Source organism: Shewanella bicestrii (assembly GCF_002216875.1).
GTDB lineage: Bacteria > Pseudomonadota > Gammaproteobacteria > Enterobacterales > Shewanellaceae > Shewanella > Shewanella seohaensis.
On sequence record NZ_CP022358.1, the window covers coordinates 1,094,305 to 1,209,647 of the forward strand.

At 47.2% G+C, this 115,343-nt stretch carries 98 protein-coding genes, 3 tRNA genes and 3 rRNA genes (2 of these 104 only partly in view); 61 read left to right on the forward strand and 43 right to left on the reverse strand.

Annotated elements, in window-relative coordinates:
• From CF168_RS04825 to CF168_RS04840, 4 genes are all read left to right on the forward strand, one after another.
• On the forward strand, positions 1-988 hold the 3' portion of the coding sequence (locus CF168_RS04825; RefSeq protein ID WP_089067161.1) for an AAA family ATPase. Its footprint begins 500 nt before the window's first position; 988 of the gene's 1,488 nt are visible here — the last part of the coding sequence; the start codon falls outside the window, past its left edge; the stop codon is at positions 986-988.
• Between the two features lie 246 nt (positions 989-1,234).
• Complete coding sequence (locus CF168_RS04830) at positions 1,235-1,690, forward strand: hypothetical protein (protein WP_089067162.1); 456 nt, start codon at positions 1,235-1,237, stop codon at positions 1,688-1,690.
• Between the two features lie 527 nt (positions 1,691-2,217).
• Positions 2,218-2,634 (forward strand): DUF3302 domain-containing protein, encoded by a 417-nt coding sequence (locus CF168_RS04835; RefSeq protein ID WP_089067163.1) that lies wholly within the window; start codon positions 2,218-2,220, stop codon positions 2,632-2,634.
• A 1-nt stretch (position 2,635) separates the two neighbouring features.
• Positions 2,636-3,781, forward strand: coding sequence for an HlyD family secretion protein (locus CF168_RS04840; RefSeq protein ID WP_089067164.1), 1,146 nt, complete (start codon positions 2,636-2,638; stop codon positions 3,779-3,781).
• A gap of 123 nt (positions 3,782-3,904) precedes the next feature.
• Here the strand turns inward: CF168_RS04840 and CF168_RS04845 are convergent, their stop codons facing one another.
• The 4 genes from CF168_RS04845 to cysP form a co-directional block, all read right to left on the reverse strand.
• Entirely contained in the window at positions 3,905-5,035 is a 1,131-nt protein-coding gene (locus CF168_RS04845; protein ID WP_089067165.1) for a sulfate/molybdate ABC transporter ATP-binding protein, read from the reverse strand.
• Positions 5,032-5,901 (reverse strand): sulfate ABC transporter permease subunit CysW, encoded by an 870-nt coding sequence (gene cysW / locus CF168_RS04850; protein WP_089067166.1) that lies wholly within the window; start codon positions 5,899-5,901, stop codon positions 5,032-5,034. Before cysW ends, CF168_RS04845 begins: the two co-directional genes overlap by 4 nt.
• 9 nt (positions 5,902-5,910) lie before the next feature.
• The gene (gene cysT / locus CF168_RS04855; protein ID WP_088210373.1) at positions 5,911-6,756 is read right to left on the reverse strand and encodes a sulfate/thiosulfate ABC transporter permease CysT; all 846 of its coding nucleotides are present in this window, start codon (positions 6,754-6,756) and stop codon (positions 5,911-5,913) included.
• A gap of 183 nt (positions 6,757-6,939) precedes the next feature.
• A complete protein-coding gene (gene cysP, locus CF168_RS04860; RefSeq protein ID WP_011627001.1) occupies positions 6,940-7,947 on the reverse strand; it encodes a thiosulfate ABC transporter substrate-binding protein CysP in 1,008 nt (335 codons plus the stop codon).
• Between the two features lie 207 nt (positions 7,948-8,154).
• Between cysP and cysM the strand changes: the two genes are divergently transcribed.
• Complete coding sequence (gene cysM / locus CF168_RS04865) at positions 8,155-9,033, forward strand: cysteine synthase CysM (protein ID WP_089067167.1); 879 nt, start codon at positions 8,155-8,157, stop codon at positions 9,031-9,033.
• Between the two features lie 187 nt (positions 9,034-9,220).
• Here cysM and CF168_RS04870 read toward each other — a convergent pair whose 3' ends face one another.
• Positions 9,221-9,757: a DUF4136 domain-containing protein gene (locus tag CF168_RS04870; protein ID WP_089067168.1), complete on the reverse strand. Its 537-nt coding sequence runs from the start codon at positions 9,755-9,757 to the stop codon at positions 9,221-9,223.
• 158 nt (positions 9,758-9,915) lie between these two features.
• On the opposite strand from CF168_RS04870, the gene CF168_RS04875 reads away from it, so the two are divergent.
• Positions 9,916-10,224: a DUF1289 domain-containing protein gene (locus CF168_RS04875; RefSeq protein ID WP_089067169.1), complete on the forward strand. Its 309-nt coding sequence runs from the start codon at positions 9,916-9,918 to the stop codon at positions 10,222-10,224.
• A gap of 28 nt (positions 10,225-10,252) precedes the next feature.
• Here the strand turns inward: CF168_RS04875 and CF168_RS04880 are convergent, their stop codons facing one another.
• The 6 genes from CF168_RS04880 to CF168_RS04905 all read right to left on the reverse strand — a co-directional run bounded on the left by CF168_RS04880 (position 10,253) and on the right by CF168_RS04905 (position 14,374).
• Positions 10,253-11,521 carry an ATP-binding protein gene (locus CF168_RS04880; RefSeq protein ID WP_089067170.1) on the reverse strand — a complete coding sequence of 423 codons (1,269 nt, stop codon included), beginning with the start codon at positions 11,519-11,521 and terminating at the stop codon, positions 10,253-10,255.
• Between the two features lie 8 nt (positions 11,522-11,529).
• Complete coding sequence (locus tag CF168_RS04885; protein ID WP_011073412.1) at positions 11,530-12,243, reverse strand: winged helix-turn-helix domain-containing protein; 714 nt, start codon at positions 12,241-12,243, stop codon at positions 11,530-11,532.
• Complete coding sequence (locus CF168_RS04890) at positions 12,243-12,635, reverse strand: DUF3019 domain-containing protein (RefSeq protein WP_167373685.1); 393 nt, start codon at positions 12,633-12,635, stop codon at positions 12,243-12,245. Before CF168_RS04890 ends, CF168_RS04885 begins: the two co-directional genes overlap by 1 nt.
• A 26-nt stretch (positions 12,636-12,661) precedes the next feature.
• On the reverse strand, positions 12,662-13,525 hold the full coding sequence (locus CF168_RS04895; RefSeq protein WP_089067172.1) for a MipA/OmpV family protein: 864 nt from the start codon (positions 13,523-13,525) through the stop codon (positions 12,662-12,664).
• Between the two features lie 346 nt (positions 13,526-13,871).
• The gene (locus tag CF168_RS04900; protein ID WP_011718003.1) at positions 13,872-14,108 is read right to left on the reverse strand and encodes a hypothetical protein; all 237 of its coding nucleotides are present in this window, start codon (positions 14,106-14,108) and stop codon (positions 13,872-13,874) included.
• A gap of 50 nt (positions 14,109-14,158) precedes the next feature.
• Positions 14,159-14,374 (reverse strand): hypothetical protein, encoded by a 216-nt coding sequence (locus tag CF168_RS04905; RefSeq protein WP_089067173.1) that lies wholly within the window; start codon positions 14,372-14,374, stop codon positions 14,159-14,161.
• Between the two features lie 460 nt (positions 14,375-14,834).
• Between CF168_RS04905 and CF168_RS04910 the strand changes: the two genes are divergently transcribed.
• Complete coding sequence (locus CF168_RS04910; RefSeq protein ID WP_089067174.1) at positions 14,835-15,404, forward strand: acetate uptake transporter; 570 nt, start codon at positions 14,835-14,837, stop codon at positions 15,402-15,404.
• A gap of 81 nt (positions 15,405-15,485) precedes the next feature.
• Here the strand turns inward: CF168_RS04910 and CF168_RS04915 are convergent, their stop codons facing one another.
• From CF168_RS04915 to CF168_RS04925, 3 genes are all read right to left on the reverse strand, one after another.
• The gene (locus CF168_RS04915; RefSeq protein WP_089067175.1) at positions 15,486-15,956 is read right to left on the reverse strand and encodes a YcxB family protein; all 471 of its coding nucleotides are present in this window, start codon (positions 15,954-15,956) and stop codon (positions 15,486-15,488) included.
• A gap of 145 nt (positions 15,957-16,101) precedes the next feature.
• Entirely contained in the window at positions 16,102-16,518 is a 417-nt protein-coding gene (locus CF168_RS04920) for a VOC family protein (protein ID WP_089067176.1), read from the reverse strand.
• 50 nt (positions 16,519-16,568) lie between these two features.
• Positions 16,569-17,183, reverse strand: a complete 615-nt coding sequence (locus tag CF168_RS04925; protein ID WP_089067177.1) for an NADPH-dependent FMN reductase — start codon at positions 17,181-17,183, stop codon at positions 16,569-16,571.
• Positions 17,184-17,329: 146 nt separating this feature from the next.
• Between CF168_RS04925 and CF168_RS04930 the strand changes: the two genes are divergently transcribed.
• Both CF168_RS04930 and CF168_RS04935 read left to right on the forward strand, forming a co-directional pair.
• On the forward strand, positions 17,330-17,950 hold the full coding sequence (locus CF168_RS04930) for a helix-turn-helix transcriptional regulator (RefSeq protein WP_089067178.1): 621 nt from the start codon (positions 17,330-17,332) through the stop codon (positions 17,948-17,950).
• Between the two features lie 14 nt (positions 17,951-17,964).
• The gene (locus CF168_RS04935) at positions 17,965-18,690 is read left to right on the forward strand and encodes a pseudouridine synthase (protein WP_089067179.1); all 726 of its coding nucleotides are present in this window, start codon (positions 17,965-17,967) and stop codon (positions 18,688-18,690) included.
• 98 nt (positions 18,691-18,788) lie between these two features.
• On the opposite strand, the gene hmpA is transcribed toward CF168_RS04935, so the two are convergent.
• From hmpA to CF168_RS04965, 6 genes are all read right to left on the reverse strand, one after another.
• Positions 18,789-19,982 carry an NO-inducible flavohemoprotein gene (gene hmpA, locus CF168_RS04940; RefSeq protein ID WP_089067180.1) on the reverse strand — a complete coding sequence of 398 codons (1,194 nt, stop codon included), beginning with the start codon at positions 19,980-19,982 and terminating at the stop codon, positions 18,789-18,791.
• A gap of 175 nt (positions 19,983-20,157) precedes the next feature.
• On the reverse strand, positions 20,158-21,783 hold the full coding sequence (locus CF168_RS04945; RefSeq protein WP_089067181.1) for a methyl-accepting chemotaxis protein: 1,626 nt from the start codon (positions 21,781-21,783) through the stop codon (positions 20,158-20,160).
• 163 nt (positions 21,784-21,946) lie between these two features.
• Positions 21,947-22,033: transfer RNA gene (locus CF168_RS04950), tRNA-Leu, on the reverse strand.
• Between the two features lie 44 nt (positions 22,034-22,077).
• Positions 22,078-22,164: transfer RNA gene (locus tag CF168_RS04955), tRNA-Leu, on the reverse strand.
• Positions 22,165-22,219: 55 nt separating this feature from the next.
• Positions 22,220-22,295, reverse strand: a tRNA-Phe gene (locus CF168_RS04960).
• 219 nt (positions 22,296-22,514) lie between these two features.
• Positions 22,515-23,276, reverse strand: coding sequence for an outer membrane protein assembly factor BamD (locus tag CF168_RS04965; RefSeq protein ID WP_039978513.1), 762 nt, complete (start codon positions 23,274-23,276; stop codon positions 22,515-22,517).
• A 122-nt stretch (positions 23,277-23,398) separates the two neighbouring features.
• On the opposite strand from CF168_RS04965, the gene rluD reads away from it, so the two are divergent.
• The 3 genes from rluD to clpB all read left to right on the forward strand — a co-directional run bounded on the left by rluD (position 23,399) and on the right by clpB (position 27,853).
• The gene (rluD, locus tag CF168_RS04970; RefSeq protein WP_011623739.1) at positions 23,399-24,370 is read left to right on the forward strand and encodes a 23S rRNA pseudouridine(1911/1915/1917) synthase RluD; all 972 of its coding nucleotides are present in this window, start codon (positions 23,399-23,401) and stop codon (positions 24,368-24,370) included.
• A gap of 3 nt (positions 24,371-24,373) precedes the next feature.
• A complete protein-coding gene (gene pgeF / locus CF168_RS04975) occupies positions 24,374-25,162 on the forward strand; it encodes a peptidoglycan editing factor PgeF (protein ID WP_089067182.1) in 789 nt (262 codons plus the stop codon).
• 117 nt (positions 25,163-25,279) lie between these two features.
• Positions 25,280-27,853 (forward strand): ATP-dependent chaperone ClpB, encoded by a 2,574-nt coding sequence (gene clpB, locus CF168_RS04980; protein ID WP_011623737.1) that lies wholly within the window; start codon positions 25,280-25,282, stop codon positions 27,851-27,853.
• A 181-nt stretch (positions 27,854-28,034) separates the two neighbouring features.
• On the opposite strand, the gene CF168_RS04985 is transcribed toward clpB, so the two are convergent.
• Positions 28,035-28,499 carry a DUF4124 domain-containing protein gene (locus tag CF168_RS04985; protein WP_089068900.1) on the reverse strand — a complete coding sequence of 155 codons (465 nt, stop codon included), beginning with the start codon at positions 28,497-28,499 and terminating at the stop codon, positions 28,035-28,037.
• 91 nt (positions 28,500-28,590) lie between these two features.
• On the opposite strand from CF168_RS04985, the gene pssA reads away from it, so the two are divergent.
• From pssA to CF168_RS05020, 7 genes are all read left to right on the forward strand, one after another.
• On the forward strand, positions 28,591-29,409 hold the full coding sequence (gene pssA, locus CF168_RS04990; protein WP_089067183.1) for a CDP-diacylglycerol--serine O-phosphatidyltransferase: 819 nt from the start codon (positions 28,591-28,593) through the stop codon (positions 29,407-29,409).
• 686 nt (positions 29,410-30,095) lie between these two features.
• Positions 30,096-31,638: ribosomal RNA gene (locus tag CF168_RS04995) — 16S ribosomal RNA — on the forward strand.
• 306 nt (positions 31,639-31,944) lie between these two features.
• Positions 31,945-34,838 (forward strand): 23S ribosomal RNA (locus tag CF168_RS05000).
• Between the two features lie 130 nt (positions 34,839-34,968).
• Positions 34,969-35,084: ribosomal RNA gene (gene rrf, locus CF168_RS05005) — 5S ribosomal RNA — on the forward strand.
• Together the 16S, 23S and 5S rRNA genes form the textbook arrangement of a ribosomal RNA operon.
• Before the next feature lie 842 nt (positions 35,085-35,926).
• The gene (locus tag CF168_RS05010; RefSeq protein ID WP_232015344.1) at positions 35,927-36,139 is read left to right on the forward strand and encodes an OadG family protein; all 213 of its coding nucleotides are present in this window, start codon (positions 35,927-35,929) and stop codon (positions 36,137-36,139) included.
• An 11-nt stretch (positions 36,140-36,150) separates the two neighbouring features.
• The gene (gene oadA / locus CF168_RS05015; RefSeq protein ID WP_089067184.1) at positions 36,151-37,986 is read left to right on the forward strand and encodes a sodium-extruding oxaloacetate decarboxylase subunit alpha; all 1,836 of its coding nucleotides are present in this window, start codon (positions 36,151-36,153) and stop codon (positions 37,984-37,986) included.
• Between the two features lie 8 nt (positions 37,987-37,994).
• On the forward strand, positions 37,995-39,125 hold the full coding sequence (locus tag CF168_RS05020) for a sodium ion-translocating decarboxylase subunit beta (protein ID WP_089067185.1): 1,131 nt from the start codon (positions 37,995-37,997) through the stop codon (positions 39,123-39,125).
• 49 nt (positions 39,126-39,174) lie between these two features.
• Here CF168_RS05020 and CF168_RS22380 read toward each other — a convergent pair whose 3' ends face one another.
• On the reverse strand, positions 39,175-39,342 hold the full coding sequence (locus CF168_RS22380; protein WP_167373558.1) for a hypothetical protein: 168 nt from the start codon (positions 39,340-39,342) through the stop codon (positions 39,175-39,177).
• A gap of 243 nt (positions 39,343-39,585) precedes the next feature.
• On the opposite strand from CF168_RS22380, the gene tnpA reads away from it, so the two are divergent.
• Positions 39,586-40,023, forward strand: a complete 438-nt coding sequence (gene tnpA / locus CF168_RS05025) for an IS200/IS605-like element ISShes4 family transposase (RefSeq protein WP_089067186.1) — start codon at positions 39,586-39,588, stop codon at positions 40,021-40,023.
• A gap of 97 nt (positions 40,024-40,120) precedes the next feature.
• On the opposite strand, the gene CF168_RS05030 is transcribed toward tnpA, so the two are convergent.
• Positions 40,121-41,374: a dicarboxylate/amino acid:cation symporter gene (locus CF168_RS05030; protein ID WP_089067187.1), complete on the reverse strand. Its 1,254-nt coding sequence runs from the start codon at positions 41,372-41,374 to the stop codon at positions 40,121-40,123.
• Positions 41,375-41,661: 287 nt separating this feature from the next.
• On the opposite strand from CF168_RS05030, the gene CF168_RS05035 reads away from it, so the two are divergent.
• The 5 genes from CF168_RS05035 to CF168_RS05055 all read left to right on the forward strand — a co-directional run bounded on the left by CF168_RS05035 (position 41,662) and on the right by CF168_RS05055 (position 48,146).
• Positions 41,662-42,087 carry a YqaA family protein gene (locus CF168_RS05035; RefSeq protein WP_089067188.1) on the forward strand — a complete coding sequence of 142 codons (426 nt, stop codon included), beginning with the start codon at positions 41,662-41,664 and terminating at the stop codon, positions 42,085-42,087.
• A gap of 141 nt (positions 42,088-42,228) precedes the next feature.
• Positions 42,229-45,078 carry a M16 family metallopeptidase gene (locus CF168_RS05040; RefSeq protein WP_089067189.1) on the forward strand — a complete coding sequence of 950 codons (2,850 nt, stop codon included), beginning with the start codon at positions 42,229-42,231 and terminating at the stop codon, positions 45,076-45,078.
• A gap of 183 nt (positions 45,079-45,261) precedes the next feature.
• On the forward strand, positions 45,262-46,911 hold the full coding sequence (gshA, locus tag CF168_RS05045; RefSeq protein WP_089067190.1) for a glutamate--cysteine ligase: 1,650 nt from the start codon (positions 45,262-45,264) through the stop codon (positions 46,909-46,911).
• On the forward strand, positions 46,911-47,372 hold the full coding sequence (locus CF168_RS05050) for a hypothetical protein (RefSeq protein ID WP_089067191.1): 462 nt from the start codon (positions 46,911-46,913) through the stop codon (positions 47,370-47,372). Before gshA ends, CF168_RS05050 begins: the two co-directional genes overlap by 1 nt.
• A gap of 156 nt (positions 47,373-47,528) precedes the next feature.
• Entirely contained in the window at positions 47,529-48,146 is a 618-nt protein-coding gene (locus CF168_RS05055) for a hypothetical protein (protein WP_011626978.1), read from the forward strand.
• 47 nt (positions 48,147-48,193) lie between these two features.
• Here CF168_RS05055 and CF168_RS05060 read toward each other — a convergent pair whose 3' ends face one another.
• The 4 genes from CF168_RS05060 to dauA all read right to left on the reverse strand — a co-directional run bounded on the left by CF168_RS05060 (position 48,194) and on the right by dauA (position 53,225).
• Positions 48,194-49,456 (reverse strand): GGDEF domain-containing protein, encoded by a 1,263-nt coding sequence (locus CF168_RS05060; protein ID WP_089067192.1) that lies wholly within the window; start codon positions 49,454-49,456, stop codon positions 48,194-48,196.
• 154 nt (positions 49,457-49,610) lie between these two features.
• Positions 49,611-50,708 (reverse strand): 5-(carboxyamino)imidazole ribonucleotide synthase, encoded by a 1,098-nt coding sequence (purK, locus tag CF168_RS05065; RefSeq protein ID WP_089067193.1) that lies wholly within the window; start codon positions 50,706-50,708, stop codon positions 49,611-49,613.
• A complete protein-coding gene (gene purE / locus CF168_RS05070; protein WP_011626975.1) occupies positions 50,708-51,199 on the reverse strand; it encodes a 5-(carboxyamino)imidazole ribonucleotide mutase in 492 nt (163 codons plus the stop codon). Before purE ends, purK begins: the two co-directional genes overlap by 1 nt.
• Before the next feature lie 259 nt (positions 51,200-51,458).
• Positions 51,459-53,225: a C4-dicarboxylic acid transporter DauA gene (gene dauA, locus CF168_RS05075; RefSeq protein WP_167373565.1), complete on the reverse strand. Its 1,767-nt coding sequence runs from the start codon at positions 53,223-53,225 to the stop codon at positions 51,459-51,461.
• Positions 53,226-53,450: 225 nt separating this feature from the next.
• Between dauA and CF168_RS05080 the strand changes: the two genes are divergently transcribed.
• From CF168_RS05080 to CF168_RS05095, 4 genes are all read left to right on the forward strand, one after another.
• Positions 53,451-55,325: a vWA domain-containing protein gene (locus CF168_RS05080; protein ID WP_089067195.1), complete on the forward strand. Its 1,875-nt coding sequence runs from the start codon at positions 53,451-53,453 to the stop codon at positions 55,323-55,325.
• 44 nt (positions 55,326-55,369) lie between these two features.
• The gene (locus CF168_RS05085; RefSeq protein ID WP_011717976.1) at positions 55,370-55,972 is read left to right on the forward strand and encodes a sigma-70 family RNA polymerase sigma factor; all 603 of its coding nucleotides are present in this window, start codon (positions 55,370-55,372) and stop codon (positions 55,970-55,972) included.
• On the forward strand, positions 55,965-56,687 hold the full coding sequence (locus CF168_RS05090; protein WP_089067196.1) for a hypothetical protein: 723 nt from the start codon (positions 55,965-55,967) through the stop codon (positions 56,685-56,687). The genes CF168_RS05085 and CF168_RS05090 overlap by 8 nt, the downstream gene beginning before the upstream one ends.
• 220 nt (positions 56,688-56,907) lie before the next feature.
• Entirely contained in the window at positions 56,908-57,444 is a 537-nt protein-coding gene (locus tag CF168_RS05095) for a hemerythrin domain-containing protein (protein ID WP_089067197.1), read from the forward strand.
• A 67-nt stretch (positions 57,445-57,511) separates the two neighbouring features.
• Here the strand turns inward: CF168_RS05095 and CF168_RS05100 are convergent, their stop codons facing one another.
• From CF168_RS05100 to CF168_RS05120, 5 genes are all read right to left on the reverse strand, one after another.
• Positions 57,512-57,697: a DUF3545 family protein gene (locus CF168_RS05100; RefSeq protein WP_007650190.1), complete on the reverse strand. Its 186-nt coding sequence runs from the start codon at positions 57,695-57,697 to the stop codon at positions 57,512-57,514.
• Positions 57,698-57,913: 216 nt separating this feature from the next.
• On the reverse strand, positions 57,914-59,551 hold the full coding sequence (pgi, locus tag CF168_RS05105; protein ID WP_089067198.1) for a glucose-6-phosphate isomerase: 1,638 nt from the start codon (positions 59,549-59,551) through the stop codon (positions 57,914-57,916).
• 20 nt (positions 59,552-59,571) lie between these two features.
• Positions 59,572-60,528, reverse strand: coding sequence for a transaldolase (gene tal / locus CF168_RS05110; RefSeq protein WP_089067199.1), 957 nt, complete (start codon positions 60,526-60,528; stop codon positions 59,572-59,574).
• A 248-nt stretch (positions 60,529-60,776) separates the two neighbouring features.
• Positions 60,777-61,895 carry an OmpA family protein gene (locus CF168_RS05115; protein ID WP_167373567.1) on the reverse strand — a complete coding sequence of 373 codons (1,119 nt, stop codon included), beginning with the start codon at positions 61,893-61,895 and terminating at the stop codon, positions 60,777-60,779.
• Between the two features lie 240 nt (positions 61,896-62,135).
• Positions 62,136-64,502, reverse strand: a complete 2,367-nt coding sequence (locus CF168_RS05120; protein WP_089067200.1) for a phosphoketolase family protein — start codon at positions 64,500-64,502, stop codon at positions 62,136-62,138.
• 430 nt (positions 64,503-64,932) lie between these two features.
• On the opposite strand from CF168_RS05120, the gene CF168_RS05125 reads away from it, so the two are divergent.
• Positions 64,933-66,399 carry an alanine/glycine:cation symporter family protein gene (locus CF168_RS05125; protein ID WP_086903842.1) on the forward strand — a complete coding sequence of 489 codons (1,467 nt, stop codon included), beginning with the start codon at positions 64,933-64,935 and terminating at the stop codon, positions 66,397-66,399.
• 108 nt (positions 66,400-66,507) lie between these two features.
• Positions 66,508-67,281 carry a peroxide stress protein YaaA gene (yaaA, locus tag CF168_RS05130; RefSeq protein WP_089067201.1) on the forward strand — a complete coding sequence of 258 codons (774 nt, stop codon included), beginning with the start codon at positions 66,508-66,510 and terminating at the stop codon, positions 67,279-67,281.
• A 72-nt stretch (positions 67,282-67,353) separates the two neighbouring features.
• On the opposite strand, the gene CF168_RS05135 is transcribed toward yaaA, so the two are convergent.
• Positions 67,354-68,760 (reverse strand): M28 family metallopeptidase, encoded by a 1,407-nt coding sequence (locus CF168_RS05135; protein WP_089067202.1) that lies wholly within the window; start codon positions 68,758-68,760, stop codon positions 67,354-67,356.
• 135 nt (positions 68,761-68,895) lie between these two features.
• On the opposite strand from CF168_RS05135, the gene CF168_RS05140 reads away from it, so the two are divergent.
• Positions 68,896-69,192 carry an ArsR/SmtB family transcription factor gene (locus tag CF168_RS05140; RefSeq protein WP_006084975.1) on the forward strand — a complete coding sequence of 99 codons (297 nt, stop codon included), beginning with the start codon at positions 68,896-68,898 and terminating at the stop codon, positions 69,190-69,192.
• Between the two features lie 60 nt (positions 69,193-69,252).
• Here the strand turns inward: CF168_RS05140 and rpsT are convergent, their stop codons facing one another.
• The gene (gene rpsT / locus CF168_RS05145) at positions 69,253-69,519 is read right to left on the reverse strand and encodes a 30S ribosomal protein S20 (protein ID WP_011623708.1); all 267 of its coding nucleotides are present in this window, start codon (positions 69,517-69,519) and stop codon (positions 69,253-69,255) included.
• A gap of 252 nt (positions 69,520-69,771) precedes the next feature.
• Here rpsT and murJ point away from each other — a divergent pair, with 252 nt between their 5' ends.
• From murJ to CF168_RS05205, 12 genes are all read left to right on the forward strand, one after another.
• The gene (gene murJ, locus CF168_RS05150; protein WP_089067203.1) at positions 69,772-71,331 is read left to right on the forward strand and encodes a murein biosynthesis integral membrane protein MurJ; all 1,560 of its coding nucleotides are present in this window, start codon (positions 69,772-69,774) and stop codon (positions 71,329-71,331) included.
• Between the two features lie 65 nt (positions 71,332-71,396).
• Positions 71,397-72,332, forward strand: a complete 936-nt coding sequence (ribF, locus tag CF168_RS05155) for a bifunctional riboflavin kinase/FAD synthetase (protein WP_089067204.1) — start codon at positions 71,397-71,399, stop codon at positions 72,330-72,332.
• 32 nt (positions 72,333-72,364) lie between these two features.
• A complete protein-coding gene (ileS, locus tag CF168_RS05160; protein WP_089067205.1) occupies positions 72,365-75,187 on the forward strand; it encodes an isoleucine--tRNA ligase in 2,823 nt (940 codons plus the stop codon).
• 9 nt (positions 75,188-75,196) lie between these two features.
• Positions 75,197-75,709 (forward strand): signal peptidase II, encoded by a 513-nt coding sequence (lspA, locus tag CF168_RS05165; protein ID WP_011623704.1) that lies wholly within the window; start codon positions 75,197-75,199, stop codon positions 75,707-75,709.
• A complete protein-coding gene (gene fkpB, locus CF168_RS05170) occupies positions 75,709-76,131 on the forward strand; it encodes an FKBP-type peptidyl-prolyl cis-trans isomerase (RefSeq protein ID WP_011626961.1) in 423 nt (140 codons plus the stop codon). The genes lspA and fkpB overlap by 1 nt, the downstream gene beginning before the upstream one ends.
• A gap of 1 nt (position 76,132) precedes the next feature.
• Positions 76,133-77,089, forward strand: coding sequence for a 4-hydroxy-3-methylbut-2-enyl diphosphate reductase (ispH, locus tag CF168_RS05175; protein ID WP_089067206.1), 957 nt, complete (start codon positions 76,133-76,135; stop codon positions 77,087-77,089).
• A gap of 191 nt (positions 77,090-77,280) precedes the next feature.
• Positions 77,281-77,865: a type IV pilus modification protein PilV gene (gene pilV / locus CF168_RS05180; RefSeq protein ID WP_167373569.1), complete on the forward strand. Its 585-nt coding sequence runs from the start codon at positions 77,281-77,283 to the stop codon at positions 77,863-77,865.
• Positions 77,866-77,883: 18 nt separating this feature from the next.
• Complete coding sequence (locus CF168_RS05185) at positions 77,884-78,858, forward strand: PilW family protein (RefSeq protein ID WP_167373686.1); 975 nt, start codon at positions 77,884-77,886, stop codon at positions 78,856-78,858.
• A 15-nt stretch (positions 78,859-78,873) separates the two neighbouring features.
• Positions 78,874-79,308: a pilus assembly PilX family protein gene (locus CF168_RS05190; protein ID WP_089067208.1), complete on the forward strand. Its 435-nt coding sequence runs from the start codon at positions 78,874-78,876 to the stop codon at positions 79,306-79,308.
• Positions 79,309-79,312: 4 nt separating this feature from the next.
• On the forward strand, positions 79,313-82,888 hold the full coding sequence (locus CF168_RS05195; protein ID WP_089067209.1) for a pilus assembly protein: 3,576 nt from the start codon (positions 79,313-79,315) through the stop codon (positions 82,886-82,888).
• Positions 82,889-82,896: 8 nt separating this feature from the next.
• Complete coding sequence (locus CF168_RS05200; RefSeq protein ID WP_089067210.1) at positions 82,897-83,295, forward strand: type IV pilin protein; 399 nt, start codon at positions 82,897-82,899, stop codon at positions 83,293-83,295.
• Positions 83,292-83,591, forward strand: coding sequence for a TapY2 family type IVa secretion system protein (locus CF168_RS05205; RefSeq protein WP_089067211.1), 300 nt, complete (start codon positions 83,292-83,294; stop codon positions 83,589-83,591). The genes CF168_RS05200 and CF168_RS05205 overlap by 4 nt, the downstream gene beginning before the upstream one ends.
• 27 nt (positions 83,592-83,618) lie before the next feature.
• On the opposite strand, the gene CF168_RS05210 is transcribed toward CF168_RS05205, so the two are convergent.
• Positions 83,619-84,101 carry a GspH/FimT family pseudopilin gene (locus CF168_RS05210; RefSeq protein WP_089067212.1) on the reverse strand — a complete coding sequence of 161 codons (483 nt, stop codon included), beginning with the start codon at positions 84,099-84,101 and terminating at the stop codon, positions 83,619-83,621.
• Between the two features lie 154 nt (positions 84,102-84,255).
• Positions 84,256-84,768: a GspH/FimT family pseudopilin gene (locus CF168_RS05215; RefSeq protein WP_089067213.1), complete on the reverse strand. Its 513-nt coding sequence runs from the start codon at positions 84,766-84,768 to the stop codon at positions 84,256-84,258.
• A 237-nt stretch (positions 84,769-85,005) separates the two neighbouring features.
• Here CF168_RS05215 and glnB point away from each other — a divergent pair, with 237 nt between their 5' ends.
• Both glnB and CF168_RS05225 read left to right on the forward strand, forming a co-directional pair.
• On the forward strand, positions 85,006-85,344 hold the full coding sequence (glnB, locus tag CF168_RS05220) for a nitrogen regulatory protein P-II (RefSeq protein ID WP_011073353.1): 339 nt from the start codon (positions 85,006-85,008) through the stop codon (positions 85,342-85,344).
• Between the two features lie 192 nt (positions 85,345-85,536).
• Positions 85,537-86,826, forward strand: coding sequence for an NAD(P)/FAD-dependent oxidoreductase (locus CF168_RS05225; RefSeq protein WP_011717954.1), 1,290 nt, complete (start codon positions 85,537-85,539; stop codon positions 86,824-86,826).
• A 60-nt stretch (positions 86,827-86,886) separates the two neighbouring features.
• On the opposite strand, the gene CF168_RS05230 is transcribed toward CF168_RS05225, so the two are convergent.
• Positions 86,887-87,903: a LacI family DNA-binding transcriptional regulator gene (locus tag CF168_RS05230; protein WP_011623692.1), complete on the reverse strand. Its 1,017-nt coding sequence runs from the start codon at positions 87,901-87,903 to the stop codon at positions 86,887-86,889.
• Between the two features lie 426 nt (positions 87,904-88,329).
• On the opposite strand from CF168_RS05230, the gene CF168_RS05235 reads away from it, so the two are divergent.
• The 3 genes from CF168_RS05235 to CF168_RS05245 all read left to right on the forward strand — a co-directional run bounded on the left by CF168_RS05235 (position 88,330) and on the right by CF168_RS05245 (position 93,262).
• Entirely contained in the window at positions 88,330-90,993 is a 2,664-nt protein-coding gene (locus tag CF168_RS05235; protein ID WP_089067214.1) for a TonB-dependent receptor, read from the forward strand.
• Positions 90,994-91,055: 62 nt separating this feature from the next.
• Complete coding sequence (locus CF168_RS05240; RefSeq protein ID WP_089067215.1) at positions 91,056-92,591, forward strand: tryptophan halogenase family protein; 1,536 nt, start codon at positions 91,056-91,058, stop codon at positions 92,589-92,591.
• A 17-nt stretch (positions 92,592-92,608) separates the two neighbouring features.
• Positions 92,609-93,262, forward strand: coding sequence for a putative 2OG-Fe(II) oxygenase (locus tag CF168_RS05245; RefSeq protein WP_240520062.1), 654 nt, complete (start codon positions 92,609-92,611; stop codon positions 93,260-93,262).
• A gap of 37 nt (positions 93,263-93,299) precedes the next feature.
• Here CF168_RS05245 and CF168_RS05250 read toward each other — a convergent pair whose 3' ends face one another.
• Positions 93,300-94,202: a sulfite exporter TauE/SafE family protein gene (locus tag CF168_RS05250; protein WP_089067217.1), complete on the reverse strand. Its 903-nt coding sequence runs from the start codon at positions 94,200-94,202 to the stop codon at positions 93,300-93,302.
• Positions 94,203-94,692: 490 nt separating this feature from the next.
• Here CF168_RS05250 and CF168_RS05260 point away from each other — a divergent pair, with 490 nt between their 5' ends.
• From CF168_RS05260 to nagP, 8 genes are all read left to right on the forward strand, one after another.
• A complete protein-coding gene (locus tag CF168_RS05260) occupies positions 94,693-95,679 on the forward strand; it encodes a substrate-binding periplasmic protein (protein ID WP_089067218.1) in 987 nt (328 codons plus the stop codon).
• Positions 95,679-97,166, forward strand: coding sequence for a methyl-accepting chemotaxis protein (locus tag CF168_RS05265; RefSeq protein WP_089067219.1), 1,488 nt, complete (start codon positions 95,679-95,681; stop codon positions 97,164-97,166). Before CF168_RS05260 ends, CF168_RS05265 begins: the two co-directional genes overlap by 1 nt.
• A gap of 28 nt (positions 97,167-97,194) precedes the next feature.
• Positions 97,195-99,885, forward strand: a complete 2,691-nt coding sequence (locus tag CF168_RS05270) for a family 20 glycosylhydrolase (protein ID WP_089067220.1) — start codon at positions 97,195-97,197, stop codon at positions 99,883-99,885.
• A gap of 223 nt (positions 99,886-100,108) precedes the next feature.
• Complete coding sequence (nagK, locus tag CF168_RS05275) at positions 100,109-101,017, forward strand: N-acetylglucosamine kinase (RefSeq protein WP_089067221.1); 909 nt, start codon at positions 100,109-100,111, stop codon at positions 101,015-101,017.
• Positions 101,018-101,075: 58 nt separating this feature from the next.
• Positions 101,076-102,074 carry a glucosamine-6-phosphate deaminase NagB-II gene (nagB-II, locus tag CF168_RS05280; protein ID WP_089067222.1) on the forward strand — a complete coding sequence of 333 codons (999 nt, stop codon included), beginning with the start codon at positions 101,076-101,078 and terminating at the stop codon, positions 102,072-102,074.
• Between the two features lie 43 nt (positions 102,075-102,117).
• A complete protein-coding gene (gene nagA, locus CF168_RS05285; protein ID WP_089067223.1) occupies positions 102,118-103,254 on the forward strand; it encodes an N-acetylglucosamine-6-phosphate deacetylase in 1,137 nt (378 codons plus the stop codon).
• A gap of 138 nt (positions 103,255-103,392) precedes the next feature.
• A complete protein-coding gene (gene nagX / locus CF168_RS05290) occupies positions 103,393-104,580 on the forward strand; it encodes a transmembrane glucosamine N-acetyltransferase NagX (protein ID WP_089067224.1) in 1,188 nt (395 codons plus the stop codon).
• A 339-nt stretch (positions 104,581-104,919) separates the two neighbouring features.
• Positions 104,920-106,218 carry an N-acetylglucosamine MFS transporter NagP gene (nagP, locus tag CF168_RS05295; protein WP_089068903.1) on the forward strand — a complete coding sequence of 433 codons (1,299 nt, stop codon included), beginning with the start codon at positions 104,920-104,922 and terminating at the stop codon, positions 106,216-106,218.
• A 64-nt stretch (positions 106,219-106,282) separates the two neighbouring features.
• Here nagP and CF168_RS05300 read toward each other — a convergent pair whose 3' ends face one another.
• The 4 genes from CF168_RS05300 to CF168_RS05315 all read right to left on the reverse strand — a co-directional run bounded on the left by CF168_RS05300 (position 106,283) and on the right by CF168_RS05315 (position 110,454).
• Positions 106,283-107,005 (reverse strand): TorF family putative porin, encoded by a 723-nt coding sequence (locus CF168_RS05300; protein WP_089067225.1) that lies wholly within the window; start codon positions 107,003-107,005, stop codon positions 106,283-106,285.
• A gap of 184 nt (positions 107,006-107,189) precedes the next feature.
• Complete coding sequence (locus CF168_RS05305) at positions 107,190-107,555, reverse strand: cupin domain-containing protein (protein WP_011623678.1); 366 nt, start codon at positions 107,553-107,555, stop codon at positions 107,190-107,192.
• Positions 107,556-107,571: 16 nt separating this feature from the next.
• Positions 107,572-109,062: a CoA-acylating methylmalonate-semialdehyde dehydrogenase gene (locus CF168_RS05310; RefSeq protein ID WP_089067226.1), complete on the reverse strand. Its 1,491-nt coding sequence runs from the start codon at positions 109,060-109,062 to the stop codon at positions 107,572-107,574.
• A 51-nt stretch (positions 109,063-109,113) separates the two neighbouring features.
• Entirely contained in the window at positions 109,114-110,454 is a 1,341-nt protein-coding gene (locus CF168_RS05315) for an aspartate aminotransferase family protein (RefSeq protein WP_089067227.1), read from the reverse strand.
• A 280-nt stretch (positions 110,455-110,734) separates the two neighbouring features.
• Between CF168_RS05315 and CF168_RS05320 the strand changes: the two genes are divergently transcribed.
• The 4 genes from CF168_RS05320 to CF168_RS05335 all read left to right on the forward strand — a co-directional run bounded on the left by CF168_RS05320 (position 110,735) and on the right by CF168_RS05335 (position 114,389).
• Entirely contained in the window at positions 110,735-112,231 is a 1,497-nt protein-coding gene (locus CF168_RS05320) for an aldehyde dehydrogenase (protein ID WP_089067228.1), read from the forward strand.
• 193 nt (positions 112,232-112,424) lie between these two features.
• On the forward strand, positions 112,425-112,790 hold the full coding sequence (locus tag CF168_RS05325; RefSeq protein ID WP_374916760.1) for a septal ring lytic transglycosylase RlpA family protein: 366 nt from the start codon (positions 112,425-112,427) through the stop codon (positions 112,788-112,790).
• A gap of 144 nt (positions 112,791-112,934) precedes the next feature.
• Complete coding sequence (locus CF168_RS05330; RefSeq protein ID WP_089067229.1) at positions 112,935-113,792, forward strand: sulfurtransferase; 858 nt, start codon at positions 112,935-112,937, stop codon at positions 113,790-113,792.
• An 84-nt stretch (positions 113,793-113,876) separates the two neighbouring features.
• On the forward strand, positions 113,877-114,389 hold the full coding sequence (locus CF168_RS05335) for a DUF2937 family protein (RefSeq protein WP_089067230.1): 513 nt from the start codon (positions 113,877-113,879) through the stop codon (positions 114,387-114,389).
• Positions 114,390-114,433: 44 nt separating this feature from the next.
• On the opposite strand, the gene CF168_RS05340 is transcribed toward CF168_RS05335, so the two are convergent.
• A protein-coding gene (locus tag CF168_RS05340; RefSeq protein WP_089067231.1) for an NAD(P)/FAD-dependent oxidoreductase crosses the window boundary here: on the reverse strand, positions 114,434-115,343 show its 3' portion. Its footprint extends 398 nt past the window's final position; the window shows 910 of its 1,308 coding nt (coding positions 399-1,308); the start codon falls outside the window, past its right edge; it ends in the stop codon at positions 114,434-114,436.

Sequence of the window (115,343 nt, forward strand, 5' to 3'; positions counted from 1 at the left end):
GGATGATAAAGCCGTGGTCAAACTGGCGGAAAACCTGCGCGGTGTAACCTTAGATGATGCCAGACGATTGATCCATAAAGCGATTGTGGATGATGGCGCCATTACCCATTCGGATGTGGACCTTATCAATAAAGCCAAATTCCAATTACTCGATCTCAACGGTGTGCTGCAATTTGAATACGACACCAGTGATTTTTCGCAGATTGCTGGATTACATAATCTCAAAAAATGGTTAAAGCAGCGCGCGCCAGTGACGCAGGTAACCACTGATGCCAAGGCTACTGTACAACCCGATGCGCCCAAGGGCGTGTTATTACTCGGGGTGCAGGGCAGCGGTAAGAGCCTTGCGGCCAAGGCAGTAGCGGGTGTGTGGCAACGGCCTTTGCTCAGACTCGATATGGGCGCCTTATATAACAAATACATAGGCGAAACCGAAAAGAATCTGCGTAATGCTCTCGAGCTGGCCGATATGATGTCGCCCTGTATCCTTTGGATTGATGAAATAGAGAAAGGCTTAAGCGGCAGTAGCAGTGATGAGGGCACTTCGACCCGCATTCTTGGCACACTGTTAACTTGGATGGCAGAGCGTAAGTCTGAGGTCTTTGTGGTCGCCACCGCTAACGATATTCAAGCCCTGCCGCCTGAGCTGATGCGTAAGGGGCGAATGGATGAAATCTTCTTTGTCGATTTACCCGACGAGGCCATACGTCAGGCGATTTTCCTGATCCATTGCCAGCGCCGTGGTATTGATGTGACTCGGCTCGACCTTGCGCAGTTATCGCGCCACAGCCAAGGGTTTTCTGGAGCTGAAATCGAGCAAGCCGTTATCGCCGCCATGTACAGCGCCCGCAGTTTAGCGCGAACGCTCGACCAAGACATGTTGCTGGAAGAGCTGACCAAAACTAAGCCTTTATCCATAGTGATGGGCGATAAGATTAATGCCCTAAGACAATGGGCCGCGGGGCGCACAGTCAATGCCCATGAGTAGCAACTTATTTCGCTATCACTGATCGCATTCTGGTGGCATATGGACGGCGTATGGGGCGGCTGAGCCTTTTCCACCATAAAGCGGCTTTAGATTTTAGTGTTGGCTTTGGGTTGGGGAAAGTTGGATATCATCACAGTTGGTGTTAACTTGCTGGTCGATATTGATTATTTTTCAGTTTTAATGGCAAGTTTTTAGCATGAGTAATATTCGCCGTTTGAGCCGTACAGCATGATAAGCAGGGAAGAGATGAGTTTCGAGCAAGAGTTTACAGAAAAAGTCGGTGGTTACTTAGACAATCTCACCGATGAGTTACAGCCCATTCTTAAGCAACTGATTGAGCATGATTATCCCCAAGAGGTTGCCACGCTGGCGTTTGAAGTCTTTGCCGATAGCTTTTCATCCCAATTTCCGGTGCGAGTATTTTTTATTGATATCGATGGCAAGGCCGCATATCCGTCCCCAGTCAATCCAAATTTGCTCGACATAGACCATGTCTATCCCGATGAGTTTGAAGAGGAATATATCGAAAAGGATGAGGACCTTGACCCTTGGCATATCGCGACAAGCGCGCTTATCGAATGGTTCTCTCAGTGTTGGATTGCCGCAGGCGGCCAAAACTTTAAGCTAAAGGCCAATATCGCCCCCCACGACAGCCACTATGAGTTCAATTTAGTCGACAGTCTATGGCAAGAACGATGCTAACTCTTTTGAAATAAAAAACCTTTTAAATTAAACGTTTGGGCGGTTGTATTCTTGGGCTGATACTCAGGGTGAACTGTCATATCGTATCCAACCTTGGTTTAAACGCCTCAACATCGGGTGTTACCCCATAAAAACCTAAGCTGGCATGACCTTCCCGCAAATCTAGTGCTTAAGTAACGCTTTGCTCACTCACGCTAGCGCCTTCTCGATACAAGATTTAAAGGCCTAGACGTTAAAGCGTTCCTTTCCCGCTGTTTGCTGCATTTGGCAAATAATTCACTTCTTCGTCAAGACATCTGGGCGTACGCGACTTGTCGTTAGTGACAGTCTTCCTTCGATGCCATTTGTTTCATCGGAACAAACAATTGTGTTTTTGATCAAGCTACTTAGATGGATTTGTTGCGAATTTGTCATTCTGGTGTAGATCTATATTGTGTCGCCAATTGAACGACACGGCGGGACAAAGCACGATTTTGGTATGGGTGGTTTTACCGAAATTAAGATCGGGAAGGGAGTGGGAGCTGAGCATGTTTTTGGACTATTTTGCCTTAGGCATTTTGTTTTTTGTCATTGTGGTGATTTTTTATGGCGTGATTGCGATTCACGACATCCCCTATGAAATTGCGAAAAAGCGCAATCATCCCCAGCAGGATGCATTGCATATCGCGGGTTGGGTCAGTTTGTTTACCTTGCATGCCCTTTGGCCGTTTCTGTGGATTTGGGCGACCTTGTACCGAGAGGATAGGGGATGGGGCTTTAGCACTGTAATGAAGCGCGAGCAGGCGTTGGAGGAGGATGTTAAAGCGTTAAGGGAAACCGTATTGGCCTTGCAGGCAAAGCTTGAGCAGCTCGAATCGCCAGCCGCGCCAGCGGTAAACAAGCCAATGGATGCGATAACAACAGAAGCTAGCGTGACAGAAACTAGCCAAAAAGCCGAGGTGTAACATGGATTTACTACTGATATTGACTTATGCCTCGCTCTGCATTGTGATCTTTAAAGTCTTTAAGATCCCGATGAACAAATGGACAGTGCCGACCGCAGTACTCGGGGGCGTGATCCTCATCGGTGCGCTGTTACTTATCATGAACTACAACCACCCCTATTCGCGTTTTGCGCGGGAATACTATGTCACTATCCCGATTACGCCTGCGGTAAAAGGATTGGTCATTTCGGTGGAAGCTAAGCCTAATACGCCGATGAAACAAGGGGATGTGTTATTCCGTATCGATCCTGCGCCCTTTGAAGCCGTGGTAAAACGCAAACGAGCCGCACTGTTAGCGGCGGAGCAGGAAGTGCCACAACTTGCGGCAGCTTGGGAATCAGCCAAGGCGAATGTGGCCAGAGTGGCTGCGGACAGGGAACGTAATAAATCAGCCTATGACCGTTATGAGCAAGGGCACCGCAAAGGTGGGGCGAACTCTCCCTTTACAGCACTGGAATTAGATAACAGACGCCAACTGTTTTTAGCCTCAGAGGCTCAGCTAACGGCTGCGCAGGCCGAAGAGTTACGTGCACGTCTTGCCTATGAGTCCAATGTGGATGGGGTCAATTCTAAGGTGGCGGGTCTTCAGGGAGATCTTGAAAGCGCGCTCTATAATCTCGAGCAAACCGTCGTGCGGGCACCCGCCGATGGTATTGTAACTCAAATGGCGCTGCGCCCAGGTGCAATGGCGGTGCCTTTACCTTTACGGCCAGTGATGAGTTTTATCCCCGACGAGCAGCGTTATTTTGCTGGCGCATTCTGGCAAAACTCCTTGCTGCGATTACAGGAAGGGGATGAGGCGGAAGTGGTATTAGATGCGGCGCCTGGACAAGTGTTCAAGGGCAAAGTCGCTAAGGTACTCCCCGCGATGGCCGAAGGCGAGATCCAGATGAATGGTACGCTGCAATCGTCCAATCAGCTATTCCAAACAGGGCGGGTTATCGTGTTAATCGATATTGAAGACGATGCGATACGCCGCCAATTCCCGGCGGGTGTTGCAGGACAAGTGGCTGTGTACACTGAACATTTCCATCATGTCGCCGTGATGCGTAAAGTGCTGCTGCGGATGCAGGGCTGGTTAAACTACTTGTTCTTCGATGGGCACTAGCGGAGTTTTACGCTAACGACTTTGCTTGGATCTGGTTTTAAGCTGTCCAAGAGTGAATAAAAAAGCGCTGACAAGACTGTCAGCGCTTTTTTGTTATATGCAGTAAGTGAATGCTGGCTGCGATTAAATATCGAAGGCCAAGCTGCCCGGCGGCAGGAAGGGCCAGCTTTGACGAATAGGCGAGCCATCACTTTGTTCTCCAAAGAAATAAGCCGTTCTTGGGGTGGCGTAGACCACACTGCCTTTTTGCAGTCCTAATTCTTGCAGATGGTGGTGGGTAAAGGTGGCTTCCCACAGTTCTTCACTCTGCCAGCCGATAGGCGCCAGCTCGACGCGTACTTCTGCGCCCACCGGTGTTATCGCCACTATGGTAAAGGGAATATGGGCTTGGCTGTTGGGTTTATCCGCTAGTGCCAGCTCATGGCTACGCACATAGAGCGCGCCGTTTTGTTGCAGTGGCGCTTGTTCTGGTGGCACTAAGAAGGCGTCACCATTAGTCCAACGATTCTGTTGCCAGCTCGCTTCAAACCGATTGACGTTACCTAAGAAATCAAACACAAAGCGGCTGTTGGGTTGGGCATACAACTCAATGGGCGTATTGACCTGCTCAATATGGCCGTTGCTCATCACCACCACTCTATCGGAAAGCTCTAAGGCTTCGTCTTGATCGTGAGTCACAAACACGCTAGTGAATTTCAGCTCATCGTGAAGGCTGCGCAACCAGCGGCGCAGTTCTTTACGCACCTTGGCATCGAGGGCGCCAAAGGGTTCGTCGAGTAACAGTACTTCGGGCTGAGTCGCTAAGGCGCGGGCCAAGGCGATACGCTGTTTTTGTCCGCCCGAAAGCTGCTCAGGGTAGCGCTGGGCTAAATGGCCCAGTTGCACCATTTCGAGTAAATGGCTGACGCGCTTTTGGATTTCGGCCTTAGACGGGCGCTGATTTTTCGGAATGACTTCGAGTCCAAAGGCGACGTTGTCGGCGACCGTCATATGGCGGAACAGGGCGTAGTTTTGAAACACAAACCCCACTCTGCGGTCACGCACATGCACTTGAGTCACATCACGATTACCGAAATGGATTTGGCCGCTATCTGCGCCTTCAAGGCCGGCAATAATCCGCAATAGGGTGGTTTTACCTGAGCCGGAAGGGCCGAGAAGACCTATCATCTCGCCTTCTTGAATATCCAGATTGAGCGGCGAGAGCGCCTGAAATTGGCCAAATTTTTTGGAAATATTAGTTAAACGAATACTCATAATGATTGGCTCTGCTCTTGGTTGTCATTGGCGGATAAGCTGCGTTGTTGGCGCCACTCTACTAAGGCTTTTAGCAGTAAGGTACATAGGGCGATTAAGGCAAGCAGTGACGCACTCGCGAAGGCGGCTTCGGCCTGATAATCTTCGTAAAGTAATTGCACATGCAAAGGTAAGGTGTTGGTTTCACCACGGATATTGCCAGATACTACGGCAACGGCACCAAACTCACCTACGGCTCTGGCGTTGGTGAGGATCACCCCATAAATCAGTGCCCACTTGATATTGGGCAGAGTCACGCGGCGAAACAGTTGCCACCATGAAGCACCAAGAATGACTGCGGCTTCTTCCTCCGATGCGCCCTGTTGCTGCATCAAGGGGATTAATTCTCGGGCAACAAAGGGGCAGGTCACGAAAATGGTGACTAACAGAATCCCCGGCCAGGCAAACATGATCTGTAAATCGTGCTCAAATAGCCAAGCGCCGAGCCAGCCACTGTTGCCGTAAAGCAGTAGATAGAGCAAGCCTGCGACCACGGGTGATACGGCAAAGGGAATATCAATCAAGGTGATGAGTAACTTACGCCCCGGAAACTCAAAGCGCGTTACGCTCCAGGCGAGCAGTACCCCAAACACTAAGTTAATCGGCACGGTTAGCGCTGCGACCATCAGGGTCAGCCCGATGGCGTGGAGTGAGTCGGGTTGGCTCAGATGCTCGATATAACGCTCCCAACCACCGACGAAGGCCTGCTGGAAAATACTGGCTAAGGGCAGTAGCAACAACACCATGGCCAAGAACACGGCTAGGGTGATTAGGCTCCATTTGATGAGGGGCGCTTCACCGACTCTTAACGGTTTAAATGAGTTCATGGTGGCTCCTTATCGGCCGTGAATGCGGCGTAAATAACGCGCCTGCCACAGGTTAATTAGCAGCAGCAGTAACAGCGAGGTTAGCAGTACAACGGAGGCAATGGCGCTGGCGCCGGCAAAATCAAATTCCTGTAGGCGAACAAAAATCATCAGGGAGGTGATTTCACTGATGTAGGGCATATTGCCTGCGATAAAGATCACCGCACCAAACTCACCCAGACTGCGGGTAAAAGACAGCGCAGTGCCAACCACTAAGGCTGGCCAGAGGGAAGGTAAAATCACCCGCCAAAACACGGCACCATCGGTTGCGCCTAAGGTCATGCCGGCTTCTTCTTCATCGTGGGATAACTCTTCCAGTACGGGCTGGACGGTTCGCACCACGAAGGGAATGCTGGTGAAGATCATCGCAACCACAATTCCCAATGGCGTGTAGGCCACTTTGATACCGATTTCGGCTAATAGGCTACCAATCTGGCCATTCTCGGCGTACAGGGTTGCTAAGGTGATACCCGCGACGGCGGTGGGTAAGGCAAAGGGTAAATCGACTAAGGCATCGAGGATGCGCTTACCCGGAAACTCATAACGCACCAACACCCAGGCGAGTAACAGGCCAAAAAGACAGTTAAACAGGGAGGCGGCCAGTGCAGATAAAATAGTGACTTTATAACTTGCCAGCACGCGGGGATCGGCAATCACGCCCCAATATTCTGCCCAGCTCATCTGGCTGGTTTGCATAATCAGGCCTGTGGTGGGGAGTAAGAGAATCAAGCTGACAAACAGCAAAGACACACCTAGGCTGATACTAAACCCCGGCAAAACCCGCTTGTGGCGTAAGCGCCCATTATTAAATATCACTGAATAACCACCCGATAAGGTTAATGGAGTTAATCCAATATTATTATGCCATTAGCACATCATTGCTCAATCGCGATAAAGACAACTTGTGATAGCGACCTTGTCCGTTGCCGCGATATAACCACAAAACCCGGGACATTGCCCGGGTTGTGGATTTGGTGATTTAGCTACCCAAGCGGATGATCAACGTTTTAATAACTGATCCAGTTTGGCGCCATTGGCAAATTGGGTCTTCATCGCGTTGTCCCAGTTACCTATGATCTGCTCAACGGTCATTAACTCAACCGCAGGAAACTGCTTGGTAAATTCGGCAACAACTTTCTCGTTGTGAACACGATAGTTAAATCCGGCTAACAAACGTTGTGCTTCTTCGCTGTAAAGGTAGTTTAGATACTCGGTTGCGAGTTCTTGCGTGCCGTTACGCTTAGCATTTTTCTCAACTACGGCAACGGGGAATTCTGCCAGAATCGAGGTTTTTGGCACGACAACTTGGTAATCATCGGCACCATATTGCTGACGAATATTGTTCACTTCAGATTCGAAGGTGATCAGCACATCGCCGATGCCACGTTCAACAAACGACGTGGTTGCACCACGGCCGCCCGTATCAAATACGGCAACGTTACCAAGGAACTTCTTCAAAAACTCATCTAATGAGGCTTGATTATCTTTACCATAGTTTTTCTGGGCATAACCTAAGGCTGCTAAGTAGGTGTAACGCGCATTACCCGAGGTTTTTGGGTTCGGGAACACCAACTTAACGTCATCTTTGGCTAAATCATTCCAGTCACTGATTTGCTTTGGATTGCCCTTACGCACTAAAAACGCGATGGTAGAGTAGTAAGGTGAGCTGGCATTAGGCAGCAGTTGTTGCCAGTTTTCTGGGATCAACTTGCCGCGGTCATGCAGAATTTGCACATCGGTGACTTGGTTAAAGGTCACGACATCGGCGGGTAAGCCCTGAAGAATCGAGCGAGCCTGGGCGGAAGAACCCGCATGGGATTGCTTGATTTCAACGGTCTTGCCAGTTTGTTCTTGCCAATGTTTAGCAAAAACAGGGTTATAGGCATTGAATAATTCCCGCGCGATATCATACGAGGAATTTAATAGTGTCTGATCGGCGGCTGCCACATTGAGGGTGGTTCCCAGCAATAGGGTTCCCAGCAGGGCCTTAGTCAATTTTACTGGCATTTTGTACTCCTTAATCTGGCAACTGTGTCAGTGTATAGGAATAGAGTAATAGAAGATTTTATTTATAAAAAGCCACACAAATAGAACTTTTTTGAATAACTATGAGCGAATAATTGTATGCCTCGGGTGAGATTCATCGTGTTTGTTGTGGCTAACCCCCTTAAAATAACCCTATGCTGAATCGCTTTTATTAAAAGGATCATCCGAGTGTCTGACTTTCCGACTATTGAAGCCTGTATTGGGCAAACTCCGCTGGTACGTTTGCAGCGACTTGATTGTGGTAGCTCAACGGTATTGTTAAAGCTGGAGGGGAATAACCCCGCGGGGTCGGTAAAAGATCGCGCGGCGCTGAATATGATTATTCAGGCGGAGCTTCGCCAAGAGATTGCCCCAGGGGATACCCTGATTGAAGCTACCAGTGGCAATACGGGCATCGCCTTAGCCATGGCGGCGGCGATTAAAGGCTATAAGATGATCCTGATTATGCCGTCGAACTCCACCCAAGAGCGTAAGGATGCCATGCAGGCCTATGGCGCCGAGCTGCTGCTGGTGGACAATATGGAAGCCGCGCGGGATTTAGCCTTAGAGCTTCAGGCACAAGGCAAAGGTAAGGTGCTGGATCAGTTCAATAATCAAGATAACGCCAATGCCCATTTCCAGACCACTGGCCCCGAAATTTGGCAGCAGAGCCAAGGTAAGATCACTCATTTTGTCTCTAGTATGGGTACCACAGGCACTATTATGGGGGTGTCGAAATACCTAAAGAGCCGTAATCCCGATGTCACCATTGTCGGGCTACAACCCGCCGATGGCAGTTCGATTCCGGGGATCCGCCGCTGGCCACAGGAATATCTACCGGGTATTTTCGATGCTGCCCGTGTCGATGCCGTGATGGATATTGAGGAGCAAGATGCGAAAGCCATGGCAAGAACCTTGGCATGTGAAGAAGGCATTTGTGCTGGTGTGAGTTCTGGCGGCGCGGTATTTGCGGCGCTCGAGATTGCGAGGCAGAATCCGGGTTCCGTTGTAGTCGCAATTGTGTGTGATAGGGGCGACCGTTATCTGTCATCTGGGTTATTTTCTTAACCCTAACTAAGCTTCACGCTTAGGTTTTGACCTTCCTTTGGCAATAAAAATGGGCGTTAATCGCCCATTTTTATTGACTATTGCATAAGCCACGGTGGTTTAAGCCATTGTGGTTAAAGTCATTATGGTTTAAATCATCAAGAGTTAACCGCCATCAGACCTATCAATAGCACTTAATACAGCAGGCTTAAGGCTGCGGAGGAAACTGCGCCAAAATCCGGCTAACAGCCTTGGCTGTGTCTTGGGCTTTTTTATCGCCGCCTCCGTCAAAATCGAAACTATCTGTGCCGCGCCAAATCAGCTTATTGGTTTTAGTATCGATAATATCAATTTGAATGGTTTGAATTTTTGCCGTGTCACTGCCAAGTGGTACGCCGACGCTTGTGCCTACGCCAATGCCGCCAGAACGGCCAAAACTGCCCGTGCCTAAACCTATGGATAGACCCGAGTCTTTAGGCTTATCTTGGGTTAATAACCCATAGGCGACTTTAAAATCGGGGGAAGAGGCATTTTCGGTAAAGCCTTTTTGGCTTAATTGTTGGGTGATTTCGGTTTGAATGCGCTGGGCGCTGAGTGGGTCGTCGCTAGGTTGGGGGGCGAGCTGGCTGAAGCTCTTTAATGCCTTAAAGTCGTAATTGAGATCGTAATCGTTTTTCGGCTTACTGCTGCAGGCGCTGACTAAGACCAAGGCGGCAAACAGACTGGCGATATTTTTGTATCCCATGATGACACTCCAAGTTGTACAAACTCTGTTCAATGTGCCTTGATTAACAACAAGACTGCAAGTAATTTAGTGAAAAGTGTTTAATTTTTGTATTGTTTTACTTGTGTATTTAAGGTCACACATTTTAAGTGCTTAATTTGCCAGAGTAGCTCAACATCATGGAACAGTTAGCCTTTTTCGAAATACCTAGCCCCTGCATCGGTGTGTGCCAAACCGATGCCCGCGGCTATTGCAAAGGTTGCCTGCGTAGTCGTGATGAGCGATTCAATTGGTTGCACTTAACCGACGCGCAAAAGCACGATGTGATCCGTTTATGCCACCAACGTAAACGTCGGCGACAGTTGGCCTTATACAAAGCCCGTCAGCAAGCACTTGAGCTGGAGAGGGCGGCGCTTAATCCCAAACTCGATTTTGCGCCGCAAGATGCTGCCGAATTGGACCTCGGTGATTTTGACCTCGAGGAGTAATTCGACTTTGAGAGCACCAACTAAGCGCTTAAATTTCCCGCTTTTTTGGCCAGCTTAAGGTAAAACACGTTTGAGTGGGATTGCTGCTAACGCTCACTTCGCCCTGATGACGCTGCATGATCCGTTTGATAATCGCCAGCCCTAAGCCATGACCCTTGTTACCATTTTGCACCGATTGGCTACGGTAAAAGGGCTCGAACACCATAGGTAAATCCACCTCGGGGATAGGCTCTCCATCATTACTCACACTCAACGTCACCCTTTGCGGGGTTTGGCTGACTTCAATTAGGATTTGCTGGCGAGCAAAACGCTGGGCGTTGGTCAGCAGGTTTTGTAGGGCACGTTCAATCAGTGCGGGTTCGCCGACCAAGGGGAGGCTCGTCATCTCCGCCTGTAAGCGGATGGGAGTATCACTTAGGCTGCTTAAACGTTTAATGCACTGGTTAACTAAGCTGAGCAGATCGTATTCATCCAACGGTGTGCCTTCGCGTTGAGCCTCCAGACTGGCGTAAGTCAACAGTTCCTGCAGCAGGTTTTCCATTTCTTTTATGTCGAGCTGCATCTCATTGAGAAAGTCTTGACGCTTTTGCTCGTCAGAATCGGGCTGGCAGTACATGGGCATTAAGGCGAGGGCGAATTTCAGCCGCGCGAGTGGTGTGCGGATCTCGTGGGAAACCGCATTGGATAAATGTTTTTGGTTTTCGATTAACGCACTGATATGGCGCGCCATTTCATTAAAGGTGTTCGCTAAGGGTTTAACCTGGGAGCGGTTTGAAAGGCTAATGCGTGTATCCCATTTAGCTTCGCCAAAATCCTTGGTGGCCTTACGTAAAATACTTAAATCCCGAGACAGCGGACCGACCCAAATCAGTGCAACTAATGCCAGCGAGAGATAGAAAAACAGCGTAAACAGATTACGCAGCGAGGCTCTTGGGTCTATCTCGATGGGACCCGCCATTAACACTTGCTCGCCTACCTGAATAAACTGGAATTGTTCGCCCTCGCTGGTTGTGGTGGTAACCACATGATTGGGCGTGAGCTGTTGGTCTTTGGCTAACGCGATTTGATCTGGGCTGAGCAGGTTAAGGGGCAACTGAGCATGGCTGGGCAGCGCCTCAAGATAGGCGTTACGATTCTCCTCTGGTAGTTGGGTTAGCAACTGGGCTAACGCAACCAGAGGAGCGTCTAACGCATTATTTTCATCCACATTTTTCTGCCACAGGCTGTCCAGTGTCCAGCCTATGCCTAGAAAACTGAGGCTCAGCAGTAAATATAAGCTGATAAAGAGACGTTTCACGGGAGCTCTTAGTTGTTCCAAGCCTCGGGGGCGAACAGATAACCCTGTCCCCAGACGGTTTTAATTCTGAAAGGGGTTTCAATATTGTCGTTGAGTTTTTTGCGCAGTCTTGAAATGCGCACGTCTATCTTTCTGTCTTTACCATCAAAATCAATGTTAAGCAGTAATTGATAGATGTACTGACGGCTCAGCACTTGTCCCGCCTGCGAGGCCAGCAACCACAGGAGTTCAAACTCATGGCTGGTGAGGTCGACTTCTTTATTGTCGAGGCGGATAGCATGGGTGTGGGGATCGATGCTCAGCTTACCAAAGGTCAGGCAGTGGGATTCAGCCTGAGGCGGTTGGTTTTGGCGACGTAATAGGTTGTTGATACGGGCAACCAGTAGTGCTGGGTCGACGGGTTTTACCACATAGTCGTCGGCGCCGAGTTCTAGCCCTTTGATTTGATCTTCGCTAGAGCCCAGAGCGCTCATCAGTAGGATGGGGCCGGCAAAGTAATCGGGCAGTTTTTCACACAGGCTTAGGCCGTCGATACCTGGCAACATAATGTCTAACAGTATGATATCGGGCTTGTAGTTGATTAAGCGGGTTAGGACTGTGTCACCACGGCGCTCGACTTCTACGTGCATGCCGTGGGATTTCAAATAATCTACGATTAAATTCGCAAGACGGACATCGTCTTCAACCAATAACACTCTGTGGGGTGATTGTGGATTCGTCATTAAAATAAACTCCAAGGGTTACGGTAACGTCTGCGCACCTGAGGCTGCGAGGTTGACGTGATTTTTAATTTGGCTCCAGCCAGTGTTTGATTGGTGTCCTTACTCACTAAGACAAATTGAATATCGTTTAATGTACTAATATTCAACGTGATTTCGTGTTGCTCTAAAGATTCGCTACACCATTTGGGATAGGCGTTATTATCGGACAAGATACAGACTAGCTCGTCGTGGGCGAGTTGCCACTGTAACTCGACACGGATCTCACAGGCTTGGCTTTCATCCCCTGTGATACAAATTTCCGGGGTCAGTTTTAACTTTGACTCTTCATCCGATGCGGCAAGTACATGGCTTGGCCCCATCAAGCTCAAGCTTAGGCCTAACCAGCACAGCATCCTGATATGAAGGGGAGTCACTAGTGTCAGAACCTATACGCTGCGCCAATAAAATATGTGCTGCTATAGTCTTGATCGAGCAAGGGGCTGGCGGCAATTTCGTCTGCAAGTTGTGTGTAGCGGAACGCAAACAGCAGATCCCAGTTATCAGTTAAGATATAACGGGCTGTCATTTCTATTCCTTTATTCCAACCAGCGTCTGCATGGTAATGTTGGCTCCAATAAGCGTTTTCACTCGGGCGTACACCATAGTAATAGTCGACGACATTGGTACTTTTCCAATCAAATACGAGCGACATATCCATAACCCAGCGGGTTAAATGCCAACCATAGGTCCATTTTATTTGCGCTTCAGCGCCTTGATGTACGTTAAACATATCATGGGTGTAGGCTAATCTAACTACACCTAACGGGCTATAAATAAAGGCTTCTGCACCGCCCAGCATGGTAAAGTTTCGCGATTCTAAGGAGTTGAATACGGGATCAGGCTCAGTGCTGAGGGCCGTATTGGTGGTGAGCATCTTGGCCTCTTCCTGTGAACTGCGCTTCAAAAAGATATTTGAAGGATCCCAGCGATAAAAATACGCCCTGTCCATGCTGTAGCTAGTGACTAAATTTAAGCTGAAATAAGGCTTCTCGAGCAGGCTATAGCCTAAGTTGCCATTATCAAAAAACCAATGTTCACCATAGTAAGCTACGGTCGGAATAAAAAAGACCGGAATATCATCAAAATCCCGCAATGGATTGGTCTTTTGTCCCCAGCCGACCGCCACGCCTAAATCCCAGTTACGCATTTCAATGCATTCATCTTTAGTGACGCACGGCTCTTTCGCCATTCCTATTGAAGGCAGGCTAAGTGCGGCGAGTAAGATAAACAGTTTTCGATACATGATTTTGCGTTCGGGTGTAATGTCGGTCGGTAATGGTCAACAGATTAGCATTTTATGCTTAAATCCACAGTGCTTTCACCTGAAGGGATGCAAAATGATACAGATATCATATAAATAGCTGATATGTAGATTACGCAATCAATTGAAAGACAAAATAAAAGCCTCAGAGGCCGTCGTTTAACACTTTTTACGTGGTTGTATTTTTGTATGTTATCTGCTGGCTTTTGTCGTGGTTATTGTTGTAGATTTGCTTGTTGTCAATAAAAATGCCATTCAGGATGTGAATGGCATAAGGACAAGGCGCTAAAACCCGAAAGAGCTTATAGGCTAAAGGAAGTAAAAAAGATCAGTTAAGTTCTTTGACGGTTTGATAACCCATTTCAGTGAGCTGGTCATTCACGCAGTCGAGCACGTATTGCTTAAGCTCGGCATTTTCGACCTGATCTTCAGAGGCCATTTGTTGGCACACTTCTGTCAGTTGAGCGATATCATTTGCAGGGGCGGGTGGAAGAGTCGATTCGTCGGCAAAGGTTGCGAAACTCATAAGTGCCGACAGTGTGATAACAGCTGATAAGGTTTTCATTTTATTTCCTTTAGTTATTGATAGTTAACAACAGCCTAACTGGTTTCCCATCATGCCGCTGCGTCAACAGATAGCAATCTATCACTGCTATTATTTTTTAGATATAAATAATTTTTCGCTAATTTGGTGAGCCATTTTTGCCAGCAAAAGTCGCTTGTTTTATGGGCAATTTTATCGACGCTTGAGACCTGTTTTGCAAAGATGAATTCGCCGCACAATGCCACTCTATCGCGTCCACTCTTGCGCCAAGCTTTGGCTGCTTCCATTAAGACTCTCTAAAACGGCTTAAGTTTCCTTGCTACACGCGTCTAAATGTTATGAATTTGTCTAAAACTAGACTTATCTCATCTTTGATAGCGTTATGGGATGAAGTTAATGTTTTTGAAGCTTTAGACCTACGCGGGCTAACGTTATTTTTAGGTGGGAAAATGGGAAGTTTGAAGCCGAGCAAAATTAACCGATAAATCAGATGTGGCGCACTCTTTGTGTCGATGTTTTGTAGTTGTTTGAATCTTATTGGATTAATTTTTAAACTTTAGATTTAATTTGATTTAACTGTTTTTATCTGCATGATTTTTAATAGTTAATTATTGTTTTTGTTCGGTATTGATATTTTGATTGTGATCCAATTGGTAGTTATCTAAAATTCGCCTCTTTTTATAAAACAATAAGTACCTAGAGTTTGGCTAGGTACTGAGATTAACTTATTTATTTTGGGGACTTTCTGTGTCGACACAACTGGCGAATCCTGCTCCATTAGGTTTAATGGGCTTTGGTATGACGACTATCCTGCTGAACATTCACAATGCGGGTTATTTTCCGATTGATGCAATGATCTTAGCGATGGGCATTTTCTATGGCGGACTCGGCCAAATCATCGTCGGCATTATGTGTTTTATGCGGGGTGATACCTTTGGGACAACCGCATTCACTTCTTACGGTTTATTCTGGCTAACTTTAGTCGGGCTGATTTTAATGCCTAATGCCGGGATTGCGGCGAGCCCAACCCACTTTATGGGATGGTATTTAACCCTGTGGGGGATCTTTACTGCCTTTATGTTCGTGGGTTCACTACGCTACCCAAGAGCGAAACAGTTTGTGTTTGCTTCGCTCACTATTTTGTTCTTCCTGTTGGCGGCAAGAGATTTCACTGGCAGCGCCTTGATTGGCACTATCGCGGGTTTTGAAGGGATTATCTGTGGCGCGAGTGCGATTTACTTCGCCATGGCGCAAGTGCTTAACAATGAATATGGCCGCACGATTTTGCCGATTGGCGAGTTAAAAGCAAAGGCTTAAGCATCATTCTAGGTGGTGAATATTTAACAAAAAGGCTGAATGATTCAGCCTTTTTGTTTTTGGAAGCTACTACCGTTTAGGTTAGATTTTTGCCTTAATAAATGCGCTACAGGTCTCATCTAAACTGCGATTCGAAATATAACTGGTACCGGCTTTATGGGTGATCAGAAAACCTTTTTCCGTTGGCACAATCCGGTAAATATCCGTCCAGAGGATCTGGCTTTTAACGTATTGTGATTGGGTGCTAATGCCTTGATCATCGACAACCAGCGTGACTTCATTATTGGCGGCCTTACTCATCATCTGCCGCATCAACCACCAGGCTTTGTTGTATTTCACATTCAAGGCTTCAATGACTCCAAGCCCGACAAAGAAATAGGCTAGATAGAGGCTGATATCCACAAAAATCAGTGCAATACCAATGAATCCAAATCCCATGGCTTTATAGTAAGGTTTGAGCGTGGGATCGGGTCTGACTGACTGGGTATAACACTCGTCAAAATGTGCTTTATCTAAGATATAAGTAGTGGAATAACAATAAGGTGTTGTCATCGAGTTATCTAATATTGGAAAGCCTGATTACGCGCTAGTTTAGCGGTTTAACCTGCCAAAGTAACGATTTTTAGGCAGGCGTCGATGGGAATAGCTGGCGCGGAATACTGGGTTTATGTATCCCGCCGCCAATTAACCTTACGGCTTAATAACGATTACGTTCGTTGGGCAAATCACTCAGATATTCGACAAACTCGACCTCAAAGCCATGGGCATCGAAGAAGTAGATATTGCGGCGGAAGGGGTCTTCCATGCCATTTTTGGCTATCGGAAAACCGGCTTGGGTTAGCCTGGCTATCACTGCATCTAGATCACTCACCACAAAGGCAAAATGGGCTAAGCCAATTTGATGGCCCGTTAAGTCGCGGTTTTCGCCCTCACCGTTATCGCTAAAGGCAATGTATTGATAATCATCGCCAAAGTGGATCCAATTGCGCGGCTTGCCGTACCAAGTCCCTTTATCTCCGCCACGGACACGCCAATGTGGGAAGGCGGCTTGATAAAAAGTGAGTGCTTTTGGGATGTCGTCGACGACTAGGTTGATGTGTTCTAAGTGGATCATAATGCGTTCCTTGTAATGATTTTAATCAGTGTGATTCACATCCAAGCTGCTTACATACCGTAGCAGTATTCCTGCTGCTTGGGGTAGGGTTGATGAATATGGCGTTGGCGTATCGGCGCTAAGGCTTGGGCGTATTGATGCAACATAAATAGGCTATATTGCACTCTTTCCCTAAGGTTGATATCCCGCGTACCTTGGGGTGTAGCGTTGAGTACATTCTCGACATTACGGATGATCAAATGGTCGGGGATCGGTACCAATTTATTGTTTTTGAGAGCATTCATTTTGACTTCCACAATAGGGTAGGCGCCGCTAATGCCGCTACAAACTGAAATCAGCAACACTGGCTTATGGGCGGTTTCTTGACGGCTACACATCAATAGGAAGTTTTTAAGCAGTGGCGATGCCATTCCACCCCATTCGGGCGTAATCAAAATGAGGGCATCCGCGGCATCGACTCTTTGCTCAATCTCAGGCCAATGTTCGCCCTTGTTGTCCTCTTCACCGTCCCAAAATGGCAGATTGAACTGGCAAAGTTCTAAATGATGGATAGCGTCGTAACCGACACTATGGGGCGATAAAAAACTGGTTTCGGCTATGTATTTCGCGACTTTAGCGCTTTGCGAATTGGCTCTTTGACTGGTGCTGATGATGAGTAAGTTCATTATGTAAACCTATTTGTTTATAAATTATTTGTAAGGTAATCACTTTATTTAATCTTGTAAAGGATAAAATAAATAAAAAACTTTATTTATTCTGTTAAAAGGTGGGCGATTGAGGGATAATCCGAGGCGAAAAGCGGAGAGCGCATATGAAAACCACTGATAAGATTATTCAATTACTCAAGTTGCACGGTCCATTAACGGCAAAGACCCTAGCAGAAGAACTCGCCCTGACGACCATGGGCGTCCGGCAGCATTTGCAGGCCTTAGAGGATGCGGGTGATGTCGATATTGAAGATAGAGTCGAAGGCCGTGGACGCCCAACTCGATATTGGGGATTAACGGAGCAGAGTCGGACTCACTTTGCCGATCGCCATAGTGAGCTTAGTTTGCAATTGATTGATTCCGTTAAAATGATATTTGGCGATCAAGGCTTAGATAAACTGATCGAGCATAGGGAACAAACGGCCTTGCAGCAGTATCGCAGCGCGATGCACGGCATGACGGATATTGCCAGTCGCCTAACGAAACTGGTGGAGCTGCGTACCCTCGAGGGCTATATGGCGACGCAAGAACAAGCCGATGGGGTTTTCTGGTTGCTTGAGAATCACTGCCCAATTTGCAGCGCAGCGACTAAGTGCCAAAACTTTTGCCGCTCCGAACTGCAACAGTTCCAGCAATTATTTGCCGATATCGCCACAGTAAGCCGTGAAGAGCATATCATCGACGGTGCTCGTCGCTGCGCCTATCGCATTGCGCCTTTATCTTAGAGTTAGGTGGTGTGATGCAATCAAAACGCGGTCGTCTAGATAGATACCTTGCTGTTAAGTTACAAATTCACCGAAAAGCCGTGCGAGAACTCTTGCTGGCGGAGCGAGTGTATGTGGATGGTGCGCCTGCGAAAGCGCTCGATCTGCTGGTGGATGAATTTTCCCACATTGTGTTTGATGGGCAAGTCTTACAGGCCAACCAGCCAGTGTATTTGATGTTGCATAAGCCTGTTGGTGTGGTGAGTGCTACCAAAGACAAAGAGCATCGCACAGTGATTGATTTACTCGATTGCGATGCTCGCCATGAGCTGCATATAGCAGGGCGGTTAGATTTAAACTCTTCGGGCTTATTGCTGCTAACCAATGATAGCCGTTGGTCCGAGGCGCTCATGTCGCCTGAGCAAAAAGTGGATAAAGTGTATCGGGTGACTCTGGCAAATCCTTTGAGCGAAGACTATATCGCGGCATTCGCGCAAGGCATGTATTTTGGCTTTGAAGATATCACCACTCAGCCGGCACAGCTTGTTATCCTCGAACCCCATGTGGCAGAGGTGACCTTAAGGGAAGGAAAGTACCATCAAATCAAACGGATGTTTGGTCGTTTCCGTAATCCAGTGGTGGGATTGCATCGCCTTTCTATCGGTGAGATTACCTTGGATGAAGCCTTAAAGCCGGGCGAGAGTCGTATGTTGACAGCAGAGGAGGTAGATTCTGTCTATCTTGCAGGGAAGTTAGCTTAACTCTGTGCTTATGCAATAAGTATTAAGCCACCTTACCTTGCGGGAAGATGGCTTTGTACTTTAACTATCTATTGATGATGGATAACGAAGTTGCAGCGTTAGAGTTCCGCATGGGGGCCAAAGACTTCATAGTGCATTTGCGCGCTAGGTACACCCAGGGCGAGTAATTGCTGCTTGATCGAAGCCATAAAGCCAATGGGGCCACAGAAATAGTAATGTGCGTTGGCCACGATTTTATCGGCGACTGAGGTTAAGTTCATCGTTCCTTTAAAATCATAATCTTGGCCTAAAATATCAGTCGCTTTCGGCTCGCGGTACCACACATGGCTGGCAAGATTAGCGTGTTGAGCAAGTTTAGTGTTAATCGCCGCTTTAAACCCATGTACGTCACTATGTTCGCATGCGTGCAACCAAGTCACTGTGCTTGGGTGTTTTAGTTTTAGTAGCTGATTCAACATGCTCTTCATTGGCGTTTGTCCAACACCCGCCGAAATTAACACTACAGGTGTCTCTGGCTGAGCCGTTAGGGTGAAGTCCCCTGCAGGTGGCATCACAGCAAGGATATCGCCCACCTTTAACTCATCGTGAAGCAGGTTCGACACTTGGCCATTAGGCTCACGTTTTACACTAATGCGGTAGCTTTTGCCGTTAGGTGCGTCGGACAGCGAATACTGGCGAATCTCATCGAAATCGAGCTTAGGATGTTGCAGCTTAATGCTGAGGTATTGTCCTGGGATAAAATCTTTTACCGCTTGCCCATCGACTGGCGCTAATACGAACGAGGTTATCACGGCCGACTCGGCTGTTTTCTCACGAATAACAAACTCACGTTCACCAGACCAACCGCCATCTTGCTCTGCGCTTTCTTGGTAGATCTGCGCTTCGCGCTGGATAAAAATGTTGGCTAAAAACTGATAAGCATCGCCCCATGCGGTGAGCACTTCCTCGGTAACCGCCTCTCCCCCCAACTCTTTTAGCGTGGCCAGTAGATGACCGCCGACGATGGCATATTGTTCTGGCTGAATTAAAAATCCTGTGTGCTTTTGAGCAATGCGTTCGACGGCCGAACCTAATGCACCTAGGTTATCGATGTTTTTGGCATAGGCTGCAACTGCGTTAAACAAGGCTACAGGTTGACCGCCAGAATGCTGATGAGCCAAGTTAAATACGTCTTTTAACTCAGGATTATGGGCAAACATCCGTTGGTAAAAATGCTGGGTGAGTGCAGGGCCTGCTGACTCGAGAAGGGGAATCGTGCTCTTGATGATTTGGATGGTACTGCTATCCAACATAGTGAATCCTTAACATGCTTTATTTATGAATGTTATTTGAGTTTAAAGATTCATTTGATTTAGATCAATAATAATTACAGCTAAAGCTGTTAGGTATTGGATAAATTGTAGACTGAGAGTGGTGACAGCATGAAGGAATTGGGCTGGCACAGCAGGCCTGTGCCAGCGATATGAACTAGAGTCTGAATGCACTCACCTGATTACGCATACTGTTGGCAAGCTTGGTTAAGTTGATCACCGACTCACTCAGCTCTAAAGCCGAATTGGTGGAGTGTTCGGCAATATCGCTAATGGCAATAATGCTACGGTTGATGCTCTCGGCCACACTACTTTGCTCCTCGGCAGCCGTGGCAATATGGGTATTCAGTTCAGTAATATTGTCGACGGAGGCGACAATCTCTTTTAATGCTTGGCCAGCTTGATTCGCCTTATCGTTGGCATCATCCACTTGATTGATACCAACCTCCATCGCATTCACCGCTTCTTTTACGCCTTGTTGTAGAGTGGCGATCATCGCTTCAATCTCTTGAGTCGATTTTTGGGTGCGCTGCGCCAATGTCCTGACTTCATCGGCGACCACCGCAAAACCTCGACCTTGCTCTCCGGCGCGGGCGGCTTCAATCGCCGCATTTAGTGCCAGTAGATTGGTTTGTTCGGCAATACTTTTGATCACATCCAATACCCGACCGATGTTTTGGCTTTCATTGGATAAAAAGCCAATCACTTGCGCCGTTTTCTGAATTTGCTCCGAAAGTTGCGACATGCTGGTGATGGATTGCATCACAATATGATTACCATTGGCGGCATAACTATCCGCATCCTTGGCGGAATCTGCGGCCGCTGCGGCGCTTTGAGCCACTTCGGCAACGGTGGCCGTCATTTCATTCATGGCCGTTGCCGTTTGTTCGGTTTCCGCCTGTTGCTGCTGCATGCGTTTATTGGTCGCTTGGGTAAAACTACTTAGCTCAGTGGCTGAACTATTGACCGTATTGGCGGCTTCGGCAATCGAATGCAAAATGCCCCGCAGATGTTCAATCACTTGGGTCAGGCTAGTGGAGATCTGCCCGAGTTCATCGTCGTTGAAAGTTTTAAATTTAACAGTGAGATCAGAGTCTTGCCGTATCGTCTTAAGATTTTCAACAATATCACGGATCGGATTCATCACGCTGCGATTCACCCAGAGCCCAATCACTATGCTGATCAGCATGGCGATACCCGCGAGGGTGATAAAAATAGAAATGGAGGATTGGTAAATACCGTTTACGGCATCTTTCTCCTGACCGGCGATCTTAATTTGCAGATCAATCAGTTCGGAGACTTTACCGCTGATAGGGTCGATGGCGTTATACAGAGGTAATATTTTGTCGTTCAGTTGATGCACCACATCGCCATTTAACCCCCGAAGATATGTGATTAACTGCTCTATTTGTTCATTGGCGGGAGTAAATAAACGCTCAGCTTGCTGCGCAAGTTGTGACTCGTCTTTGGTGAGCTCAGTTGATAGGTATTTCTGCCAGCGTTGATTGACTGTGGATTTAGCACTTTCAAGGGCATTGATGGCCTGAGAAGCCGTAAAACCGCCGGCATTAGCCTTATTCACCGCATCAATCACATCCACGGCATATTTATCGGCAATCACTTTGAGATCATCAAGGGGGACGACTCGGTCGTTATAGATGCGTTCGACACCATATTCGATTTTTCCCATCATATTGATGGCGATAAAACCGATAGTCAGTAGCATTAGGAGTGGCACGAGAATGCCGATAAACATTTTTTGTTTTATTTGTAGACCATTCATATGGATTTCCTCGGTGAAACAAGGGAGTCCTTTAGGCAGAGCTCGAGCTGTCCCTATGATGAGTCTGTATGAATAGTTATAGCAAATTTAAGGAAGGTGATAAGTTACTTAAGGAAATTTAATCGCAGATACAAAAAAACCTCGCTAAGCGAGGTTTAAATGTTGGTACAGATGAGAGGACTTGAACCTCCACGCCCGCAAGGGCACTAGCACCTGAAGCTAGCGTGTCTACCAATTCCACCACATCTGCATTGGTATCCGACATTGTGTCGAATTTTAATTTGAATCGCAATTTGGTACAGGTGAGAGGACTTGAACCTCCACGCCCGCAAGGGCACTAGCACCTGAAGCTAGCGTGTCTACCAATTCCACCACACCTGCACTGTACTTTATTGCGATTCTTTAACACTGGTCGCTAAGGCAACCAATTTAAAGATGGTGCCCGAACCCGGAATCGAACCAGGGACACGAGGATTTTCAATCCTCTGCTCTACCGACTGAGCTATTCGGGCGACGGGCGCAATTTAAAGGCTTTTCGGCTTTTGAGTCAACTGATTTTTACGAAATAATGTAAAAAGTGGTGCGGTTGGATAAGTTTTACTCGAATAGCGTATTTATTGACTCTTACCCAGATGAAAAGGAACTTGGCGCGCTGCAGAACCTAAAAGGGAAGGGGCATCAAACGGTGAACTTAAGATAAAAAAATGCCCCTTATAAAGGGGCATTTACGCTTAGTTCGATAAGATTTCGTTGTTTGGGAAGTTAGCTTGCATTACCATGAGCACGTTTTGCTTCAGTTGGTTCTGACCTAACTCGCCATAAGCTTCTGCCATAATCTCCAGTGCACGTTCCGTTGAAGGAGTGCCGGGATATGTTTCCAACACAGATTGAGCACGAACGGCCGCAGCACTCCAAGCGTTCATTTTGATATAATACTCAGCAACTTGAATGGAATATTTTGCTAAACGGTTTTTCAGCGACAACATGCGTTTTTGCGCATCAGCAGCATATTTGCTGTTGGGATAGGTTTTGATTAAACGATCAAAATCCTTAAAGGCATCTTGGGCATTTTTAGGATCGCGGTCGGTTCTATCGATATTCAACATATCGTGGAACAGATAGCTATCCGCCTGCATATTGACGAGTCCACGCATATAGTAGACATAGTCGATATTCGGATGGGTTGGGTTTAAACGGATGAATCTGTCAATGTTGGCAATGCCAGAGGCAACATCGTCCATTTTGTAATAGGCATAAATCAGATCTAACTGAACCTGAGTTTTATGTGGTCCGAAGGGAAAGCGTGAGTCTAACGCTTCCAATGAACGGACGGCTTTAGAGTAATTGCCAAGTTCCATGGAGGTTCTTGCCTGAGAGTAGAGCACATCAGGTGAGGTTTTGGCGGCAATATCGTTATCTTCAGGACTGCTGCTACAGGCTGATAACGCTAGCGAAAATAGGACTAAGGTTAAGCCTTTGGAGAATTTATACATACTTGAATTCAATTCTTTATAAGTTGTAGTTAAGAATTTTTCCATTTCACGATAAAATAGAAAGCATTCGATTGTAACAGATAGCACACATTTTTTGACCCCAAAATGGGGATACGGTTCCTATGACACAAGAGATTAATCTAAAAAGCGAGATTTCGGCAACACAAACTGGCCTGAGATTGGATCAAGCACTGGCTGAGTTGTTCCCAGATTACTCGCGCACGCGCATCAAGGAATGGATCCTATCTGATGCAGTCTATGTTGATGGCGTGATGGTGAATAAGCCGCGCGAAAAGGTATTCGAGCTGCAGCGCATTGAAATTAATGCCACGCTCGAAGAAGAAGTGCATGCTGCCGCACAAGCCATTGAGCTGGATATTGTCTACGAAGACGATGATATCTTAGTGATCAATAAACAAGCGGGCTTAGTGGTTCACCCCGGTGCTGGCAATGCCGATGGCACTTTGATGAACGCCCTGCTGCACCATTGCCCGAATATCGAGCACGTTCCACGTGCGGGTATTGTGCATCGTTTGGATAAAGACACCACAGGTTTGATGGTGGTAGCCAAAACGGTTGAAGCGCAAACCCATTTAGTGGCCGCGTTGCAAGCCCGTGAAATCACCCGTGAGTATGAGGCGATTGTCCTCGGTACTATGACGGCGGGCGGTACAGTCGATGAGCCTATTGGTCGTCATCCGACAAAACGTACCCATATGGCAGTGCATCATTCGGGTAAACCCGCGGTGACTCACTACCGTGTGGCCGAAAAATTCCGTAATCACACCCGTTTAAGATTGCGTTTAGAATCGGGCCGTACTCACCAAATCCGTGTGCATATGGCATATATTGGCCATGTGTTGGTGGGCGATCCTGTTTATGGCGGCCGTCCAAAGCCACCCAAGGCGGCAAGTCCTGAGTTTTTCGAGATCCTGAAAAACTTTAAACGCCAAGCACTGCATGCGGTGCGTCTGGAGTTAGCGCATCCTGTGACTTGTGAAATCATGAGCTGGACCGCGCCTATTCCAGAAGACATGGTGATTCTGACCAAAGCGCTGCGCCAAGACACCTTAGAACACCCAGTCGAGTACTAGGCTATGCTGCTTCACGATTGGCCTGTACCGGATAATGTGGCAATTGCGATGACTGACCGCCACGGCGGTGTGAGTCTCGCGCCCTACGATAGCCTGAATTTAGGGCTGCATGTGGGGGATGCGCCGCAGCAGGTATTGGCTAATCGTGGCATGTTGGCGAAACAGTTAGGGCTTGCGACTGAGCCTGTGTGGTTGGAGCAAGTCCATGGCACTCAGGTGGTTGATTTGGCCGATATCGCCCCAATCAATCTTGCCCCAAAAGCTCAATCAGAGAGTGTGGCCTTGCAAGATACGCCACCTTTGGTGGCCGATGCCAGCTATACCGACCTCGCTGGACGTGTGTGTGTGGTGATGACCGCCGATTGTTTGCCAGTGCTTCTGTGCAATCAACAAGGTACAGAAGTCGCCGCTGCCCATGCCGGCTGGCGCGGACTCTGTGATGGAGTGATTGAGGCGAGTGTGGCTAAGTTTGCCTCTAAGCCAAGCGAGCTGATTGCCTATCTTGGGCCTGCCATTGGGCCCAAGACCTTTGAGGTTGGCGCCGAGGTGCGTGCTGCCTTTATGGCAATAGATCCAAGCGCTGCAAACTGCTTCGTCGCTCAATGTCAGGCAACTAAGCCTGACAAATACCTTGCCGATATTATCGGATTAGCCAAATTGCGCTTAAAGAAACTGGGTATTACGCAGGTCTACAGCGCCGATATTTGCACTGTCTCTAGCCCTGATTATTTCTCTTATCGCCGCGATAAAATCACTGGCCGCATGGCTTCATTGATCTGGCTTAAGTCTTAGGTTTATTCCCCTACAATTTGTATTAATTTCCCGCCGCCTTGCTTGAAATCGGTTAAATAGCCCCCATCTTTTAACTAACAAAATGTGATACCTAATTTGTGAGTTTTAGGAGGCTGTATGCGACTCGATCGTATGACCAATAAATTTCAGCTTGCCATCTCAGATGCCCAGTCGCTCGCGCTCGGGCGTGATCATCAGTTTATCGAACCGTTACATTTGATGATGGCGCTGCTCAACCAGGATTCTGGTTCTATCCATCCTTTATTAACCCAAGCTGGCATTCGGGTGAGTGCGCTGCGCTCGCTGTTGAGCCAAGAGCTTGAACGTCTACCGCAGGTCGAAGGCACTGGCGGCGATGTACAATTATCCCAAGGTTTAATTCGCTTATTAAACCTGTGCGACAAGTTGGCGCAAAAGCGCAAAGACAAATATATCTCCAGTGAGTTGTTTGTTTTAGCGGCACTCGAGGGCAGCGATGCCTTGGCGCAATGCTTAAAGAAATCAGGCGCCACCAAAGAGCTGCTCGAGCAAACCATTGAGCAAGTGCGCGGCGGTCAGAATGTGGATGATCCTAACGCGGAAGATCAACGCCAAGCGCTGAAAAAGTTTACCGTCGATCTCACTGAGCGTGCCGAACAAGGCAAACTTGACCCTGTGATTGGTCGCGACGATGAAATCCGCCGCACTATTCAAGTGCTGCAACGTCGTAGTAAAAACAACCCAGTGCTGATTGGTGAGCCTGGCGTGGGTAAAACCGCGATTGTTGAAGGCCTCGCGCAGCGAATTGTGAACGGTGAAGTGCCTGAAGGGATTAAAAATAAACGCGTTTTATCCTTAGATATGGGCGCACTGATTGCGGGCGCTAAATATCGTGGCGAGTTTGAAGAGCGTTTAAAAGCCGTGCTTAACGAGCTGGCGCAGGAAGAAGGCCAAGTGATCCTCTTTATCGACGAGCTGCACACTATGGTGGGCGCGGGTAAAGGCGATGGCGCCATGGATGCGGGCAATATGCTAAAGCCTGCGCTGGCCCGTGGCGATCTTCACTGTGTGGGTGCGACCACTCTCGACGAATATCGTCAATATATTGAAAAGGATGCCGCCCTTGAGCGCCGCTTCCAAAAAGTATTAGTGGATGAGCCTAGCGTGGAAGATACCATCGCGATTTTGCGTGGCCTCAAAGAGCGCTACGAGCTGCATCACCATGTGGAAATTACCGATCCGGCGATTGTGGCGGCGGCCACCATGTCGCACCGATATGTGTCGGACCGTAAATTACCCGATAAAGCCATCGACTTGATTGACGAGGCGGCATCGAGCATCCGTATGCAGATGGATTCTAAGCCTGAATCCCTCGACAGATTGGAGCGCCGTGCTATCCAGTTGAAACTGGAAGAGCAGGCATTAGCCAAAGAAAACGATGAGGCGAGCCGCCGTCGACTTGAACATTTACGTGTCGAGTTGCATGAGGTTGAGGCTAAGGCGTCGGAGCTTAATGAAATCTGGCGCACCGAAAAAGCGGCGCTTGCAGGGACTCAGCATATTAAAGCCGACCTTGAGCAAGCGCGGATGGATTTAGAGGTGGCGCGCCGCGCGGGCGACTTGACCCGTATGTCCGAGCTGCAATATGGCCGTATTCCCGAGCTTGAAAAGCAACTGGACTTAGCATCGCAAGCCGAAATGCAGGACATGACGCTGCTACGCAATAAAGTCACTGACTTAGAAATTGCCGAAGTGCTCTCAAAGGCAACGGGGATTCCGGTTTCTAAGATGCTTGAAGGCGAGCGTGAAAAACTGCTGCAAATGGAAGTGGCACTGCATGAGCGGGTGATTGGCCAAAACGAAGCCGTGGATGCTGTCGCCAATGCGATTCGCCGTAGCCGCGCAGGACTTGCCGATCCGAATCGTCCTATTGGTTCGTTCCTGTTCTTAGGACCAACCGGAGTGGGTAAAACTGAGTTATGTAAGTCGTTGGCTAAGTTCCTCTTCGATACGGAATCGGCCTTAGTGCGCATTGACATGTCTGAATTTATGGAGAAACACGCGGTTTCCCGTTTAGTGGGGGCGCCTCCTGGCTATGTCGGCTATGAAGAGGGCGGTTACTTAACCGAAGCGGTGCGTCGCAAGCCTTATTCGGTGATATTGCTCGATGAGGTGGAAAAGGCTCACCCAGACGTGTTCAACATTCTGCTGCAGGTGCTGGATGATGGCCGCTTAACCGATGGTCAAGGTCGTACCGTTGACTTTAGAAATACGGTGATCATCATGACCTCAAACTTAGGCTCTGACATTATCCAAGAAGGATTCGGTCACCTAAGTTACAGCGAAATGAAGAGCGCGGTGATGAATGTGGTTACCCATAGCTTTAGACCCGAGTTTCTAAACCGGATCGACGAGTCAGTGGTATTCCATCCCTTGGATGCGGAAAATATCAAGCATATTGCATCTATCCAAATTGCTTCATTGCGTAAGCGTTTGGCAGAGAAAGACTATACGCTGGAGATCACCGACGAGGCATTATCGTTAATCGCAGAAATTGGTTTCGACCCAGTCTATGGCGCAAGGCCGCTGAAACGTGCCTTACAGCAAGAGATGGAAAACCCATTAGCGCAAAAATTACTGCGTGGCGATTTACTGCCCGGCAAACCGATTAAGGTCAGTTGCGCCGGTGGTGAGTTGGTATTCGAGCAATAATTTGCGCGGAGGATTAACGTGCTAAATGCAGCTTAACCTAAATAAAAAAACCGAAGTCTCAGGCTTCGGTTTTTTTATATCTATACGCTACAGATAAATGTTAGGTAACCCTAAAAGAGCTGTACGCGATAGTGTGACGTGACTATCAAGGTTTGCATGCAGCTACAACAAACGCAGAACGTTATTTCTTATCGCAAAACAGTTTTATCCGCTGCTGATTCTCGCTAATTGCCGCTTGGCGCTCTTCTTCTGTCATTGCGACTGGCTCTTTATTGCCTTCTTCTTGGCGGGTGAGTTTAGTATGAGTCGTTAGTACATCTAAACTATGTTTAGCGTTTTCACAAATCGCTTCGGCTTGCTTAGCGTCTTTCTCTTTAATTAACGCTGCCGACTTTTCTGACTCGGACATTTCAGGGGGCGCATCTTTTTTAGCGGGAGCTATATAGCCAATTTTACCAGGCTCGATATCTTCGCTATAGAGTTGCTGCGTTTTGGGTTGCTCTTGCTCCGGTGGCTGCTGGCTGTAATGGGTGACACCATTTTCATCGACCCAAGTGTAAATCACCCCGGCTAATACGGGCTGAGTGAGCAGCATTAAGCATGCAATCCGCAAAAACATAGCGCTAACCTTGGCTTTTCTTAACATAAAAATCATCCCTAAGGGTCACCATCGACATGATAGTAAAATATGCTATCTTGAAGCCTACTTCCATTTCAGCTCATAGCTTTATAAGTGTATGCAAAATTCCTCAAATCAAACAGTAAAGAATAAAGGTATCTATTTACTGCCGAATTTATTCACCACCGCAGGCTTGTTTTCCGGTTTCTATGCTGTGATTGCCTCTATGAATGCTAACTTTGAAGCGGCGGCGATTGCGATTTTTGTGGCCATGATTTGCGATGGCTTAGACGGCAGAGTGGCAAGGTTAACGAATACGCAAAGTGACTTTGGTGCCGAATATGACAGCATGGCAGACATGGTATCCTTTGGTATGGCACCTGCGTTACTCGCCTATAATTGGGCGCTTGCGGATTTAGGTAAGGTTGGTTGGCTCGCAGCATTTATCTATTGTGCGGGCGCAGCATTAAGGTTGGCACGTTTTAATACCCAAGTCGGCGTGGCAGATAAGCGCTATTTTCAAGGCTTAGCGAGTCCTGCTGCAGCGGCAGTAATTGCTGGTAGCATTTGGCTTGGCAATCAGTACAACCTCGATGGTAAGAATATCAGTTGGATTGCCGGATTGATTACGGCCACCACGGGATTATTAATGGTGAGTAATTTCCGTTATCACTCATTTAAGGAAATTGACTGGCGCGGCAAAGTGAATTTCATTGCGATTTTATTTGTGGTTGGCGTGTTTGTGGTGGTGTCGGTGCAACCAGCATTAATTCTCTGTATCGGTTTTTACCTCTACGCCATTTCTGGGCCTGTGATTACTATTCGCACCGTGAGAAAACTAAAAGTGGCGCACATTGTGGGCGATGGCGATCATGAAAAGGAACAAGGCACGGGAGAGGATACCAAGAGTTCGACAAATTCTACGGATAATCCTTAGTCCGACAGTTCCAACACTCGCAAGCTTTATTCAATGAGTCTGTTCTACGGTTCAAGAGTCGTTATTCTTGAACCGTTTTCCTCATTTGACACCTATACATCTATATATACAAAAGTTTTAAAGCGCCCATTCTTAAGGCTATTCGATCTATATAATTCCCTGCACATCGATGCCGCATATGCCAAACTTATCAACCCGAGTGACAAAGATTGCAGTATATTTATCCGATATTTGCAGTTTTGCTGGTTATTTGCTCACTTGACGTGATTTGTTAAAAAAGCCCTTGCACAAAAGTTTTCGGTGCCTATAATGCGCATCCACTGACACGGCAGACAGCGAAAGCAACCGCGGTGACAGTGCGAGTCGAATGCAAAATGTGCAGTTGGTTCGAAAGCATCAAGAAGTTTGCAAAAACGCCTTGACGCGACAAGGGAAATGCGTAGAATACGCAGCCCTGACCCGCTGAGCGGTAGCGCGAAGTGAATGGTCAAATGCTCTTTAACAATCTAAACAAGAAATCTGTGTGGGCACTCACAGGTGTTGAGTTAATCGAAATTACTCTGCCGTTTGGCGAGTAATCAAAATTTACATCAATGAATGAGTGTTCATAGCAATATGTACAACGACTTATTAAGTTAAGTCGATTCAGAATTCATTGAGCCGAATCTTCGGATTCACAAAACTTTTAATTGAAGAGTTTGATCATGGCTCAGATTGAACGCTGGCGGCAGGCCTAACACATGCAAGTCGAGCGGCAGCACAAGGGAGTTTACTCCTGAGGTGGCGAGCGGCGGACGGGTGAGTAATGCCTAGGGATCTGCCCAGTCGAGGGGGATAACAGTTGGAAACGACTGCTAATACCGCATACGCCCTACGGGGGAAAGAGGGGGACTTTCGGGCCTCTCGCGATTGGATGAACCTAGGTGGGATTAGCTAGTTGGTGAGGTAATGGCTCACCAAGGCGACGATCCCTAGCTGTTCTGAGAGGATGATCAGCCACACTGGGACTGAGACACGGCCCAGACTCCTACGGGAGGCAGCAGTGGGGAATATTGCACAATGGGGGAAACCCTGATGCAGCCATGCCGCGTGTGTGAAGAAGGCCTTCGGGTTGTAAAGCACTTTCAGTAGGGAGGAAAGGTTGTAAGTTAATACCTTGCAGCTGTGACGTTACCTACAGAAGAAGGACCGGCTAACTCCGTGCCAGCAGCCGCGGTAATACGGAGGGTCCAAGCGTTAATCGGAATTACTGGGCGTAAAGCGTGCGCAGGCGGTTTGTTAAGCGAGATGTGAAAGCCCCGGGCTCAACCTGGGAATTGCATTTCGAACTGGCAAACTAGAGTCTTGTAGAGGGGGGTAGAATTCCAGGTGTAGCGGTGAAATGCGTAGAGATCTGGAGGAATACCGGTGGCGAAGGCGGCCCCCTGGACAAAGACTGACGCTCAGGCACGAAAGCGTGGGGAGCAAACAGGATTAGATACCCTGGTAGTCCACGCCGTAAACGATGTCTACTCGGAGTTTGGTGTCTTGAACACTGGGCTCTCAAGCTAACGCATTAAGTAGACCGCCTGGGGAGTACGGCCGCAAGGTTAAAACTCAAATGAATTGACGGGGGCCCGCACAAGCGGTGGAGCATGTGGTTTAATTCGATGCAACGCGAAGAACCTTACCTACTCTTGACATCCAGAGAATTCGCTAGAGATAGCTTAGTGCCTTCGGGAACTCTGAGACAGGTGCTGCATGGCTGTCGTCAGCTCGTGTTGTGAAATGTTGGGTTAAGTCCCGCAACGAGCGCAACCCCTATCCTTATTTGCCAGCGCGTAATGGCGGGAACTCTAGGGAGACTGCCGGTGATAAACCGGAGGAAGGTGGGGACGACGTCAAGTCATCATGGCCCTTACGAGTAGGGCTACACACGTGCTACAATGGCGAGTACAGAGGGTTGCAAAGCCGCGAGGTGGAGCTAATCTCACAAAGCTCGTCGTAGTCCGGATTGGAGTCTGCAACTCGACTCCATGAAGTCGGAATCGCTAGTAATCGTGGATCAGAATGCCACGGTGAATACGTTCCCGGGCCTTGTACACACCGCCCGTCACACCATGGGAGTGGGCTGCAAAAGAAGTGGGTAGCTTAACCTTCGGGAGGGCGCTCACCACTTTGTGGTTCATGACTGGGGTGAAGTCGTAACAAGGTAGCCCTAGGGGAACCTGGGGCTGGATCACCTCCTTACCTATACGACTAACTCGATGTTTGTTGAGTGTTCACACAGATGGCTTGTTGAACTTCTCGAAAGAGGAGGGAGAGCGAAATGCACCGCATGCCGGTAAGCATTGTTCTTTAACAATTTGGAAAGCTGATAGTAATTAATACAATGATGTCTGTCGTTGTGTTAATACGAAAAAAATTGAGTTCTTAAAACACTTTTTAAGTGTCTTGAATATTCAAGTCTAAGGCGAGTCCATCTTCTTGGTCGAAGATGAGACAAGTAAAACCAGCTGGTCGCAACAATTCAAGTGAAACTCATTTGGGTTGTATGGTTAAGCGACTAAGCGTATACGGTGGATGCCTTGGCAGTCAGAGGCGATGAAGGACGTAGTAACTTGCGAAAAGCGTTGGCGAGCTAGTAACAAGCATTTGAGCTAACGATGTCCGAATGGGGGAACCCAGCAGCATAAGCTGTTATCACTACATGAATACATAGTGTAGTGAGGCAAACGAGGGGAACTGAAACATCTAAGTACCCTTAGGAAAAGAAATCAACCGAGATTCCCCTAGTAGCGGCGAGCGAACGGGGATTAGCCCTTAAGTCAGAGGGGTGTTAGTGGAATGGTCTGGAAAGTCCAGCGGCACAGGGTGATAGCCCCGTACACGAAAACTAACCTTTGATGAAAACGAGTAAGGCGGGACACGTGATATCCTGTTTGAATATGGGGGGACCATCCTCCAAGGCTAAATACTCCTGACTGACCGATAGTGAACCAGTACCGTGAGGGAAAGGCGAAAAGAACCCCTGTGAGGGGAGTGAAATAGAACCTGAAACCGTATACGTACAAGCAGTGGGAGCGGTACTTGAGACCGTGACTGCGTACCTTTTGTATAATGGGTCAGCGACTTACGTTTTGTAGCGAGGTTAAGCGAATAGCGGAGCCGTAGGGAAACCGAGTGTTAACTGCGCGTTTAGTTGCAAGGCGTAGACCCGAAACCCGGTGATCTAGCCATGGGCAGGTTGAAGGTTGAGTAACATCAACTGGAGGACCGAACCGACTAATGTTGAAAAATTAGCGGATGACTTGTGGCTGGGGGTGAAAGGCCAATCAAACCGGGAGATATCTGGTTCTCCTCGAAAGCTATTTAGGTAGCGCCTCGGACGAACACCTTTGGGGGTAGAGCACTGTTAAGGCTAGGGGGTCATCCCGACTTACCAACCCTTTGCAAACTCCGAATACCAAAGAGTGCTATCCGGGAGACAGACGGCGGGTGCTAACGTCCGTCGTCAAAAGGGAAACAACCCAGACCGTCAGCTAAGGTCCCAAAGTGTATGTTAAGTGGGAAACGATGTGGGAAGGCTTAGACAGCTAGGATGTTGGCTTAGAAGCAGCCATCATTTAAAGAAAGCGTAATAGCTCACTAGTCGAGTCGGCCTGCGCGGAAGATGTAACGGGGCTAAACATACCACCGAAGCTACGGGTGCAATCCATTAGGGTTGCGCGGTAGAGGAGCGTTCTGTAAGCCGTTGAAGGTGAAGGGGTAACCCACGCTGGAGGTATCAGAAGTGCGAATGCTGACATGAGTAACGATAAAGGGGGTGAAAAACCCCCTCGCCGAAAGACCAAGGGTTCCTGTCCAACGTTAATCGGGGCAGGGTGAGTCGACCCCTAAGGCGAGGCCGAAAGGCGTAGTCGATGGGAAACAGATTAATATTTCTGTACTTCCGCTAACTGCGATGGAGAGACGGAGAAGGCTAGGCTAGCGCGGCGTTGGTAGTCCGCGTTTAAGGTGGTAGGTGGAATGCTTAGGCAAATCCGGGCGTTCTTAACACTGAGAGCTGATGACGAGTCCCCAAGGGGATGAAGTAGTTGATGCCATGCTTCCAGGAAAATCTTCTAAGCTTCAGGTTAGCGGGAATCGTACCCCAAACCGACACAGGTGGTCGGGTAGAGAATACCAAGGCGCTTGAGAGAACTCGGCTGAAGGAACTAGGCAAAATGGTACCGTAACTTCGGGAGAAGGTACGCTGCTGTTGGTGATGGGACTTGCTCCCTAAGCTGACGGCAGTCGCAGATACCAGGTGGCTGCAACTGTTTATCAAAAACACAGCACTGTGCAAAATCGCAAGATGACGTATACGGTGTGACGCCTGCCCGGTGCCGGAAGGTTAATTGATTGGGTTATCGCAAGAGAAGCTCATGATCGAAGCCCCGGTAAACGGCGGCCGTAACTATAACGGTCCTAAGGTAGCGAAATTCCTTGTCGGGTAAGTTCCGACCTGCACGAATGGCGTAATGATGGCCACGCTGTCTCCAGCCGAGACTCAGTGAAGTTGAAATTGCGGTGAAGATGCCGTATACCCGCGGCTAGACGGAAAGACCCCGTGAACCTTTACTATAGCTTGGCACTGAACATTGACCCTACATGTGTAGGATAGGTGGGAGACTTTGAAGCGGGAACGCTAGTTCACGTGGAGTCGTCCTTGAAATACCACCCTTGTAGTGTTGATGTTCTAACTTGGGCCCCTAATCGGGGTTAAGGACAGTGCCTGGTGGGTAGTTTGACTGGGGCGGTCTCCTCCCAAAGAGTAACGGAGGAGCACGAAGGTTGGCTAAGTACGGTCGGACATCGTACGGTTAGTGCAATGGCATAAGCCAGCTTAACTGCGAGACAGACACGTCGAGCAGGTACGAAAGTAGGTCATAGTGATCCGGTGGTTCTGAATGGAAGGGCCATCGCTCAACGGATAAAAGGTACTCCGGGGATAACAGGCTGATACCGCCCAAGAGTTCATATCGACGGCGGTGTTTGGCACCTCGATGTCGGCTCATCACATCCTGGGGCTGAAGTCGGTCCCAAGGGTATGGCTGTTCGCCATTTAAAGTGGTACGCGAGCTGGGTTCAGAACGTCGTGAGACAGTTCGGTCCCTATCTGCCGTGGGCGTTGGATGATTGAGGGGAGTTGCTCCTAGTACGAGAGGACCGGAGTGAACGAACCGCTGGTGTTCGGGTTGTCATGCCAATGGCATTGCCCGGTAGCTATGTTCGGAATCGATAACCGCTGAAAGCATCTAAGCGGGAAGCGAGCCCCAAGATGAGTCATCCCTTGGACTTTAAGTCCACTAAAGAGCCGTTCGAGACTAGGACGTTGATAGGTCAGGTGTGTAAGCGTTGTGAGGCGTTGAGCTAACTGATACTAATGACTCGAGAGGCTTAACCATACAACCCAGATGGGTTTTGCTAAGTAGCACTTAGCTTGAATACAAACACTTAAGAAGTGCACTCAATCCAGCTTTCCGAATTAATTTACTGCCTGCATGAGATAAGACGGGTAAGTAAATAGCAAATTTGCTTGGTGACAATAGCATTGTGGTCCCACCTGATCCCATCCCGAACTCAGAAGTGAAACGCAATCGCGCCGATGGTAGTGTGGGGTCTCCCCATGTGAGAGTAGGTCATCGCCAAGCATCCAAATAAACACAAAAGCCCTAGTCTAAACCGCTAGGGCTTTTGTGTTTATACGCTCCGCGAAAAGCTACCTCGATGTCGCCCCGCCGCTAAGCGGGCTCCCCAGCTACGAAGACAAGCTTCTTCGCGTTCAATCATGGCTAAATACTGCGTATTTATAACGCGATGATTTCACCCCCATGTGAGAGTAGGTCATCGCCAAGCGCCTAATTAAACAATGAAGCCAGCTGAATAAGCTGGCTTTTTTGTTTTTCGTGTTTACCATTTCAGTTTCTGTATTCTTCATAAGCCTTCTTTAATTACTAACGTTATTACTCTGCGGTCTAAGATGCAGCGTTAATGGAGAACGGCTGATTATCTTGTTTTCTAGACTTTTAAACCTGTGTCCTCATTATTCCTCTAAACACCTTCTTGGCAGCTTAATGCTTTAGCGCTGTATTTTGATGCTTCTTGGATTGTGTCCTTACTCATCGTTCGATTTAAACTTGTACTCATTTAATAAGAGATTCAAGACCTCATTATCGTTAGATTGCACTTTCGGCTGCTGTTTACTTAGGCCTTAATCTTGAGAGCCAGTAACCTTTTTTTCCCCAATAAAAATATCTGCTTTGCTGTTTCATTAACGAATATTCATTTTATCGCTCGTTCACTAAGGATCCCTCAGACACTTATTGCCGATCTTATGTGAATTGGTCTTACCAATTTACAGCCATAGATTGAGTTTGATATCAATGAAGATGTTGTGAAGTTGTAAATCTAACACTTGATTGGGTTGAAAGCTGGAGGAGGTACTGACGTGAAAGGGGAGCTAACGCAGCAGCTATTAGATGCTGTTGGCATCATGTTATTGGGCATGGGGCTGGTGTATTTATTTTTAAGTGTATTGATATTAGGTGTGAATCTGGTTGCTAAGTGGTGCCGTGAAGAGCCTAAAGCAGCAGATCCGTTAAAGGTGAATGATGCGAGTTCAATCGGAGCTGCAAACACCTTAGATCCTAAATTGGTGGCTGCGATCAGCTTAGCCGTCCAGCAGTATCGTTCTCAGGCTAAATAATGGAGCGCCATATGAACCGAGTAAATTCGATTGTGGCGTCTAAGCCATTACAGTTAACCGATGTCGTCTTGAGGGATGCACATCAGTCTATTTTAGCAACGCGTTTACGCATCGATGACATGCTTCCGATCGCACCTCTGCTCGATAAAGTGGGATTTTGGTCGCTCGAGTCTTGGGGCGGAGCGACTTTCGATGCCTGTATCCGTTATTTAGGTGAGGATCCTTGGGACAGGATCCGTGAGCTGAAAAAGTTAATGCCAAATACACCTCAACAAATGTTACTGCGCGGTCAAAACCTATTGGGTTATCGCCATTACGCCGATGATTTAGTGACACGTTTTGTCGAGCGTGCCCATGCCAATGGTGTGGATGTATTCCGTATCTTTGATGCGATGAATGATGTGCGTAACCTTGAGATGGCGGTAAAAGCGGTGCGTGACGTCGGTGGGCACGCGCAAGGCACAATTTCTTATACGACCAGCCCTGTTCATACGGTTGATACTTGGGTCGATATGGCAAAGCGTCTTGAGGACATGGGCTGCCATTCGCTGTGTATTAAAGACATGGCGGGCTTACTCAAGCCGATGGAAGCCTTTGAGCTGATCAGTCGCTTAAAATCACAAACTCAACTCATGCTCTCATTGCATTGTCACGCCACGACGGGGCTAAGTACCGCAACCTATCAAAAGGCGATAGAGGCGGGAATCGATGTGCTCGATACTGCTATTTCCTCCATGAGCCAAACCTATGGCCATACGGCAACTGAAACCGTGGTTGCTATGGTGGCGGAGACCGAGCGTGAAACTCACTATGACCTTGCCTTACTTGAAGAGATTGCCGCTTATTTCCGTGAGGTGCGGAAAAAGTACGCCAAGTTTGAAGGGGCGTTAAAAGGTATCGATTCGCGGATCCTTCGCGCTCAAGTACCCGGTGGCATGTTGACGAATATGGAGAGTCAGCTCAAAGAACAAGGCGCGGCCGATAAGCTGGACGCAGTGCTCGAGGAGATCCCTCGGGTACGTCAGGATTTAGGTTTTCTGCCTTTGGTTACACCAACGTCGCAAATTGTTGGCTCGCAGGCCGTTATCAACGTACTGATGGGGCAAAGATATCAATCGTTGACCAAAGAGACTGAAGGTGTGTTAAGGGGCGAATATGGTGCTACTCCAGCCCCAGTTAATCCTGAGTTGCAGGCTCGAGTGCTTAACGGTGCGGCGGCGATCACCTGCCGTCCTGCGGATTTACTCGCACCCGAGTTGGACAAACTGCGTACGGAGTTATTATCAAAGGCGCAGGAGCAAGGGATTCGTCTCGTCTCAGAGAGTAAAGAAAAGTCTCTGGACGATGATTTGCTCATCTATGCGCTCTTCCCGCAGATTGGCTTACAGTTTTTACAACACCGAGACGACCCAACCGCTTTTGAGCCAAAACCTGAACTTGCGCCAGTGTTACCTGCTACGCCGCGTGAGGCCGAGACTTATACCGTTACGGTTGAAGGGCAAACTTATGTGGTTGAGGTTGCCGAGGGCGGCGAAATTAGCCAGATCCAAACTCAGGGACAAGCCGAACTGCCGCTTGGCCAAGCTTATCCTTCTCAGCCGAGCGCTGCGCCAGTGCCTCAAACCAGTGAGGTGAAACTTAAGATGAGCGCGCCCCTATCGGGCAATATCTTCAAAGTGCATGTCGGCATTGGTGACAAGGTGTGCGCCGGCGATGTCGTTATCATCCTAGAGGCCATGAAAATGGAGACCGAAATCCGCGCACAGGGGGATGGCATTATTACCCATCTCTTTGTGAAAGAAGGGGATTCGGTTGCCGTGGGTTCTCAATTACTGGCCTTAGCCTAGGAGTCGTTATGGATGGTTTACTGGCTTTCTGGGCCGAAACGGGCATAGCCCATTTTACTGCGGGGCAAGCCTTGATGATGGCGGTAGGTGCCTTGCTGTTATACCTTGCGATAGTGCGCGGCTTTGAGCCACTACTGTTGTTACCTATTGGTTTTGGCGCCGTGCTGGCGAATATTCCCAATGCGGGCTTTACCGAAGAGGGCGGTATGCTGTATTACGCCTACCATGTTGGGATTGAAACCGGGGTGTTTCCGCTGCTGATCTTTATGGGGGTCGGGGCACTGACAGATTTTAGTGCGCTGATTGCCAATCCAAAGACCTTGCTACTTGGCGCGGCGGCGCAGTTTGGGATTTTCGCGACCTTAATTGGGGCGATAGCGCTAAATTTAGTACCAGGCTTTGAATTTACCATGCAGGATGCCGCTGCCATTGCCATTATCGGTGGCGCGGATGGACCAACGGCGATTTTCCTTGCCTCTAAGCTTGCACCTGAGTTACTGGGCGCGATTGCTGTAGCGGCCTATTCCTATATGGCGCTGGTGCCAATTATCCAGCCGCCCATCATGCGTTTACTCACTACCCAAGCCGAGCGTGAGATAAAGATGGAGCAGCTCAGGGAGGTGAGTAAGAAGGAGAAGATCATTTTCCCGCTGATGGTGTTGGGCTTAACGATTTTATTCTTGCCCGCAGCGACTCCTCTGGTTGGCATGTTTTGCCTTGGCAACCTAATGCGTGAGTCGGGTGTGGTAGATAGATTATCGAAAACGGCGCAAAACGAGCTGATTAATATCGTCACGATTTTCTTAGGCTTGGCCGTCGGTTCTAAACTTTCTGCGGATCAGTTCCTGCGCGTCGAAACCTTAGGGATCTTGGTTTTGGGCGCGTTAGCATTCGGGATTGGTACCGCTGCTGGGGTGCTGATGGCAAAACTGATGTGCAAATTAACTGGCGGTAAGGTCAATCCATTAATTGGCGCGGCGGGAGTGTCGGCTGTGCCAATGGCGGCAAGGGTGGTGAATAAGGTGGGGTTAGAGGCTAATCACCATAACTTTTTGCTGATGCACGCCATGGGGCCAAACGTTGCTGGGGTATTAGGCTCTGCGGTTGCGGCGGGGATTTTACTGGCTGTGCTTGGCTAAGCTGCAAATTTGGAGGCTAGAACAAAGCCTATTGTGAACCAATAGGCTTTTAAGCTGTTAACCACAGGAGCAGGATAAGAAGCAAAATCACCGTGCCGCTGATGGCTATGATGTAGATAAAGCCACGTTTTCCTTGAGCCAGCGGTAAACCATTGGCTTTTAAAAACAGTATCCACAGCAAGCAAAGGATAAGCGGGAATAAAAACAGTTTAGTCATGCTTCATTCTACTTTTGGTAAATAAGTGAAGAGTTTAACAGCTTGTTTGACCGAAAGTCATGGACGTTTTATTCGCAATAAGTGAAATACGGATAATAAAAAAGACCGCATTTGCGGTCTTTTATTGTCATCCCAAAACCACCGCCTCTGGCGGTGGTGATTGTCCCTTAAGGCTATAGCCTGAATAACGCCCATGTTAAAAGAGACCTTCTTATTCACCACAAGTAAGAGGAAACGAGAAACATGGGCGATTACAGAAGTTCATCACATGTTTACTGGCGTTGTAAATATCATATCGTTTGGACGCCTAAGTACAGATTCAAAATTCTAAAAGGTAACCTTGGTAAAGAGCCCTACAGGTCGATTTATATTCTATGCAATATGAAAAGTTGTGAGGTCTTAGAATTAAATGTCCAGATAGATCATGTGCATCTAGTCGTGATAATTCCCCCAAAGTTGTCAGTATCCACATTAATGGGGATATTGAAGGGTAGGAGCGCAATAAGGCTTTTTAACAAATTCCCTCATGTTCGCAAGAAGTTATGGGGAAATAGCTTTTGGGCGAGGGGTTATTTTGTTGATACGGTAGGCGTAAATGAGGAAATCATAAGACGCTATGTTCGCCATCAAGATAAGCAAGATCTAGAGCATGATGCTCAATTGTCGCTACAGATGAAGTAGGTGTAAGGAAATAGCCCCTTCCAGGGGCAAATCAAAGCCGCCTTCTAAGAAGGCGGATTCTTTACTGGATAAATCTTTAATGATTTACCCTGAGTGATTAATTATCGGCAATCGCAGCCGTTTGAGTCTCGTTGCTGTAGAACTGATCAACATCAAGCTCATTCTCAGATTTGCCTATCACCACGGCGGTCATCATATCGCCTGTGACGTTGGTTGCGGTGCGGATCATATCGATAATACGGTCGATGGCGGCAATAAAGGCGATACCTTCTAGGGGTAAACCAATCACGCCTAAAGTGACGGTTAACATCACCATAGCGCTGCCTGGCACGCCAGCGGTACCGACTGAGGCCACAGTGGCTGTAACGGCAATCATCACATAATCTAAGGTATCGAGTGGAATACCGTAAATTTGAGCGATAAAAATTGCGGCAATCGCAGGGTAGATACCACCACAGCCATCCATGTTCATGGTGGCGCCGAGCGGCATAACGAAGGCGCTGTAACGCTTTGAAACACCCATGGTTTCAACCGCTCTGGTACTCGCAGGCAGAGTGCCGAAGCTTGAAGAGGTACTAAAAGCCACTAATTGCGCCGGCATGGCCTTACGGAAAAATTGCATAGGGCTCAAGCCCGCGGCAAATTTCACTAGTCCGCCGTAGACAAAAATCATATGGATAAGGGCGGCAATATAGATAGCGGCGATAAATTTACCTAAAGGTAATAGGGTCGATAAACCATATTCACCGACCACCCAAGCCATTAAGCCAAACACGCCAATAGGGGTGAGTTTGAGCACCATGCGTGTCAGTTGGAACATGACTTCAGCACCCGATTCGATGGTGCGTTTTAGTGGCTCGGCTTTCTCGCCAACTTTGTTGATGGCGATCCCGACTAACGCAGCAAAGACAATGATCTGCAGTACTTTTCCATCCGCCAGTGAGGCAAAGGGATTGACTGGGATCATATCGAGCAGCACCTGCGCAAAACCTGGAATATTGCGCTCACGCACTTCCGTGGTTGCCAGTTGCATTGTGCCGCCCATATCGATAAGCGAGCCAACCGCTAAGCCAATCAGTGAGGCAACAGTGCCAGTCAGCATAAACATGCCTAAGGTCTTAAGACTTAAGCGTTTGAGATTCGTTTGAGAGCCGAGCGAGGTGATACTGACCACAATCGCACAGAAGACCAATGGGGCAACCAGCATCTTAATGGCGCTGATAAACAAATCGCCAAGCGGTTTAAGCACAGTGGCGGTTTCACCTAAAAGTACGCCAACGAGCGCACCTAAAATAAAGCCTGCGAGGACTTTTTGCCAAAAAGGAATGCGGCTAATGGTTTGAAGAATCATGCGTTTTCCAAAAATATATCATTACAAGCCCATGGACCTGAGATGCTAGTATGAGTATCCACTTGAAGTGAGTGAACTTATACCAAGCGACGAGTCAGGTACAGGACATTTTTTGCCATTAAAGGCATTGTATCGGCTGTGATAGGGTTATAACAAACCGATTTTCTTATAACTTATTGTGATAAATGAGTTTGTTGTGAAATGGTTAGTCGCTACATCCTTTTAACGCTGTGGTAGTTCTCTGCTCGAGAGCGTGAAAGAGCTGTAATTTCATAGAGTAAGCTTTTATGTCTGAATTAAGCATGATGTTTTCTGGGGCTTTTTTAGCCGCGACCTTGTTACCGGGAGGATCAGAAGTTTTACTGATTGCGTTGCTGAATAAAGCGCCGCAAGCTTGGGTCGAATTAGTGGTGGTGGCCAGTGTTGGCAATACCTTAGGGGCGATGACGAGTTTTTATCTAGGGCGTATCGGCCGGTTTGCAAAGTCCCCAGAGGCTCTAAGTGAGGGAAAGCATGCCAAAGCCTTAGCCCTTATTGAGCGTTACGGTGTTTGGTCGCTATTGTTGTCGTGGGCGCCAGTGATTGGCGATCTATTATGTTTATTGGCGGGATGGTTAAAGCTTAGGGCGTTCCCCGCATTAGTGATGATTTTGATCGGCAAAACCCTGCGTTACCTTATCGTGGCGGCCGCTACATTGCATTGGTTTAGTTAGTTTTTACACTCGTTGTTCGGTTAAAGGATGATAACGCTATAAAGGAAGTCCTTGTATTACTTGGAACTTTGTAGGGATAAATGAGTCTGAACTCATTATTGATACCGAGCATTCTACAGGGGCTAATTTTTTAGCCTATTGATGTATAAGGGGAATACCTTGAAAAAATGGATATTAGCGGTCACGATTTCCGCCGCACTCGCTGGTTGTGCCAGCCAAACCTCAACCCAATTACCCGCGGGCGTAAAGTTAATTGAAAATGTGCAACTGAAGGACTCAGAAGTCGGTATTCCCTTTAAAAAATATCAGCTTGCCAATGGCCTAACGGTTATTTTGCATCAAGATCATTCCGATCCCTTAGTGCATGTCGATGTGACTTATCACGTCGGCTCGGCCAGAGAACTGGCAGGCCGTTCAGGATTCGCCCATTTATTCGAACATATGATGTTCCAGGGCTCTGAGCATGTCGCCGATGAGCAACATTTTGAGGTGGTAACCGAGGCGGGGGGCACGCTGAACGGCTCAACCAATACCGACAGAACGAACTACTTTGAGACAGTCCCTAGCAACCAGCTCGAAAAAATGCTGTGGCTCGAGTCTGACCGCATGGGCTTTTTGTTGCCGGCACTAACCAGCGAAAAGTTTGAAGTACAGCGCGAGACAGTGAAAAACGAGCGCGCTCAACGCATCGATAATCAACCCTATGGCCGAATGAGCGAGCGCTTTAATCAGGCGATGTTCCCGGTCGGTCATCCCTATTCTTGGCCTGTGATCGGCTGGCCAGAGGATCTTAACCGCGCCACAGTGGATGATGTGAAACACTTTTTCCAGCGTTGGTACGGCCCGAATAACGCCACACTGACCATTGGCGGCGATTTTGATGAGCTACAAGCCTTAGCCTGGGTAAACAAATACTTTGGCGAAATCCCCCGCGGCCCCGAGGTTCAACCCGAGCCTAAGACCTTAGTTACGCTCGATAAGACGCGCTATATCTCAATGGAAGATAACGTGCATCTGCCGCTGATCCGTATCGGCTTTCCGACTGTGTATGCCAGCCATCCCGATGAAGCCGCGCTGGACTTATTAGCCAATATCCTCGGTGGTGGTAAAACCTCACTCGTTTACAAAAACCTTGTGAAGGATGGTTATGCCGTACAGGCAAGCGTGAGCCAACCCTGCCAAGAGTTAGCCTGTCAGATGTCGATTTATGCCTTAGCCAATCCGCAAAAGGGGGCGACCTTAGCCGAACTTGAACAGCGTATTCTCGACTCGATTAATGAGTTTGAGCAGCGCGGCGTCACCGACGATGACCTGCAAAAAGTGAAAGTGCAGTTTGAGGCCGATACCATTTTTGGCCTGCAGAGCGTAAAAGGCAAAGTGTCTATGCTTGCCTTGAATCAAACCATGTTTGGTGAGCCGAATAAGATTGGAGTAGACCTTGTGCGCTACGCCAATGTGACCAAAGACGATGTGATGCGGGTATTTAAAAAGTACATCAAAGACAAGCCCACGGTGGTGATGAGTGTAGTACCGCAGGGAATGACGGCTTTAGTCGCTCATCCGGATAACTTCACCCCTCAAACCTTGCCCGTGGCGGATACGGCTGTAGAGGGCGATTTACCCGCCGCTAAGTTGGTGTCAAGTTTCGACCGCTCAACAATGCCAGCCTCGGGCGCAGCGCCCGTGCTTAAAGTCCCGACAATTTGGACGACTAAGTTAGCCAATGGCATCGAAGTGATGGGCACTCAAAGCAGCGAAACCCCAACAGTGGAGTTAGTGATTTATCTTAACGGCGGGCACAGATTAGTGCCCGTTGAAAAGGCGGGTCTGGCAAGCTTAACCGCTGAGATGCTGAATGAGTCGACGCAAAAGCGCTCAACAGAGCAATTGTCGCAGGCGCTTGAGATGCTCGGCAGTACGGTGGACTTTAGTGCCTCCGAATCCCAAAGCACGATTAAGGTGTCGGCGCTCACCGAGCACTTGGATGAAACCTTAGCCATATTGGAAGAAAAGCTGTTCCAGCCTGCGTTTAACGACGCCGACTTTGCGCGGGTGAAGCAGCAACAGTTGCAGCAAATTCAGCATATGCAGTCAGACCCAGGCTATGTCGCTAACTCTGCGCTGTATAGCTTGCTCTATGGCAAGAATAACGCTCAAGGCGTCAGCGATGCAGGGACCTTAGATTCCGTTGCCGCGCTGACACTTGCGGATGTGAAGGCGTTTTACGCCGAGCAGTACCGTGGTGCGAACGCTAAAATCATTACGGTAGCGAATCTGCCTGAAAGTGCGTTACTACCTAAGCTTGCTGGATTGAGTCAATGGCAAGGTGAGGCGAGTACATTGCCGCCACTCAAGTCATTCCCTGCGCTGAAGGGCGGGACTATCTATCTGATCGATAAACCGGGCGCCGCTCAGTCGGTGATTAACATTGCGAAACGTGCCTTACCCTATGATGCAACAGGTAATTATTTCAAATCTTACCTGATGAACTATCCGCTCGGTGGCGCCTTCAATAGCCGTATTAACCTCAATTTACGTGAGAACAAGGGGTATACCTATGGGGCTCGCAGCTTATTTACCGGCGGCGTCGAAGTCGGTGATTTTGTGGCCTCGAGTGATGTGCGTACCGATGTGACGGCCAAGGCGGTAAATGAATTTATCAAAGAGATCAAAGCCTATCAGCAGAATGGGATGACGGACACTGAGCTCGGCTTTATGCGTAACTCGGTTTCCCAAGGGCAAGCATTGGATTATGAGACGCCTTATCAGAAGGCGGGCTTTATGCGGATGATCCAGCGTTACCAGCTGAGCCAAGATTTTACTACCGAGCAGGACAAAATTATAAATACTGTAACAAAAGATGAACTCAATGCCCTCGCGGCTTCCGAGCTAGATATCTCGAAAATGATCATCTTAGTGGTGGGAGATAAGGCGAAAATTGAAGCGGATTTAGCAACTTTAGGCTATCCAATTGAAACTTTAGTATTGTAAATTAGCTTTTCGACCCAATATAAATTGCAGACAAGCTAATTGTGCAGCACAACCTCGCTGCCAGTCTAAAGTATTAACGAGTAAGACGGTGACAGCATTAGCTGTCACCGTCTGCGTTTTATCGCAGAAGAATGTAATTAGGCTTGCTCCACGGACAGGTTTAGATTTATTTTGAGGCGTATTTTGAAAGATAAGCCTCAAAATAAAGGTCTGACTGTTAACCTTGTCGCGATAGCGAATCACCAATCAGAGAAGCGCAAATTGAAGCCATTCAATGAATTAGTACAACATTTCTCGGACGCTCAAGGGCGTGCCGCACTCCTTGGCATGTTACGTGGAATTGAGCGTGAAGCGCTGCGTATCGACGAGTCAGGCTACCTTGCGTTAGATGGTCATCCATTAGAGCTTGGCTCGGCATTAACGCATTCGCGCATTACGACAGATTACAGTGAAGCCCTGCTTGAATTTATCACGCCAGTAAACAATCACGTTGGTTCCCTATTGCAAGGACTCACCGAGACCCATGCCTTTAGCGTGCGTCATTTGCATGGTCAGCGTCTGTGGCCCGTGAGCATGCCATGTTACGTGAAAGATGAGCAGAATATTCCGGTCGCCCGTTATGGCAGCTCTAACACGGGTAAGATGAAAACCTTGTATCGCAAGGGCTTAACCTACCGTTATGGCGCGCTGATGCAGATCATCTCTGGGGTGCATTTTAACTTCTCGGTATCGCAGGAGCTGTGGCAAAGCCTCTATGAGTTGAGTGACAAAAGCGTGAGCTTTGAGGATTTTATCTCCGAATCTTACTTTGGCCTCATTCGCAATTACCGCCGTTTAGTCTGGGTGTTACCTTATCTGTTTGGGGCATCGCCTGCGCTGTGTAGCTCGTTTATCAAAGGGCAGAAGACCGATTTACGCTTTGAAAAATCGGGTCGCGGCACCTTGTATTTACCCTATGCGACTTCGCTGCGGATGAGCGACCTGGGTTACACCAATAAAGAGCAGGAAGATCTCAACATCAGCTATAACTCCCTGCCCGAGTATCTGGCTGGGGTGAGAGCCGCGATTAAGATGCCATCGGCCAACTTTGCCAATATCGGCGTGAAGGTGGATGGTGAATATCGCCAGCTCAATGCCAATGTGCTGCAAATTGAAAACGAGTTTTACTCGCCAATCCGTGCGAAGCGCGTCACTAAAAGCGGTGAGAAGCCCTCAGAAGCCCTTGCCCGTGCGGGGGTTGAATATATTGAGGTGCGTGCATTAGATGTAAACCCCTTTAGCCCGATTGGGATTGAAGAGAACCAAGTGCGTTTCCTCGACCTGTTTTTACTCTATTGCTTACTAACCGAGTCGCCTAAGTCCGATGCGGCAGAAGAAGCCCGTTTAAGTGCTAACTTAAAATCTGTTGTGCTTGAAGGCCGTAAGCCAGGGCTCGAGTTATTAACCGAGACAGGTACACGCTCACTGCAAACGTGGCTTTTAGATCTGTTTGAGCATTTGGATTCATTGGCTAAGTTACTCGATGGCGATAAACAGGATTACCAAGCGGCATTAGCTCATTGGCGTGAAGCCGTGAATGACCCACAAAAGACCTTGTCTGGTCAAGTCATCCAGCAATTAATCACCAAAGGCCAAGACCATGGACAATGGGTGATGTCACTGGCGCAGCAATATCACCAATATTTTATGGATTACCCCTTATCAGCCGAGATTGTCAGCGATTATCAAGCCGAGGCGCAAGCATCGCTTAATAAGCAAGCGGACATCGAAGCGGCGCAAAGTGCGGTATCCTTTGATGATTATCTGACGGATTATTTCGGGACTTCATCCTAATGAGTCACTATTTAACCGGGCACAAACTTACACTGGCTGCCAGTCTACTAGGGCTCACGGCATTCTTGTCAGGTTGCGTCTCCTCGCCTGAAGATGACTTAAGTTGCGGGACTGTGTCTGGGTATTTACAGCCCGATGCCAGCACCCATTGGTATCGCGTGGTGGTGACCCATCTCAATGGTAAGCCTGTGGTATCTAAACCTAATTATCAATTGGCGCCTGGGGAATATGAGTTCACGGTTGCCGAGTTGATTGATGCACCTTCTTTGGGCGTATCCCTCAGTGCGCGCACTCCTAAAACCTTTAAGTTAAAGGTTGAAGGACATCAGCGTTACCATATTGGCGCCTTATTCCACACGGATAAGCGCTATATGGGGAAAGATACCAACTATTGGGAACCCGGTGTGTGGCAGCAAGAAAACCATGAATGTCAGTTTGATCTTAGCCCTGAAACAAAATAATCAGATTTAACAACGGATTGTCATTTCTGTTAATGAGTTTGACCTGATAATAGGCGCTAAGGTGATCTTAGCGCCAAAAACAGGATTGGCGCTTTGCCTCACCCTATGACTGTGCGATGATGGGCCAGTTTTATTTCTTGGGAGAACAAGCGATTAATGAAATGGCTTTCGACAACTCTGTTATGTGCATCCATAGGTTTTCTCTCTGGCTGCGCCACTTCTCCGCCTAAATCTCCCGATAACCTTTGCGATATTTTTCAAGAGCATCGTTCATGGTACGAAGCCGCTAAGGACACCCGTGATAAATGGGGCGTGCCTGTGCATGTGCCGCTGGCGATGATGTATCAAGAAAGCTCCTTCAAGCATAATGCCGCGCCGCCAATGGAATATTTTTTAGGGTTTATTCCCATCGGGCGAGCCAGTGATGCCTATGGCTACGCGCAGGCAAAAACCATGACCTGGGATGATTATGTTCGTGAGACGGGAAACAGCTGGTCTTCGCGGAGTAATTTTGATGATGCCATGGATTTTATGGGGTGGTTTATTTACAAGACCAATAAAATCAATGGGGTTTCCAAGTGGGATGCGAGGGCGCAATACCTCAACTACCACGAAGGGTGGGGTGGCTATCGCCGTGGGACTTATAAATCTAAGGCGTGGCTGGTCAAAGTCGCGGCTAAGGTGGATGACAGGGCTAAGCGCTATGCGGCCCAGTATAAAACCTGTCAGGAGGATTTAGATTCTTCTTGGCTATGGCGCTTATTCTTCGGGTAGCCTAAATCCATTTGCGGAGCTTATCGCGGATAGGCTCCTTGCTAAACTCATTGCGTCAGTTGGTTATTGGCCGCAATCGCTTCGAGTGCTTTTATCGCTTTTTTCTTACCGCGTTTTTGCTCATACATCGCATTATCCGCCTGTTTGAAAGACTTGGCCCAATCATTGTCATAGGCCGACATGCCCACGCTGAAGTTTAGATTGAGGGACGACTCTTGGTGCAGCTTGAGGCGCATGGCATCGAGGTCATTCTCGAGCTGCTCTAGCGGGCCATGGCAGAGGGCAACAAACTCATCACCCCCAAAGCGTGAGATGATGCCTTTATGCTTCCAAAAGCCGAGGATAGTCTTAGCCACTTGCTTAATCGCTAAATCGCCGACTTGGTGCCCCTGTTGGTCATTAATGCTCTTGAGATTATCCATATCGATAATCACCAAATAACTGCCTAAGTGCGCCTTGGGTTGCCAATGCAGTAGGGCATCTTCAAAATTTTTGCGGTTATAGAGCCCAGTTAGATTGTCGAAATTCGCCAATTTGGTGATTTGCAGCGACTTTTGATACAAGGCAATCGCATTGCTGGCTTCATGGGTGAGAATGGAGACCAGATTGCGGTCGTAGTCGCTAAATGCGCCTACGCTACTGCTATCGAGATTAAGCATGCCGTAGAGCTTGCCGTCGATGCGTATCGGGCTGGACAGCGTCGAGCGAATAGGATGTTTGGCAGCCGTGAGTAAGATGTGCTGCTCTTCGGTGGTGAGCGTGCTGGCGGCATTGATGTTCTTCATATCATCGACTACCACCACGCGGTCGCATTTCCCCTTAGTGAGTCGATATTCGAAGGATTGCTCGAGGGAAAAATTCAATTGCTTGAGCATGTTAAGGTCGAGCCCAACAACGGATTCGAAATGCAGTCTATGGGTTTCTTCGTTGACTTTGATGATGCTGCCCATTTCTGCACCGTTAATGATACAGACGGCTTTATTGAGCAGCGCGTCGAGAAACGCATGCTCATTTTTATATTGGCTCGACAGGTGGGCAAGTTCATAAATGGCATCGTTAATACTGACGACCTGCTCTAAGTGTTGCCATAGTCGCATTAAGCGGCCCTGGTGAAGATAATAAATAAGGCTGTAGGCAATCACATAGATAAGGCAGACAAACAGCAGGGGGAGGATAGTCCAGCCTTCGGTGGGGGCATTAAACACAAATAATAAGACGAATAGCACTATCGGCACTATCAAGAGCAATAGATGATAACGATAGTCCAAGCGGTCTATGGTTTTACGTTTAAAATTATCCCTTAATTTCACTCGGCAGTTCCCTTATTCGTGCTCCGGTTAGTCTGTTTTAATCACTCGGTCACTAACTCATTCACGCTGAGTTTGGATAAGTATATAACGAAGGTGGAGAAATCAACTGATAAGAGCACAAATATGTACTCTTATCAGTGATCTGTGCGCTCAATTAGGCTTTAGCAAACTCAGCTAAAATCCACGCGAGGGGCGCTTGATATTGGCTTGGCATCCAAGTTTGCAGCGCGCCAATGCTGTCTTTTAACACGGCCGTATTCGGCACCGAAAGGTTTAAATGCCCGACTTTACGGCCAGGACGAACCTCTTTGTTGTACCAGTAAAGTTCGGCATTGGGCAGGCTTAACCAGCGGGGATCGTTTTCGATACCAATCAGGTTGACCATCACGCATTGAAAGTTCACCTGTGGCTGCGGAATCGCAATACCGCACAGGGCTCTTAAATGCAGTTGGAATTGATCCATATGGGTACCCGCTTGGGTCCAATGGCCTGAGTTGTGTACCCGCGGTGCTAACTCGTTAACCAGCAGCTTATCGCCCACTCGGAAACATTCCATCGCCATCACGCCGACATATTCCAGCTCATGCATAATAGCGCTCAGCATGCCTTCCGCTTGCGCTTGCAGGTGGTTCAGACGAGTCAGAGGCGAAATTGAGGCCATCAAAATGCCGTCTTGGTGCAGGTTGAGTGTTAATGGATAAAACACGCATTGACCTTCACGGGTGCGTACGCCGACTAAAGACACTTCTTCATCGAAGTTAATTGCTTGCTCGGCAATGGCCAAGTTACGCCAATCTTGGGGGATCTCTCCCGCTTCGGCTTGTTTTAACCAATGTTGACCCTTACCGTCGTAGCCACCCGTGCGGCGCTTCATCAGTACGCGAGGACCAAAGGCTTGGTATAGGTTTTCGACGTCGGTCTTATCATCTACGAGTGTCCAAGGCGCAGTTGGGACTTGGATCTGATCGAGTAAGCTTTTTTGGCTGTAACGGTCGGCCAAACGGCTAAATACTGGGCCGTTAACAAAATGCGGATGGGTGCTGAGTTGTAAGCTTAAGGCGGATTCAGGCCACTGCTCGCGTTCAGCGGTGATGATATCGTGAGGTGCCAGCGGCAGGATTTCATCGGTGGGCGTCATGATATCGACGGCGCGAACATCAATCGCCAGAGGTTCGCCCGCGTGGGTCAGCATGGCGCCAAGCTGGCCATTACCTAATACCCAAACCTTAGGTTTTGCACTTGCTTGAGTCATTAGGCTTCCCTCGGATCGGGATTGTCCAGCACTGCGCGGGTTTGTTCTTCTCTAAAGGCTTCTAAACGTGCGGCAAGTTCGGCATCGTTATTCGCAAGAATTTGGCAGGCGAGTAGTCCGGCGTTAAAGGCTCCAGCGGTTCCGATGGCCAGTGTGCCTACAGCAATGCCTTTTGGCATCTGCACGATAGACAGTAAGCTATCCATACCTGACAGCGCTTTGCTTTGTACTGGAACACCTAATACGGGTAAGCGAGTTTTTGAGGCAATCATACCGGGTAAGTGAGCAGCACCGCCCGCACCACCGATAATAATTTTAAAACCACGGTCAGCGGCACCGGCTGCAAACTCCATCAGTTTATCTGGCGTTCTATGGGCAGATACGACTTCAACATGGTAAGGCACTTGCAGTTTATCCATGATCTCAGCGGCGGCTTCCATTGTGGGCCAATCACTCTTAGAACCCATAACAACAGCAACAAGGGCTTGCATGATAACTCCTTAACTCACTAATTTTAATTATATTTCGACCTTGTATCAGGTCTGGGTACAGTCGATGTCCGCAACCCCAGTCAGAGCCGGGAGCATCATGGCGCAGAATAATAGCATGTAAAGCCTGATTTCTGACGTTTTTTGCGCGTAAAAATAGCGCTTTTAGCGTGGATAAAGTGTTCGCCGAATGGGCTTAACGTCGCGGTCATCCCCAAAGCCCGATAAGGGGCTTTGGGGATGAGGTACAAAATCGTTAATCCTAAATGTTAGTTGTCTCTGCCGCGCTTGGTTCGGTGGTCTGTTCTGGCAGCGGCGCCTCCGCCAACGCTTCGCGCAGGGTGGGATAAAACTTCAATACCCCTTCAATCGGCTGCACTTTAGCTCTCGCAAGTGTACGAATAGGCTGGAACTGCAAATCCGCCACAATCAACTTAGTGTGGTTAAGCTTACATTTATCGATGAGTTTATTGAGCGCCGACAAACCGCCCGCATCGAGAATGGACACCCCATCTAAGTAAAGCACTATCACTTGTTTGTCTTGGGTGAGGCTCGCTATTTCGGCAAAAATCCGGTCAGCCGCAGCAAAGAATAATGGTCCGTTAATCTTTATCACTGCCCAATCAGCGGGCAGAGGTTGCTCGACATAGCGCTTATTGGTGCTGATATCATAGAGCTTGGTCATCTCGGCTATTTCTTTCATAAACAGCAGAGCGGCTAAGATAATGCCCACGCTGATGGCGATTACCATATCGAAGATCACCGTTAAGGAGAAACAGCTTAAAAACACTAAGATATCGCTGGTGGGTGCCGTTTTAAGTAAATGCACCGCTTTGGGGGCTTCACTCATATTCCAAGCCACCACCAATAATAATGCGGCCATGGCCGACATGGGTAAGTAGGCGAGTACTCCTGCGAGCGCAACTAACCCAATTAACACCACAATGGCGTGGATCATCGATGCTATCGGGCTCTGGGCGCCTGCCTTAACGTTTGCCGCGCTGCGCGCAATGGCGGCCGTTGCCGGGATACCGCCAAAGAAGGGGGTAATAATATTACCTATGCCTTGGCCGAGAAGTTCGCTGTTTGCGCTGTGGCGTTTGCCTGTCATGCCATCGAGCACTACGGCACACAGTAGCGATTCAATCGCCCCTAGCATGGCAATCGCGAAGGCGGCGGGGAGTAATGCTTGAAAGGTGGCCAGATTAAATTCAAAGACTTGGCCGTTGGCACCAGCCTGCAACCAAGGCCATTCAAAGTGGGGGAGGACCGCGGGGATCCCTGTGCCGACACTGCCGTCGCTTAATTGATAATGAAAGCGTGTCCCTATGGTTTCAATCTCTGCGCCCATGGCATTTAACACTAGAGCAAGAATACTGCCTAGGGCGATTGCAGGCAGATGGGCTGGTACTGGGATCTTCAATTTAGGCCAGAGTAGCATAGTGGCTAAGGTGGCACAGGCGACGAATAAGCTTGGCAAGTGAAGGCTGGGTAATGCCTGACCTAAGGCCATGAGTTTGGCAAAATACTGCTCTGGCATGTGCTCTATATGCAGGCCAAAGAAGTCTTTTAGCTGCAAGGTTGCAATTACCACCCCGATCCCCGCAGTAAAGCCTAAGGTGACGGATTCTGGAATGTAGAGGATCAATCTGCCGAGCCTTAACATCGCCATGGCAACTAACATCATGCCTGACATCACTGTGGCAATGAGCAGCCCCGCCAAACCAAATTGCTGGGCGATCGGATAGAGTAACACCACGAAGGCGGCCGTTGGCCCTGACACGCTATAACGGGAGCCGCCCGTCATGGCTATGATAAAACCACCGACAATGGCGGTGTATAGGCCATATTGTGGTGCGACGCCGCTGGCAATCGCCAGTGCCATTGCGAGCGGAATGGCAATAATCCCGACGGTCAGTCCCGCCAGCAGATCTTGTCCAAAACGCTTAACCGAATACTTATCTTTTACGCACGCCTCGCTAAGGGCGTGGGCAATTCTTAATGAAAACAAATGAGCAGAGTGTGACACGTGTGGGTCCATAAACGCGGCTTGTTACAAGGCTCTATTTTAGAGTCCAGAAAAATGTCCTTGTGTGATCATAGTTGCAAAAGGCGGTTAAATGTCTTTGTTTTTAATAAATACTGTGCTTGGTAAAGTGAATGTGACAATTTCTCTCTCCAAATAACCCTTTTGTGCCGGGCCTGCGTTTATAGGGATATCAACCATTGAGAACACTTTGATTAGGTTACTATCATGAGATATTCATCTTCAGTCTTCGGCTACAAAACGCATTTAACCTTTGTTGTTTCGGGATTAACACTCGCCGTATTACTTGGTTTGAGTGGTTGCAGTGATAAAGCCTCTGAACAAAAGCGTGCTGAATTAGCTGCTCAAGCAAAACTCGCCGCCGAGCAGCAGGCAGAGCTTGATGAAAAAGCTGAGCTTAATGAAAGAACCGAGCGTCAGGCCAATATGCAGCGGGATGCCGCTATCGCCATGCATGAGCAAGTCTCGTCAGCAAAACTGCGGACAATGAGTGCTGAGCATCGAGCCTATATAGCTCAACCTGCGGCCAGTATTAGTGCTGCGCCCGCGTTAAACGGCGATTGGTCTGGGGCTGTGCCACCTGAGCGCAATCGATTCGAGAAACAAGTGCAAAACGGCATCATGGTTGCCGGGGAAATCCCAGTTTCCACCTTTGCCATCGATGTCGATACTGGTAGTTACACGACCTTAAGACGAATGTTGAAAGAAGGGCGTTTACCACAGAAGGACACTCTGCGGGTTGAGGAAATGCTGAATTATTTTTCCTATGACTATCCACTGCCGGGTAAAAATGAGGCGCCCTTTAGTGTTACCACCGAGCTTGCACCATCGCCCTATAACGATGACATGATGTTACTTCGCATCGGTTTGAAGGGATATGAGCAGAGTAAAGCCGAACTCGGCGCCAGTAACTTAGTGTTTCTGCTGGATGTGTCAGGGTCGATGGCATCGCCCGATAAATTACCTCTGCTGCAAACTGCCTTGAAAATGCTGACTCAGCAACTGGATGCTCAGGATAAGGTATCGATTGTCGTCTACGCTGGCGCCGCTGGAGTTGTGTTAGATGGCGCGGCGGGTAACGACAGTCAAACCCTTAACTATGCGTTAGAGCAGCTCAGTGCGGGTGGTTCAACCAATGGGGCGCAGGGGATTCAGCTTGCCTATCAGCTTGCGAAAAAGCACTTTGTTGAAGGCGGCATTAATCGAGTCATTCTCGCGACCGACGGCGACTTTAATGTCGGCACGACCAACCTCGATGAGTTAATCGATTTGGTTAGCGAGCAGAAACAACAGGGCATTGGGCTAACGACGCTCGGCTTTGGTATGGGGGACTACAATGACCAGCTGATGGAGCAATTGGCCGATAAAGGCAATGGACAATACGCCTATATTGATTCTATCAATGAGGCGAGAAAAGTGCTGGTGGAACAGTTAAGTGCAACTTTACTCACCATAGCCAAAGAGGTGAAAGTGCAGGTCGAGTTTAATCCCGCCCTTGTGGCTGAGTATCGTCTGATTGGTTATGAGAACCGTGCCCTCGCACGTGAAGATTTTAATAATGATAAGGTGGATGCGGGCGAAATAGGTGCTGGGCATACGGTCACGGCGCTTTACGAGCTTCGCTATGTTGATGCGGGGAATTTGGCTAATGATAAACTTCGCTATGGCTATAATCCTAAGACTGGCAATGAAAAATATAGCCGCGACGAAATTGCTTTTCTTAAATTACGTTATCAGCTACCGGATGCGACTCAGAGCCAGTTACTGAGTTATCCAATCCGTGCCGACCAAAGGGTAAACTCATTAGCGCAGGCGAGTGACGATTTTCGTTTTGCCGCTGCAGTGGCAGGATTAGGACAGTTACTCAATCAAAGCAACTATTTGCATCAATTTGATTATAATAAGCTTAGTGTGCTCACACGTTCTGCGCTGGGGGATGATACCAGCGGCTACCGACATGAATTTATGCAACTTGTCGATACCGCTGCGATACTCGCACAAACACAGCGAGTGCCAATCAAAAAATCCTTTGATGCCGGAGATAAACCTTTCCCGCCCGAGGATAAACCGCATCAGCAATGAGCCAAATTATTATGTTTCAGTTAGTTAACCATTAGGGAGCTGCCATGGCCTTGGCGATACCGCAAATGCATGCCCATGAGCATACCGATGAACAGTTAATGCAACGCTATGCCAAGGGCGATGGCAAAGCGTTTGAGCAGCTTTATCTTAAACACAAAGGCGCCTTGTACCGTTACTTTGTGCGCCAACTCGGTGACAAACAATTAGCCGAAGATTTATATCAAGAAACCTGGGGACGGGTGATCCGTGCCGCCGCCAATTATGAGCCGAGCGCCAAGTTTAATACTTGGCTCTATCGGATTGCCCATAATCTGTTGATTGACCACGTCAGGGCGGTTAAGCCGGTTGATCTAGTCAGTCACGATAACGAGGAAGGGCTAGATACTTTTGTGGGAGCAGAACAGGAACAACCCGATGTGCATTGGCAGGAAACGCAAAAAAGCTTGTTGCTGAAAACCTGTATTGCCCTGTTACCCCAAGTGCAAAAAGAGGCCTTTATTCTCAATATCGAAATGGGCTTTACCGCTGCAGTGATCAGCGATATTGCAGGGGTAACACTCGAAGCGACCAAGAGCCGCATTCGCTACGCGTATCAAAGCTTAAAAGATTGTGTCAATGCTAAATGGCAGGAGGTTGGTCATGAGTAATTCGACTCTGTCATCGGAAGAAGAGGCACTACGTCAGGAAGTTTGGGCTTGGTATCACAAGCAAGCTCTGGAAATGCCATCTGAGCGACTTGACCAAGATATTTTGCGCTTATCACAGGCCCATTTGGCTGACATCAACGTTAACCAGCTCAAGCCCTCAGTCACGCCTGTGTGGCGCCGCTTTCCATGGGCTTTATCAAGCGCAGCCTCCTTAGTGCTCGTCGTCGGTTTAGTGATCCTCAACCGAGGCCATTTTGAGGAAGAGTTAGTTGCGCCAGCCGCTTTGACTATGAGTGCGCCTATGCCCGCTCAGGCTGAGCTAGATAATGCTGCACAACAAGCAGAGATGGCGCATCAAGCTAGAGAAGAAGCCGCCACACAAAATAGGCAAAGGGAAGCAATGAGGGCACAGGCTAAGATGTCTGCGCAGGAAAATCAGCAACTAGAGTCTCGAGCAGCACCACAAATGGCACGGGCACTACCGCAGCAAGATACACCTGTAATGGCTCGGGAAGACGCTCTGATGGAGTCTTTAACACGCTTACAAGCCTTGATAGAAGCCAAACAAACACAGGAGGCATCTGCCTTAGTGCAGACGCTGCAGAAGCAATACCCAGAGTTGGCAAAAGCCGAGGGAGAAGCAACCGCAGATGATACGCAAGCGATTGCGAAGTTTAAGGCATTGCAACGCCAGTTGAATCAACTAACAAAATAACATAAATAAACAGTGAGTTAGCTTTGCTTTAGTTAACTCACTCTCAATTCTTTATTAGGCATTTAGGGTTAATCTGCCGATCAATTCACGCATTTTTACAGACTCTCATGTTAATTACTTGATCGTGGTCATAAAGTGAACACGAATTCGCCTGTTATATTGGAGATCGATAAACGACTTGACTAGTATCAATAGTCAGAGTCCCAGTTCAGGAGGCGATATGCTTAAAAGACTCATGCATGATCATAAACATATAGCAGTGTTGTTGAATGTCTTGAAAAACAAGCAGATGAAATTAGCTGAAGGTGAAGCCATTAATTTTATCGTGGTTCGGGACATAGTTGAGTATATGCAAGGATATGCTGAGCGCAGTCATCATCCTGTGGAAGACATTATCTATGCTTACTATTTGGCGCATAAGGCGAACGATGAAATTGATAAGTTGAGTGATGAGCACCAAGTGGTGACGGCGGCATCCTCGGCGTTAATGAATACCTTAAATCTCATTTTGAGTGATATTGTGGTCGCGAGGGATAAGTTAGTCGCTGATTTTGCGGAATATGTGGAGCTACAAGAAAGGCATATGCAAATGGAGGAGCGGGAAATCTTCCCATTACTGGCTAAAACCTTAACCGATAAGGATTGGCAGGTGATCGAGCAACAGTGCCAAGCGTCTTTAATCGATGATCCGTTATTCCTCGACCGCGAGCAACAGGCCTTTGATGAGCTTCGTTCTTACCTTAGAACTGCCGAATAGCGGAATGTAAAAACAGAAAAAGCGCCATTGGCGCTTTTTCTTTATATGCTGTTTATCAAACAATGGGTTACAACTGGATAGCGTCTATATCGTAATCAAAGTTGTTATCAATCTCTTGAAGTTCCTTGAGTAAACGATGTTTGTCCTTTAACGCTTCAATTTCTCGCCACTTACGCTTTTTATTGGAGCCTCGCGAGCGATCGGGTCTTTCTACGACTTCATCTAGCGCACAACCATAATCTAAACGATCCATGGTAACCTCCTGTTGTTGTATGTTTTGTCAGCGATTAAATAACATATTTTCAAAACAGGGTGCAAGAATTATGTTTCATTTGTGTTAACTTGAAATGAAGTTTGAATGATATGTCATTGATCTTCGCGGGAGTTGTAGGGGAAGTTGTGAGGGAATATTTTAAATTTATTAATGAGATAAAATAAAAAAGCCAGCTGTTGCTGGCTTTTTGTTCGATCAGATTTTGCCCTGTCGATATAGGTTAATTAACCCATTGCTCGAGGCATCTAAGGCGGTGGCGTCTTGCTCTGCGCCGATACGGGCGAGAACGTCATTACCTAAGCTTTTACCGAGTTCAACACCCCATTGGTCGAAGGAGTTGATGTCCCAAATGGCGCCTTGGACAAAGGTTCTGTGCTCATAGAGCGCAATCAGTGCACCTAAGGTTTCAGGAGTCAGCTTATCCATTAACAGAGTATTGCTTGGCTTATTGCCTGGCATAACTTTGTGTTTGGCGATAAGTAACTTCTCTTCATCACTTAAGTTGCTCTTGCTCAATTCGGCCAGCGCTTCATCTAGGGTGCGGCCTTGCATGAGCGCCTGAGTCTGTCCGAAGCAGTTAGAGGCTAACTGATCATGGTGCTCACCAATAGGATTATGGCTTTGCAGCGGCATAATGAAATCGGCCGGAATTAATGCTGTGCCTTGATGCAGTAGCTGGTGGTAAGCGTGCTGACCATTTGTACCTTCGCCGCCCCAAATCACCGGACCCGTGCTGTAATCCACATGGGTACCATTAAGGGTGACTGACTTACCGTTACTTTCCATATCCAGTTGTTGGAAGTAAGCCGGAAGTCCGCGTAGGTAATGATCGTAGGTCAATACCACATGACTTTGAGCATTAAAGAAATTGCCATACCACAGAGATAGTAATCCCATGATCACTGGCATGTTTTCGGCTAGAGGGGCATTGGCAAAATGGGTATCCATTTGGTGCGCGCCCTTTAATAGGGAGCGGAAGTTATCCATGCCGATGAGTAAAGCAATGGGTAAACCAATGGCTGACCAAAGTGAATAACGACCACCAACCCAGTCCCACATTGGGAAAATATTGTCAGCATCGATACCAAAATCGGTCGCTTTTGCCACGTTAGAGGTCACGGCAACAAAGTGTTTCGCCACATCTGACTGTGAACCACCTTTGGCTAAGAACCACGCCTTCGCCGTTAGGGTATTGGTCAGCGTCTCTTGTGTACCAAAAGACTTAGACGACATGATAAACAGAGTGGTTTCTGGATCGAGTTGCTTGAGTTTTTCACTGATCGAAGTGCCATCGACGTTGGCAACGAAATGGCAATTTAGACCTGTAATCCAGTAAGGGCGCAATGCTTGGGAAACAATTTTAGGGCCAAGGAACGAACCACCGATACCGATGCTGACAATATCGGTAATGGCTTTGCCAGTGAAACCTTTCCATTGTCCTGAGGTGACTGAAGTAACAAACTGCTGCATTTTGTGCAGCGTTTGCTGTACTTCAGGAACGATATCTTGACCTTCGGCAACAATGGATTGCTCGGCGGTGCTGCGCAGTGCGGTATGTAATACGGCACGTTTTTCGGTGGTGTTAATAATATCACCGGCAAACATCGCCTTGATTTTAGCGTCAAGCTTTGCCTCTTGCGCCAATGTCAGCAGCAAGTTGATTGTCTCAGGTGTCGCTCTATTTTTTGAATAATCTAAAAATAAGCCACAGGTAGAAAGCGACATGTTGCTAAAGCGTGCCGGATCGCCTGCAAAGAGTTCCCGCATATGCGGGATCTGATGGCTATGCGCTGCTAACGCTTGCCAAGTTGTGCTTTGGGTCAAGATAGTCATCGAATCGTCTCCGAAGATACTTAGTTTGCCAGTTTTGCCTTGAGCATGACTTCGAGTTTGCCTTGGTCGATGGCGAAGTTACGGATACCTTCTGCTAACTTGTCGACAGCCATAGGATCTTGGTTGAAGTCCCAGCGGAATTGCGCTTCAGTTAAAGGCTCGTCGGCTGCAACTGTGGTGCTGGCAGGAATGAGTTTAGGTTGAATAGCAACTTGAGAGTTTGCCAGCTCTTCTAGCAATGAAGGGCCAATAGTCAGGCGGTCACAACCCGCTAATTCGATGATTTCACCGATATTACGGAAACTTGCACCCATGACTACCGTGTTATAGCCATACTGTTTGTAGTAGTTGTAAATTTCAGTCACAGAAACGACACCTGGGTCGTTTACTGCGTCATAGTCTTTACCTGTGTCTTTTTTGTACCAGTCGAGGATGCGGCCAACGAATGGAGAAATTAAGTACACGCCCGCTTCTGCACAGGCACGTGCTTGAGCAAAGCTAAAGAGTAGGGTTAAGTTACAGTTGATGCCTTCTTGCTCTAACTCTTTGGCGGCACAAATGCCTTCCCACGTTGAGGCTAATTTGATCAGAATGCGAGATTTATCCACGCCCGCTTCTTGGTACAGACGTACTAATTTATGTGCTTTCGCAATGGATTTTTCTTTGTCGAAGGATAAGCGGGCATCCACTTCGGTTGAAATACGGCCCGGGACCAGTTTTAGAATCTCGACACCAATGTTCACTGCAAGTTTATCGCTGGCATCATCAATCTGTTGCTCAATATCAGCACTTTGTAATTTAGCCCACGCGATAGCATTGTCGATTAGAGCGCTATACTCGGGAATTTGAGCCGCTTTTAGAATGAGTGATGGGTTGGTCGTTGCGTCTTCTGGCTGATAGCGTTTGATCGCTTCAATATCGCCAGTATCGGCCACAATCGTAGTGTATGACTTGAGTTGCTCTAATGTATTTGCCATGAAAAACATCCTTCTCAGATAGCGGTCTAAACTCAGAAATGAACTGATGACTATTAGAAGCGATTTTGCCAACTTTTCCAACCATCAATGTAAAAAAATTACAAAAATGGTAAAGCTATATCGAATTTAGGCGAAAAGCTGTGATTGCATTACAACAGTGAGCTAAGCGTCATCAGATTGCATAGTGTAGATGTTACAAAAACAAAAAGTCGCTGCAAGCAGCGACTTTTTTATTCTTAAGAGTGCAATTACTTCAGAACAGGTTGTTTTTCAGTAGTTGTCACGATAGCTTCGATACGGCGGTTAGCTGCATGAGCTTCTTTAGTGTCACCAGCGACTAATGGCTTAGTGATACCGTAACCGTTAGAAGTTACACGGCTTTGGCTGATACCATATTTTTCAACAAGGATCTTCGCAACAGCGTCAGCACGCTTGTCAGACAGAGTCATGTTGTAGTCTGGTTTACCTACGTTAGAAGCGTGACCAGCAATTTCAACTGTGAACTCTGGGTTTTTGTTCATGTAGTTAGCCAGTCTTTCGATGTCTTTGTAGTACTCTTTCTTCACTACAGCAGAATCGTTAGCAAACTGGATAGAACCTACATCTTCTTGCTTCTTAACGTTTTCATAGATAGTACAGCCAACAGAGTCAACTTTGTGAGTTGCTGGAGTTGCTGGGCACTGATCTTTATCGTCGTAAACGCCATCGTTGTCAGAGTCAACTGGTGTTGCAGCAACAACTGCTGCAGCTACTGGAGCAGCTGGAGAACCGAAACGGTAGCTTAATTCTAAGCCCCAGTAGTTGCTGTCAGCATTTACTGGAACGATCGCACTGGCACCAGCGTTATCGTCTAAGTTTTCATAGCGACGGTATTTAGCTTGTAACTTCAGGTTATCAGTGAAGTTATAACCAACACCTGCACCGAAGTAAGGTGCAAAGTCGTTTTCGCTGTAAGAACTAGAAACGCCACCAACGCGTTGGTTGTTTTCTAGGGTGTAGTACATTGCGCCAGCTTCAGCAGATAGGCTCCAACGGTTACCTAGTGGCCATACACCAACTAAGCCAAGAGTTGCACCTTTAACGTCTGCATCATTGCCAATGCCTGCATAGGTCCAATCTGCACTACCTAGATCACGATAGCCGATTTCAGCACCAAAGTAGTCATTAAACATATAGCCTGCGAAGATGTCCCATGCGTATGGGTTGTCATCGCCGTTGTCAGTTGCAATGTGTTCATAGTTATTAACGCCTAAACCTGCACCAACATACCAAGGTGTTAACTCTTGAGATGCACTGGCAGCAAGTGGAAGCATTGATGTAAGCAAAACTACTTTTAATGTATTCTTCATCATTTTCTCTAAGTCCATTGTTTATGATTCTCCACCAATATGCTTTGCAGGTTTTATGCAAAACATTGCTAGCACTTAGTGTGGGGATCCTTTGGTATTGTAGCCAGCGATTAATTATCACTTCATTTGTTAAATTTTTCCAGTGCTTAGTCCAAAGTTTTTTTATGGAATAGCATATTGTTACTTTTGATTGATGTTAAAAAGGCATCCTGAAGGATGCCTTTTAATTGTATTTAATTTGTTAATTAAAATTTGGGGTTAACGGGTCCAAACCCAATTTTCAATTTCGACAGGGTCAACACCGTTTGCCTTAATATAGTTGCGATGATCAACGAGTCGTTGCAGCATATCGGTTGTGATTGAAACGTGCTTGGTTTCATCGATGACGCCTTGTTGGAATAGTTTGTAAGCCATATCAATAACAAGGTGATAGCGAGAAGTGCCATTACGAACACCCATATCAAATGGTGTTGTAGTTGAACCTTCTTCTTCATAACCTTTAATTCTGAAACGGCGACTTCCTTTGTAGTCAAAAATTAACTTTTTGATAGTATTTGGATAACCGTGATAGTTAAATACAACCCCTTTATCTTGGGTAAATATTTCATCCATCATCCAAGGTTTTTCTTTAAACTTACGGCTACCTAAACCATCACTGCTTAATTCGGTCACGCTGACAAAACGAATTCTCACTCTAGGTAAGAGTTCACGAATAATCACAAGTGAAGCCATGCATTCTTGAGTGACATAATCACCACAACCTGCAAGCACGATATCTGGATTTTCATCTGAAGCAAAATCCCATACCATCACACCGTCTTTCGCTTGTTTACGTGCTTCTTCTAAACTCAACCATTGCGGTAGTTCTTTTTTACCAGCCACTAGGATGTTCAGTTTGTCACGATCCGCAAAAGCGCGTTCGGTATAAACTAAGGTGCTGTTTGCATCAGCAGGTAAATAAGCAGAGATAATCTTTGGATGTTTTTCTAACATCGCACCGAGGAACGATGGGTTTTGATGCGAGTAACCGTTGTGATCCTGACGCTCTAATAATGAAGAAAGTACCACGTTGCACGCGGGTAAAGGTTTGCGGAAATGCACCCCTTGGCTGGCGTAAACATATTTACAGTATTGGTCGGCCATTGAAGATACGACCTGTGAGAAAGACTCATAGGTTGGGAACATGCCGTGACGACCCGTTACTGTGTAGCCATGTAACATACCAAATAGTAAGTTCTCAGAGAGTAACTCGAGCACGCGGCCATCACGAGTCATATCCTCGTCCCAACTTTCAATTGGCCATTGCCATGCGCGATCGGTTTCTTCAAATACCGCTTGCAGTTGGTTTGAATAGGTTTCGTCTGGGCTAAAGATACGTAAGTTACGTTGGTCACGGTTCAGTTTGAATGCATCACGCATCCATTGACCCATTTTCAACATAGAGTAACCGCGGTGTCCACGTGGTACTTCTGGACCATAGCTGAGCTTTTCGAGATCTGGATTGGACAAAGCTCTAACAACTTCACCACCATAAGTGAGATGTTGGCGACCACAAGCTAAATGCTTAGGTGGGATCAAGGAGCTAATATCCGCATCAAAAATCAGTTCACCTTGGGCATTGATTTGGTAAAGCTCTTGGAACTGATAGCTAGCCAACCAGTTATCCAGTGCGCTGAGGTGGCCTTTATCGGTCGCACATTTATTGACGATAACTTGGTGCGATTCGCAGTTACCTTCTAATTTTGTACCATTATATTCGCTTACACCTGTCCAGCCTTTGGCGGTGCGCATTAAGATCACTGGCCAGCGAGGTTTGACAATATCTTCACCCTTACGTGCGCGGGTTTGGATATCGTTAATCATGCTATAAGCAGTATCCATCGCGGTTGTCATTTGGACGTAGATATCTTCTTCCATTTCGCTGTCGACAATAATAGGGTGATAACCAAGACCACGGAATTCAAGATCTAGCTCTTCATGGCTCATGCGTCCCATACGGGTTGGGCCTGAAATCTTATAGCCGTTGATATGTACTATAGGTAACACTGCACCGTTGGTGGCAGGGGAGACTAAACGGTTCGCATACCAGGAGGCTGCAAGAGGACCTGTTTCTGATTCACCGTCGCCCACTAATACGGTTGCGATAAGATCAGGATTGTCTAATACCGCGCCCCAACCTACAGCTAACGAGTAACCTAATTCGCCCCCTTCAAGGATTTGACCGGGTGCTTCAGGGTTAGCGTGAGAAGGGTAACCATAGGCCGCCGAAAACTTCTTACAGATATCTTCGATACCGGTTTCATTATAAGGAATGGTTTCTGGATAAAAGTGGCTGAGTGAGCCTTCGATGAATAGGTTAGCTTGTACTGCGGGGAAACCATGGCCTGGGCCGACTAAGTAAATGAAAGGACGATTATGTTTTACAATGAGTCGGTTGACGTTGGCATAAACGAAGTTAATCCCCGGACAAGTCCCCCAGTGCCCTAACAGGCGAGGTTTAATGTCCGAATGCGCAAGTGGGCGCTTATGTAATACGTTTTGCTTTAGGTAAATCTGAGAGGTGGCGAGGAAGTTAGTGGCTCTTACATATTTTTTAAGAGCATTTATCTCATGTGTAGTCGTCATATTAAGCCTCACTAGAGCAGACGGAATTGAACTGTGTTGTGTTGGGATTACTATATTTGTAATTTTCTTACAAAAATGTGCCCTGCATCCAAATTTTAAAACTTGTGTTCGTCGTTAACGCATGTGGATTAAGTTTGTTAAATTGTTAATTTAGTATTAACAGTGACTTATCTAAGCTTTACGAGTGTGAGGTTGTAGCTATTTAACGATGCAAACCTAGGCTTGATCACATGAGTAATTTCGAATACTGTGCTATTTTGCTGCGTTGAATTCGGTAGCCGTGATGTTGTAAATTCACGGAAGGATAATTTGAAAGAATAAATCTACCGATATTCTTACCTTTATTTGGAAGGATTCATTCACCACAAATGTTGCACCTCGCTAAGTATAGGTGGAGGCGGGCATTTGCTACGGGAAGAAGTAAAATAATATGTTAGAAACGATTGTAAACTTTTTGAACGCACTGCTCTGGGGCAAATTGCTCGTTTACGGATTGGTGGGTGCGGGGCTTTATTTCACCTTACGACTTGTATTTATTCAACTTACACACTTCAAGCACTCTCTAAAAGTCATGACCATGAGCCGCCAAGGTTGTGAAAGTGGTCTGTCTTCATTCCAAGTATTCTGTACCAGTATGGCCGCTCGGGTTGGTGCCGGAAACATGGCCGGTGTTGCCGTGGCGATTGGCGCTGCTGGACCTGGCGCTGTGTTCTGGATGTGGTTAATCGCCATGTTAGGTATGGCAACCGCCATGGTGGAGTCGACTCTTGCACAAGTATATAAGGTACGAGATACCAACGGTCAGTTTCGCGGCGGTCCTTCTTATTATATGGAGAAGGGACTTGGACAGAGATGGATGGGGGTGTTGTTCGCTTTCTTCCTGATCATCGCCTTTGGTTTGGTGTTTAACGCGGTGCAAGCCAATACCATTACGGGTGCAATGGAGCGGGTGTTTGGTTTCAACCCGACCTATGTCGGTATCGGCTTAGTGTTAGCCAGTGGTTTTGTGATTGTCGGTGGCTTACGTAAAGTTGCGCGAGTGTCTGAGTTTATCGTGCCTATTATGGCACTGGCTTATATTCTGATCGCCTTTATTATCGTGCTGTTCAATTTAGAACAACTGCCAGCCATCATCAGCTTGATTGTAAAGAGTGCTTTCGGTTGGCAAGAAGCCGCCGCAGGTGGTGTTGCTTATACGGTCGCTCAGGCCATGCAAGCGGGAATCGCCCGTGGTTTGTTCTCAAACGAGGCGGGGATGGGCAGCGCGGCAAACGTGGCGGCGAGTGCCTCACCTAATCCTAATCATCCTGCATCCCAAGGTTTTGTGCAAATGATGGGAGTGTTTGTCGATACCATCGTTATCTGTACAGCAACTGCGGCGATTATTTTGCTTTCAGGCGATATCGGTTCTAGCGAAGATGGCATTCGTCTCACCATCAATGCGATGTCAAACCACGTAGGAGATTGGGGCGGCGCCTTTATTGCGATAGCCATTTTCCTATTCTGCTTTACCTCTATCATTGCTAACTATTCCTACGCCGAAACCAATGTGATGTTTTTAACGGGTAACAGCACTAAGGCATTACCGCTATTCCGCCTGTGCGTATTAGGCATGGTGATGTTTGGTGCTGTGGCCAAAATCAGCTTAGTGTGGAACTTAGCGGACGTGTCTATGGGACTAATGGCTACGGTCAATATCATTGCTTTGCTGCTGTTATCTGGTTTGGCGATACGGGTTATCAACGATTACTGTGAACAATTGAAGAGTGGCAAAATGCCTGAATTTGATCGCAGTAAGTTCCCCGAATTGATGGAACAACTCGATGATGGTATTTGGCAGGATAATAGTGCCAACGAGCAGGCGAAAACGCGTACAGAATCTGCGCTTAGTCGATAAACTCAAGTTCACTGATTAACGCTATCGGAAAAACCACGTCATCCGTACGTGGTTTTTTTATGCTTGTTCAGTATCATAGTGGCGTATTTTATTTGTTGGAGCGTGTTAATGTTGATTTTGGTTTCACCGGCGAAAACCCTAGATTTTGAGCAACCTCCCTTGACTCAAACCCACACTCGGCCCGATTTTTTAGCTTATAGCCAAGAGCTTATTCAAGTCTGCCAACGGTTAACCCCCAGTGACATAGCAACATTAATGAAGGTGAGCGATAACATCGCAGGCTTAAATGCCGCGCGTTTTGGGGAGTGGACACCCGATTACAGCATTGATAATGCTAAGCAGGCGATTTTTGCTTTTAGAGGCGATGTTTACACGGGTTTTGATGCAGATACGCTGACACCCGAACAGCTTGAACGCAGCCAGTCACAGTTGCGTATTTTATCTGGGCTCTACGGGTTACTGCGCCCCTTGGATTTAATTTTACCTTATCGCTTAGAAATGGGGACGGCGCTTGCCAATCCTAAAGGTAAGAATCTCTACGATTTTTGGGGTAATACTCTCACCGAAGCAGTCAACAATGCGGTTGCTGCGCAGGGCGATGACATCATTATCAACCTCGCATCTAATGAATATTTCAAGGCGATAAAACCAAAACAATTAGCCGGTCAATTAATCACTCCTGTCTTTAAAGATTTTAAAAATGGCCAATATAAAGTCATCAGTTTTTTTGCTAAAAAGGCAAGGGGAATGATGGCAAGATATATCATTGACCAGCAAGTGAGTTCAATTGAGGAATTAAAAGCGTTTGATGTGGCAGGTTATTACTACAGTGAAGAATTGAGTAAACCGAATGAGCCAACATTCTTGCGTGAAGCGCAGTAACTCATAATGCGTAAAATAAAAAGAGCAGCCTAGGCTGCTCTTTTTATTTACGAAGGATGTGCTGGCGGAAGATTATTTCGACTCAGTACTAATCGGTGTTAACACTAGATTCGAGTTCGCCATGATATAAGCAAATTGTGCATATGCCGCCACATTTTGTGCCAGTGCCTTAGGGTCTATTTTATCTAAGGTATCGTTAGGGGTGTGGTGATAATCGAAGTAATCGTGGCCATCCTGTCTTAATGAAGCAACAGGTACGCCTAATGCGGGCAGCATAGAGACATCAGGCCCACCAGAGGCTTGGTTATTGCCGAGGGCAACACCGTTGTATGTCATTGGTTTTATGCTTTCTTGAACTTGGGCAAAAACGCCGTCACTGACCTTAGTGTCGATTTGATAAATCGGGCCTGCGCCAAAGTCCGATTCGGCAGCAATATAATGCAGAGGTAGTTCGGCTTGGTGTGCCTCAGCATAAGCCTTGCCTCCTACTAAACCAATTTCTTCAGCAGCATATAGAACCACTCGTACCGTACGAGCGGGCTTTTGCGGAAGATCTTGAATATGTTTTGCAGCTGCCGTCACAATGGCAACGCCTGCGCCATCATCAATCGCGCCTGTACCTTCGTCCCAAGAATCTAAGTGAGCACCAATCAGAACGATTTCGTTAGGTTTACTACTGCCAGTGACTTCTGCAATCACATTGTAGGATGTGTTGGAGCCTAAATCCTTTGGTGACATATGTAGTTCGAGCACCGCGTTTGGATCGCGTTTTAACATCGCATCTACTAAGTCGGCATCGGGATTAGACATCGCTGCGGCCGGGATTTTAGGCACGCCATCTTGATAACGCATCACACCAGTGTGTGCCATGCGGTCATGGTCGGTGCCAATTGAGCGAATGACAATTGCTACGGCTCCCTTTTGTGCGGCTGCGACTGCGCCTTTTGAGCGGCCGCCGACACTTTTGCCATAACCTTCACCTGTGATGTGACGTTCGGTCTTTTGGTCGATAAAGGCTATCTTGCCTTTTACATCTTCTGGATTTGCCGCTTGTAATGCCGCAAGGCTATCAAAACGAGCAATTTTGGCTTGAATGCCTTCGGCTGGCGTGGCGATACTGCCGCCTAAGGCTGTTATCACTAAAGGCTGTTCTACCGGCGAGATCATCTTGGCTTTGGCTTCACCGCGTTCCCAAATCGGAACTTGTACCGGCTCTTTATAAACCTTATCAAACCCAAGACTTGTTAACTTATTCATTGCCCAGTTCACCGCAATTATGTCTTTTGGGCTGCCAGCTAAGCGTGGGCCGACTTCTACAGTGAGGGATTCGACTATGTCATATCCCAAGGATGACGATAATGCGGTTTGCTGCAATTGAGCCGGAATATCATTTTTTGCGGGTGTTTCTAAGTGAGTTTGGCAGGCGCTCAAACCGCCAATAAATAGTCCAGTTATTAGTGTTGTTTGGTAGGATTTCATAGGTTTCCTTTATTTTTATTAAGCATGTCCCATTTTTGAAAACAATCTAGCAAAAAGTGTGCTTTATGTCCCGACTATATCTGTAAGGCAACGCTATATTAGCGCAGGGGTTAGTTTTAGGAGAAAAAGTGCGTAATGAATATTGAATTGATGCAGGAGCGAGCCGATCATGCCGTAGTGCTATTAAAAGCACTCGCAAACGAACGCCGTTTATTTATCCTTTGTTATTTATTGAACGAAGGTGAAATGTGCGTTGGCGAAATGAATAAAAAATTAGGCTTAAGTCAATCGGCACTATCACAACACCTTGCTTGGTTGCGCAAAGATAATTTAGTAACCACACGCAAAGAAGCGCAAACCGTATTTTATTCGCTTAAGAGTGATGAAGTGCGTGAGATGATCCATTTACTGAACAATATTTATTGTCATTAATGGTAATCATCAGATATAAAAAAACCGGCAATTGCCGGTTTTTTTTATTTACTAAGACAATTAAGCAGCTAGTGCTTTGATCTTAGCGTTCAAACGAGCCTTATGACGGGCAGCTTTATTCTTGTGAATAAGGCCTTTAGTCGCCATACGGTCAACGATTGGTTGTGCAGCAGCGAAAGCTTCAGTTGCTGTTTTGTGATCGCCAGCTTTGATAGCAGCGATTACTTTTTTAACGTATGTACGTAACATTGAGCGACGGCTGGCGTTATGCTGACGACGCTTTTCAGATTGAAGCGCGCGCTTCTTTGCAGACTTGCTATTAGCCAAGGTGCAACTCCTAAAAACTGGATTTGATACTTTTAAAGGCCGAGGAATATGCCTGCATTTAGTCACTTTGTCAATGACTATGATTGAATAATCATCATAAAGATAAATTAATTCAACCCGCCTTGGCTATCTTCAACCCAACTCGTGTAATATGTGGCGCAATTCTAACAGCTATTGCCGCAGTGTGACAGAGCCTGAGTCGATTTTTTGAGATGAATCACCTAATCCATTCGATGTAGGTCTGGGGGACGTTTGAGTAAAAAATTATTGAAATCTGGCATGATTGTTAGTGCTATGACGTTGATTTCTCGTGTTTTAGGTTTGGTTCGAGATGTAGTTGTTGCCAATTTAATGGGGGCAGGGACAAGCGCCGACGTTTTTTTCTTCGCCAATAAAATTCCTAACTTTTTACGTCGATTATTTGCCGAGGGCGCTTTTGCTCAGGCATTTGTTCCCGTATTGACCGAATATCAGGAAAAACACACTTCGGATGAGACTCGAGAGTTACTCAGTAAAGTGGCGGGGACTTTAGGGCTCTTGGTGACCATTGTGACTCTTATCGGTGTTATCGCATCCCCCGTATTGTCGGCCTTATTTGGTGGCGGCTGGTTTGTTGCTTGGCTTAACAATGAGCCCGATGGTGCCAAGTTTGAGCTGGCAACCGTTGTGCTTAAAATCACCTTCCCTTATTTATGGTTTATCACCTTTACCGCGTTAGCGGGGTCCATCCTAAATACTCGTGGGCGTTTTGCTGTATCAGCCTTTACCCCAGTATTCTTAAACGTGGCCATTATTGCGGCGGCGATGTTTTTTGCGCCAACCTCTTCCCAGCCTGAAATTACCCTTGCTTGGGGTGTGTTTTGTGGCGGTTTAATTCAGTTTTTATTCCAGATCCCCTTCCTACTTAGAGAAAAGGCTCTCGTTAAGCCGTCATGGGGCTGGAAACACCCTGGGGTAGTGAAGATTAGAACCCTGATGATCCCTGCGCTTTTTGGTGTGTCAGTCTCACAAATCAATCTGTTATTCGATACTTTTATCGCCAGTTTCCTGATGACGGGCTCTATTAGCTGGTTGTACTATTCGGACCGTTTATTGGAATTTCCACTCGGTTTGTTTGGTATTGCCATTGGTACAGTGATTTTACCGGCTTTATCTCGAAATCATGTAAATGCAGAAGGTGATGGTTTTGGTAAAACCATGGATTGGGGCATCAAGGCGATTCTGTTATTAGGATTACCCGCCATGATGGGGCTGATTGTGCTCGCCCAACCTATGTTGATGGTGCTGTTTATGCGCGGCGCCTTCTCTATCCAAGACGTTGAGATGGCATCCTACAGCTTGATGGCTTATGGCAGTGGTTTACTCAGCTTTATGCTTATTAAAGTGTTAGCGCCTGGATATTACTCGCGCCAAGACACTAAGACCCCTGTGCGCTACGGCATTATCGCCATGATTACCAACATGGGCTTTAACTTGATCTTTGCGATTCCCTTTGGTTATGTCGGCTTAGCGATTGCGACATCGATGTCGGCTTTACTGAATGCCACTCTGTTATATCGCGGCCTACATAAGGCGGGTGTTTACCGAATTTCTAAGCCAACAATGGTGTTTTTCCTTAAAGCCGTGGTTTCAACGGCCTTGATGGTGGTAGTCTTGTACTACTTCTTACCTTCACAATCCCAATGGTTGGAATGGCAGCTGGTTGGGCGTGCTAAGGCTTTGATTGGTTTGATTGCTGTTGGCGCTATGACGTATTTACTTGGCTTATTGGCGTTAGGAATTCGTCCTTGGTCAATGAAACGGGGAGTTTGATTGCTGATTCTTATCGTTAGCTGTTATATAATCAGCCGATTTGCGCTTGGCAGTTGTCTAAAGTTATGGAATTAATCCGCGGTATACATAACATTTTGTCATCTCACCATGGCTGTGTGCTGACGATAGGTAATTTTGATGGCGTGCATCGCGGCCATGCACAGGTGATTGCCAATCTGGTGCAAAAGGCCAAGCAGCTTTCATTACCTCCGACAGTGATGACGTTTGAGCCTCAACCACAGGAGTTGTTCCGTGGTGATAATGCGCCCGCACGTTTGAGCTTATTGCGGGACAAAATCATCCTGTTAGATGAGTTAGGCGTTGAACGGTTAGTGTGTGTTAACTTCAATCGTGCCTTTGCAGATCAACCGGCTGAGCATTTCATTGAAGAACTGCTGGTGCGCAAGCTCGGGGTGAAATACCTCGTCGTTGGCGATGACTTTTGCTTCGGTCAAGGCAGAAAAGGCAATTTTGAAATGCTGATGCAGGCGGGAGCTCGTTATGGCTTTACTGTGGTCAGCACCCAGAGTTTTATGGTGGGCTCGCAACGTGTGAGTTCGACCGCGGTAAGAGAACAATTGGCTAAAGGAAACTTGGAGCAGGCGAGACGCCTACTTGGTCATCCTTTTACCTTAAGCGGCCGCGTGGCCCATGGCCAAAAAATTGGCCGCACCATAGGTTTCCCCACCGCCAATATTGCCCTCAAACGCAATGTGGTGCCCGTGCGCGGGGTGTTTGCGGTGAAACTCTATTGGGATGAGAGCGATATTTATGAAGGGGTTGCCAACATTGGTTTCCGCCCGACCGTAAATGGTCAAGTTTGTCAGCTTGAGGTGCATCTTTTTGATTTTGAAGGTGACATTTATGGCAAGCATGTTGAGGTTGAGTTAGTGGCAAAACTTCGCGATGAACAACCCTTTGATTCATTGGATGCACTAAAACAACAGATTTTGAATGATGCAAATGAGGCCAGAGCTTTATTTGGTAACGATGCAGGCTGATATTTATCAGTTTAATTAACGGTATAGGATCAATGAGCGACTATAAATTTACTTTGAATTTGCCGGAAACTGAGTTTCCGATGCGTGGTAATTTGGCAAATCGCGAGCCAGAGATGTTAGAGCGCTGGACGAAAGACGGTCTGTATCAGCAGATCCGTGATAGCCGAATTGGCCGCACACCTTTTATTTTGCATGACGGTCCACCGTATGCGAACGGCAGTATTCATATTGGTCACTCAGTCAACAAAATTCTTAAGGACATTATTGTTAAGTCAAAAACCATGTCAGGTTTTGATGCGCCTTATGTGCCTGGTTGGGATTGCCACGGTCTGCCAATTGAACTGAAAGTTGAGCAAAAAGTCGGTAAGCCTGGTCAAAAAATTTCTGCGGCCGAATTCCGTGAAGAATGCCGTAAATATGCCGCCGAGCAAGTCGATGGCCAGCGTGCCGACTTTATTCGTTTAGGCGTGCTGGGCGATTGGCAAAAGCCTTATTTAACGATGGACTTTGCCACCGAAGCCAATATCGTACGCTCTTTATCTAAAGTGATTGAAAACGGTCACTTACATAAAGGTGTTAAACCTGTTCATTGGTGTACAGACTGTGGTTCAGCCCTTGCTGAAGCCGAAGTGGAATACGAGGATAAAACCTCTCCCGCTATCGATGTAGCCTTTACTGCGACTGATAGCAAAGCTTTAGCCGCTCAGTTTGGTGTAAGCGATTACTCGCATCCTGTGGCTATGGTGATTTGGACTACCACCCCTTGGACGCTGCCAGCTAACCGCGCGTTATCTATCAGCCCTGAGCTGGATTACAGCTTGGTTGAATTTGCGAAAGAGGGCGCGACTCACGCAGTTATTCTGGCCGATGTGTTAGTTGAGGCTTGTATGACGCGTTACAGCGCCGAGAGCCATAACGTGTTAGGTAAAGTTAAAGGCGCAGCACTTGAGCTGGTTCGCTTTAAGCATCCATTCTTAGCCTTTGACGTACCTGCGATTTTAGGTGACCACGTGACGACTGATGCCGGTACTGGTGTGGTTCATACAGCGCCTGGCCATGGTCAAGACGACTTCGTGGTCGGTCAAAAATACGGTTTAGAAGTGGCAAACCCCGTTGGTGATAACGGCGTTTACAAACCAGACACTGAGTTTTTTGCTGGCCAACACGTATTTAAAGCAAACGACAATGTGGTTGCACTGCTGAAAGAAAAAGGCGCGCTATTACACCATGTTGCGTACCGTCACAGCTATCCACACTGCTGGCGCCACAAAACGCCCATTATCTTCCGTGCTACGCCGCAATGGTTTATCTCAATGGATAACCAAAACCTGCGCAAGCAAGCATTAAGCGAAATTGAGCAGACTCAGTGGATCCCTGACTGGGGCCAAAGCCGTATCGAGAAGATGGTTGAGAATCGCCCTGATTGGTGTATTTCCCGTCAACGTACTTGGGGCGTGCCAATTACCTTATTCGTACACCGCGAAACCGAAGAGCTGCACCCTGACAGCGTGTCGTTAATGGCACGTGTGGCCAACCGCATTGAGCAAGAAGGCATTCAAGCTTGGTGGGATCTCGATGCCGCCGAATTACTGGGCGAAGAAGCCGAACAATACCGTAAAGTGACCGATACCTTAGACGTATGGTACGACTCAGGTTCAACCTTTGCTTCTGTGGTAGGCGCGCGCCCAGAGTTTCATGGTCATGGTGTCGATTTATACCTTGAAGGTAGCGATCAACACCGTGGTTGGTTTATGTCATCTCTGATGATTTCTACCGCTATGACTGGCAAAGCACCTTACAAGCAAGTGCTGACCCACGGCTTTACTGTTGATGGTAAAGGTCGCAAGATGTCTAAATCTATCGGTAACGTTATTGCGCCGCAGCAAGTCACCAACAAGCTAGGTGCGGATATTCTGCGTCTTTGGGTTGCTGCGACCGACTACAGCGGTGAAATGACCGTATCGGATGAAATCTTAAACCGTAGCGCCGATGCTTATCGCCGTATTCGTAACACTGCTCGTTTCTTACTGGCGAACCTTAATGGCTTCGACCCAGCTAAGGATTTAGTGGCTGTAGAAGATATGGTGGCGTTAGATCGCTGGGCGGTGCGCCGCGCAGCAGCGCTGCAGCAAGAAATCATTGAAGCTTATGAGCAATATAACTTCCATATTGTGACGCAAAAGCTGATGCAGTTCTGCTCGGTTGAGCTAGGTAGCTTCTACTTAGACATCATCAAAGACCGTCAATATACCGCTAAGCAAGAGGGCCATGCCCGTCGTAGCTGCCAATCTGCACTGTTCCACATTGCTGAGGCTATGGTGCGTTGGATTGCGCCAATCCTGAGCTTTACTGCCGACGAAGTGTGGCAATTACTGCCAGGTCAACGTGATGCTTACGTGTTTACCCAAGAATGGTACCAAGATCTACAATCTATCACTTTAGATACTGATTTAAGTGATGAGTACTGGGAAAATCTGCTGACTGTGCGTAACGAAGTCAACAAGGTTATCGAGCAAGCGCGCCGCGATAAACGTATTGGCGGCTCCTTGGAAGCCGAAGTCACGCTGTTTGCCGATGCTGCTTTAACTGAGCAGTTAACGCACATTGGTGATGAGCTGCGTTTCGTCCTATTAACTTCAGAAGCCAAAGTATTGCCATTGGCAGATGCGACAAGCGATGCCGTTGAAACTGAATTGGCTTCATTGAAGTTAGTGGTAAATGCAACAACAGCAGAGAAATGCGAGCGTTGTTGGCACCATAGGGAAGAAGTGGGCACGATTGAGGCTCACCCAACGCTGTGCCATCGCTGCGTAACCAATATTGAAGGTGACGGCGAAGTTCGTCTGTTTGCGTAAAGGATCTGTATGCCATTAACCTGGAAAGACAGTGGCTTACGTTGGTATTGGGTAGTTGTATTGGTGTTTTTGGCCGATCAACTATCCAAACAATGGGTCTTAGCCAATTTTGATTTGTTCGAATCGGTGAAGTTATTACCTTTTTTTAATTTCACCTATGTACGTAACTATGGCGCCGCATTTAGCTTTTTAAGTGAAGCGGGCGGTTGGCAACGTTGGTTATTTACCCTAGTGGCTGTTGGTTTCAGTACCTTGTTGACTGTGTGGCTGCGCAAGCAATCGGCATCCCTCTGGAAGTTAAACTTGGCTTACACCTTAGTGATCGGTGGCGCCCTAGGTAACTTAATCGATCGATTGATGCACGGTTTTGTGGTGGATTTTATCGATTTTTATTGGGGTAAGAGCCATTATCCCGCCTTTAATATCGCCGATTCCGCGATTTTTATCGGCGCCGTGCTGATCATTTGGGATTCGTTTTTTAACAGCAAATCCGAACAAGATAAAACCGAAGAGGTGAAGTAGTGACTGTGACACGTTCGTTATTGTGCCATATGAATATTGTGCTTGAAGATGGTTCGACCGCCGATAGCACTAAAGCCTCGGGTAAGCCAGCACGCCTTAACATCGGTGATGGTACTTTAAGCCCTGCATTTGAAGCGCAACTTGTTTCCTTGAATGAAGGTGATAAACACAGCTTTACGCTTGAAGCGGTCGATGCCTTTGGTGAGTCAAATCCCGATGCGATTCATTATATGGATAGAACTCGCTTCCCAGCTGATATGGAGCTTGAAGTTGGCGTTATCGTCAGTTTCGCAGGCCCTGGTGGCAGTGAGATCCCCGGAATTGTGCGTGAGGTTGCGGGCGATTCGATTACGGTCGATCTCAATCACCCTCTAGCGGGACGCAAAGTGACATTTGAACTCGACGTGGTGAAGGTATTGTAAGATGAAATTAGATCCTACCAGCCCAAGTTTAAATATTATGCTGGCCAATCCTCGCGGCTTTTGTGCTGGTGTGGATCGCGCCATTAGTATTGTCGAGCGCGCACTCGAGTTATTTTCGCCGCCGATTTATGTTCGCCATGAAGTGGTGCATAACCGCTATGTAGTGCAAAACCTGAAGGACCGCGGTGCCGTTTTTGTTGAAGAGTTAGACCAAGTACCGGATAACAATATTGTTATCTTCAGTGCTCATGGGGTTTCTCAGTCGGTACGTGCCGAGGCTAAGGCGCGTGGGTTGCGAGTTTTCGATGCGACTTGTCCATTAGTCACCAAAGTGCATTTGCAGGTCACTCGAGCGAGCCGCAAGGGGATTGAATGTATTTTGATTGGTCATGAGGGACATCCAGAGGTGGAAGGCACCATGGGGCAATACGATAACCCTAATGGTGGTGTTTATCTGATTGAATCTCCTGCAGATGTCGAAACTTTAGAAGTTCGTGATCCAAATAACCTCTGCTTCGTGACTCAAACAACGCTCTCGGTAGATGATACCCTCGATATTATCACCGCATTGCAAAAGCGTTTTCCTTCGATTGAAGGTCCGCGTAAGGATGATATTTGTTACGCGACGCAAAACCGTCAGGATGCAGTGCGGAACTTATCGGCCGATGTGGATCTGTTAATTGTGGTCGGCTCGAAAAACAGCTCTAACTCTAACCGCTTGCGTGAATTGGCATTAAAGACTGGGACTCAATCTTATCTGGTTGATACCGCGGATGATATCGATTCATCTTGGTTTGAAAATGTGACTAAAGTTGCGGTGACCGCTGGCGCATCTGCACCAGAAGTACTGGTTCAGCAAGTGGTTCAAGCGATTGCGAAATTAGCACCGAGTGTCGTTACCGAAGTTGAAGGGCGTAAAGAAGATACCGTCTTTGCCGTACCCGCTGAACTACGTTAATTGATGTAGAAAATTGTAGTAAATTGAAAGAGGCCAATGGCCTCTTTTTTATTATCAAAATTCACCAAATACAAACAAGGCATAATGGAATTAACGCTTATATGCTATTGTTACTGGCTACTTACATTTTACTCATCTATTATTAACTGCTAGTAATGTTTTTATCGTAAGATTAAGATTTAAAAGGGTAAATGGCTGAAAAGCTTGTCAAAAATATGACTAAATTCGAACGATTGACGCATAACAGAATTCAACGGGGCTTCTCTTTAATTGAAGTACTTGTCGCATTGGTGATTCTAGTGATTGGCTTGATCGGTATTTTTAATTTACACATTGTGGCTAAGCGCGGCAGCTTTGAATCCTTTCAGCAAACACAAGCCTCCTATTACGCCAATGATATTATCAACCGCATGAAGCTAAATCGAACGCAGCTTGCTAGCTATGCCGGAGAATACACTGGCGCCCCAAGTTCTGTCGCAAAGGTGTGTGAAAACACAACACTTTGCAATCCAACAGAATTGAAGTTGTGGGATATTTTTGAATGGCAATCTTCGTTAACCGGAGAGTCTGAAACTGTTGGCACTCAAAACGTTGGGGGATTGGATTCTCCTACGGCTTGTATTGAAGTGAATAATCGTGATGTGCTCGTTGTGATTACTTGGCGAGGCATACGTGAGACCAATATTGATACTTCAGCCGTTGCGGATGCAGCAGACACTTGTGGTGCTGACACTGAAAATAGGCGCATTTTTTCACTTAAGACAGTGATTATTTAGATGAAAAAATCATTTCGTATGAAGTTAAGTAAATCCGCGGAACTGGGAATGTCACTCGTTGAGTTGATGGTCGCTATGGTCATAGGGCTTTTTTTGACTGCCGGTGTATTTACCATGTTTAGTATGTCGTCATCAAACGTGACGACGACAAGTCAGTTTAATCAGTTGCAAGAGAATGGTCGTATAGCCTTGGCCATTATGGAAAGAGATATTAGCCAGTTAGGTTTTATGGGGGATTTAACGGGCACTGATTTTATCGTCGGGACAAATACCAGCATCGAGGTCACTACCATAACCGCTGATTGTGTCGGCGATGGGCTGAATAACGCGACGCTGCCTAATAATCAGCCGGCTCATTTTAGGCGTTTGTGGGGGTATGAGAATACTGCAACAAGTACACATCTTAGTTGTTTGGGGAACAGTGATGTTAATGCGGATACAGATGTTTTGCAGCTAAAACGCTTTATTGGACCTAATGTCGCAGCGGGAAACTCAAGCTCTGTGTACGTGGCTGCGAACTCCTCTCAGGCGGTATTTTTTGTTGGTGCTCCTACCACAGCGCTTGAAAATCCGAGAACATGGGAATATCAACACCATGTGTATTTTATTGCAAACGACGCAAATCAAATACCTATCCTAAGGCGTAAAACCTTAACCAGTACAGGCATGAGTAACGATGAGCAGTTAGTTGAAGGCATTGAGAATATTCGATTCTTATATGGTTTTGATAATGATGGGGATAGCACTCCTGATAGCTTTATGCCTGCTGAAGATGTCACATCATTGATGTGGGATAACGAAGGCTTTCAGCGATTGGTTGCGATAAAAGCGTTTGTACTGGTGAGATCGATTAACGAAGACAAGAGCTATACCAACGAGACGGAGTACCTTTTGGGAGACAAAACCATCACTATTCCTGCTAACGACCATTATCGTCGTAAGGTATTGTCGACAACCATAGTATTGGAAAATCCAGTGCTTATACGCAGTTAATTGAGGCCATGAGTGATGAGAAAGCAGAAAGGGATAGTGTTGTTTTTTGCATTAATTGTCTTGGTCCTCATGACTGTTATCGGTGTTGCGTTGGCGGTTAACTCAACACAATCGCTACGAATGTCTGGGGCTGGTGCAGAAAGAATAGAAGCTAAAGCGATTGCTGATGGTGGTTTAGAGCAGGTAATTTCAGATTATTCGGGCGAACAATTGGCAAACCTTAACGCAGAGGCGGATACAACAGTATTTAATAGCAGCCAGACATTGAAGCCCTTGCCTGAAACGGGCGTGCGTGATGTGGGATGCCAAAGAACCACAAATGCGACAGGGGCAAATTTGGTTAGCTGTAGAAGGGTTGAGATTAGCAGTTCAGTGACCTTTGGTCGGGACAATCTTGGCTCATTAACCGTTGTTTCAGGTGTAGAGCAACAAGTGCTAACAGGAAACTAAAGTTATGTTGAAAAAACTCTTTTGTGCTCTTATGGCTGCAACAGTCATTATTGCAGGGCAAATACATGCAGATGATACAGAGCTTTATCTTGTTGACTCAACGGTAAGGACTGGCAAGCGCCCACAGGTGTTATTTATCTTTGATAACTCAGGGAGTATGTCTACAGAAGATCAGAATGCTGTCAGCTCATATTGTTCCGAAGCTGGTCATGCGGCAGGTACTTGTACCTACCCTGCAGGATTTGAGACATACATGAACAGTTATTCTGGGTATATCAATCAGAAAGGTACCTATTGGAATGCAGGCGGTATCGATAATACCAGCAATATGCCGACACCAGATGATCCAAATGATGGTCGTCGTTTTTATTTGGGAAATAATAACTGTAATACTGCTGCCAAAGCGTTAGTGGATAAGGGACGTTACACAGGATACTTGCGAGAGTTTAACAAAAATAAGTGGGAGTCTTTAGCAAACAATAATGGTTTTAATCAGAACGATATAGTTGACTGCTACGAAGATATTCTCAATAAAGACCCTAAAAATCCAGGTTCAACTAATAAAAACCCAACGTTTGCAAATGGTTATCCTGTTGATACTAACAAAATGTATACATCGGGAAGCTCTGAGACAGATCGTCTATATAGCTTAAATAATACAAAGTTTGGAACCGAAACGCCGGTGACACTTTACTCTGCACATTACCTTGTGTGGTACAAGTGGGCTACAACTACAACAGAAGGGCAGAATAGTGGTGGTACTGGTACTCGTTTAGATGTCGCAAAAAATGCACTTAAGTCAGCATTAGAGTCCTTGGCTATTCCCATTGATGCAGCTCTTGCCGTTTATAACTTGAACTATCCAACCGAAAATTATGCTGACGGTGGACGTATTATTTATGATATGACCGAAATGACGGAAGCGAATAAGTCCTCTTTAATATCTTTAATTAGGGACATGCCTGCACAAACTAATACACCTCTGTGTGAAACATTATATGAAGCTTATCAATTTTTTAGTGGCGGACCTGTCACCTTTGGTAATGATGATAAAAATGCGACAGGATATTATAAGGTTGATAACTATACGCCAAATAGTCCCTCAAGCATCTTGATGAGTGGCAATTATGCTACGAAGTTTAAAGCATGTCCGGATACCGCATATGTGATTTATATTACCGATGGTGCGCCAACAATCGACCATGCTGCGGACGATTCGATTAAGCAATTAACTTCAACCGCTAAAGTCGCTGGTGACTACAGCGCTATGAGTTTCAAAGATGATCGTAATCAAGATGATTTTAGTTATTTGCCTGCTTTAGCGGCTTATATGTACAACAATGATATTGTTGTTGGGCCGAAAGATTCGAATGGTGTTGATAACAAACAAAACGTTAGATTGTTTACCATAGGCTTTTCTGACGGTGCGGATAAAGCAGCTGCGCTCTTGGAGGAGGCGGCTTTTAGGGGCGGAAGCCCAAGAGTAAATGGCGTATCTAAAGGTTATTACGTCGCTAAAACGGGCCTTGATTTAGTCGAAGCGATGAACGACGCATTAAAGTCTATTCTGACCATTGATTCATCTTTCACCTCTCCGAGTATTGCCAGTAACAACTTCGATAAAACTCAGACCTATAACTCAGCTTACTTTGCCATGTTTTTACCCGGTGGTGGACCCCGCTGGAGTGGTAATTTGAAAAAGCTGAAAGTTAATTCCTCTGGTGAGATTGTCGGTCCAGGTGGTACGACGGGAGCAATTGATACTAACGGCAATATATCAAGTGATACTTGCACCTATTGGAATACCTGTCCCGCAGGTAACATTGATGGTAATAAGGTTAAATCGGGTGGGGTGTTACCGACCTTAAAATCCCAATTAAAAAATAGAAAAATATATATAAATGATGGAAGTGGTTTGAGTTTGCTTACAACAATAAGCGATTCGAGTTTTTATTCTCTTCTAGGAAGTCCTGCAACTAGCTCCGTTTCTGATACTGTCTCCAAGAATCGAGACTGGATTTATGGTGTAGATGTTGATGATGAAGATAATGATGAAACCTATACCGACCCTCGAGATGATATTATGGGGGATCCTCTCCATTCGAAGCCTCTCGCCATTAACTTCGGTAATAAACCTACAACAGATGCCGATGGCAATGTGACATCTGAAAATCTTGATGTTCGAATCTTAGTTGGCACCAATCAGGGATTGGTACATATGTTTAAAGACTCAGACACTGGTAGTGGCGATTATGCTGTTGGTTCAGTTACCGAGTCTTGGGCATTTATACCATCTGAATTAGTACATAACATTCCAACACTCAGGCAAGATGATTCGACTGGTACTCACAGTGTTTATGGGATGGACTTATCACCGGTTGCATATACTGAGACGGATTCGGTTGGTAAAGTTAATAAAGCTTGGGTTTTCCTTGGGATGAGGCGCGGCGGCACATCTTACTATGCGTTAGATATCACAAACCCAGATTCACCACAGTATAAGTGGATGATCAATTCTAGTACGGAAAAGTTTGAAGACTTAGGCCAAAGTTGGTCAGAACCTGTCGTCACTTTTATCCCATCAATCTCTGAACCAGTATTGATTTTTGGGGGCGGGATGGAATCAGCAGAGGGTTCTGGGGCTGCTGTTTATATTGTTAAAGCATTTACGGGTGAATTTGTGACTAAGTTTACCGCTACGGGAATGAGCAGTATCCCAAATAAAGTGGCTGTTTTAGATAGTAATAATGACGGTATATCTGATCGGATATATGCAAGTGACATCGAGGGAAGTATTTGGCGAATAGATTTACCTTCGACCGATAAAACTAATTGGTCAGTATTCCAATTTGCTAAAATTGCAACAACGAGTTCCCCTAACAACAGGATGTTTTTTGCTGAACCTACAGTCGCCCAAACCCAGTTTAATAATATTCATTCTGAAAATGGGGTCTTATCGTATCAGAGTATCCCGTATGATGCTGTCACTGTGGGTACGGGGAATAGGACGCATCCATTAGATATTGCCACTAATGACATGTTTTATGTATTTCAGGATAGAAATGTTGTCACTAAACAATTCACTGGCACCGATATACCGGCCCCTCTAACGATTTCTAATCTATATGATGTGACCTCTGCAGCACCTACTTCGCAGAGTGATAATATTGCTTTTGGGCAAAAGAGAGGTTGGTATTATGATTTCCCTGCCACGGGAGAGAAAAGCCTATCTTCCTCGCTTATTTTTGATGGTAAAGTTTATTTCACTTCATTTGTTCCGCCGACTAACCAAGCAGTTGATTTGGATGCGGGGGTATGTGGTTTTTCGGGACAGGGACGGCTCTATGTATTTGACCTACATAAAGGTACTCGAACATCAAGTACACTTTACTATGAGGTGGGTGAACGTATTCCTGACACCCCCCAAATCGTTATCCCTGAGCCACAACCGGGTGAAGAGCCGAAAGCGTATGTTATCGGTGTTGGTAAAGGCGAGTGTGAGAACGGTGAATGCAAGGGAACGATCGAATTGGGTAGCGGCTTAAAGACTAACAAAATTTATTATCATATTGATGAGTAAGAACATTAATGAAAAAGAATAGACTGCAAGGGTTCACTTTAATTGAAGTCATGATCGCTGTTGTTATCGTGGGGATTTTAGCTTCGATAGCGTATCCATCATACATTGATTACGTGGTTAAGAGTGGACGGTCTGAAGGTGTTGCGGCGGTGATGAAGGTTGCGAATCTTCAAGAGCAGTATTATTTGGATAACCGAGCCTATGCGACTGATATGACCAAACTGGGGTTAGCCGCTAATCCTTTTGTTACAGAGCATGGGCGTTATAGCTTAGCTTCAAGTGGAACCAGTTCATTCACTATCACTGCGACTGCACAAGGTTCGCAGGCTAGTCGAGACTCAACGTGTGCGACTATTACGATGACATCTGCTGGTGTAAAGGGGCCTTCTGCGGAGTGTTGGAAATGATAAGATATTGTATTGCTTTAGCATTAGCTTTGCCTGCATTTGTGATTGCTGCGGAACCTACAGTGGTTATGCAGGATTACAAATGCCATGTCACAACGACAAATGGTGATAAAGTGCTGTTTTATCGATGGAGGATTAAAGATGTCAATTTGAATATGGCGAGTCTTCCTAGCAAGCAAAAAGTAGGTGGAGATAAAAAGAAATTCTTTATTAAAGAGGTTGTAGAGTGTGTTGAGCTTAGCCAAGAGTTCACTAATGAAAACAGTAAGAAAATTGATGAGCTAACCTTGAGATAAGCTTATGTGTGTGGAATATCTTCTGGTTTATGAGCAGCTTTTACCATCTGCTCCGTAGGAGATTAGTCCGCTAGAGCTTATGTTTACACTCTTGGAGTTGGTTGCGGAGCCTCCAGGGCAATAGATGATTTCTACAGCACTATTTGCTGATAACATGCCTTCAGAGCTAAAGGTAAAACTCGCCGAATTACTTTTTACACTGTCATTTGTATTGAATGCGTCAATAACACGAATATCTTTATTATCAGGACTAATCACTTTAATCCCATTCCCCCAATTTGTACCACATGCACTTCCATTTGATGCACAAACTTTAATTGTTGCGCCATAACTGATGGCTTGATTTCTGGCAAAAACCATAATGTCATGAATTTTGGCGATATTATTATTAACGCGCACACCTTCATAGACGGATATTAAAGATGGTACTCCGATAGTTAATAATATTGCAGCCACTGCAATCGTAACCATCAGTTCAACCAGTGTGAAACCAAGCAATTTATTTAGCATGCACTCAACCCTCACTTATACAAACTAAAGTATAAGCGAGAATAGGCGGGATTTCAGTATCTAAGTTGCATCCTTTGTGCTGTTTAATTTCTAAAAGATAGTCTCAATCCTTTTATGTTGTCAGTTGATATTGCCTTCAATCAATTCTCGCCATTTATCCGCAGCGGATATTGGCATCAGTCGATAGTCTTGCCCTGCCAGCTTGATTTACCACAATCCCTCGTGAGTATGGGCTGGTGGGACTTGATGGGCAATACTTCAATGTTCCATTAGTACCAGAGGCAAGACCGTCTGGTTGAAAACGAATTAAGGTTCGATTGTAGATAACTGTATCTCTGGCATTGAAAGCGTTAGTGGTAAAAATAGTCGTTTCATTGCCATCGAGTTGACTATTGCTGTTAACATCGATAAATACCGTCAAACCAAGCTGCCAGTTAGATATGCACTGATTGTTGCTTAAGGCGCAGACAGTCACTTTTCGATTGAAGGAAATGGCATGATTTCGTGCGAGCATCAGTGTTTGCTGGATGACTTTGATATTACTATCAGCCCTGAATCTCGTGTTGAAATCGCTTAACGAGGGAGCGCCAATCGATAACAGAATGGTCGAAATGGATACAGTAGTGATGAGTTCAATCAAGCTAAAGCCATGTGGTAGAGTTTTCATAACAGATCCTTTGTTATAAATGTCGCTCGCATCCTACGAGCCTTTGGAGCAAAACTGCTGCTGTTTAAGTATAGAAGCGTACCAATGAGACTTTTAGATTTTTACGGACTAAGAATTGTTTTATAGAAACTGTGTTTTATGAGGAAAGCACTGCCTATACTTCAATAATCGCCTAACCCCGTGTAAGCTAATGGCATTCTATTTGATTATCTGTCAGCAAGTGCCGAGGAATGTTTGATGAAAAAAGTTGAAGCGATTATTAAGCCTTTTAAATTGGATGATGTACGCGAGTCACTTGCTGAGATAGGTATCACCGGGATGACAGTGCTGGAGGTTAAAGGTTTTGGCCGTCAAAAAGGGCACACCGAGCTTTACCGCGGTGCGGAGTATATGGTCGACTTTTTACCTAAAGTTAAAATAGAACTCGTGATTCAAGATGACTTAGTCGACCAAGCGATTGATGTTATTGTGGAAACAGCTCGTACCGGTAAAATCGGCGATGGTAAGATTTTCGTAACGGATGTAGAGCGCGTTATCCGCATTCGAACTGGTGAAGAAAACGAAGAAGCGGTGTGATTCATCCGTTTCAAGAGAGGGCCATTTGGCCCTTTTTTGTTGCTTAAAATTTATGATTGATGGGACTAAGTCTTTCTGTTCCTGAAATATCTTTAATGCAAAATAGCCTCTTTAGTTAGACTAAAGTAGTTATCTCTTATCTGTTCCATGGTATAACTTAGCCACTTAAATAGGCTTGTTGAGGTTGTTATTTTGGCTACGAAACGAATCGTGATAGTAGGTGGTGGGGCGGCAGGTTTAGCGCTAGCCTCTAAATTAGGCCGCAAGATGGGCGGTAGTGATGTCGTCGATGTTTGCTTAATTGATAAAAGCCCAATCCATATTTGGAAGCCAAAATTACACGAAGTAGCTGTTGGGGTTATTGACCAGTCTATAGAGGGATTGTTGTATCGAGATCATGGTCTTAAGAATGGTTATCGATACATTCGTGGCGAAATTGAGCAATGTGAACCCGATGCCAAAACCATCCAACTTGCTGCGGTTTATAGTGACTCTGGTGAATTGCTGCTTGAGCCCCGTCAAATTGAATACGATTACTTAGTGCTAGCCTTAGGCGGGGTCTCTAATAGCTTTAATACCCTAGGTGCTGAGAAACATTGTATTTTCCTTGATAGTTTAGATAACGCTAACTTATTCCATCAAAAATTATTAGATGCATTACTGCAACTCAATGAAACACAAGAGAAAGTAAGTATAGGTATTGTTGGCGCTGGCGCCACAGGAGTCGAATTAGCCGCAGAGCTTCACCATGTCATTGAATCGGTGAAAGAATATGGCTACCTCAATATCTCTAAGCATCATCTTGATGTGCATCTTATTGAAGCGTCACCAAAAATTCTCCCACAGTTACCCGAACGTGTGAGCGCAAGAGCTCAAGCGGTATTGGATAAAATTGGCATCCGCTTGCATATCGGGGTGCAGGTTAAAGAAGTCACCCGCGATGGGTTTATTACGCAGGATGGTGACGTTATCGAAGCGGGGCTTAAAGTGTGGGCGGCTGGTGTGAAAGGTCCAAAAGCGTTTCAAAACTTCTCTAAGTTACCCATTACGCCGCGCAATCAAGTGGAAGTTGATGCTTGTATGCGAGTTAAAGGCCATCAAGACATTTATGCGCTTGGGGATTGTGCTCTATTAATTTTGGAGTCCGGCCAACCTGTGCCCCCTCGCGCTCAAGCGGCAGCACAAATGGCGGATACCTTGTATGAGAATATTGTGAATCGTTTACAAGGGAAGGCGGAAAAACCTTTTGTGTATAAAGACTATGGTTCTCTGGTGTCTTTAAGTCGTTTTTCTGCGGTCGGTAATCTAATGGGGAATTTGCGTTCTGGAACTTTCTTCGTGGAAGGTCATATCGCAAGGATCATGTATATTTCGTTATACCAGAGACACTTAGCGAGCCTATATGGCTGGTTCTCCGCAATTATTTATCGCATTGCGCAAAAGCTACTGAAATGGCAAAGGCCAAAGCTGAAATTGCATTAACTGAAAACAAAACAGAGAGCCTTGGCTCTCTGTTTTGTTTAAGCCTAGCAGGGCTGAAAATTAATGTTTGGGAGAGGCTGAAGAGTCTCGGATCACAGGCTCTGGCGTAAATGTTTTTGCAAACTTGGCATCTTGTTCACGGCGTTTCGCGATTAATAGCTCTGTTGCCACTTGGGCAATTTCAGCGTTAGGTTGATGCACTGTTGTTAGTTTTGGCCAAGTTTGGCGTGAGAATGGACTGTCTTCGAAGCCGACAATGGATAGATCGCCAGGGATATCTAGCCCTGCTAAACGAGCAGCAAAAAGCGCCCCTGCTGCAATTTCGTCGTTACAGGCAACAATCGCTGTTGGACGGTTTTTCTGTTTGATCAGCGTGTTAGCCCCTTCAACGCCCGACTCAAATGAGTATTTTCCTTCAATTATGTAATCTTCATTCAGAAGCAGGCGATTTTTTGTTAATGCTTGTTTATAACCAAGTAACCGCTCTTTGGTGGACTCGTGGTGTAGATCGCCACTTAAAAAGGCAATTTCTTTATGGCCTAAGTCGATCAAATGCTGAGTAATTTCAACCGCACCAAATTTGTCATTGACTAAAATCGTCAGTCCATCCTGCTCTTTATTACCTTCGCCGGCAATAATTCGCACATAGTTGGCCTCAATATCACTTAAGGCTTTAAGGACTTTAGGATCTTCAGAAAGAGGCGGCGTTAACACTAAACCTGCCAGTCGCGAATGTTTCACGAGTTGAGTCAGTTCATCGCAAATGGTGTCAGATTTTGCGTTACAAGGATGAATAACCAGCTCATAGCCTTTATCTTTACAGGCCGACAAAATCCCGTTTTGCATATCAATAATGTAATAAGCGTTGGGATTATCATAAATAAAACCAATGGCATAGGATTTTGTGCCAGCAAGGTTTCTGGCCGCGAGATTGGGCTGGTAGTTTAATGCTTTGATGGCCTCGTTCACTTTATCAACCGTGGCTTGTTTTACCGAAGGTTCGTTATTGGTTACGCGGGAAACTGTCTTGATTGACACTCCAGCATATTTAGCGACGTCGTTGATAGTGACTTTCATTGATCTACAAACTCTTTATTCAAATGTGCGAAGGGCTAGCTAATTGATGAACCTAAATCCTTTAGGCGCAATTTACAAGCCGACAGCGTTGTCAGCTTACTTTTTATTATGCTTCTTATAGTGCGAGCATTTACCGCGTATAGCAATGCTGAATTGTTACAAACTGAGGCATTTTTCAACTGTTAACACTCGGTTATAAGTTGTAATTTTACATCAAAACATCTAAGTGATTATTTTTGCTTGAATATATTGATTTTTCTCTTCTCAACACTTCGCTTTATGACATTTTTTTTCGTCCAGAGTTATTTTGTTGTGGCAAGGCTGTTAATTATTGTGTAATGTTTGCACTAGACATGACAGCGTTGTCATTCCATCGGAATGGTTATGAATACTAAAACGATAATAAAGTTATGGAAGGGAAACGAGATGCGACCATCATCCTTTAAGAAAAGTGTACTAGCTACAAACATTGCTATCCTACTCGGCAGCGCTGTTTCAATCAGTGCTGTTGCTGCAGAGGCTGAAGCAGCCGCTGCAGCAGCGGTACCTGAAAATATTGAAAAGATTGAAGTGCGCGGTATTCGTGCTTCAAACAAAGCCAATATCAACGAAAAACGATTTTCAAATGCAGTTGTTGATGCGGTAACGGCTGAAGATATCGGTAAATTTCCTGATTCTGACGTAGGTCAAGCTTTAGGACGTGTTCCTGGTGTGACTGTTGGCCGCACATTTGGTCAAGGTAGCTCTGTTTCTATTCGTGGTACCGATCCGTTAATGACGTTGACTACTTTGAATGGTCAAAACGTTGCATCAACAGGTTGGTATGATCAAATGAACGTAGACCGTTCATTCAACTACTCTATGCTGCCATCAGAACTGATTGGTGGTATGGAAGTGTATAAGTCTACCCAAGCTAACCTCGTTGAGGGTGGTATCGGTGGTACTGTGATTGTTAAGACTCGTAAACCGTTAGATATGGATGCGAACTCTGTATTTGCCTCTGTTAAAGGTGAATACGGTTCAGTGAACGAAGATGTTGCACCTGAGCTATCTGGTTTATATAGCTGGAAAAATGACGATGAAACCTTCGGTGTTTTAGTCGCTGGGTCATACATTGACCGTGAATATCTGCGTACTGGTACTGAAGCGGACCTCGATTGGGGCGGCCGTTCTTCGGTTCAACCATCTAGCTTCCTGCAAGAACAAGAGCGGACTGCGCTCGATGCAACAGTGCAATTCCGTCCAACAGACAATTTAGAATTTGGTGCTCACGTACTATCACTCAAGCTTGGTGCTGATAGTATTGGTGCCAACATGTATATCGAAACCGACACTAACTGGGGTGAAGGAGCTTCTCACTGTAAACAGTTTAACGCTGCGGGTGTGTGTACTCTGAGCGTAACTCCAGAAAGTGACCCATCTAACGTGTTCTTCCAAAACTGGGCACGTAAAGGTGAAATGACATCTGATACCTTTGAGTTAAATGCGGATTATAAAGGTGACGGTTTTGCTATCTCTGGTGTAGCAGGTAAAACTAAGGCTGAAGGCGGTACTCAGATGAGTGCTAACTTTGGTTATGGTTGGTGGGGTGACAAGTTTGGTCAGGTGAAATGGGCGGGTACCGTTGATGCGACTGGCAAGCAAATTGACATCAATGGCCGTGACATGGGATTCACCCAAGATCAGCTAGACACTACTGTTGGTACTTCAACTTGGACTGGTATCAAAGGACCTAACTCTGACGAAGAAACTTATCTGCAGTTAGATGTTGATTTTGACTTAGATTTTGGCGTTATCAATAAGTTTGAAACTGGCGTGCGTTACACTCAACATGAATTTGAAAAGAGTGAATACCGTGCTATTTACGACCCTGCTAAGAAGAATGAGTTCAAGACTTCAGATCTTTACAGCGGCACCATGAAGTTAGGCTATGACGGTTGGACTATTCCTAAAGCCGATCTTGATGCGATGATCAACGCGACAGAATCTCTAGTTGACCAATTTGCTTATAGCCGTTCAGCTTACGGCCTCATCGAAGAAGATAACTTCTCGATGTACGGTATGTTCTCATTCGACGGTGAAGGCTTCCGTGGTAACTTCGGTTTACGCTACATCCAAACTGACGTGACTTCTAGCGGTCATATCATCGATAACTCGCCTGCAGACATCTTAGGTGTGAACCAAGGTTGGAGCGAAGAAATCCATAGCATCAGCGACAGCTACAGCGATGTATTGCCAAGCTTTAACATCTCTTTCGACCTTGCACCTGACTTGATCTTACGTATGTCAGCAGGACAAGCAATTACTCGTCCTAACTACGATAACTTATTCTTATCAACATCAACTGGTTATCCAGATGATAGACGTGGTAACGAAGAGATCACCTACGGTAATCCAGGCTTAAAGCCAATGAAGTCTTCACAAGCTGACTTAAGCCTTGAATACTACTATGGTGATGGCAACTTAGTTTCTGCGACATACTTTATCAAAGATATCAGTAACTTCATTGTTGCTACTACCCAATACAATCAACAGATTGGCGTAGTGAACAATGACTTAGAAACCCCTGCCGATAATTGGACTGTAAACAATTATGAAAACGCGGGTGGTGGTGAGATCGATGGTATCGAGTTACAGTTAAACCACGCTTTCGACAATGGTTTCGGTGTTAACGCTAACTATACCTACGCGGATGGTACCGCTCCTGCTGAAGTGTATACTGATAACATCGGTATGTTCACTGAGTCTTCTAAGCACAGTGCGAACTTAGTGGGTTACTGGGAAAATGATGATTTCTCAGCTCGTGCAGCTTATAACTGGCGTTCTGAGTATATGGTTCGTGAATACGGTAAATACTACGGTAACCGCATGCACGATGCCTTTGGTACTCTGGATGTGACTTTAGGTTGGAACGTTACAGAAGCCATTGCTTTACGTCTTGAAATTGTTAACTTAACAGCTGAAGACGATGTGCAATATGGTGCAGCTGGCGTAGGTACAGAAGTTAAACCTGCACTCCAAGACGATTTCCCAACATGGTCGTTTAAAGGCGAAACTACCTACAAGTTAGGCGCAAGTTTTGTATTCTAATATGTTGTTTTAGTCTAAAAGCCCAGTCTCGACTGGGCTTTTTTATAGATGAGTCAAAGCCGATGAAAATCAAACGCATTGCAATTATTGGTGGCGGAACAGCGGGTTGGTTAGCCGCAAACCATTTGGGCGCAGAGTTATGTCACGACCCGGAAATTGAGATCACCCTGATAGAATCTTTAGACGTACCAACTATTGGCGTGGGGGAGGGAAGTGTGCCTTATCTTGCCAAAGGGCTGAAACGTTTTGGTATTTCAGAGGCTGAGATGCTACTGACTTGCGATGCAACTTTTAAGCAAGGGATTAAATTTGTTAATTGGTTAGACCCAGAACGACATGGAGAATATCATTACTATCATAGTTTTGATACCCCCTATCCCGCGGGTGTCGATGTATCGAATTATTGGCTGGCAAATGCTGCTGACCGGCCGTTTGATGATGTAGGAATCCAAGCTCGGATTTGTGAGTTAGGCTTATCGCCCAAACGTAAAGGTTCTGGCGATTATGAAGGCGCACTGTCCTATGCCTATCACTTTAACGCCTTGAAATTTGCAGGTCTTCTCGCTAACAACGCCAAGTCGAGATTTAACGTAAAGCATCAGTTTGCCACGATTAAAGGTGCCGAAATTTGTCAATCCGGCCGAATTACCCATTTAGTGACCGCGGATGATGCTTCACTCGCATTTGATTTTTATGTGGATTGCAGTGGATTTGCTTCAATCTTAATTGATAAAACCCTCAAAGTGCCTTTTGTAAGTAAAGCCAATGAGTTACTAACTGATACAGTACTTGTTCAGCAGGTTGCACTGGGGGGCGATGAGGAGATTAACCCCTATACTACAGCGACGGCCCATAAAGCGGGCTGGATTTGGGATATTCCGCTCACGACTCGGCGCGGTACTGGTTTTGTGTATTCTAGTCGTCATATGAGTGATGAAGAGGCGTTAGGCTTATACGCCGACTATCTAAGCATCGATAAGGCTCAATTTAATCCGCGTAAAATTCCAATGAAGGTTGGCTACAGAGAAACATTTTGGCATCAGAATTGTGTTGCATTAGGGTTAGCGCAAGGCTTTGTGGAACCGCTAGAAGCAACGTCGATATTGGTATCGGACTTTTCTGCTGAATTACTTGCACGTAATTTCCCTCGACATCTGGAAGATATCGATGTGCTCACGCCTCACTATAATCAGGTCACGACCTATGTGTGGGAAAGAGTCGTGGACTTTATTAAATTGCATTACTGCGTTTCAGATAGAACAGACTCGGATTTCTGGCTCGATAATAAAAAGAGCGAGACTATATCTGAGGAGCTACATCAGCGACTTGCGCGTTTTGCCTTAAGACCTCCTCATGCATCTGATTTTTTTGGGCGTTTTGAGTTGTTCGATCATAAAAATTTCCTTTATGTGTTATATGGAATGAAATTCAACACGGTTGCGACAGTCTTATCAGCACAAGAAGTTCAGCATTGTGATGCATTAATGAAAGGAAATGATCAGCTAGTCGTTAAAGCGGCTTCAATGCTATTAAAACATCGAGATTGGCTTGAAGGCTTAAAGCAGGCCTTTGAGCAGGCTCGGTCTACAAAGGTTTAATTTTAATCTGGATGGCTATGATGTTAGTGCCAATATTTGATAACGCAATCTGTGTCTATGATTTTGAACAGTATGATAGTTTTGAAGGTAAAGACGATACTTATCAAACAATTGATGCCTTGTTTGCGTTACCAGAAGTGCTAAATGAGGCAAACGTACCTGATGCTAATGGGGGGCGAGCCTTATCTACGGTTCACTTGCATCAGACCCATCCAATTCCTCAGCTGTTAAATTTTAAGTCCAATCCTTTAGGGCGCTGGATATTGATGTGCATTTTTGATGCAGCGGTACAGCTTGGATTTGATAAAACGAGAAATATTAGAAAGTTAAAGTATCACCGTACCTGGGCCAATCGTATGGAGTATGGTTGTGATGCCGTGGCTCACAGGCATGCGAATGATGATTGGTCTATACCGCATTTAGTTGCAATTTATTATACAGATGTGCCTGAAAATAGTGCTGATTTAGTCTTTATTCAGGATGATAATCGGCAGCTTATGCGTGGTAAGTCATGTAGTGAGTATCCTTTGGCGCAGCAATATAGAGTCAGTTCTCTGGCGGGAAGATTGATTTGCCATGATGCTCGTTTTTTACATGGCACAACTGTCCATAAAAACACCTTACCTCGGACTTGTTTAGTGATAGAAGTCGGTTTTCCTCCGCTGGATTGAATAACATTTTCAGCTCGAATTTCTGTCTGTCAGAAGGTCAAATCATGACAAACCCAGTCAAGATAATCCAACTTGAGAAAAACAGCTTTAAGGTTTTGACTGGGAGAATTAGCGCCAGTTTTCGCGCTAATAAACCACCGATAATTGCACCAGGGCCTGCAAACAGTACCAGTTCGAATAGGGCATGACTGCTACTTGCAAACACATGTATCGGACTTGCCGACCAGACGGTAATCGCCGATACCACCACTCCGATGGCAACGGCCATCTTGGCACACACTCCCCGTAACATCAGATAGATCACTAGCAGTTCGCCCACGCCAACCGATAACCAGGCGGTGATGATCCCGCCCAAATAACCAATTACTGCTAGCCAGCAATAGTCTCGGGCGTTGAGGCGATGGCTTTGAAGGGTACGGCGTTGGCTGCTGATAATGATCGCTATCCCTAATAGGATGGAAAAAAGACTAAAGCTGGTATGCAGTGAGGAGGGGGAGTTCAATTGCCATAACTGACTGCTCCAAAGGCCAAGCACTGAGCAGGTCGCCGCTAATAAAATGCTTGGAATAAAGCCTGACCAAGTTTTGTCATGGTGATGGTGTCGTCGATAGTAGCTTGACCATGAAATCGCCCCTGCCGTCATACCAAAACATTGGATCATAAATGACGTGGAGACACTCTGAACTTCACTGAAATTTAAGCTAGAGAACACCGGAATAAAGATCACTCCACCTCCCGCTCCCGTGGCATTTGCAAAGATGGCTCCCGTTATCCCCAAAAACACAAACTGACCGTATTGTTTTATTAACTCAATGGGTTGATGAAATTGGACTAACCAACATAGCCATGCACTCAATAGCACAAGGACGATTGCTATCGGTCGATAATATTGGCCGAGGTTAATATTTCTACGTTTTAAGATAAGGCCATATGGCAGCATTTCGAGTTATTGAGTGGAGTGGGTGAGTTGTTGCATGCATGTTATCAGTCAAAGACAGCGTTGTCACACTGGTGTGGAAATAAAAAGTTAAAACATAATCTATTGATATTTAATGATTAAAAGTGTTTTGACTAAAAAAATACCGATAAATGTCAAAAAAATGTAGAAAACCTGTTCTTTCTTGTGTAATTTAATCAATGACAACGCTGTCATCTGCTTGTGTGATTCGTTGTTTTGTAAGGTCTGCATGAAGAGGATGAGGTCTCCTTATTCATGTACTTGGCAGAAGTATTGCTGGTCGGGCGGCGATACGTTTGTCTTTAATATTTTGATAGTCTCTCCCCAGAAACTAGCGTTGGCTGGGTACTGTAAGCAGTGCCCAGCCATTTTTTTAGGTAGAGCGACCTTGCTTAGGATAAGCAGACAAGTTAGCGGCATTAAAAAATAAAACTCGCTGGATATTCCAGTCATAAAAAAGAGGCTGCGATTCATGGTTATTCATATTGCTACACTGCTTGGCAGCGTAGTGACTACTTTTGCTAAGCGTTTGCTGATGCCCATCATTGGACTCTGGGCGAGCGCTATGGTTTGCGCTTTTAGTTTCACCGCGATAGCCGCCGTGGAGTCGGCGTCGTTTACGCTTACAAATGCCGCTACTGCAGGCAGTTCTACAGCAAATAATCTTGCTCCCATCAAGATAGTGACCACAATCCAACAGCAGTGGCAGTTTAATCTCCTCAAAGAGGCGCTGCGCCGCTCTGGTCAGTCCTATCAGGTCGAACAAATGTCGACGCAGATGAACCAAAAACGTAAGGTCGAAGAAGCGTTGGCTGGTACTGTCGATGTTTTTTGGAGCATGACTTCTAAGGAGCTTGAGGAAACCGTGCTCCCGGTTCGTATCCCTTTGTTTAAGGGATTACTCGGTAACCGCCTGTTAATTATCCGCAAAATGGATGAGGCTAGATTTGCCAATGTAAAAACGCTGGCGGATTTTAAGCGATTAAAAGCAGGGCAAAACCGCTATTGGCCCGATGCCAGCATCCTAGAAGCCAATGGTTTGCCTGTCGTGACTAGCTATCAATACACCAATCTGTATCCTATGTTAGAGGGGGGGCGATTCGATTACCTTGCCCTCGGCGCACAGGAAATTGGCGATGAACTCGCAAGCCACCCCGATCCTGCGCTGAAAATCGATACTCACATCCTGCTGCAATATCGCTCGCCGGCATATTTTTTTGTCTCCCCCAAACGTCCCGAGTTAGCGGCGGCAATCTTAGCCGGGCTCGAAAATATGATAAGCGACGGCAGCTTTGATGAGATGTTTAATCGTGAGCTTAAGATAGACAAGCTCTACCGTGATGCCCAGTTTGAGCAGCGTGTAATTATTCGTCTCGATACGCCTGATTTAAGTCCCTTAACCCCCATTGAACGCCAAGAGTTGTGGTTAGATCTATTTAGTATGCAAGGTGCAAAATAATGAAAACATTAGCCTTAAAAGTACAAATTGGGTTAGCAGCTGCGATATTTATGATAGTCAGCGTGCTATTTGGGGTGTCCTATTGGTTGGCGAGCGATAGCTTGACCAGCAACGAAATGGCCTTTGAAGACAATACCGTTGCGAATCTTCAGGTCACCATGGCGCAGCCGATTTTTACCTACGACTACGAGCAGATCCGTGCCGTGTTGTCTGTCATGTTAAAGTCTGAGCAAATCTATCAAATCACCGTTGTGGATCATCGGGGTAAATTGCTCGCCGAAGACAAACAAACCGAGGCCGTTGCCGCAAGCGACCTACAAACAAGAGAGTTACAGTTCAGCGACCAAGGTAATCCGACCGGGCGCTTAACCATTGCCTTCTCGACTTTGCCGGTTAAGGCGCAATTATCCGACTTACTGCTGGGGTACTTTTTACAGGCGCTGCTGATTTTAGCGGGTAGTCTGTTAGTGATTTTCATCATTCTCAAACGCTTAGTGATTAGTCCTTTGGATAAGGTTGTCGCCGCGTTAGAAGAAATCGCCAATGGTGATGGCGATTTAAGCCACAGATTACCCGTGGAGAGCGAAGATGAAATCGGCAAACTTGCCAATGCTTTCAACGGTTTCGTCGAGCAAATTCATGGCACTATTACCAGAGTGCATGAAACCTCGGGCCTGCTATTGGGTGATGCTAAGGCGCTGGGTACGCTGTCGCAAAGCAACAATCAAAGGGTGCAAGCTCAGCTTAAAGAAACCGAAGCCGCGGTCACGGCCGTGACTCAATTGAGTGCCAGTGCCAACGAAGTGGCCATTAATGCAAAACGTACTGCTGATGCGGCAACCCAAGCCGATAGGGCGGTCGACGATGGTCAACGTCAGTTTGACTCGGGCTTAGCCATTACCCGTCAATTGGCGCGTGAATTAGCGCGTTCTGCCCAATCGGTATCGCAGCTACAACAGGAAACCCAACGCATCGATGAAGTCGTGGTGGTGATCAACAGCATTGCCGAACAGACTAATCTACTCGCCCTAAATGCCGCTATTGAAGCCGCCAGAGCGGGTGAGCAGGGGCGTGGTTTTGCCGTCGTTGCCGATGAAGTGCGCTCTTTAGCGAGCCGTACCCAACAGGCGACGGGTGAAATCCAAAAAATGATCCAACAGGTGCAGAGCCGAGTTGCCGAAACCGTGAATGTGATGCAATCGAGCCAGACTCTCTCCAATCAAGGGGTCAACCGTTCGGAAGAAATTAAGCTAGTGCTGTCTAAAGTGACTTATTTAGTTTCCAATATCAGTAATATGAATATCGAAGTTTCCCATGCGGCGCAGGAGCAAACCTGCGTCACCGAAGCGATTTCTCGTACATTAAATGATCTTGCCAATGTCTCAGGTTCAGCCTCCCTCGATAGTGAGCATTTAGCACAATCGAGTGAGCGACTGTTTCACCAAGGGGAAAGACTGCGGACGTTAGTAACTTCCTTCAGATTGTAGCCATTTCTGAAGCTAGAAAAGGAATATCATGAATAAAACGATTGCCGCCACCGCGATTTTATTGGCTCTTGGCTTAACGGCCTGTAGCGATGCGCCTAAAACCAATGCCGTGCCTAGCTCAAGTACTGCCGAGCAAGCTAAGCATAGCCAATTAACTCAAGCGCAATTGCAGCAGTTTGGGGATACCTTGGGCGTGAGTTATCGCGTGCTCACTAACAGGCCCGACGATAGCTGTGACAAAGCTGCCGCCGAAGGTCGTTGTTTTGTTGCTGAAATCGATTTTGTCCCAGAGGTTGAGCTTAAGAGCCGTGATTGGGCGATTTATTTTAGTCAAATGCGTCCAGTTCAAGCTGTTGAAAGCAAAGAGTTTAGTATTACGCATATCAAGGGCGATCTGTATCGTATCGCGCCCACCGAGGCATTTAGCGGTTTTAGTAAGGGCGAGAAAAAGACCCTAAGGTTCCGCGGTGAATTGTGGCAGCTCTCAGAAACCGATGCCATGCCTAACTATTATCTGGTTTCAGGCGATTTATCGCCAGTGGTGATCGCCAGTACGAAAGTAAAGCAAGATTCTGAAACGGGGATGGAAGTGCGCCCCTATGTTGAGGCCTACACCGATATGGTGAAGCAGTATCGCCGTACCGATGCGGATAAATTAGCGCCAGCGACCGCTTCACAGTTATTTAGTAATAACCAAAATGTTAGTGAAGATGCCAGCTTAGCGGTCAATACCATTATTCCCACGCCGCAAAAAGTCGCTATCCACAGCCAAGATAAAGCCGTGTCACTGACCTCTGGTATTAAACTGGATTTCGGCTCAGTCACTAACGCATCTGCGGCGCAACAACCTTTGGATCCTAAACAGTTAGCGGCGGCACTTTCCCGTTTAGCGCGCTTAGGCGTTAACGAGTCAGAACAAGGTTTAGCGGTAAAGCTGAACTGGCGTCAAGGCGCTGAGGGCAGCTATCTGCTGGATATTAAAGCAGATGCGATTGAGATTGCCGCTGCCGATGCTGCAGGGTTTTCCTATGCGTTATCGTCACTTGCCAGTTTGATTGATGTGCAGGATCTGCGCGTAAATGCCATGACGATTGAGGATAGCCCAAGGTATCCCTTCCGTGGCATGCATATCGACGTGGCCCGTAACTTCCATAGCAAGGCGTTGGTCTTTGACCTGCTGGATCAAATGGCGGCGTACAAGCTCAACAAATTGCATTTACATATGGCAGACGATGAAGGTTGGCGCCTAGAGATCGATGGTCTGCCTGAACTGACCGACATCGGCAGTAAGCGTTGCCATGACCTTGAGGAAAATACCTGTCTGTTACCGCAGCTTGGCAGCGGGCCTTTTGCGGATGTGCCTGTTAACGGTTTCTATAGCAAACAAGACTATATCGATATCGTTAAATATGCCGATGCGCGCCAAATTCAAGTGATCCCTTCGATGGACATGCCAGGCCATAGCCGCGCGGCGATAAAATCGATGGAGGCGCGTTACCGTAAGCTCGTGGCCGAAGGTAAAGCTGAGGAGGCGAAAACCTATCTGTTGTCGGATGCGGCGGACACCACAGTGTATTCTTCGGTGCAGTATTACAACGATAACACCTTGAACGTCTGCATGGAGTCGACCTATCAGTTTGTCGATAAAGTCATTGATGAAATTGCAAAATTACACCAAGCAGCGGGTCAGCCATTAACTCGATACCATATCGGTGCCGACGAAACGGCAGGGGCGTGGAAGCAATCTCCAGCTTGTTTGGACTTTGTGGCCAATAACGATAAAGGTGTGAAATCCATCGACGATTTAGGGGCGTACTTTATCGAGCGCATTTCGAATCAGCTCGCGAGTAAAGGCATAGAAGCGGCGGGTTGGAGCGATGGTATGAGTCATGTTCGCCCAAGTAATATGCCTGCAAAAGTCCAATCCAACATTTGGGATGTGATTGCCTATAAGGGCTACGAGCATGCCAATCAACAAGTCAACAACGGCTGGGATGTGGTGCTCTCAAATCCTGAGGTGCTTTATTTTGATTTCCCCTATGAAGCCGATCCTAAGGAGCATGGCTACTACTGGGCAAGCCGCGCAACCAACGCACACAAAGTGTTTAGCTTTATGCCGGACAACTTAGTGGCAAACGCGGAGCAGTGGACCGACATTCAAAATCTGCCTTTTGAGGCCGACGATAGGGCCAGAACCGATGAGAAGGGCAAACAATCCGGCCCAAGGGAACAAGGTAAAGCCTTTGCCGGATTACAAGGCCAGCTCTGGAGTGAAACCATCCGTAGCGATAACACTGTGGAATATATGATTTTCCCACGTTTACTGATGCTGGCGGAGCGTGCTTGGCATCAAGCCGCGTGGGAAGTGCCATATCAATATCAAGGCGCTTTGTATAATCAAACTACGGGGCATTTCACCGCTGCTATGCGTGAGGCTCAGGCGCAATCTTGGCAGCAAATGGCTAACACCTTAGGACATAAGGAGTTTATCAAACTCGATAAAGCGGGTATCGATTACCGAGTGCCGACTGTCGGCGCCGAGATCCGCGACGGTAAACTGTTTGCCAACGTGGCTTATCCAGGACTTAAGATTGAATGGCGACAAGCAAGTGGGCAATGGCAATCCTATCAAGCTGGGCAGGCGGTAACGGGCCCCGTTGAGATCCGCGCCATCGCGGCCGATGGAAAACGTAAAGGCCGCAGCTTAGTCGTTAATTAATAAAAAGCTATATCTGGCTGTATTTTAAAATAAAAATACAGCCTTTTTCTTTTTAACTTTCAGTCAATTCTTTCGCCTGACATTTGATTAGAAATTGCTTCAAAAAGTAAATGACAACGCTGTCATTTTTGCTGTAACATTGAGTTAACTAAAGTTGAGTGTCGTATTAACGGCATAAGTATAAGCAACGGTAGCGCTGCATTAAGAGATGAAGAGGGGTGTCATGGGGTTAGTCCAGACAAAAGATCAACAACTGTTTATCGGTGTTGATGGGGGCGGCAGTAAGTGCCGAGCCACTATCTATACTGCGGACGGTACCGTTTTAGGGACAGGTGTTGCTGGGCGCGCTAATCCGCTGCATGGTCTTGCACACACATTTGCATCTATTGAAGCATCGACTCGCCAAGCTCTGCTGGATGCGGGCATGAAGGAAACCGATAGCCATTTACTGGTTGCGGGCTTAGGGCTGGCAGGAGTCAATGTGCCGCGCCTGTATCAGGATGTGATCAGCTGGCAGCATCCGTTTGCCGCCATGTATGTCACTACGGATCTTCATACCGCTTGTATCGGTGCACACCGCGGCGCGGATGGTGCGGTGATCATTACGGGTACAGGTTCTTGCGGTTATGCCCATGTAGGTGATGACAGCTTAAGCATTGGCGGACACGGTTTTGCGCTGGGCGATAAGGGCAGCGGTGCTTGGCTTGGCTTAAAAGCCGCCGAGCATGTGTTACTCGCCCTCGATGGCTTTGCCGCGCCGACCGTCTTAACCAAAATGCTGTTAAACCATTTTGGGGTAAGTGATGCCCTAGGCATCGTCGAGCATCTCGCCGGTAAGTCTTCGAGTTGCTATGCCGAATTGGCCAGAAGCGTACTCGATTGCGCAAACGCGGGAGATGAAGTCGCTCGCGGGATTGTGCAGGAAGGCGCCGATTACATCAGTGAAATGGCACGCAAGCTGTTTAGCCTCAATCCAGTGCGATTCTCTATGATCGGTGGTCTTGCCGAACCGCTACAGGCATGGCTTGGCAGCGATGTGGTGGCCAAGATTTCTGAAACCTTAGCGCCGCCAGAATTGGGTGCCATGTACTTCGCTCAGCAGCAATTTAACTCAGTCAACATTAATGAATAAGCCGTTTTAGCGCATCAGTGCTAAAGCAATACCCGTATTGATTTGTAAGGTAAATAACATGACAAACACTATTATGGAGCAAGAAGCTCGCACCGCGCCGCAGAAGATTGCGGGTCAGTTAGCCGCTAACGCCGATTTAATGCAGCAGTTAGGTGAAAAACTGCGTGCTTTCGAGCCCCGTTTTGTGATGATTGTGGGCCGTGGTTCATCGGACCATGCGGGTGTATTTGCTAAATATCTTTTTGAAATCGAAGCGGGTGTACCCACCTTTGCCGCCGCGCCATCAGTGGCCAGCGTTTACGGTAAAACCTTGAAGTTAGAAGGCGGATTAGTGATTGTGATTTCGCAATCTGGCCGCAGCCCTGATATTTTAGCCCAGGCGCGTATGGCAAAAAACGCAGGCGCGTTTTGTGTGGCGTTAGTGAACGATGAAACCGCGCCAATCAAGGATATCGTCGATGTGGTAGTGCCATTACGTGCAGGCGAAGAGAAAGCCGTTGCCGCAACAAAGAGCTACCTTGCAACTCTGTCGGCGATTCTACAATTAGCCGCGGCGTGGACACAGAGCGAATCCCTCGCCGCGGCAGTTAACTCGTTACCTCAAGCACTGCAAACTGCGGTCGATGCTGAGCCACAATTGACTCCAGCATCGGTTGAAAACGTGAAAAACTTAGTCGTGTTAGGCCGTGGTTTAGGTTACGCCGTGTCTAAGGAAATCGCACTTAAGTTAAAAGAAGTGTGTTCTATCCATGCCGAAGCCTTTAGTAGCGCTGAGTTCCTCCATGGTCCTGTGACCTTAGTGGAGAAAAAACTCACGATTGTGGATGTCTGCATTGGCGATGAGTCGTACGCTAGCCATATCGAACAGATTGAAAATGTGAGCCAACGTGGCGCCGATTTAGTGCATTTGAATCAAACGTCGACGGATATTCATCCACGTGTTGCGCCTTTAGCCTTGCTACAACGTTTTTATATCGACGTGGCCGCAGTCGCGATTGCCCGTGGTATTGACCCAGACCAACCCGCAGGGCTGAAAAAAGTCACTCAAACGCTGTAATGAATGGCCGTTGTCGCCGCGTTAATTTGAAAAGAGGTTTGGGATGAAATTCACCTTAATTGCCGAGCAACTGTTTGATGGTGAAGCCTTCCATCGGGATGTGCCAGTCACCATTGAGGATGGGCTGATAGCCAGCTTAGACACCGCATCGGGTGCTAAGGAAATTCGCTACCCAGGCACCCTAGTGCCAGGTTTTATCGATGTGCAAGTTAACGGCGGTGGCGGCGCGTTATTTAATAGCAGCCCAACGGTCGCTTGCATTGAAACCATAGGTAAGGCGCATGCTCGCTTTGGTACCACAGGCTTTTTACCCACGCTTATCACCGATGATGTGCAGGTGATGGCCAAGGCTGCCGATGCGGTTGCCAGTGCGGTCGCGCAAAAGAGTGCAGGCGTATTAGGCGTTCATTTTGAAGGCCCGCATCTTTCGGTACCTAAAAAAGGCGTGCATCCACAAGGTTTTATCCGTGAGATCACTGAGGCTGAACTGGCGATTTTTTGCCGTCAGGATTTAGGTATTCGAGTGGTGACCTTAGCGCCCGAAAATGTCTCGCCTGAGGTGATCCGCCTGTTGGTGGAGTCTGGCGTTAAAGTGTGTTTAGGCCACTCCAATGCGGACTACGATACCGTTGTCGCAGCCTTAGCGGCGGGGGCAACAGGCTTTACTCACCTCTACAATGCTATGTCACCCTTAGGTTCCCGAGAGCCTGGCGTGGTCGGCGCAGCGATAGAGAGCGAAACCGCTTGGTGTGGTTTGATTGTCGATGGCCACCATGTGCACCCCGCTGCAGCAAGGGTCGCCCTGCGCGCTAAACCTCGTGGCAAAGTGATGTTGGTGACCGATGCTATGCCGCCAGTGGGCATGGATGATGAAACCAGTTTTGAACTGTTTGGTACTCAGGTACTGCGTGTCGGCGATAGATTAAATGCAGTGACAGGTGAGCTGGCAGGCTGTGTGTTAGACATGGCGACAGCGGTTGAGAACAGTGTGAAGATGCTCGGTTTATCGCTCGGTGAGGCCTTGCGGATGGCATCTTTGTATCCTGCCGAGTTCCTTGGCATTGCCGAAAACGTTGGTCGGTTAGCGGTAGGGCAGGGTGCCGATTTAGTACTACTGGATAATCAACACAAAGTGCTGGCCAACTATATTGCTGGAAATGCGGTTTATGTTCGCCCTTAGTGCGGGTTGAGTCAGTAAAGCGTTAACCTTGGCCCTTGTCGTATTTTGATGACAGGGGCAAAGTTTTTTTATTGTACAGTCTGCATTTTGCTCAAAAGTTATAAAATAAGTGAAATAACAATAATAAAGGATAATGGTATGAGTACGACTGCGCCGGAATCTGTCACCAATACGGGCGTGAATGCTCAGGAGGCTGTCACGAAAAAGCGTCAGTCAAAACCGCGGTTGATGTCCCTCGATGCCTTGCGCGGCTTCGATATGTTTTGGATTTTAGGTGGCGAAGCACTATTTGGCGCCTTGCTTATCTTGACGGGCTGGGCTGGCTGGCAATGGGGTGATACCCAAATGCACCATAGCGAGTGGAATGGGTTTCGCTTCTATGATTTGATTTTTCCGCTGTTTATTTTCCTCTCTGGTGTTGCCCTTGGATTATCGCCAAAACGCTTAGATAAATTGCCTATGCATGAGCGTATGCCAGTGTATCGCCACGGGATTAAGCGGCTGTTTCTTTTGTTGTTGCTTGGCATTCTTTATAACCATGGTTGGGGGACGGGGGCGCCTGCCGATCCTGAAAAAGTCCGTTATGCCAGCGTATTAGGCCGAATCGCCTTTGCGTGGTTTTTTGCCGCCTTGCTGGTCTGGCATACCTGTTTACGGACCCAAGTGCTGGTGGCCTTGGGCATATTAGTGGCTTATGGCGCGGTGCAACTCTGGTTGCCGTTTCCTGGTGGGCAGGCTGGAGTGTTATCACCCACAGAGTCAATCAATGCTTATGTGGATAGCCTTTTATTGCCAGGTGTGAGTTATCAAGGACGAACGCCCGATCCTGAAGGCGTGTTATCGACACTGCCCGCCGTAGTCAACGCCTTAGCGGGTGTATTTGTCGGTCACTTTATTGTGAAATCCCATCCAAAAGGGGAGTGGGCTAAGGTTGGCCTATTGAGCGTTGCAGGTGGTGTTTGTTTGGCCCTAGGCTGGTTGCTGGATGGGGTTATTCCCGTCAATAAAGAGCTGTGGACAAGCTCATTTGTATTGGTCACTAGCGGTTGGAGCATGCTGCTGTTAGCGCTGTTTTATGCCATAGTGGATGTGCTCAAATGGCAAAAGCTCGCCTTTATTTTTGTGGTGATAGGCACTAACGCCATCATTATTTATCTGGCGTCCAGTCTGGTGGATTGGAAATATATCGCCCAGAGTGTGTTCGGTGGCGTTATCGCGGCATTGCCAGAAAATGCTCAGCCGTTAGCGGCCGTGATTGGTTTGCTCACCGTTCAATGGTTAGTGCTGTATTGGATGTATCGTCGCAATATTTTTGTGCGGATCTAACGCCGATAGCAGATTTTTCTCAAAGCCACAGACTCACCTCTGTGGCTTTTTTATTTCTAGCAAACAAAGGGCGCATGGCATCTTTGGTTGTAAATCAGCGGTTAACTGAGAGTTTAGGGCCCATTCTGGGCAAACAAGGCCATTTTGCGGGCTAAATCGCAAATGACAGCGTTGTCTTTTTGTGTTGTTTGTTTTAACATCACTGAAACAATGGTGCGTTCGGATGATAACATTAGCCATTGCAGATGAGTTGCGATACGGATGTGCGGAATACTCAGCGGTTTTTAGTCCCGCCATCACCTTAAAAAATTAATTACTATAAGAAGCAGGTTTATGGAAATGACACTCGATAAAAGCCAGCAGAAAAGCAGTTTTCTCCCCATGGCGATAGTGGCAGCACTCTTTTTCATCCTCGGATTCGCAACGTGGTTGAATGGATCTTTGATGCCCTATTTAAAACAAATTTTGCAACTCAATCCCTTCCAAGCCTCATTAATCCTGTTCTCTTTCTACATTGCGGTGACTTTTACCGCGCTACCCTCGGCGTGGGTGATCCGTAAAGTGGGTTATAAGAATGGTATGGCACTGGGGATGGGCATCATGATGCTCGCCGGCTTACTGTTTATTCCTGCGGCTAAGACCCAAATATTTGGCCTGTTTTTATGTGCGCAATTAGTGATGGGCACAGGCCAAACCCTGTTACAAACGGCGGTCAATCCCTACGTGGTTCGCCTTGGGCCTGAAGAGTCTGCCGCGGCCCGTGTGAGTGTGATGGGCATTTTGAATAAAGGTGCGGGGGTGATTGCACCCTTAGTTTTCTCTGCATTGATTTTAGATAGCTTTAAAGACCGCATTGGCACTACGTTAACCCAAGTGCAAATTGATGAAATGGCAAACAGCTTGGTTTTCCCTTACCTCGGCATGGCGATTTTTATTGGGGTATTGGCGCTTGCTGTTAAAAAATCTCCACTGCCAGAACTCTCTAATGAAGATGAAGTGGCCGAGCACACAGATAAAGGCCAAATCAAGGCTGCCTTGTCTCATCCTAACCTCGCATTTGGGGTTATCGCGCTATTTGTGTACGTTGCCGTTGAGGTGATTGCTGGCGACACTATCGGTACCTTTGCCTTATCGCTCGGGGTTGAGCATTATGGGGTGATGACCTCATACACTATGGTGTGTATGGTTTTGGGTTATACCTTAGGGATTATCCTTATTCCTCGCTTCATCTCTCAGCCAACGGCATTGATGATTTCGGCGATTCTTGGCCTATTACTGACCCTAGCCATACTGTTTGGGGATAACCATTCCTACGCGATTGCCAATGCTCTGTTAGTGCCTTTTGGCGGTGTGGCCTTGCCTGATACCTTACTCTTCATTGCCTTCTTAGGATTAGCCAATGCGATTGTTTGGCCTGCGGTGTGGCCTCTGGCACTGTCGGGGTTAGGTAAGCTCACCAGCACAGGTTCGGCATTACTCATCATGGGGATTGCGGGTGGTGCTTTCGGTCCACTATTTTGGGGACTCATGAGTTCGGCCACCGATATGGGGCAGCAGGGCGGTTATATGGTGATGTTACCTTGCTACCTGTTTATTCTCTTCTATGCCGTGAAAGGTCATAAGATGCGTCACTGGTAATCGGTTATCAGGCGATGTAAAAAAGCCCTCAACAGAGGGCTTTTTAGTATTTGCACGTCGTGAATTAGAAGGCGTAACTGACGCTTGCTAATACGGTATCGTCGTTTTTCCACACACCGTCGGAGACTTTCTGATCGCCGCTCAAGTCGGTGCCAAGCCAAGCGAGTGACAGGCCAAATCCCATAAATTCGGTGGATACGCCAACGGAATAATCCGAGTAGCTATCAAAGCCTTCACCATCGTCTAAGGCATCGCCTACGTTGTAGCCGTAATGCAGATCGAGGCTCCAGTTTTCAACAAACTCATAGGAGTAATTGATTTCGCCGTAGTGATAATCTAAATCGCTGCCACCGTAATCATTGGTGTACCAATAGGCCACGCGAAAGCCGCTAAACTCGACGCCAGCCGTTACTTCGAAATAGCCGAGATCACTCTCGCCCGAATAGTTATAGCGGTTGAGGGTCACGTCGTAGCTGACGTTATCATTGATGTCACCGCCGTAGGCAACATAGAAGTCATACTCGATATCTGGACCGTTGTAACCTGGCTCGTCAAAGTCGACATTACTGGCCCAAGCGCCGACCGAAAATCCTGACTCAAAACTCCAATCGACACCGCCTTGAACCGCAGGATCGCCCGCAGTTTGCGAGATGCCACGGAAGCGATAATCGTTGGTTACGCCAATTTCCCCCGACACTTCTGCGGCGGCAATGCCGGAGAATAAACTGGTCGTTAGCGCGAGCCCAACAACTTGTGCCAGCCGCTTTTTATTTAGGTTGTTATTCACGGTATTTCTCCCATTTTCTTGGTTGACACGGATGTACTAAGTTCTTTTAGCTTTTAAAACAGGCTAGTACATTCGTTGCTTTGCCAAACAACAACTCAGGAAACCCCGTAGCTGTGACCTCATGGCGAGTTAAGCTAAATCGCTTTAGCTTGGTTAAACGAGGTAAAAAGCACCCCTATGAAACTCACTTTTGTTCGAAGATGACATAAACCTTGCGGCATGGCTCAACGACTTGCCACACCCCTTGAAACCCTGCAGGAATAATAAATCGGTCGCCGACACTGAAGGTTTGTGACTGTCCCTCAAGATCAGTGATGACGCTGGTCCCTTCGAGGATCTCGCAATACTCGTATTCAGTGTAGTTGATTTTCCAAGCGCCTGATTCGCTTTGCCAAATTCCACTATGGAATTGATTACAGGGGCTAGAGTAATGATTCTGTAATTGCTGGGTGGGGTTACCAGAGATGCGCTTTTCTGGGGCGACTTGATAACTTTCCACCGGCGACTGTGCGCTGGCAAAGCGAATGATCGAGGTTACGCTCATGGTCATATAGGCTCCACTGAGGTTATTTCATGGTGGGCATAACAAACTCGGCCTGAGTCTGTTTGCCTACGGGCCAGCGTGCCGTGATGGCTTTACGTTTGGTATAAAAACGTACTCCATCAGGACCATGCATATGCAGGGGACCAAAGAGTGAACGTTTCCAGCCACCGAAGGAGTGGAAGGCCATAGGCACTGGAATGGGCACGTTAACCCCTACCATACCGACTTGCACATGGTGGCAAAAATGTCTGGCAGCTTCACCGCTTTGGGTAAAGATGGCGGTGCCATTGCCAAATTCATGTTGGTTGATAAGCGCCAGTGCGCTGGCATAGTCTTTAACTCGCACAATCGACAGCACTGGGCCGAAGATTTCTTCGCGGTAAATACGCATCTCAGGGGTGACGTTATCGAATAAACAGGCACCTAAGAAGTAACCCTGCTGATGATCGGCCACGGTTAACTGACGACCATCCACCACTAAGGTCGCGCCTTCTTGGATGCCAGCATCGACAAATTCCGTGACTTTGGCGAGGTGTTGGCGGGAGATCAACGGCCCCATTTCCATTTCAGGGGTGAGGCCATTGCCCACTTTTAACTGTTGAATTTGCGGTAATAATTTATCGACTAGCTTGTCGCCCACATCCCCCACGGCCAATACCACCGAAATAGCCATGCAACGCTCGCCAGCGCTGCCATAGGCGGCGCCCATGAGGGCACTCACCGCTTGATCTAAATCCGCATCCGGCATCAGTAGCATATGGTTTTTCGCGCCGCCGAGGGCCTGAACCCGTTTACCGTGTTTAGATGCGGTGCTGTAAATGTATTCGGCAATCGGGGTGGAGCCTACAAAGCTGACGGCTTGAATATCTTCATGGCTGAGCAGAGTATCGACGGCCTCTTTATCACCGTTGACCACGTTAAATACCCCTGCAGGGAGACCAGCTTCGGTGAGTAATTCCGCAATACGCATTACCGCGCTTGGGTCTTTCTCCGAAGGTTTCATAATAAAGGTGTTACCGCAGGCAATCGCGATTGGGAACATCCACATGGGAACCATCACGGGGAAGTTAAAGGGCGCTATGCCTGCGACAACACCTAAAGCTTGATTGACTGACCAAGCGTCGACACCACCGCCGACCTGCTCAGTATGCTCCCCTTTGAGCAAGTGTGGGATACCACAGGCAAATTCGACGACTTCGAGGCCGCGGATGAGTTCTCCCCGCGCATCATCGAGCACTTTGCCGTGCTCTAAGGTAATCAGCCGCGCCAGCTCATCCATATGTTGCTCGACCAGCGCTTTAAACTTAAATAACACACGAGCACGATTGAGGGGCGTTACCTGTGACCAAGTGTCGAAGGCCGATTTGGCGATAGCAATGGCGGCGGAGACTTCGTCGCGACTCGCGAGGGAGACCTGACCTCGGCATTCTCCCGTAGCGGGTTCGAAAATCTCTTGGCTTCTTGTACTGGCGGCGGTGTGCTCGCCATTCACATAATGAGTCATTGTCAGCATAGGTAACCTTTCAATTGCCCCCAATTTGGGCGTTAGATAAAAAATTGTGCATCATCCTACGGCGCGAATTGCATCGCTTAGGCTGTTAACTATTTGGTCTATTTGGTGTTTCTCTACGATTAACGGTGGGGATATGGCGATAATATCGCCCGTCGCCCGCACGAGCGTGCCTTGATGGAAACAATGCTCGAACACGCTGTAACCGCGTTTACCGACGCCTTGACTATTCGGCGCGAGTTGGAAGCCTGCTACCAATCCGGTGTTGCGAATATCAATCACATTCGGCAAACCTTTGAGACTGTGAACGGCATCCTCAAAATAACGCTCAAGTTCGAAGCTGCGTTCAAATAGCTGTTCGTTTTCATAGATGGACAGCGTGGCGAGCGCCGCGGCCGCCGCTACTGGATGGCCTGAATAGGTGTAACCGTGGAAAAACTCGATGAGTTCGGTGGGGCCTTGCATACAGGTATCGTGAATAAAATCCTGCACAAACACGGCGCCCATTGGGATCGCACCATTATTGATGGCCTTGGCCGTAGTGATTATGTCGGGGATAACGCCCCAGCGCTGGCTGGCAAAGGCGGCGCCGACGCGACCAAAGGCGGTAATCACTTCATCAAAAATCAACAGGATGCCGTATTTTTGGGTGATTTCCCGTAGGCGTTTTAAGTAACCCTGTGGCGGTAAAATCACCCCGGCCGAACCCGACATAGGTTCAACGATAACGGCGGCAATATTCTCAGCGCCGTGAAGTGTGACGAGTTGTTCTAATACTTCGGCTTTTTCGGCACCAAGGCTAGGTAAGCCACGGCTAAAGGCTGAATTTTGAATATCTAAGGTGTGCGGTAGGTGATCCACACCTTGCAGCAGTTGGCCACTAAAGGCTTTACGGTTATTGCTCAAGCCCCCCACTGAAATGCCACCAAATCCTACGCCATGGTAGCCCAGCTCACGGCCAATAAAGCGGGTGCGTGACGCTTGGCCATTGGCTCTGTGGTAACAGAGTGCCATTTTAAGCGCGGTATCGACGGACTCTGAGCCCGAGTTGGTAAAGAAGACCTTATTGAGCCCTTCAGGGCTGAGTTCAGTTAACCGCTCGGCGAGTTCGAAGGCGAGGGGATGACCCATTTGGAAGGACGGTGCGTAATCCATCTCGCGAATTTGCTTGCTAACGGCTTCGCTGATCTCACGGCGGCCATGGCCGGCGTTACAACACCACAAGCCAGCCGTTGAGTCTAATACCTTATTGCCATTGATATCCGTGTAGTACATGCCTTCTGCTTGGGCGAGCAGGCGAGGGCTGGCTTTAAACTGGCGGTTGGCGGTAAAGGGCATCCAATAATGTTCGAGAGAAGGATGCTCATGCGTTGTGTTGTAGGGTGAATCGGCCATAGTGTTTACCTTGTCCTTTTCCTTGTTAAATGAGGTCAGGTCTTCGTTAAGGGTGGCTAATATTTGCTATGCTATGTTAGAAATAATGAACATGGAAGAGGTGTGTGCAGTTATTTGTGGCAAAAATGCTATTTTTGTAAAAAATATTGAATATTAATGATTGAACAGCGTAATCTAAGCAGCAGTTAACGACTTAGGTCATCTTTGGCATTTGGCCGTCGAGATAGCCCTCATCCCAATAAAGCTAAAATAAACAAATATAAACGATTAAGAGGTCATCATGAGTACACCTAAAAAACGGAGTGATTGGGAAAGCCTCGCTGCTAGCCTAGCAATCAATGGCAAGGCTTATATCAATGGCGAATACCGCGATGCGGTAGCGGGCAGCACCTTTGATTGTGTCAGCCCAATCGACGGACGCGTATTAGCCAAGGTCGCCAGTTGCGATCTGATGGACGCCAATATTGCCGTCGCTAATGCCCGTGAGGTGTTTGAATCTGGCGTATGGTCAAAGACAGCTCCCGTTAAACGTAAGCAAGTGATGATCCGTTTTGCCGAGTTATTGGAAGAAAATGCCAATGAACTCGCCCTGTTAGAAACCTTGGACATGGGTAAGCCAATCCGTTTTTCAAAGGCGGTAGATATTGCCGGCGCTGCCCGTGCTATCCGTTGGTCGGGTGAGGCCGTTGATAAACTCTACGATGAGCTGGCGCCTACGGCACATAATGAAATTGGCATGATCACCCGCGAACCAGTTGGCGTGGTGGCGGCGATTGTGCCTTGGAACTTCCCGTTATTGATGGCCTGTTGGAAGCTGGGACCAGCACTGGCGACGGGCAACAGCGTTATTCTTAAACCCTCTGAGAAATCCCCCTTAACGGCCATTCGTATCGCCGAGCTTGCGGTACAGGCTGGGATCCCTAAGGGCGTGCTAAACGTACTGCCGGGTTATGGGCATACGGTCGGTAAGGCACTGGCGCTGCATATGGATGTGGATACCTTAGTCTTTACTGGCTCAACAAAAATCGCTAAGCAATTAATGATTTATGCGGGCGAATCGAATATGAAGCGGGTGTGGCTCGAGGCGGGCGGTAAGAGCCCGAACATTGTATTTAACGATGCGCCCGATCTTAAAGCGGCGGCGGTGGCGGCGGCCGAAGCCATTGCCTTTAACCAAGGTGAAGTCTGTACCGCAGGCTCGCGTTTGCTGGTGGAGTCTGGGGTTAAAGATCAACTGATCGCGCTTATCGCCGAAGAACTCGCCTCATGGCAGCCTGGGCATCCGCTGGATCCCGCTACCGTCAGCGGCGCTGTGGTCGATAAGCAACAACTCGATACCATCTTAAGCTATATCAAGGCGGGTAAAGATGAAGGCGCGAGTTTAGTCCATGGTGGACAGCAAGTGCTGGCCGAAACGGGCGGCGTGTATGTGCAACCCACTATCTTTAGCCAAGTGCACAACAAGATGAAAATCGCCAGCGAGGAAATCTTTGGCCCTGTGTTATCTGTCATTGAATTCAATGGCATGGAAGAGGCGATTGCGATAGCCAATGACACCATTTACGGCTTAGCGGCTGGCGTTTGGACGGCGGATATCAGCAAGGCGCACAAAACCGCCAAGGCACTGCGCTCGGGAATGGTGTGGATTAACCATTATGATGGTGGCGATATGACGGCGCCTTTCGGTGGTTATAAACAGTCGGGCAATGGCCGCGATAAATCCATGCACTCCTTCGACAAATACACCGAAATCAAGGCGACTTGGATAGTCCTCTAAGTCGTTTTTACTCCCTCTCAAGCCTCTTTACGCCGATGCGAAAGGGGCTTTATTTTTTCTGGTTAACCCTCTAATTAAATGGATAAAGTGGCGCAAGGGTGCCTCTTAGGGATTTTTGCTGTACATTGCTCGGATGATGAACTCATTTGCTAAGGGATGTTCTGTGAGTCTCAAATACGTATCTTTGACCTTAATGCTGCTAGTCACCTTGGCCTTGTCAGGGTGTTCTTCTACCCATTCGGGAAACTGGCAGGGGTTTACTGAGTCTGGCCAAGCCTCTTTCTACGGCGATAAACATCAAAATAAGAAAACCGCCAGCGGTGAGCGTTATAACCATAAATTAAAAACGGCCGCACATAAGGAAATTCCTTTTGGCTCAGTGGTTAAAGTGACAAATCTTAAGAATGGTAAAACGGTTGTGGTTAAGGTCAACGACAGAGGGCCTTTCGTGCGGGGCCGAATTATAGATTTGTCCAAATCCGCATTTAGCAGCATAGGCAATACTTCGGCAGGTTTACTGGATGTCAAAATTGAAGTGATTCAAGCGGCGAGTCAGTAATCGACTCTCAATGAGCTTGTCATGTGTGCTTTACCAAAACAGTATCGGTTCGAATGGTTTGAATAGCGCTTGGGTTTTGCATGTGCAGCAAAACGCAGGCTGATAAGTCATTATCCCAGTTGGAAATCAGAATAAGGACAGCCAATGGAATATCCTCTCGTGAGCACTCAATGGCTCGAAGAGCACCTCACCTCGCCAGATCTCGTGTTACTCGATGCCAGCATGGCCGTGGTGTTGGGCAAAGAGCCTATCCTCTATTCCGAACCTGTGTGTATTCCGCGCTCGAGGCGCTTTGATGTCGAAACGGATTTTTGCGATAAAACGTCCACTCAAATCCATGCCTTACCAAGGTTCGAACAGTTTGTCGAAGGCATTGCCAAGTTAGGAATAGACCCGCAAAGCGTGGTGGTTATCTATGATAATCAAGGGATTTATTCATCTCCACGCGCTTGGTGGATATTCAAGGTGATGGGATTTCACCGTGTCTATGTGCTCGACGGTGGTTTACCCCAATGGATGGCTGAAGACAGAGTCACCTCATCCCGCTATCAGGAAGAAGGGATAGATTATGGTGCAAGCGATAGTGAGGAACTCACTGCCGTTTTGGAATATCAGCCTGCCAAGGTGATGGATGCCGAGGCCGTGTTTGTCAAGCTTGATGATAGCGGCAGCGCGATTATCGATGCCCGCGGCGCCGCGCGCTTTTTAGGCCAAGTGAGTGAGCCACGCCCAGGTGTGCGTAGTGGGCATATTCCCCATTCGGTTAATTTACCTTTTGCAGAGGTGCTCGATGGCTTCAAAATCAAAAGATCGGCCGAATTACAAACCCTGTTTCAAGGGCTTATTGGCGATAAACCCTTAAGGATTTTCAGCTGTGGTTCGGGCATTACCGCCTGTATCTTAATCCTAGCGTCACTCGCATCTGGCCATGCCGATGCAGTGCTCTACGATGGCTCGTGGGCGGACTGGGGCAGTCGCAGCGATTTACCCATAGCGCAATAAGCGTTGATGCAGGAGTGTTGTGCAGGACACCCTGCAGTACTCCATTGTCAGTGATATATCCTTTGACTTATCAAGGAGTTTGCCATGATAACTCGATTGTTCGATAAGCTGATTTTCGGCTTTATCTTAGTGATGGCGCTGCAACTTCCACAATTAGCCGATCATTATCAGCAATTTTTGGCGGGGCTCTATACCTCGACTCAATGGCAAGTTGAGGGCTATGAGGCCACGGCGAAAGAATATCACTACGGCGATGTCGAAACCATGATTGCCCGCCATTTGCAAAATGAGGAGCCTAGCGTCAGGGCGGATGCCGAGCAAAAACGCCAGACGCTAGCCTTGTATCAAGCGCTGCAGCAGGGAATGCAGACCTTTGCGCAGGGGAATCTCTTCGAGAAAACCGCCTATATGTTTAATCCAGCTCGTTTTGAATATTTACAGCAAACCATAGTTAACTTTAAGCCGGGCATCCCGTTAACCACCAGTGGGATAGGCTTTGGCGTGCTGGTGGCGCTAATAGTCCATTATCTTGGCTCGGTGCCTTTTATTCTGTGGTCAAGGCGCCGCAAACGCCTTAACTCTGTCCGCGCCATTTAGTGTCGTTGGATAGCTTGCTCGCATATCCAACGACAGGGCAAACCTTAGAATAAGTCTTTAAACCTGTGGTACAGCATACCCGCAGCCAGCATGGGCGAGCGGAATGTGGGGCCGCCGGGGAAGGTCATATGTTTGATTTTGGCAAACACATCAAAATATCCCGCCTGCTGACATATGGCTTCGGCGAGCAGTTTGGCAGCCATATGGGTGGCATTGACGCCGTGGCCTGCGTAGGCTTGGGCGTAAAAAATATTACTCGCATCGGGGAGACGACCGATTTGGGGCATACGGTTGGCGCCAATGCCTATCATGCCGCCCCATTCGTAATCGATGCGTACACCTTTTAACTGTGGGAATACCTTCTCAAGGTTCGGCCTGAGCGCTGCTTCAATATCTTTGGGATCTTTGCCTGAGTAAGTACAAAGTCCGCCGAAGAGTAAGCGTCTATCCGCCGATAAGTGGAAGTAATCTAAGGCGATTCGCATGTCTGCAAAGGCCATATTTTGCGGGATAATGCTTTGGCATTGTGCTTCTGTCAGCGGCTCGGTTGCAAGCAAGTAACTCCCCGCGGGCAGTACTTTACCGCCGATGTAGCTATTCAGTTTATGGCCAATATAAGCGTTTCCCGCGAGCACCACATATTGGCAAGTCACTTCGCCTTTTGCCGTTAATACTCGCGGTTTATCCCCTGGAATAATCTTTTCTGCGGCGCTGTATTCAAATAATTGAGCGCCCAATTCTCGGGCAACACGAGCCTCGCCCAAGGCCAAATTCAGCGGATGTAAATGACCGCTGCCCATGTCGACTAGGGCGCCTTGGTAAAACTTAGAGCCGATAACTTCTCCGAGCTGAGACTGAGTTAATAGTTTGATTTCATGCTGATATCCAAGGTGTTTAAGATGGTCGAACTCTTGTTCTAGTTCGAGCATATGCCGAGGTTTAACTGCAAGATCG

Bases quoted from the DNA above. Each gene is read 5' to 3' on its own strand.
- CF168_RS04835 (WP_089067163.1), top strand. From the start codon at position 2,218: ATGTTTTTGGACTATTTTGCCTTAGGCATTTTGTTTTTTGTCATTGTG.
- CF168_RS05085 (WP_011717976.1), top strand. From the start codon at position 55,370: ATGGCCTTGGCGATACCGCAAATGCATGCCCATGAGCATACCGATGAA.
- clpB (WP_011623737.1), top strand. From the start codon at position 25,280: ATGCGACTCGATCGTATGACCAATAAATTTCAGCTTGCCATCTCAGAT.
- CF168_RS05055 (WP_011626978.1), top strand. From the start codon at position 47,529: ATGAAATGGCTTTCGACAACTCTGTTATGTGCATCCATAGGTTTTCTC.
- hmpA (WP_089067180.1), bottom strand. From the start codon at position 19,982: ATGTTGGATAGCAGTACCATCCAAATCATCAAGAGCACGATTCCCCTT.
- CF168_RS05330 (WP_089067229.1), top strand. From the start codon at position 112,935: ATGGAATATCCTCTCGTGAGCACTCAATGGCTCGAAGAGCACCTCACC.
- CF168_RS05305 (WP_011623678.1), bottom strand. From the start codon at position 107,555: ATGACCATGAGCGTAACCTCGATCATTCGCTTTGCCAGCGCACAGTCG.
- CF168_RS04840 (WP_089067164.1), top strand. From the start codon at position 2,636: ATGGATTTACTACTGATATTGACTTATGCCTCGCTCTGCATTGTGATC.
- CF168_RS04845 (WP_089067165.1), bottom strand. From the start codon at position 5,035: ATGAGTATTCGTTTAACTAATATTTCCAAAAAATTTGGCCAATTTCAG.
- CF168_RS05245 (WP_240520062.1), top strand. From the start codon at position 92,609: ATGATGTTAGTGCCAATATTTGATAACGCAATCTGTGTCTATGATTTT.
- CF168_RS05235 (WP_089067214.1), top strand. From the start codon at position 88,330: ATGCGACCATCATCCTTTAAGAAAAGTGTACTAGCTACAAACATTGCT.
- CF168_RS05315 (WP_089067227.1), bottom strand. From the start codon at position 110,454: ATGGCCGATTCACCCTACAACACAACGCATGAGCATCCTTCTCTCGAA.
- CF168_RS04875 (WP_089067169.1), top strand. From the start codon at position 9,916: ATGGAACAGTTAGCCTTTTTCGAAATACCTAGCCCCTGCATCGGTGTG.
- CF168_RS04925 (WP_089067177.1), bottom strand. From the start codon at position 17,183: ATGAACTTACTCATCATCAGCACCAGTCAAAGAGCCAATTCGCAAAGC.
- CF168_RS05125 (WP_086903842.1), top strand. From the start codon at position 64,933: ATGTTAGAAACGATTGTAAACTTTTTGAACGCACTGCTCTGGGGCAAA.
- CF168_RS04920 (WP_089067176.1), bottom strand. From the start codon at position 16,518: ATGATCCACTTAGAACACATCAACCTAGTCGTCGACGACATCCCAAAA.
- CF168_RS05100 (WP_007650190.1), bottom strand. From the start codon at position 57,697: ATGGATCGTTTAGATTATGGTTGTGCGCTAGATGAAGTCGTAGAAAGA.
- CF168_RS05265 (WP_089067219.1), top strand. From the start codon at position 95,679: ATGAAAACATTAGCCTTAAAAGTACAAATTGGGTTAGCAGCTGCGATA.
- CF168_RS04895 (WP_089067172.1), bottom strand. From the start codon at position 13,525: ATGTATCGAAAACTGTTTATCTTACTCGCCGCACTTAGCCTGCCTTCA.
- CF168_RS05185 (WP_167373686.1), top strand. From the start codon at position 77,884: ATGAAGTTAAGTAAATCCGCGGAACTGGGAATGTCACTCGTTGAGTTG.
- CF168_RS05050 (WP_089067191.1), top strand. From the start codon at position 46,911: ATGAGTCACTATTTAACCGGGCACAAACTTACACTGGCTGCCAGTCTA.
- CF168_RS05140 (WP_006084975.1), top strand. From the start codon at position 68,896: ATGAATATTGAATTGATGCAGGAGCGAGCCGATCATGCCGTAGTGCTA.
- tnpA (WP_089067186.1), top strand. From the start codon at position 39,586: ATGGGCGATTACAGAAGTTCATCACATGTTTACTGGCGTTGTAAATAT.
- CF168_RS05320 (WP_089067228.1), top strand. From the start codon at position 110,735: ATGAGTACACCTAAAAAACGGAGTGATTGGGAAAGCCTCGCTGCTAGC.
- pilV (WP_167373569.1), top strand. From the start codon at position 77,281: ATGGCTGAAAAGCTTGTCAAAAATATGACTAAATTCGAACGATTGACG.
- CF168_RS05135 (WP_089067202.1), bottom strand. From the start codon at position 68,760: ATGAAATCCTACCAAACAACACTAATAACTGGACTATTTATTGGCGGT.
- CF168_RS05205 (WP_089067211.1), top strand. From the start codon at position 83,292: ATGATAAGATATTGTATTGCTTTAGCATTAGCTTTGCCTGCATTTGTG.
- nagK (WP_089067221.1), top strand. From the start codon at position 100,109: ATGGGGTTAGTCCAGACAAAAGATCAACAACTGTTTATCGGTGTTGAT.
- CF168_RS04915 (WP_089067175.1), bottom strand. From the start codon at position 15,956: ATGACAACACCTTATTGTTATTCCACTACTTATATCTTAGATAAAGCA.
- CF168_RS05335 (WP_089067230.1), top strand. From the start codon at position 113,877: ATGATAACTCGATTGTTCGATAAGCTGATTTTCGGCTTTATCTTAGTG.
- CF168_RS05040 (WP_089067189.1), top strand. From the start codon at position 42,229: ATGTATAAGGGGAATACCTTGAAAAAATGGATATTAGCGGTCACGATT.
- CF168_RS05020 (WP_089067185.1), top strand. From the start codon at position 37,995: ATGGATGGTTTACTGGCTTTCTGGGCCGAAACGGGCATAGCCCATTTT.
- CF168_RS05080 (WP_089067195.1), top strand. From the start codon at position 53,451: ATGAGATATTCATCTTCAGTCTTCGGCTACAAAACGCATTTAACCTTT.
- pgi (WP_089067198.1), bottom strand. From the start codon at position 59,551: ATGACTATCTTGACCCAAAGCACAACTTGGCAAGCGTTAGCAGCGCAT.
- pgeF (WP_089067182.1), top strand. From the start codon at position 24,374: ATGCTGCTTCACGATTGGCCTGTACCGGATAATGTGGCAATTGCGATG.
- lspA (WP_011623704.1), top strand. From the start codon at position 75,197: ATGCCATTAACCTGGAAAGACAGTGGCTTACGTTGGTATTGGGTAGTT.
- CF168_RS05115 (WP_167373567.1), bottom strand. From the start codon at position 61,895: ATGGACTTAGAGAAAATGATGAAGAATACATTAAAAGTAGTTTTGCTT.
- CF168_RS04935 (WP_089067179.1), top strand. From the start codon at position 17,965: ATGCAATCAAAACGCGGTCGTCTAGATAGATACCTTGCTGTTAAGTTA.
- CF168_RS05215 (WP_089067213.1), bottom strand. From the start codon at position 84,768: ATGAAAACTCTACCACATGGCTTTAGCTTGATTGAACTCATCACTACT.
- pssA (WP_089067183.1), top strand. From the start codon at position 28,591: ATGCAAAATTCCTCAAATCAAACAGTAAAGAATAAAGGTATCTATTTA.
- tal (WP_089067199.1), bottom strand. From the start codon at position 60,528: ATGGCAAATACATTAGAGCAACTCAAGTCATACACTACGATTGTGGCC.
- CF168_RS04985 (WP_089068900.1), bottom strand. From the start codon at position 28,499: ATGTTAAGAAAAGCCAAGGTTAGCGCTATGTTTTTGCGGATTGCATGC.
- CF168_RS05240 (WP_089067215.1), top strand. From the start codon at position 91,056: ATGAAAATCAAACGCATTGCAATTATTGGTGGCGGAACAGCGGGTTGG.
- nagB-II (WP_089067222.1), top strand. From the start codon at position 101,076: ATGACAAACACTATTATGGAGCAAGAAGCTCGCACCGCGCCGCAGAAG.
- CF168_RS05260 (WP_089067218.1), top strand. From the start codon at position 94,693: ATGGTTATTCATATTGCTACACTGCTTGGCAGCGTAGTGACTACTTTT.
- nagX (WP_089067224.1), top strand. From the start codon at position 103,393: ATGAGTACGACTGCGCCGGAATCTGTCACCAATACGGGCGTGAATGCT.
- CF168_RS04870 (WP_089067168.1), bottom strand. From the start codon at position 9,757: ATGGGATACAAAAATATCGCCAGTCTGTTTGCCGCCTTGGTCTTAGTC.
- nagP (WP_089068903.1), top strand. From the start codon at position 104,920: ATGACACTCGATAAAAGCCAGCAGAAAAGCAGTTTTCTCCCCATGGCG.
- nagA (WP_089067223.1), top strand. From the start codon at position 102,118: ATGAAATTCACCTTAATTGCCGAGCAACTGTTTGATGGTGAAGCCTTC.
- CF168_RS05120 (WP_089067200.1), bottom strand. From the start codon at position 64,502: ATGACGACTACACATGAGATAAATGCTCTTAAAAAATATGTAAGAGCC.
- purK (WP_089067193.1), bottom strand. From the start codon at position 50,708: ATGACTCAAGCAAGTGCAAAACCTAAGGTTTGGGTATTAGGTAATGGC.
- CF168_RS05210 (WP_089067212.1), bottom strand. From the start codon at position 84,101: ATGCTAAATAAATTGCTTGGTTTCACACTGGTTGAACTGATGGTTACG.
- CF168_RS22380 (WP_167373558.1), bottom strand. From the start codon at position 39,342: ATGACTAAACTGTTTTTATTCCCGCTTATCCTTTGCTTGCTGTGGATA.
- CF168_RS04900 (WP_011718003.1), bottom strand. From the start codon at position 14,108: ATGAAAACCTTATCAGCTGTTATCACACTGTCGGCACTTATGAGTTTC.
- CF168_RS04885 (WP_011073412.1), bottom strand. From the start codon at position 12,243: ATGACGAATCCACAATCACCCCACAGAGTGTTATTGGTTGAAGACGAT.
- rluD (WP_011623739.1), top strand. From the start codon at position 23,399: ATGACACAAGAGATTAATCTAAAAAGCGAGATTTCGGCAACACAAACT.
- CF168_RS04905 (WP_089067173.1), bottom strand. From the start codon at position 14,374: ATGGAAGCAGCCAAAGCTTGGCGCAAGAGTGGACGCGATAGAGTGGCA.
- purE (WP_011626975.1), bottom strand. From the start codon at position 51,199: ATGCAAGCCCTTGTTGCTGTTGTTATGGGTTCTAAGAGTGATTGGCCC.
- oadA (WP_089067184.1), top strand. From the start codon at position 36,151: ATGAACCGAGTAAATTCGATTGTGGCGTCTAAGCCATTACAGTTAACC.
- ileS (WP_089067205.1), top strand. From the start codon at position 72,365: ATGAGCGACTATAAATTTACTTTGAATTTGCCGGAAACTGAGTTTCCG.
- ribF (WP_089067204.1), top strand. From the start codon at position 71,397: ATGGAATTAATCCGCGGTATACATAACATTTTGTCATCTCACCATGGC.
- CF168_RS05030 (WP_089067187.1), bottom strand. From the start codon at position 41,374: ATGATTCTTCAAACCATTAGCCGCATTCCTTTTTGGCAAAAAGTCCTC.
- CF168_RS05090 (WP_089067196.1), top strand. From the start codon at position 55,965: ATGAGTAATTCGACTCTGTCATCGGAAGAAGAGGCACTACGTCAGGAA.
- CF168_RS05095 (WP_089067197.1), top strand. From the start codon at position 56,908: ATGCTTAAAAGACTCATGCATGATCATAAACATATAGCAGTGTTGTTG.
- CF168_RS05035 (WP_089067188.1), top strand. From the start codon at position 41,662: ATGTCTGAATTAAGCATGATGTTTTCTGGGGCTTTTTTAGCCGCGACC.
- glnB (WP_011073353.1), top strand. From the start codon at position 85,006: ATGAAAAAAGTTGAAGCGATTATTAAGCCTTTTAAATTGGATGATGTA.
- CF168_RS05325 (WP_374916760.1), top strand. From the start codon at position 112,425: ATGCTGCTAGTCACCTTGGCCTTGTCAGGGTGTTCTTCTACCCATTCG.
- ispH (WP_089067206.1), top strand. From the start codon at position 76,133: ATGAAATTAGATCCTACCAGCCCAAGTTTAAATATTATGCTGGCCAAT.
- CF168_RS04945 (WP_089067181.1), bottom strand. From the start codon at position 21,783: ATGAATGGTCTACAAATAAAACAAAAAATGTTTATCGGCATTCTCGTG.
- cysP (WP_011627001.1), bottom strand. From the start codon at position 7,947: ATGCCAGTAAAATTGACTAAGGCCCTGCTGGGAACCCTATTGCTGGGA.
- CF168_RS05195 (WP_089067209.1), top strand. From the start codon at position 79,313: ATGTTGAAAAAACTCTTTTGTGCTCTTATGGCTGCAACAGTCATTATT.
- cysW (WP_089067166.1), bottom strand. From the start codon at position 5,901: ATGAACTCATTTAAACCGTTAAGAGTCGGTGAAGCGCCCCTCATCAAA.
- CF168_RS05250 (WP_089067217.1), bottom strand. From the start codon at position 94,202: ATGCTGCCATATGGCCTTATCTTAAAACGTAGAAATATTAACCTCGGC.
- CF168_RS05190 (WP_089067208.1), top strand. From the start codon at position 78,874: ATGAGAAAGCAGAAAGGGATAGTGTTGTTTTTTGCATTAATTGTCTTG.
- CF168_RS05270 (WP_089067220.1), top strand. From the start codon at position 97,195: ATGAATAAAACGATTGCCGCCACCGCGATTTTATTGGCTCTTGGCTTA.
- CF168_RS04890 (WP_167373685.1), bottom strand. From the start codon at position 12,635: ATGCTGTGCTGGTTAGGCCTAAGCTTGAGCTTGATGGGGCCAAGCCAT.
- CF168_RS05010 (WP_232015344.1), top strand. From the start codon at position 35,927: ATGTTATTGGGCATGGGGCTGGTGTATTTATTTTTAAGTGTATTGATA.
- CF168_RS04930 (WP_089067178.1), top strand. From the start codon at position 17,330: ATGAAAACCACTGATAAGATTATTCAATTACTCAAGTTGCACGGTCCA.
- yaaA (WP_089067201.1), top strand. From the start codon at position 66,508: ATGTTGATTTTGGTTTCACCGGCGAAAACCCTAGATTTTGAGCAACCT.
- CF168_RS05200 (WP_089067210.1), top strand. From the start codon at position 82,897: ATGAAAAAGAATAGACTGCAAGGGTTCACTTTAATTGAAGTCATGATC.
- CF168_RS04830 (WP_089067162.1), top strand. From the start codon at position 1,235: ATGAGTTTCGAGCAAGAGTTTACAGAAAAAGTCGGTGGTTACTTAGAC.
- CF168_RS05230 (WP_011623692.1), bottom strand. From the start codon at position 87,903: ATGAAAGTCACTATCAACGACGTCGCTAAATATGCTGGAGTGTCAATC.
- CF168_RS05310 (WP_089067226.1), bottom strand. From the start codon at position 109,062: ATGCTGACAATGACTCATTATGTGAATGGCGAGCACACCGCCGCCAGT.
- CF168_RS04965 (WP_039978513.1), bottom strand. From the start codon at position 23,276: ATGTATAAATTCTCCAAAGGCTTAACCTTAGTCCTATTTTCGCTAGCG.